This window comes from Roseovarius sp. A46, from assembly GCF_004126395.1.
Taxonomy (GTDB): Bacteria; Pseudomonadota; Alphaproteobacteria; order Rhodobacterales; family Rhodobacteraceae; genus Roseovarius; species Roseovarius nitratireducens.
Map to the genome: position 1 here is coordinate 1,883 of NZ_PVWS01000005.1, position 110,366 is coordinate 112,248.

The following is a 110,366-nucleotide window of genomic DNA, read 5'->3' on the forward strand; positions in this document are numbered from 1 at the left end:
CACCTTCTTCTTCATCGCATCACGCAGGCTGGGAAAGGCGGGCTGTTTCGGCATCGGCAGGACTCCTCTGGCGGACGCCCCAAACCTATCAGATTAGGCAGAAAGTCGCAGGTTTTTCAGACGTTCCCGAAGTCCCAGGTTCACTGGGAGGATCTGCAAAAGACGATAGAGAAAGTGACGGGTATCAAGGTCTTTGTGCAGGATCTGACACATCACCAGAAAGACAAGTTCAAGTGGGGCGCAGCGTTACCTGTTCCCGATATGAACAAACGCAGCGGCTTTCATTTCGCGATCCTGATACAGACGCCCATGCCGACCATGCTGCGCAAGATCATGAACGTAATCCGGGAGGATAGCGGCATCGTCGGTAACGTGACGCTTCACCTGATCGAGGTAGCCGTGGATTTTTATCCCAAGACCGCCGATCAGGCGCATCGCATCCTGCTCCGTGAACGGATGGTTGGCCTGCTGCAGCGACATCACTGGGTGCCACATTCTCTTCTCGTTCGGCCTGAAGTGGAAACGCCGTGCCATGTAGATGCGCGCCAGCAATTTCGCGACTGCAAGAAGCCTGGAACGAAGATACGTTACCTTTTCCCTCACAAGAAGCCCGGGGCGACCATGCCGGATCACATGATCAAGGATCCGAAAGTCAGGGATCGTATTCTGACCGAGAAGCTTGGAGAAGTGCTGCATCTCAATTCCACCGTCGCAAAAGGTGCGAAGAACGCATCTGCGCACGTCACGATCCAGCATAAGATCGCGGATCAAAGGAATCCCGTCAGCGGCACCAAGCGAGTGCTCTCGGAAAACGAGCGCCGTGCACGCGTCGAAGTCACGCTTTCCGGGGCGGATATACTCGAGGAGCGCGGCCTCGTCACGATCAACGATCTCGGTCAGGTCTCGTTAAAGAAACTGACGAGGCCGTTCTTGTCTTTCCGGCTGGGCACCATAGACGCATGGCAGTACCTACTTGATGACGCTGAGGCCCAGATGCGAACGCGCGGCGTCTATGGCTTGGAGCTCAGGGAGCGCGCGGGGGAGCTTGAAGCGAGGGAAAGAAGACGTAAAGCAGGAGAGAAACTACCACGCAATAAAGATAGAGAAGGGCAGGGGCTCGATGCGTGGCAGGAGCTCAACGAGGTGACCGCTGACGCTCTGGATATGCTTGGCCGCCGCTGGCGCGGCTTCTCGTGGAGTTGAGTCCGGTGATCGTCTGGTCTCGTTCCAAGAGCGACGGCATAGAGTCGCCTCAGAAAGTAGATTGTCACGGCTGGTGCAAGGGCTGTCTCTTGAGGTTGCGAAGCTAGAAAGAGGGGGGCTGTCTGTCTGCGTGGTTCTTCTTCCCTACTTGCCTTCTTGTCTCCATGGAGGGGAAAGGAGGGTTACCCCAGTTAATAGGGCAGGACGTCGTGTGTGCGACGCGCGTTCTACCGACAGAAGCCATAAATTCAGCACTTACTGATGCTACACAGGTGATCGTGCGCTTCGGATCCGGCATTCAGGACTCGGCATATTCGAGAAATAGACGTCATGGTTCGGGGGTTAAGAGCTAATTGAATTGTCCCGCCCAGAGGCATGCTGGCATCTCGCCGGGTGCTGCCGACGAGCCCCCTCAGAGCGCTTGAGGCGCTCACTGAGCCTTCTCGGCGCTGTTTCGGCTGCACAAGCCATGTGACAGGCACGGCGCTCCTGCGCGCTCTCACGGGCTCTGTAAGGAAGCTGCCTTGAATGACAGGTCACGGTCAGACATATCTTGTCGTGTGAAAGGTGGAAAATCGACCTGGCAAGTCGCCTCGCGCGATCTGCATCACGGGCGACCTGCCACGCCGTCAGAACGTCCTGCACACGCGCCTGAGCAGCTGCACGCAGCGAAGCGTCGGGGGCAGGTCGCGGCCATCGCTGATCATCCGCAGGAACTCCACCCACGCGACCTCGTTGTCGGTCAGGGTCTCGGGGCCGAAGCCTGGGCTGCGCGTGCGGGGATACGCCGCCCGGGCCGACGGGCTGCTCGGTCTCGTCATGTCCTACTTCCGGAAGATCGCCCGGATCGCCGCGCGGCCGCGGCTGGTCATGCGCGGGTCGCTGTGATCCGAGGCCTCGCGGATCTCCTGCAGCCAGCCGAGCTCGTTGCCGGTCACAGGCGTGCCCATGATTTCCACGAGCGCGTGCGCCGCCGTGTCGCCCTCCACCTGTTCGAGCGTCAGGCGCAACAGGTAAGCGGGATCACACTCAAGCGCGCGTGCCAGGCTGGGCACGCGATCAAGCGGCAGCTTGCTCGAGCCGTTCTTCAACATCGAGAGCATGTTGACGCTGACAAACCCGGCCTCGACGGCGATCTCGATCTGCGACTTCCGGGGCTTGAGCTCCATCACGCGCTTGTCGATGTATTTCGCGAGCCGGGTCTCGGCGTAAGGTTTCTTCGGCATTTTCTTCCTCTTTTTAGTCAGTTATCTAACAGCGTGTCAGCTGCGTGTTTAATTCATAGCAACAGACTCATGGGGATCGGCCGGGGGATCGAATTGATCTAACGGCACCATTTCCCCGGCAGGACGGCGCGCGCAAATGGCTACTCTGGCGAGGCGCGGCCAGCCTCGTGTGTAAAGTAACAGTGCACTCTTGGCTGCGTGGTCCGGCTGGACCGGCTGGACCACGTGGTTCGCCCTGATCGTCAGGTGCTCGGTTCGCTTGAATCGTTTGGACCGCTTGGACCAGTTGGACCGACATGAAACCAGGCCGTCATCCGGATCTGAACGGTCCGCTCGGTCCAAGCGGTCCGGTGAGCAGGAAGGGCTGATGGCCCCTCCCGCCATCTAATGTCAGGACGCGCTTACTCCTCAGGCTCACCCATCTCGCGGAGCTTCGCGGCGTTGACGGCATAGGTCCACGGGCGGCCTTCGATCTGCCGTCCCATCCGCACCTGGAAACCGCCGCTCTTCTGAGTCTTCAGGAATCCGCCATCCGCGTGCAGCCGAGCCACTTCGCCCGGATTATTCGGAGCGTGAATCTTCTGCCAGCACTCCGTCCGGATGTAGACCCAGGGCTCGTCTCGCCATCCATCGACCGGGGGATTGTCCTCGGTCCCGATCATCTGAAAGCGATCATGGTGCTTTGCGATATAATCCCGCGTGCGCTGCACGGACGTGTCGATCTCTGCGTTCGTCACGCCCTCCTCGGCCTTGAACCAATCCCTGAACATCTTTCCCGCCGCCGCTCTCGCTGCTCCTGCGGGCCAACCGGTCAGACCGGCCTTGGTGGCCAGCTCCCCCGCGAGTGCCGCAATGGCGAAGCGCTTGAGGACACGACGCGCCTGTCCATCACTCGGCGACAGATCTTCGCGCTTTGCCATGTCACGGCAAAATTTATCAATGAACGTCTGCCAGTTCTTTTTCTTTTCCCTGGTTCCCATCACGCGCTCGACAAAGAGCGGACCGGCATGGCCGTAATTCTCGAGGCTCGCCTGATCGAGCCGTTTGACGAAAGCGCTGCCACCGTCTGCACCGTGAAGATCATCAAAGGCGCCGTGCACCCGGCAGTCAGCCTCCAGATTGATCAGACGCACCGCCTGGCCAGCGAACATCTTGCGACCTGCCGTCTTCATGTGTTCTTCGAGCGTGACTTCGCCGCTCGACAGGATGGGCACGCGCCACTGCTGCGCTGACTGCAGCTTCCCATTCGCCTTTGCCCTGCTCCGCCCCTTTCCATTGCCCAGCATGTAGACAGTCTCTCCGACAGTCCTGGGATCGGCATTATGCAGCTCCTCGAGATTCAGCAGCGTGTCGTTGCATGCGGCCGCGACCCCCTCAAGGCCGCTGAGCGTGCCGTTCCAGCTCTGCAGCAGGCCCGGCGCGCCCCAGACGGATGAGGCGACATACTGGATCGTCGACTTGCCGCGGGACGACTTGCCGCGCAGGTGAAACCCTCCTCCGGTCTGGCCGAGAATGGACAGAAGCGGTCCGCTGAACGCGTGAGAGACCGCCAGCATCATCAGCGGATTACCGACGCACCGTGCCGCGACCTCGTTCTTCCAAGCATCGAGCGTGCCCTGCGTGTTGATTGCCGCCTTCATGTCGTCCGGGACGCTGTCCGTCATCACAAGGGCATGTCCGATCACGCGGCCGTTGCCGAGAACGAAGGCGTCATGCGCGTCACTGGTCCAGCCGACCCGGTTGCAGCGAAGGTAGACTGCCTCGAGCTGCCACGAACGCAGCAACAGCATCACGCTTTCCGCCGCCTTGCGTGCCGGTGCCAGCTCGAGGCCGAGGTCGAAGAGCGGGGCGAGGGCGACGTTCGGCGACTGCGAAAGCTGCCGCCCTTCGAGGACCAGCTCATGCCAGTTCCCTTCGGGATCCTGCATCGAGACCACGCGGCCCCAGCCATGGCCCGTCGCAGTCCGGCACCGTCCGATCACGACGACGGGCGAGCATATCTGCACCGGCACCAGGTCGTCATCATCTCCGGGACGAAACTCGTAGATCCCATCATAGCAGAGGGTGAAGCCTTCGGGAATACCGGCGAGACCGTGACCGTCGATCGCGGCAGATGCGCCATGTCCGAGAGCGTCGCCGGTATGCGGAAAGGTGACGATGTTCTCGCGTGCGCTGTCGTGCGGGGAGAAGGTGCTGTGATTTGTCATGGAGTTACCTCGAGTTTACATGACGGGATCGTTCGGCGAGACTAGGGTCACGCCGCTGATATGGCTGACGCCCCGCGTCGCGGGGCGGTCAGGGTTTGGCTGTTGTGTCTAGGCTGGCCTTCAGCGGGCCATCAGGGCATCGACATCGAGAGCGGAGACGAAGCCGCAGGTGAGCCGGCTTTCCCAGTCCTCGATATCCGAGAGGTGCCAGCGGGTGGCGCCACCCAGCTTGAAGGGCTTGGGAAACTCGCCATTCCGCTTCCAGCGCCAGATCGAGTCCTTCGACACGTTGAAGCGCTGGGCGACCTGGTCGACGGAGAGATAAAGGTTTTCGGATTTGGCATCAGTCACGCGACATCTCCTTTCTTGTGCAGGCAAGACTGTGTCAGCCGAACCGAATCGTTTCGACGGTTGATCAGGCATGCGTGCGGGTTTCGATGTGCGGATTGTGCCAAACGAAAAATAGGATTTCTTCAGGTTTCTATAGGTTTCTGTAGGCGTCAGATAAGTGTCTGTTTTTATGACCTTATCGACCTTGGAGATTTAACCGTTTCAGAATGTCAAGGGATGATGGGTGACCTCAACGGTTCTGGGATCCTCCGGTGCCGACCTCGAAAACAGCGGTGTCGATGTCACCAGCGCCTGAGAACGCCGATAAGGCTTATGTCTACGAAGAGGGGACCGAATGCGTGCCCATGCGTGCGACCCCGGAGAACCTGCTTGTCATCCCCTCAATGCTGAACACCGCTTGCCCGCGACGTTGTCGATTGGCCAATGTGCTGACCGTCGCCTGTCTGGGAGAGTCGGCGTCGGCGCGCACTACATGACTGCAGCGATCATCGGTGTCGGAGTCGTAATAATTTCGTTCGTGGTGACGCCGCCAGACATGGCACGCTTAGAAAAGAGCTGCAGTCGACCGCAAACACCAGCACGCTAAGGGATTAACTATGGTGGTATTTATGGTGGGTCACCTGTCCTCATACATAAGAAAACAGATCAATAACAATGAGTTGTAGGATGATAATGGCGGAAGGGGTGGGATTCGAACCCACGGATGCTTGCACATCGCCGGTTTTCAAGACCGGTGCAATCGACCACTCTGCCACCCTTCCGGTCGCGCGCGGGCGCGGCGAGTGAGACGTCAGTAGCGGGGCGCGCCCGATTCTGAAAGTACCTCGCTGTCCCGGACCCGCCAGCAGGGAAATCCGCGCAGTGTCTGGCTGCGCGCTTTTCACGCTGAGGTGGACAGGGTAGACTGGTGCGCGAAGAGGCGGAAGATGACAAGTCCGCGCGGAGCACAGGCGAGAGGCATATCATGAAGCGAGTGAAACGAGGCGGATCCCTGGCCCGCGGCCCGGCCCTTTTGGCGGGGCTCTGGGTGGCGTTGCTTGCGGGATGCGACGAGAGCGGAAACTTCTCACTGCTGCAGCCTGGCGCGGGCGAACAGGGCGCGGCGGTCGATGGCAACACGCGCTCGACCCGGCTGGTGGAGCGCGATGTCGAGGTTCCCGAAGTATTCCAGGCGACGGACATGGGGCTTTGGGACGGGCGGCCATCGCTCGGCGGGGTCTGGGTGGCCCATCCCGATGTCAAGGATCCCGAGCGTGTCATCATCCGCAACACGGACGATGGCAAGTTCGTCATTGGGGCGCTGTTCCGGCGTCAGCGCGACGTGCCCGGCCCAGCCTTCCAGGTGTCCTCGGATGCGGCGGCGGCGCTTGGTCTGCTGGCGGGTTCGCCCCAACAGCTCAACGTCACGGCCCTGCGCCGCGAGGAAGCCCCCGTCGAGGACGACGCGGCGGAATCCGAGGACACCGGGGCTGCGCAGGAGGTCGCCCCCGCACCCGAGATCGCGGCGAGCGATCTTGACCCGGTGGCTGGGGCCGCCGCGGCGATCGAGGCCGCCGAGGTGGAGGAGGCTGCCGCCGCACCGCAAGCGTCCGAGGCCGCGCCTGAGCCTGAGCAATATCCGGGGCGCGCCGCCTCGGCGCTTGCCAAGCCTTATGTTCAGGTGGGTATCTTCAGCATCGAGCAGAACGCCCGCAACACAGCCACCGCCCTGCGGCAGGCGGGCATGGTGCCCACGGTGTTCGATCAGACCTCGCAGGGCAAGCGCTTCTGGCGGGTCGTGGTCGGGCCCATGCGCACGGCCACCGAACGCGCCGCGATCCTGGAGAAGATCAAGGGAATCGGCTTTGGCGATGCCTACGCGGTCACCAACTGAACGGGGGATGCCGTTATGAGATTTGTGAATGTCTGTTTGTCGGCCCTGCTGGCGGTCGTCCTGGCGCTGCCGGCGAGCGCATTCGAGACGAGCGCGCGCGCGGCCTTTGTGATGGATGTGGCCACCGGCACGGTGCTTCTGAACAAGAACGGCGACACGCCGCTGCCGCCTGCCTCGATGTCCAAGCTGATGACGCTCTACGTGGCGTTCGAGGCGATCCGGGAGGGGCGGCTCTCGCTTGACGAGCGGCTTCCGGTCTCGCGGCACGCGATGAGCTATGGCGGATCGACCATGTTCCTCGATACCACAGACCGGGTGCGCGTCGAGGATCTGTTGCGCGGGATTGTCGTGCTGTCGGGCAATGACGCTTGCGCGGTGATCGCCGAGGCGCTGAGCCCCGACGGCACGGAGGCCGGATTTGCCCGCTACATGACGCAGCGCGCGCAAGCCCTTGGCATGACAAACTCCGTCTTCAGGAATTCCAACGGCTGGCCCGCCGAGGGGCACGTGATGTCGATGCGTGACCTGGTGCTCCTGTCGCGCCACATCATCGAGGACTTCCCGGAGTTCTACCAGATGTTCGCCGAGCGGGAGTTCAGCTTCGACGGGCGCGCACCCGCCAATATCCACAACCGCAACCCGCTGCTCGGGCTCGGGATCGGCGCGGACGGGCTCAAGACCGGGCACACGCAGTCGGCGGGCTACGGGCTTGTCGGCTCGGCCGTGCAGGATGGTCAACGGATCATCTTCGCGATCAGCGGGCTCGACACCGCGGCGCAGCGCGCCCGGGAATCCGAGGCGATCGTCAACTGGGCGTTCCGGCAATTCACCCGCAAGACCGTGCTGCGCGAAGGCGAGGTGGTGGCCCGCGCGCCGATCTGGATGGGCGAGGCGGGGGAGGTGGGGCTCGCTCCGGCGCAGGATATCGTGACGCTGCTGCCGGTGCTCGAAAGCGAGCGGCTGGCGGCGGAGGTGGTCTATACCGGGCCGATCCGCGCACCCGTGGCCAAGGGCGATCCGCTGGCCGAGCTCGTGCTGACCCCCGAGGGCCTGCCCGAGACGCGGGTTCAACTGGTTGCAACCGAGGCTGTGACGCAGGGCGGGTTCGTGACCCGGCTGCGCATGGTGGCGGGGCAGCTTCTTGGGCGGTTGCGAGAGGTCCCAGAGGGCGCATCTTGAGCGGGCGCGGCCTCTTCGTCAGCTTCGAGGGGATCGACGGGTCGGGCAAATCCACACAGGCGCGGCTTTTGGCAGATCGGCTGCGCGGGGCGGGTCGCGAGGTGGTGCTCACACGTGAGCCGGGCGGCAGCCCCGGGGCCGAGGAGATCCGCAAGCTGCTGCTGACCGGCGATGGAGATCGCTGGTCGCCCGAGACCGAGCTGTTGCTGTTTACCGCCGCGCGGCGCGACCATCTCGAGCGGGTGATCGCGCCGGCGATCGAGCGCGGGGCGGTGGTGATCTCGGACCGTTTCGCCGACAGCACCCGCGTCTACCAGGGGGTGGGTCGCGCCGACCTGCGCCCGGTGGTGGACGAGTTGCACGCGCTGATGATCGCGCGCGAGCCCGATCTGACGCTGCTCATCGATATCGGCCCGCGCGAGGGCCTGGAGCGCGCCGCCGAGCGAGGTGGCGGCGAGGCGCGGTTCGAGGATTTCGGCGAGGGGTTGCAGAAGCGGCTGCGGGCGGGATTTCTCGCGCTGGCCGACGAGTTTCCCGACCGCGTCGCGGTGATCGACGGCGCCCGCCCCCCCGAAGCGGTGGCGGTGGACGTGGCGCGCGTGGTGGAGGCGCGGCTGGGATGAACGAGGACGTTCTGCCAGAGCCCGATCGCGCCGAGGGCGCGCCGCACCCACGCGAGACCCTGCACCTGATGGGGCAGGGCGCGGCCGAGGCGGCGTTTCTCGACGCCCATGCCACGGGCCGTCTCCACCACGCCTGGATGCTGACCGGTCCAAACGGTGTGGGAAAGGCCACGCTCGCCTGGCGCATCGCGCGGTTCCTGCTGACCCATCAGGAGGTGCACGAAGACGGGCTATTTGGTGCACCACCCCCGCCCGAGACGTTGGACGTGGACCCCGGGCACCCCGTCGCGCGGCGAATGCTAGCGTTGTCGGAGCCCGGGCTGTTCCTGCTGCGGCGCGGACCCAACGACAAGGGCGACCGGCTGGCGCAGGACATCCGCGTGGCCGAAGTGCGCAAGATGGGAAATTTCTTTTCGCTTTCCGCTGCGGATGGCGGGCGGCGGGTGGTGATCGTCGATGCCGCCGACGAGCTTAACCCGCAGGCTGCCAACGCGCTCCTCAAGATGCTTGAGGAGCCGCCTGCGCGCACGGTGATGCTGCTCATCGCGCATCAGCCTTCGAGCCTATTGCCGACGATCCGCTCGCGCTGCCGGATGCTGCGGCTGGTGCCGCTGGGGCCCGAGGATATGGCCCGTGCGCTGGACCAGGCGGGGATCGACCCCGGTGGCGACGCGGCGGTACTGGCCGAACTGGCCGCGGGATCGGTGGGCGCGGCGGCGCGGTTGGTCACGCTCGACGGCGTGGCGCTCTACGCCGAGATCGTGGCACTGATGGAGAGCCTGCCGCGGTTTGATCGGGCGCGCGCGCTGCGCCTCGCCGAGGCGGTGGCGCAGCGCGGGGCCGAGGCGCGACGCAGCCTGCTGTTCTCGCTCATCGACCTGTTTCTCGTGCGGCTGGCGCGGACCGGGGCCACCGGCGCGCCGCCCGCCGTCGAGGCGGCACCCGGCGAGGCGGCACTCCTGGCACGGCTCGCCCCCGACGCGGGGCGTGCGCGGCTCTGGGCGCAGGTCTCGGAAGAGGTCGGTTCGCGCGCGCGTCACGGGCTGGCGGTCAACCTTGACCCTGTCAGCCTTGTCCTAGATACCGTGCTCAGGATTAAGCAGACCGCCGGGGGTTAGCCCTGGCCTCGCAGGGAACGCATGAGCACCGACATCCGTATCACCGACAGCCACTGCCACCTCGATTTTCCCGATTTCGACGGGGAGCGCGACGAGATCATCGCGCGGGCACGCGAGGCGGGCGTGCACCGCATGGTCACGATCTGCACGCGGCTGCGGCAGGAGCCGCAGGTTCGCGCCATCGCCGAGGCGTACCGCCATGTGTTCTATGCTGCCGGAACCCACCCGATGAGCGCGGCCGAGGAGCCGATGGCCACTGTAGAGGACCTGGTCGCGCTGACTGCGCATCCCAAGTTCGTCGGCATCGGCGAGTCGGGGCTCGACTACCACTACACCGCCGACAGTGCGGAGGTGCAGCAGCAGAGCCTGCGCGTGCATATCGCGGCCGCGCGGGAAACCGGCCTGCCGCTTATCATTCATGCCCGCGCGGCGGATGAGGACATGGCGCGCATCCTCGCCGAGGAATACCGCAACGGGCCCTATGATTGCGTGATGCATTGCTTTTCGTCCGGTGCGGGATTGGCGCGGGCGGCGCTTGACCTCGGGTTCTACCTGTCGATGTCCGGAATTGCCGCCTTTCCCAAGAGCCAGGAGCTGCGCGATATCTTTGCGTCCGCCCCGGTGGATCGCATCCTTGTCGAGACCGACGCGCCCTATCTCGCGCCGCCGCCCTATCGCGGCAAGCGCAACGAGCCGGCCTATACCGCGCATACCGCGCGGAAGGGGGCGGAGGTGTTCGGTATGGATTGGCCCGAGTTCGCAGCGCAGACCGAGGCAAATTTCGAGCGGCTGTTCTCGCGGGCGGTGATCTGATGGGGGAATTGCGGTTTACCATCCTCGGCTGTGGATCGTCGGGCGGCGTGCCACGGCTCGGCGGGCATTGGGGGGACTGTGATCCGGGCGAGCCGCGCAATTTCCGCCGCCGCTGTTCGATGCTGGTGGAGCACGAGACCGGGGCGGGCGTGACCCGGGTGCTGATCGACACCTCGCCGGATCTTCGTGCGCAGCTATTGGATGCCGGTGTCGGCGCGCTCGACGCGGTTGTCTATACACATTCCCATGCCGATCACGTCCACGGTATCGACGATCTGCGAATGATCGTCTTCAACATGCGCCAGCGGCTGCCCGTCTACGCCGATGGCGACACGCAGAACGCGCTCTATTCGCGGTTCGGCTATGCCTTCGTGCAGCCCGAGGACAGCCCGTATCCGCCGATCCTCGACATGCACACGATCGACGGCTCCTTCACCATCGAAGGGCAGGGCGGGCCGATCACGCTGACCCCGTTCACCGTGCGGCATGGCAGCATTGACGCCCTGGGGTTTCGCATCGGTGATCTGGCCTATCTGCCGGACGTCCTGGATATCCCCGAGCGGGCCTGGACCGCGCTCGAAGGGCTCGATTGCTGGGTGCTCGACGCGCTCAGGCGCAAGCCGCACCCGACGCACGCGCATCTCGAACTCGCGCTGGAGTGGATCGCGCGCGCCGCCCCGCGCCGGGCGGTGCTGACCAACATGCATATCGATATGGACTACGCGACCATCGCCGACGAGACGCCCGCGCATGTCACCCCCGCCTTTGACGGGATGGTGATCCGCTACGCGGTCTGAGCCGGTGCAGGCGCTTCTCGAGGTCATACTTCCGGTCTTTCTGGTGATCGGGTTCGGCTATCTCGCGGTTTGGCGGGGCTGGTTCAGCGCGGCGGGCGTGGATGGCCTCATGACCTTCACCCAGAAATTCGCCATCCCGTGCCTGCTCTTCGCGGCGCTGGCGCGACTCGATCTGGCGCAGAGCTTCGACTGGCGGCTGCTCTTGAGCTTTTATACCGGGGCGCTGTCGGGGTTTTTGCTGGGGCTGTTCGGTGCGCGGCTGATCTTTGGTCGATCGTGGGAAGATGCGGTGGCCATTGGCTTTTGCGGCCTCTTCTCCAACTCTGTCCTGCTGGGCTTGCCGATCATGGAGCGTGCCTACGGGGTGGGCGCGCTCTCGGCCAACTTTGCGATCATCGCGGTGCATTCGCCGTTTTGCTACGGCATCGGCATCACCGCGATGGAGGTGGTGCGCGCGCGCGGACAGAGCGGGGTGACGGTCGCGGCCAAGGTGGGGCGTGCGATGTTCTCCAATACGCTCATCATGGGTATCGCTGCGGGCTTTGCGGTCAACCTGTCGGGGCTGCCGATCCCGGGGCCGGTGAACGACGCGCTCGACCTGATGGTGCGCGCGGCGCTTCCGGCGGCGTTGTTCGGGTTGGGGGGTGTGCTGGTGCAGTACCGCCCCGAGGGCGACATGCGCGCGATCCTCTATGTCTGTGCGGTCTCGCTGGTGGCGCACCCGGCGATCACCTACGGGCTGGGCCGGGCGCTGTCGCTGCCGGTGGAGGGCTTGCGCGCGGCAGTGGTGACGGCGGCGATGGCGCCGGGGGTCAATGCCTATATCTTCGCCAACATGTATGGTCATGCCAAGCGGGTGGCGGCGTCAAGCGTGCTGATCGCCACGGGGCTGACGGTGGTCACCGCGTGGCTGTGGCTGCAGGTGTTGCCGTGATTGGCCTTGAGCGGTCGTTTGGGATTTGGTCCCGGCGCGGATTCAAGGGCGAAGCCCGCCGCGCCATCGCATGTCCGCCCCCCGGACAGGCGATATGGTTAAGTCAGCGCGCCGACTAAATCTTTTGCGGGAAAGCTGAAATAAAGCGCACTGAAAAACCGTCGGGTCGCCTGCCCGCGGACATGCGATGGCGCGGCTCAGCGCTTGACGTTCAACGTCCGCTACAGGCCAAACGCGCCCTTACTCTGTCTTGAGCGGGGCACCCCCGGCGAAGCTGTTGCCGTTGACGTAGTCGCAGGGCGCGTCCTGCATTTCGAGGTGGAGGCCGGTGCCGTTGTAGGGGTGGGCGCGGGCGAGGGCCTCGTCAATCTCGATGCCAAGGCCCGGTGTCGTGGGTGGCGTGATGAAGCCGTCCTCGACCGTGATGCCGCCCTTGATGAGCGCTGCGTGATAGGGCGTCTCGATGGTCTCTGCCATCAAGATGTTGGGGATCGAGGCGGCAAGAGCTACATTCGCTGCCCATTCGACGGGGCCGGCGTAGAGGTGGGGGGCCATTTGCGCGTTGTGGGCCTCGGCGATGGCGGCGACCTTCTTCATCTCCCAGATGCCGCCCGCGCGGCCAAGCGCCGGTTGCAGGATTTCGGCGGCTCCGGCGCGCAGTACTGCGGCGAATTCGGCCTTGGTGGTGAGCCGTTCGCCGGTGGCGACGGGAATGCGCACGGCGCGGGCGACGCGGGCCATTTCATCAATGTTATCAGGGGGCACGGGCTCTTCGAACCAGAGCGGGGAATAGGGTTCGAGCGCCTGGCCCAGCCGGATGGCACCGGCGGTGGTGAACTGTCCGTGGGTGCCGAAAAGGAGGTCGGCGCGGTCGCCCACGGCCTCTCGGATGGCGCGGCAGAAGGCCACGGAGAGCGAGATGTCGGCCATCGCGGGCATGTGCCCGCCGCGCATGGTGTAGGGGCCGGCGGGGTCGAATTTTATCGCGGTATATCCGCGACTTACACAGTCGAGCGCGCTCTCGGCGGCCATCTCGGGGGAGGTCCAGAAGGCGGTCAGGTCGTGATGGGGCAGGGGGTAGAGGTAGGTATAGGCGCGGACGCGGTCGTTCATCCGGCCCCCGAGTAGCGCCCAGACGGGCCGCCCGCGCGCCTTGCCGAGGATGTCCCAGCAGGCGATTTCCAGCCCCGAGAACGCGCCCATGACCGTCAGGTCGGGCCGCTGCGTGAAGCCGGAAGAATAGGCGCGGCGGAACATAAGTTCTATGTTTTCAGGGCTTTCACCCGCCATATGGCGCGCGAACACATCCTCGATCACGGCGCGCATGGCCTCTGGTCCGACGCTCGCAGCATAGCATTCGCCCCAGCCAGTGATCCCGTCATCGGTGGTGAGCTTGACGAGAATCCAGTAGCACCCGCCCCAGCCCGGCGCGGGCGGGGAGGTGACGATGATGTCGAGATCGGCGAGTTTCATGGGGGTCTCCGGGGGCTGGTTTTGCCTGTCGGTATCGTGTCGGTATTTCGTCGGTATCGCGTCGGTGCCCGTGCGGTCAGCCGAACACGATCACGTTGCGCCGCGCAGACCCGGATTTGGTGTCGGCGATGGCCTCGTTGATCCGGTCGAGCGGCCAGCGGTTCGAGATCAGTTCGTCGAGTTTCAGCCGCCCCTGCGCGTAGAGATCGACCATCCAGGGGATGTCGCGGCGGATCACCGTTTCGCCCATCTTGGAGCCGATCATCGCCTGCCCGGCGGCGGCAAAATTGGCGGCTTCATAGCGGCTCTCGTCGCCGGAATGGGGCATGCCGACCATCACCATCCGGCCACCCCCCGCGAGGTAGCGGGGCGCCGCGTCATAGGCGCGCGCCGCGCCCACGGTGACGAAGACCGCGTCCGCGCCGCGCCCCATCGCCTGTTTCGCCGCGCGCCACGGTTTTGCGTTGGTGGCGAGCACCCCGTCGGTGGCGCCGAATTCGAGCGCGGTGGCGAGCTTTTCCTCGGTCATGTCCACGGCCACGATGCGCCGCGCGCCCGCGATGCGCGCGCCCTGGATGGCGTTCAACCCGACGCCGCCCGCGCCGATCACCACCACGTCCTCGCCCGCGCGCAGATGGGCTGCGTTCACCACCGCGCCCACGCCGGTGATGACGCCGCAGGCCAGAAGCGAGGCGGCGGCCATGTCGATCCCTTCGGGCAGTTTCACGACCTGGCTGTGATGCACGACGACCGCCTCGGCAAAGGCACCGCAGGCCATCGCCTGGTGCAGCGTGCTGCCATCCGGCAGGCTGAGCGGCCCGCGATCGCCGTCATAGGAGGTCTCGCATCCGGTGGGGCGGCCCCCGGCGCAGGAAGAGCATTGCCCACAGGCGCGAATGAGCGTGACAACCACCGGATCGCCCGGCGCGATGCCGGTGACGCCCGCGCCCGTGGCGCGCACCCGGCCCGCCGCCTCGTGGCCGTAGACTGCCGGCAGCGTGCCGCCCCAGCCGCCATCGGCATAGGTGATGTCGGAATGGCAGATCGCCACGGCGTCGAGCGCGACCTCGATCTCGCCGGCCTCTGGCGCGCGCAGGTGGACGTTCTCGATGCTGAGCGGGGCGCCGAATCGGTGGCAGACGGCGGCCTTGATAATGCCCATGAATTTCTCCCTCGGTTTTTCACAGGTGACCGGGATTCGAGTTTGGGTGCAAGGGCAATTATGCGGCGGCGCGTGCGGGTGAAAGGGGTATCGGGAAAGACGGGGTGGGGCGGGTGGTGACCTGGAGGGGACGTTCAGGTCTTGGTGCCAATGCGCGGAGTAAAGGCGCGTTTACGCGCCGCCGCGCATCGCCGGGCCGCCCCCCGGCACGGCGACATGGCTGCAACCTGTGCGCCGTTCGGGCCTTCTTCGGATTTGGCTGCCATTAAGCGCGGCAGAACGAACCTTGGATCGTCGCGCCGCGGCCCGTCGACGCGCGGCTAGTGCAAACGACCGCTCCATGCCAAACCCGCAGGTCAACGATATGGCGGGTTGTCCCCCGGTGCGGTGCGCAGATGCCCCGTAGCGTCGATGAAGCCGCCGAGACAGGCGGCGTAGTCCTGCGGGGCGTCGATGGGAGGCACATGGCCGGTGCCGCGCAACAGGCAGAATTGCGAGCCGGGGATGAGGTCCACCGTTTCTCGCACCAGATCGGGCGGGGTGGAGCCGTCCTCCGACCCGGCGATGCCGAGCGCGGGGATGCGCAGCCCGGAGGTGGGGGTGTAGAAATCGGTGCCGGAAATGGCGGCGGCGCAGCCGGCGTAGCCCTCGGGGTCGTGGGCGCGCAGATGCTCGCACCACGGCAGGTGGTGGCCAGCCCTGACATAGGCGCGCGGGAACCACCGATCGCAGGAGGCGCGGGCCAGCTTTTCCATCCCGCCCGGTTGCCGCGCGGTGGCGATGCGGTCGGCCCAGATTTCGGGTGTGCCGATCTTGGCCCCGGTATTCGACAGCACCAGCGCGCGCACGAGGTCGGGCCGTTTCACCGCCAGCCCCTGCGCCACCATCCCGCCGATGGAAAGGCCCACGAACATGGCATCGCGCAGGCCGAGGTGATCCATCAGTCGCTCGGCATCGCGGATCAGCGCGCCCATCGTGTAGGGCGCGGGCGGGCAGGAGGATCGCCCGTGCCCGCGCGCATCGTAGCGGACAACCCGCACGCCTGCTGGCAGGAGCGGCATGATGTTGTCCCACAGCATCGTGCCGGTGCCGAGCGCGTGGGCGAGGACGAGGGGCGGGCCGTCGGGCGCGCCCTCGTCGAGGTAATGAAGCGTCACGTCGCCAAGGTCGAGAAAGGGCATGGCGCGGCTTCCCTCAGCAGAACCGCGCAAGCGCGGTGGTGAAGATATCGGCATCGACATTGCCGCCCGAGATGGTGCAGATCACCGCCTCGCCCTCGATCTCATCCGCGTGAAAGAGGGCGGCGGCGAGCGCCACGGCGCCGCCCGGCTCTGCCACCACCTTGAGCCGCTGGAAGGCGAGTGCCATCGCGTGCAGCGCCTCGTCGTCGGTCACCACAATGCCCGGTCCGCAGAGGCGGTGCATGATCGGGAAGGTGAGCGCGCCGGGCTGCGGCGTTATGATCGCGTCGCAAAGGCCGCCCGCGCTCGTCGCGTTGCGCTCGATCCGGCCATTGCGGAGCGAGCGGGCCACGTCGTCGAAGCCCTCGGGCTCCACCGGGCGCGCGCGCAGGCCCGGCGCGTCGGCCTCCAGCGCCAGCGCGATGCCGGACGTCAGCCCGCCACCGCCGCAGCAGACGAGCACATCGGCGGTCTCGATCCCGAGAGCGGCGGCGTCCTCGGCGATTTCCAGCCCGGTGGTGCCCTGGCCCGCGATGACCTGCGGCTCGTCGAAGGGCCTGATGAGGGTGAGCCCGCGCTCGGTGCTGAGCCGGTCGCCGAGCGCATCGCGATCCTCTCCCGCGCGGTCGTAGAGCACCACCTCTGCCCCGAGGGCGCACGTGTTGTCGATCTTCAGGCGTGGCGCGTCGGACGGCATGATGATCACGCTCGGCACACCGAACTCGCGCGCCGCGAGGGCGACGCCCTGCGCGTGGTTGCCGCTGGAAAAGGCGATCACCCCGTGCGCGCGGGTATCGGCGTCAAGCGCCGAGATGGCCGAGCGCGCGCCGCGATACTTGAAGCTGCCGGTGTGTTGCAGGCATTCGGGTTTAATGAGAACGCGCCGCCCGGCGATTTCATCGAGAAAGGGCGAGGTGAGCAGCGGCGTGCGCCGCGCGTGCCCGGCAAGGCGCGCCTGCGCCGCGCGGATCATGGTGATGTCGGTCATCGTGTCTGCTCCAGCAGGGATCGGATGGCGGCGAGCGCCTGCGGCTCGTCGAGGAACGGCACGTGGCCGCGATCGGGTACGGTGGCGGCGATCATGCCGGGGTGGCGCGCTTGCATCCTGGCGAAGGTCTCGGGCGAAAGCAGGTCGGAATTCGCGCCCCGGATCGCGGCGAGGGGGAGGCCGCCCAATGCCGCGAACATCTGCCACAGGTCCGGGGCCTCGCCCGCGCCCGCCTGTCCCACCAGCGCGTCGCGCAGGCGCGGATCGTAGCGCAGGCCCAGCCCGCCGCCCGGTTTCTCGAAGAACATCGCCTCGGCCTGTGCGCGCCAGCGGGCGAGCGGCACGCCGGGGAAGGCGGCGGCGTGGACATGGGCCAGCGCGCTCGCGGCGGCGTCGAGATCGGGCAGGTCGGGCTCTCGCCCGACGTAATCCATGATCCGGGCGATGCCGGTGTCGGCCACCTCGGGGCCGATATCGTTCAGCACCACGCCCACGAGCCGGCCCGGGTGCAGATGCGCCAGCGCCATCGCGATCAGCCCGCCGCGCGATGTGCCGATGATGGTGACGCGGTCAAGGCCGAGGTGATCGAGCAATTCAGTCGCATCGCGGGCCTCGGTCAGGATGTTGTAGGACATGAAATCGGCGGCGTGATCTGATTGCCCGCGCCCGCGATAGTCTAGCCGGATGAGCCGCGTGTCCGAGAGATGGGGGGCCATGAAGTCGAAATCGGCGCTGTTGCGCGTGAGCCCGGCGAGGCACAGGACGGGGTGTCCCGTGCCCTCGTCCCGGAAATGCAGCGACAGCCCATCCGAAGTGGCAAACCTTGCCATCAGCCCCGCACCATGCCGGGGATGCCGGAAAGGTCGGAGAGCTGTGCGTCGGGCGCGGCGGGCAGACGGTCCACCGGGTCGCCCGCGCGGTTGACCCACACGGTGCGGAAGCCGTAGCCGGCGGCGGCGCAGGCGTCCCAGCCGTTGGACGAGACGAAGAGCACCTCCTCGGGCGGGCAGCCGAAGCGCTGGCCGACGAGGTCATAGACCACGCGGGCGGGCTTGAAGATGCCGACGCTTTCGACCGAGAGCACGTCGTCCAGCCGGTCGCCGATACCCGCGGACCGCACCGCCCCGTCGAGCATGTCCGGCGCGCCGTTGGAGAGGATCGCCGTGCTGATCCCGTCCGCCTTGAGCGCGGCGAGCATGTCGGGCACCTCGGGGTAGGCCTCGAGTTCCCAGTAGAGTTGCAGCAGCCGCTCGCGCAGGTCGGCATCCCCGAGCAGGCCCTCGGATTCGAGCGCCCAGTCGAGCCCGTCCTGCGTGATCTGCCAGAAGCCGATATGTTCGCCCATCACGGCGCGCAGCCAGGTGTATTGCAGTTGCTTGAGGCGCCATTTCTCGGCGATGGCGGGCCAGTGGCGGGCAAAGTTCTCGCGCCCCGGTTCGGAGGCTGCGGCGCGCGCCGCGGCGGCCACGTCGAAGAGCGTGCCATAAGCGTCGAAGATGCAGGTGGTGATCGGCATGACGTGTCCCTTTCTGTCGGTTGCGCGGAGACTGGCACGAACCGGGGGAAGGGGAAAGCCCTGCCACGCGCGCAGGCTGTTTGCGAATCCGTGACGGCTCGGCTAGGGTCTCTGCATCAACCGAGCACCCGCGCGCCGCGCGGCCTTGCAAACTCACCCATCCCCAAGCATTGGAACATCGTATGACCCAGGTCAAAGAGGGCGACACCGTCCGTATTCACTACACCGGCACGCTGGCCGATGGCGAGACCTTCGATTCGTCGCAAGGCCGCGATCCGCTGGAATTCACCGTTGGGTCGGGGCAGATCATCCCCGGTCTCGAAGCCGCGCTGCCCGGCATGGCCGTTGGCGAGAAAAAGACCGTCGAGGTGCCCGCCGCCGAAGCCTATGGCGACGCCGACCCCGACGCCAAGCAGGCGGTGCCGCGCGCCGACATCCCCGAGGATATCCCGCTCGATATCGGCACGCGCCTTCAGGTGCAGACGCCGCAGGGGCAGGTGATGCCCGTGACGGTGGCCGAAGTGACCGAAGAGCAGGTGATCCTCGACGCCAACCACCCGCTGGCGGGGCAGGACCTCACGTTCGCCATCGAGGTGGTCGATATCGACTGATCGCGGATGCCGCGACGGAATGCGCGCGCCGGGCCTTGCCCGGCGCGTTGCGTTTGAGGGGGGTGATGGGGCCCCGCGACACTACTTCTGAGCGACATGCTCTAGTTCAACACACGGACGGCTGCGCCGATCAGGTCCAGGACCTCGCGCGTATCGCGATCCACGCGGTAGACGTAATCGCCCACGCGGTAGTAGGTCTCGTTGGCATCAAGCCCGTAGCGCCCCGGATGGCGGACGATCCAGTAATCGCCAAAGATGATGTCGCCACGCCCGTATTTGCGAGCTTGCCCCGGTGGCACGCAGGGTGGATTTTTCTTGGCCAGACCGGGCGGGCAATCGGCGACTCTACCAACGCCGACTGGATGTCCCTTGAGCGACTTGTGATTTCCCGCCTCTGCAGCGAGGCCGAGACAGACTACAACCGCTGAGGTGATGAGAAGCGGAATCTGTCGCATAAGAGATCTCCTCGTAATGACTACCTGTCGGACATGTAATCATCTTCCCTGCAATGTGCTTCTCTTGAACACGTATGTCGGCGGAAAGAGGCTTATCGGCGGATACGCCGTGCCCGCATTCTTTCAACTTTGGCAGCATTGCGAGCTTGACTGCCTTTATCGAGGCAATCCATGTGCACGCCGGGTCAGGCCGTGTCGGTCTGCAACCGCAATGCGCTCGACCCGGTTATTGTGCCATTGCTGATGGCGCCTCGGACCTGGCGCGATCCACGACAAATCCGGCAAGGGGCTGCGGGGGTGTCCTCAGCCCTCGCTCAGCGCGACCTTCATGTCGCGGACCTGGTAGATGACCTCGCCATCGGCCTCGACGATGCCATCGGCCACCCCCATCGTGAGCCGCCGGGTCTGCACCGCCTTGGTGAAATCCACCTTGTAGGTGAGCATCGTTCTGTCGGGGCGGACCATGCCCGTGAGCTTTACCTCGCCCACGCCGAGCGCATAGCCGCGCCCCTGCCAGCCGCGCCAGCCGAGGTTGAAGCCGGTGAGCTGCCACAGGCCGTCGAGTCCGAGGCAGCCGGGCATGATCGGGTTGCCGGGGAAGTGGCATTCGAAGAACCACAGGTCGGGGCGGATGTCGAACTCGGCCACAACGTGGCCCTTGCCATGCGCTCCGCCATCGCCCGAGATATCGGTGATGCGGTCCATCATCAGCATCGGCGGCAGGGGCAGTTGCGCGTTGCCGGGGCCGAAAAGCTCTCCCCGCGCGCATTTCAGGAGGTCATCGCGATCGAAGCTGCGCGGATACTCGGCCATCGGGGCAATCCCTTTCACATGCGGGCGGGCGGGGTCTGGCATTCCTCTATCACCGCGCGAATCCTCCTTGCAACCCTGCGCCGCACCGTCCGTGCTGCATAATGGTCGCGATTTTCGTTTGAAATCGAGGGGGCGGAAAACCTATATTGCAGGGTAACGATAGGGAAATGGCGATGACGGATCAGCACAGCATCATGGCGACCGACTGGCTTGGGCAGGTCGGGCTGCGGCCGACGCGGCAGCGCGTGGCGCTGGCGCGGCTGTTGCACGGCGACGGCCAGCACCGCCACGTCACCGCCGAGAGCCTGTTTGCCGATGCCCGCGCGGCGGGCGAGAGCGTGTCGCTTGCCACCATCTACAACACGCTCAAGGCGTTCTGCGACGCGGGGCTTTTGCAGGAGGTGACGGTGGATGGCTCCAAGAGCTATTTCGACACCAACACCCATGATCACCCGCATTTCTTTTGGGAAGACGAGAACCGGCTGAGCGACGCGCCCGCCGACGAACTGGAGATCGCGCGCCTGCCTTCGGCCCCCGAAGGCGCTGAGATCACCGCCGTCGACGTGGTGATCCGCCTGCGCCGCAGCCGGGGCTGAGCGCGGCTCATCCCTTTGGCGCGATGCCCGACAGCCCGGCCTGCGTGATGCGGCGGCGCGATTCCTTCAGCCCCTCTTCGAACCCTTCGGCATCGCCGTAGTCGACGAATTGCGCGTAATAGGCATGGTGTGCGCCGACCCGCGCGGCGTGCTTGATCGGGCACCAATAGGCCTCGGTTCGACCCGCGATTTCCTGCACATAGCCGATGAGCCCGTTGCAGTAGCCGCAATAGACGCAGTTCAGCTTTTGCAGGGCGTTGAGATAGGCGAGGTGGTGGCGGTCGATGCGGATGAAATCGGCGCGCCGCACCTTGTCGATCCCGTAGGCGGGAAAGCACACTGCCTGGTAGATGGTCACGAAGAGATCGAGAGCCACGAAAGGCAGGATCATGGCGTAGATCACCGGTGCGGTGATGATCGACATGGGCCGGGTGTGGCGCAGGAAGGTCGAGAGCCGCACCCGCATTTCGCGGTGACGGCGCCGCACCTCGGCCTCGAACACCACGCGGCCGTTCTCGAACCGGTATCGGAACGCGGCGCGGCGGCGGGCGAACTCTTCTTCCATTTCATCCTGCAACTCGCGGATGCGGGCGAGGATCGTCTCGGTGGTGCTCACGGGCGGGCCTCCGGGCTGGTGCGTGTGGCGCGACGCTACCCTACCGCGCGGTGACGCGAAACCGTGTCTGATGCCGGGACGCTTGCCCCTAACCGCTTGCCCCGTATACCTGCCTGTCTTACACAAGGCGGGAGCGCAGATAGGAGGACGGCGATGCGTCGAGTCGTGGTGACCGGGCTGGGGATCGTCTCCAGCATCGGCAACAACGTCGAGGAGGTTCTGACCTCGCTCCGGGAGGGGCGGTCGGGGATCACCGCCAATGACGCGATGGCCGAGCATGGCTTTCGCAGCCGTGTGGCGGGCGCGATCAACCTCGATATTACCGAGCATGTGGACAAGCGCACGCTGCGCTTCATGGGGCCGGGGGCCGCCTATGCCCATGTCGCCATGAGCCAGGCCATCGCCGATTCGGGGCTGGAGGAGGGCGATATCGTCAACCCGCGCACCGGGCTCATCGCCGGATCGGGCGGGCCGTCGACCTCGGCGATGCTGGCGGCGCACCAGGTGGTGCTCAAGACGGGCTCCACCCGGCGGATCGGGCCGTTTGCCGTGCCCAAGACCATGTGCTCGACGATCTCGGCCAATCTGAGCACCGCGTTCCGGATCAAGGGGATCAACTATTCGATCACCTCTGCCTGTTCCACCTCGCTGCATTGCATCGGCAACGCCGCCGAGCAGATCATGATGGGCAAGCAGGACGTGATGTTCGCCGGCGGCGGAGAGGAACTGGACTGGACGCTGTCGTGCCTGTTCGACGCGATGGGGGCGATGTCGTCGAAATACAATGATGACCCTTCCCGCGCGAGCCGCGCCTTCGACGAGGGGCGCGACGGGTTCGTGATCTCGGGCGGGGGCGGCATCGTGGTGCTGGAGGATCTCGATCACGCGCTCGCGCGGGGTGCGAAGATCTATGCCGAGGTCACGGGATACGGTGCCACCTCGGATGGCGAGGACATGGTGGCCCCCTCGGGCGAGGGGGGCGAGCGGGCGATGCGGCTGGCCCTCTCGATGCTGCCCGAGGGCCGCAAGGTGAGCTATATCAACGCGCACGGCACCTCGACCCCGGTGGGCGACGTGGGCGAGGTCGAGGCGGTGCGCCGCATCTTTGGGCGCGGCACGACGCCGCCGATCAGTTCGACCAAGTCGATGACCGGCCACAGCCAGGGCGCGACCGGCGCGCAGGAGGCGATCTACTGCCTGCTGGCACTCGAGCACGATTTCATCATCCCCTCGATCAATGTCGAGACGCTGGACCCCGCGCTCGATCCGGGCGAGATCGCCACCGCACGGGTGGACGGGGCCGGGCTCGACACGGTGATGACCAACAGTTTCGGCTTCGGTGGCACCAACGGTGCGATGCTGCTGAGCAAGTATCACGGATGACAGGCAAATGACGATTTCGATGCAGGGCAAGCGCGGGCTTATCATGGGGGTGGCCAATGATCGCTCTATCGCCTGGGGGATCGCCCGCGAGATGCGCGCGGCGGGGGCAGAGCTGGCGTTTACCTACCAGGGCGAGGCGTTCGGCAAGCGCGTGGCCCCGCTCGCCGAGAGCCTCGGGTCGGACCTGCTTCTCGACGTGGATGTGACCGACGACGAGTCGCTCGGCGCGGCCTTTGGCAAATTGGCCGAAAGCTGGCCGACCATTGATTTCGTGGTCCACGCCATCGCCTATTCGGACAAATCGGAGCTGACGGGGCGGTTTCTCAACACCAGCCGCGCGAATTTCAAGCATTCGCTGGATATCTCGACCTACTCCTTCATCGAGGTGGCGCGGCGCGCCTATCCGCTAATGAAGGCGAATGGTGGCTGCCTGATGACGCTGACGTACCAGGGATCGAACAAGGTGGTGCCCAATTACAACGTGATGGGGGTGGCCAAGGCCGCGCTAGAGGCGACGACGCGGTACCTGGCCAACGATCTCGGCCCCGACGGCATCCGCGTCAACGCGCTCAGCCCCGGCCCGATGAAGACGCTGGCGGGTGCGGCCATCGGAGGCGCGCGCAAGACGTTCAAGCATACCGAAATGAACGCGCCGCTGCGCGCCAATGCCACGCTTGAGGCGATCGGCGGCACGGCGGTCTGGCTTGCCTCGGACGCCGGGGCGTGCACCAGTGGCGAGATCATCCATATTGATTGCGGCTACCATGTTCTGGGGATGCCGCAGGCCGAGAACCTCTGAGGTCAGGGCGCGGCCCAGGTTCTGCCCCATTCCCGCCATGCGGGGGCGATAACCTGCGGCAATGTCCGTGGTCTATTCATCCCAGCCTCCGCGAGAGCAGGTTCTTGCCGCCAGAGCGCGCCGCGCGCGGGCCTGGGCCTGGCCGGTGCGGCTGGCGCTGCTGGTCTGTATCGGCACGGCGATCTGGCAGGAGCCGCGGCTTGCCCCCTGGGTTCATGCGCGGATGCAGGAGGCGGTCGCCTACGCCGGGGCCGCCATCGAGGGCGCGCCGGGGCCGGGTACGCTTCTGGCGGGAATGGGCGGCGGCTCTTCCTCCTCGGGCAACAAGGCGGGGCTTTCGGGATGGTTCATCGACACGGTGATGCGCTGAGGCGCTGGCCACGCCGTCGTGAGTGGTGCGCGTGTTGATCTCGACACATGAATGCCCATCTCGGATGTATGACACACACAAGCCGCACACACCCCAATGTGCCGAGCGTAGATCAATCGGACCGCACGGTGCCCGCGAACCTGCGCCAATCCGGCACCACCCCCGTCCAGATGCTGATTTCAACACGGGTGCGCAAATCGCCGTTCTGGCACCTGTCGATCGAGGCGGGGGCGTGGCGTGCCACCGTCTACAACCGCATGTATCACCCGCGCGGCTATGCCCGGCCCGAGGATGGCGGAGCGATGGCGGAATACCGGGCGCTGGTCAATGGCGTGACGCTGTGGAACGTTGCGGTGGAGCGGCAAATCCGCGTCAAAGGGCCGGATGCCGAGGACTTCGTCAACACCGTCATCACCCGCGACGCCACCCGCATCAAGCCAATGCACGGCAAATACTGCATATTGTGCAATGACAAGGGCGGCATCCTGAACGATCCGGTGCTGCTGCGGCTGGCCGACGATGAATTCTGGTTCTCGATCTCGGACACGGACCTGATGTTGTGGTTGCAGGGGGTGAACACGCCGAAACGCTGGGATGTCGATATCCGCGAGCTGGACGTGGCCCCGTTGCAGGTACAAGGCCCGCTGTCGGAAGAATTGATGGCCGATCTGCTGGGCGAAGGTCTGCGGAAAATTCCCTATTACGGGCTGATGCATGCCGAGATCGACGGCTGCCCGGTGGTCATCAGCCAGACCGGGTTCAGCGGTGAGAAGGGATATGAGATTTACGTGCGCGACGCGTCGCAGACGGCCGAGCGCGTCTGGTATGCGTTGCGCGGCATCGGGGCGCATTACGGCCTCCGCGTGATCGCCCCGGGGCATCATCGGCGGATCGCGGCGGGTATACTGTCCTGGGGGCAGGACATGGACTCAGAGACCTCTCCGTTTCAGGTCAACCTCGCCTACCAGGTGCCGCGCAACAAGGATGCCGACTATATCGGCAAGGCGGCGCTGGAGGAGCAGCGTGCCGAAATCGAGGCGGGGCGCTACCCGTTCGCGCTGAAACTCGTGGGGCTGAAGGTTGGCGGCAAGCCGATCACCGATTACGCGCCGGATTTCTGGCTGGTCGGGGACGAAAATGATGAACGCTGCGGCTATGTCACCTCGCCGTGGTATTCGCCCGACCTGGAGCAGAACATCGCGCTTGCCTATGTGCCGTGGGAGAAATCGGCCATCGGCACGCGGCTGCGGGTCGAGTTGCCCGAAATGTACCAGGAGACGTCGGGAAAATCGGTATCGGCAATCGTGTCCGAGGTGCCGTTTGTCGCGTCGGCGCACCCGAGCGCGCGCGAGCGCCGGAAAGAGGGCGGAGCCTGAGCACGGGTCAGAACCACTGCCCCGGCTCCATCAGGCCGAGGTCGAGCAATTGCCGCGAGTGCCATTCGAATGGCACGGAATTGTGCCAGGTGAAGGTCGGGATGTCGAAGGTCGAGCCCGGATTGCGCTTGAGCGCCTTGGCGGTGCGAAACGACGCGATGGCGGCGGTCAGGTTGTTGTGCCAGGGGCAGGCATAGGTGTTGTATTCCTCGTCCGAGAAGGTGTGATCGGCGCGCAGGATCACCCCCGGCTGCGCGCGAAACAGCGCGACGCGGTCGATCTTGCGGCGGTTGGCCGGGATGTGTTCCTCGAATCGCCAGCGCAGCCCACCGAAGAAATCGAGCTGGCGTTCCCTGGGTTGGTTGTGATTGTCCGGGTCGGGGCGCCCGAGCGCGTAATAGCCAGAGCGGTCGAGCTGTGCCTCTTCGAGCGAGACGGCATCGGCGTGGCGGTCGAGATCGGGGGCGTAGAGGTCGATCACGTAGGCAAGCATCGCGTCGCGCCGTTCCTCGGTGTGGAAGGCGAGCAGTTCGCCGACGCTGCGCGTTTCGCAGAACGGGTAGAACAGGTATTCGGCGTTGAAACAGTAATACATCCACAGCCCCGGCGCGGCGGCGGCCACGGCATTGACCGCGTCAATCGGATCCTCGCCGCCGGCTGCGTCGAAGCGGATGCGGTGGACCATCTGCTCTGTGGTCACGTCGGGCGCGGCGGCAAAGGCGTCGGGCGCGAAGAACAGCACCGACTTGAACCCCAGATCGAGATGATGGCGCAGGGTCGAGTCGATCTCGGTCTCGTCCTCGGCGAAGATCATCGCCAGCGGCCCGTCGGCAAGCGCCGTGCCCGGTGCGGCCAGGAAATCGGTGAGCGTGGGTGCCGTCATTTGTCTATCCTGCCCGTTTCGGTGCAGAATCGGCAAAACCGGCGGGCATTGCAAGAGGGGCCTGCCCTGATGTAGGAGCCGAGCGTGAATTCACAGGCAGGAGCCGGGCGCATGGCCGATCCCAAGAAGCTCTACATCCGCACTTATGGCTGCCAGATGAACGTCTATGACAGCGAGCGCATGGCCGAGGCCATGGGCGCGGCCGGCTATGTCGAGACCGGAGATGCGGCCGAGGCGGACATGATCCTGCTCAACACCTGCCATATCCGCGAAAAGGCCGCCGAGAAGGTGTATTCCGAGTTGGGCCGCCTGCGGGCGCTCAAGGTCGATAACCCCGATCTCAAGATCGGGGTGGCTGGGTGTGTGGCGCAGGCCGAGGGCGAGGAGATCATGCGCCGTCAGCCGCTGGTGGATCTGGTGGTGGGGCCGCAGAGCTATCACCGCCTGCCGCAGATGGAGGCACGGGTGCGCGGGGGCGAGAAGGCGCTCGACACCGATTTCCCGGCGGATGACAAGTTCGACACGCTGCGCCATCGTCCCAAGGCGAAGCGCGGGCCGACCGCGTTTCTGACCGTGCAGGAGGGCTGTGACAAGTTCTGTGCCTTCTGTGTGGTGCCCTATACCCGCGGGGCCGAGGTGAGCCGCCCGCCCGCGCGGGTGCTGGAAGAGGCGCGCGACCTGGTCGAGCGCGGGGTGCGCGAGATCACCCTCTTGGGGCAGAACGTCAACGCTTATCACGGGCCCGGAGAGGGCGGGGACTGGAGCCTCGCGCGGCTGATCTGGGCGCTGAACGACATCGACGGGCTGGAGCGCATCCGTTTCACCACCAGCCACCCCAACGATATGACCGATGACCTGATCGCGGCGCATGGTGAATGTTCAAAGCTGATGCCCTACCTGCACCTGCCGGTGCAGTCGGGCAGCGACCGCATCCTCAAGCGGATGAACCGCAAGCACACCGCCGAGGGCTACCTGCGCCTGATCGAGCGGATTCGCGCGGCGCGGCCCGATATCCTCATCTCGGGTGATTTCATTACCGGATTTCCCGAGGAAACCGAGGACGATTTCCAGGCCACGCTCGACCTGATCGAGGCCGTGGGGTACGGGCAGGCGTTTTCGTTCAAGTATTCCACGCGCCCCGGCACCCCCGCCGCCGAGCGCCCGCAGGTGGATGAGGAGGTCAAGGCCGAGCGACTGCACCGGCTGCAGGACCTCATCACCCGGCAGCAGCGCGCGGTGCAGGACGCGATGGTGGGCCGCACGGTGGGTGTGCTGTTCGAGAAGCCGGGGCGGATGCCGGGGCAGATGGTGGGCAAATCCGACCACCTGCACGCGGTCCACGTCACCGACCCCGGGCTCGGGGTGGGCGATCTCGCGCAGGTCGAGATCGTGGAGAGCGGGGCCAATTCACTGGCCGGACGGGTCGTCGCATAGGGCCGGTGAATGTGGCGAGATTGCGGCCCGATAGGGATTGTTTCCCGTTCGTCCACAATATCTGGTGAAATTTGCTTCACAAAGAGCGTAAATTAGTTAAACTCCTGATAGATTTGATGACAACCGCGTCGTTCCAGGCGCGGTATTTAACAACAGGGGACTGGGACAGTGGCAAGCAAGATATCCGAGATACTGCGCCGGGCCGCGGGGGGTGCCGCGGTCGTGGCGCTCGGGGCGTCGGTCTTCGCCGGGGCGGCAATCGCCCAACAGGGGCAGCGCACCGTGACGGGAGAGCGGTATATTCCGACCATCTGGGTTGATCCGGACGGCTGCGAGCACTGGGTGATGGATGACGGGGCCGAGGGCTACATGAGCCCGCATGTCAATCGGCAGGGCATCCCCGTCTGCCGCGAGGCCAACCTGTGCGGCACCGTCAACACCGACACGCTGTTCGCGACCGACAGCGCGCGCATTCAGCCCGCCGGTAAACAGCGGTTGCGCGAGTTTTTCCAGCAGGCGGGAGCGATCTCTTATACTATCGTCGGCCATACCGACAGCCGCGCCTCGGACGAATACAACATGGGCCTGTCTTATCGCCGCGCCAATGCGGTGGCATCGGTGGCGCGCGGCATGGGCGCGCGCATCGCCGATGTGCGCGGTTATGGCGAGCGGATGCCCAAGGCGTCGAACAACACCGCCCAAGGCATGGCACAGAACCGCCGTGTCGAGATCATGTGCTGGCGCTGAGGATATTGTCATGAAAACCTTTCGAATTGCACTCGTTTTTCCTGTCGTCGGTTTGTTGGCCGCATGTGATGTCGGTCCCGACAAGACGATGGACCGCAACCTGATCGACAAGGATCACCTCAGCACGATGCGTGCCGGTATATGGATCGATCCGAATGGCTGCGACCACTGGATCATCGACGACGGGGTCGAGGGCTATCTCTCCCAGCGCCTCGACAAGTTCGGCAAGCCGGTCTGCTCGGGAGCGGCACCGCCCACGGTGGCCACGGGACCGTTCAAGGAAGGCCAAGGAATATCAGACTCTATTTGACGGTGGTTGGGAGCCGATTGCCATGAAGGCGCGGAGCCGGGCGGCTTCGCGCCTCTCACACGCTTGTCGCTTGCGCTCGGCGGTACATCTTGGCAGGGTCGGGATGCAACTCTGACCCTTGGAGACCTGTTTGGGTAACACCGCATCGCCCCCCGCCCCCGGCCCCGATTCGCTCCACGAGACGGCGGTCGAATTTCCGGACAACAAGCTGCTGATCGACCTGTGCGGCGAATACGACCGCAACCTCGCCGAGATCGAGCGCGTTCTCGGCGTGCAGATCGTGCGGCGCGGCAACCTGCTATCCGTTCTGGGCGAGGAGGCACCGGCCGCCGAGGCGACGGGTGTCCTCAATGCTCTTTATGCCCGGCTCGAAGGTGGCAAGGACGTGGATTTCGCCGACGTGGACCGCGAGCTGCGCATGGGGGCCGATGACGAGGCAACAACCGGCGGGCTCGATGGCGATCAGCTGGAAATGTTCAAGGGCGGTGCGGTCGAGATCCGCACCCGCAAGAAGCTGGTCGAGCCGCGCACCGACGCGCAGAAGGCCTATGTGAAATCGCTCTACGCGAACGAGCTGGCCTTTGGCATCGGTCCCGCGGGCACCGGCAAGACCTATCTCGCCGTCGCCGTTGGCGTGAACATGTTCATCGAGGGGCATGTGGACCGGATCATCCTGGCGCGCCCGGCGGTCGAGGCGGGCGAGAAACTGGGCTATCTGCCCGGCGACATGAAGGAAAAGGTCGATCCCTACATGCAGCCGCTCTACGACGCGCTGAACGATTTCCTGCCGGGCAAGCAGCTGGCCAAGCTGATCGAGGAAAAGCGGATCGAGATCGCGCCGCTCGCGTTCATGCGCGGGCGCACGCTGTCGAACGCGTTCGTGGTGCTCGACGAGGCGCAGAACGCCACGTCGATGCAGATGAAGATGTTCTTGACCCGCCTGGGCGAAGGCAGCCGCATGGTCGTCACCGGCGATCGCACGCAGATCGACCTGCCGCGCGGCGTGCCCTCGGGGCTGTCGGATGCCGAGCGGTTGCTGGCCTCCATCCCGCAGATCAGCTTCAACTACTTCTCTGCGCGCGACGTGGTGCGCCACCCGCTGGTGGCGGCGATCATCGAGGCCTACGAGGCCGATGGCTGAGCAATGCCCGTGGAGATGATCGTCGAGGATGCGCGCTGGAATGAAGCGGGGCTGGAGGCGTTGGCGTCGCGCGCGGCCGGGGCCACGCTCGCCCATCTCGGACTCGATCCCGAGTTGTGGGAGATCAGCCTGCTGGCCTGCGACGATTCGCGCATCATGGCGCTCAACGCCGATTTCCGGGACAAACCCGCCGCCACCAACGTGCTGAGCTGGCCCGCCGAGGACCACGCACCGGAGGCGCCCGGAGCCCGCCCCGCCCCGCCCGAGCCGGGTCCGGAGCCCTTTCTTGGTGATGTCGCCATAGCTTGGGAGACCTGCGCGCGCGAGGCCGCCGAGGCGGGCCGCCCGTTGGCCGATCACGTCACCCATCTTGTCGTTCACGCGGTTCTGCACCTGCTGGGCTATGATCACATCCGTGACCCGGATGCCACGCTCATGGAGACAACCGAGATCGCGATACTTGGCAAACTGGGGGTTCCTGACCCATATACTTGACATGAAGGGGTGTTTTGCCCCGCCACCTGAGACGAGACGAATGGACGAAAGCATAGAAGGATCACCTGGCGCGGCGCGGAGCGCGCAGCCTGAGGGCCGAACCGAGAGCGACGAGACGGGCGGATTTTTTCGCCGGGTTATCGGTATTTTCAACCACAGTGACGAAGAGGACGCGGAGGACGAGGTGCCCGACGGATCGGGGGCCGCGATCTTTGGCGTCGATCGGTTGCGCAATGTCACGGTCGAGGACGTGGCCGTCCCAACCGCCGAGATCGTCGCCGTGCCCGTGGACATCAGCCTTGGCGATCTCGTGCAGGTGTTTCGTGAGAGCGGCATGTCGCGCCTACCGGTGTACGAGGGCACGCTCGACACGCCGCTCGGCATGATCCACCTCAAGGATTTTGCGCTCAAGCACGGCTTTAACGGCAAGGGCACGCGGCTGTCGATCCGGACCATGCTGCGCCCGCTGCTCTATGTGCCGCCGTCGATGCCGATCGGCGTACTGATGCAGAAGATGCAGGCGGAGCGGCGGCACATGGCGCTGGTGATCGACGAGTATGGCGGTGTCGACGGCCTCGTGACCATCGAGGACCTGATCGAACAGGTGGTGGGAGAGATCGAGGACGAGCACGACACCGACGACGATGCCTATTGGCACAAGGAGGGGCCGGGGTCCTATCTCGCCGCCGCCAAGACGCCGCTGGATCAGTTCGAGGCCGAGATCGGCCTGTCGCTCACCGAGGCCGACGAGGTCGACGAGGAAGAGATCGACACGCTTGGCGGGCTGGTCTTCATGCTGCTGGGCCGGGTGCCCGCGCGCGGCGAGGTGATCGAGCATCCCACGGGCGCGAGCCTCGAGGTGGTCGAGGCCGACCCCCGCCGGATCAAGCGGGTGCGGGTGCGCGTCCCGAGTCTCGCCGGTGAGTGACGCCTTGCCCGCGCCGCTCGCCCGCATGGGGTGGCCCGTGCGGGTGGCGGCGGTGCTGGCGGTTGGCGCGGTGGCGGCACTCGGGCAGGCCCCGTGGGGGCTGTGGCCTCTGACGCTGATCGGGTTCGCGCTGGTCTATGGGTTTTTCCGGCAGACGGATGGCTGGCGCGCGGCAGCATGGCTTGGCTGGGGCGTGGGCACCGGGCACTTCCTGCTGGCGCTTCACTGGATCGTTGAGCCGTTCATGGTCGATGCCCCGCGGCACGCCTGGATGGCGCCTTTCGCGCTCGTGGGGCTGGCAGGGGGAGCGGGGCTCTACTGGGGCGCCGGGCTGGCGCTGGCGCGCGCGGCCGGCGGTGGCCCGGCCGCCTTTGTCGCCGGGCTGGGGCTGGCCGAGGCCCTGCGCGGCTGGCTCTTTACCGGCTTTCCCTGGGCGCAGCCCGGGCACGCACTGATCGACACGGCGTGGCTGCACTGGGCCGCGTGGCTTGGTGCGCCGGGGTTGCTGGTGCTGGCGTTGGGGGCGTCGGTGGCGCTTTGGCACGTGGCGGCGGGTGCGCGGGCCTCTGGTGCGGCTGTACTCGCGGCGGCGGCGGCATTGTGGCCGCTTGGCGCGGCGCTCACACCCGGGGCGGCGCCCGTGCCCGGGGCGCCGGTGGTGCGGCTTGTCCAGCCGAACGCGCCGCAGCATGAGAAGTGGCAGCCCGACAAGGTGCAGACGTTCTTCGATCGCCAGCGCGCCTTTTCGGCGGCGGGCGCGGTGCCGCCCGATCTCGTGGTGTGGCCGGAAACGGCGGTGCCGGTGCTGCTCGAACGCGCAGAACCGACGCTTGAGGCCATATCGGGAGCGGCGCGCGGCGCGCCGGTCGTGCTGGGTATCCAGCGCACAGAGGGGCCGCGCATCTACAACTCGCTGGCCGTGGTCGCGGCGGGCGGCGCGGTGACAGGGGTCTATGACAAGCACCACCTTGTGCCATTTGGCGAATACATGCCGTTCGGCGACCTGCTGGCACGGTTCGGGATCTACGGACTCGCGGCCAACGAGGGGCAGGGCTATTCGGCGGGGTCGGGTGCGCGTCTGCTCGATCTTGGGCCGCTGGGGCGGGCGCTGCCGCTGATCTGCTACGAGGGGGTTTTCGCACGCGATCTGCGTGCGGTGCCAGGGCGCCCCGAATTCCTGCTGCTTATTACAAACGATGCCTGGTTCGGCAAGATTTCCGGGCCTTATCAGCACCTTGTACAGGCACGGTTGCGCAGTGCGGAGCTGGGGCTTCCGATGATCCGGGTGGCGAATACCGGCGTGTCGGCGATGATCGATGCCACCGGCCGCGTGACCGACCGCATCCCGCTGGGAGAAGCGGGATGGCGCGATGCGCCGCTGCCACCGCCATTGCCGGAGACGTTCTACGCGCGGTGGGGGGATGCGCCGATGCTGGCGCTCTACGCCGCCCTTCTGGCGTTGTCGTCGTGGCGCAACAGGGCGGGTGTGCGGCGCATTTAGCGATTGACGCCGGGGGCTTGCGGGCTTACCCACTGTCAATCCCGTCACAACGGCTTCCTGGCGTGACGGATGTACCCAATGGAGCGATTCACATGTCCCGACAGAACTATCTCTTTACCTCCGAATCCGTTTCGGAGGGGCACCCCGACAAGGTCTGCGACCGGATTTCCGACGCGGTGCTCGATGCCTTCCTGGGTGAGGAAGAGAATGCGCGCGTCGCTTGCGAGACCTTTGCCACCACGAACTGCGTGGTGGTCGGTGGCGAGGTGGGGCTGTCGGACCGCTCGCGACTGGCGGAATTCATGGGCCGGATCGACGGGATCGTGCGCGATTGTGTCCGCGACATCGGGTATGAGCAAGATGAATTTCACTGGAATACCTTGCAGTTACACAACATGCTTCATCCTCAGTCAGCGCATATCGCGCAGGGCGTGGACCGTGATGGCGCGGGCGACCAGGGGATCATGTTCGGGTTTGCCGTGGACGAGACGCCGGAACTGATGCCGGCACCGATCCTGTATTCCCATGCCATCCTCAAACGGTTGGCCGAGGTGAGAAAATCCGGCAAAGAGAAGACGTTAGGCCCCGATGCCAAGTCGCAGCTCACGCTGCGCTACGAGAACGGCAAGCCGGTGGAGGTGATGCAGCTCGTTCTGTCGACGCAGCACACCGACGAGGCGCAAACCAGCGACGACATCCGCGCCATCGTCGAACCTTACATTCGGGAAGTGCTCCCTAATCAATGGCTTACGGACAAAACCGAATGGTGGGTGAACCCGACTGGGACGTTCGTCATCGGTGGGCCGGACGGTGATGCGGGGCTGACCGGGCGCAAGATCATCGTCGATACCTATGGCGGCGCGGCCCCGCACGGGGGCGGGGCGTTTTCCGGCAAGGACCCGACAAAGGTAGACAGATCAGCGGCTTACGCGGCGCGTTACCTTGCCAAGAACATCGTGGCCGCGGGGCTGGCGCACAAATGCACGCTGCAACTGAGCTATGCGATCGGGGTGGCCAAGCCGCTGTCGATCTACGTGGACACGCACGGCACCGGGCAAGTGCATGAATCTGCTATTGAAAATGCGATCAGCAAGGTCATGGACCTGACCCCGCGCGGCATTCGCGAGCACCTGGAGCTGACGCGACCGATCTATGCGCGCACCGCCGCCTACGGGCATTTCGGGCGCGCACCGGAGGCCGATGGCGGCTTTAGCTGGGAGCGGACCGACCTAGTAGATGCGCTGAAAACGAGCGTTTGAACAACGGCTTGGCGCGCGTTCTTCGTGTGACATGCGAGGTGATATGACGGCCCAACACCACCCGAAAGGCGCGCCGTGGCGCAATTTTCACGGGCGTATCAAGGGCAAGGCGCTGCGCCCCAACCAGGAGGCGTGGCTGGACGAGGACCTGGGCCGTTTGTCGCCCGGGGCGGTCGATTGGGAGATCAATCCCGAGCGGAAACCCATTGATCTAAAAGACTATTTCGGAGACCGAGAAATCTGGCTGGAGATCGGGTTCGGCGGTGGCGAGCACATGGTGCACCAGGCGGTTGCGAACCCGGAGGTGGGGATCGTCGGCTGCGAGCCTTACATCAACGGCGTGGCTATGCTGTTGGGCAAGATCCGCAAGTCTGGCGCACAAAATATTGCGGTCTATCCGGGGGATGTCCGCAACATGTTTGATGTTTTGCCCGAGGAGTCGATCTCGCGGGCGTTCCTGCTCTATCCCGATCCGTGGCCGAAAAAGCGCCATCACAAGCGCCGTTTCGTCACCTCAGAACATTTAGAACCGCTGTCCAAGTGTCTGAAGAAAGGCGCAATTTTCAGAGTCGCGACCGATATCCCCGACTACGTGCGCCAGACATTGGAAGAGGTGCCGCGGTACGGGTTCGAATGGCTGGCGGAGCGGCCCGGCGATTGGCGCGCGCCGTGGAACGACTGGATTTCAACACGTTACGAGCAAAAGGCGCTGCGCGAGGGGCGCGTGCCGCATTACCTGACATTTCGCCGGACCTGAGCCGCGAACCTGCAGGTTCACGCGCCGAACCGGGAGGTTCGGGACGGACAGCGCGCGCGCCGTTAACCTTATTCCGGCTCGCCGCCGAAATGCGCCCAGAACTCGTCGCGCGGGTTCGACCGGGGGAAGGGCGTATCCGGCACCGGCACGCGCAGGAAATCGCAGAGCGGCCCCCACCCGTCGGCGACATTGAAGACCAACAGCCGGTCGGCGGGGACGGTTTCGCGCACGGCGCGGTTGTTGGCGCGGTAGGCGGCGATGGCGCAGTCGCGATCGGTGTGATCGACAAAGGTGTTTTTCAGGAACCAGCCGGACATGGTGTCGAAGATGCCGTGGATATGCGGCGGCAGGTCCAGCGTCGGGGCGTTGGTAAAGAACTTGCTGATGGTGGTGCTGAAGCTGCGCCACCAATCCTCTTCGGGGCGCTCGGTATGGATGACCTTGGCGTCGGGGAAGGCGTAGATCGTGCGCGGCCAGACGGCGGCGCCGGGCCAGTCCACCTGCGACTTGAACCCGGCAAAGACCTCGTGCCAGTCCACCGGCGCGCCGCGGGCGATGGCGGCCCAGTGGGCGGGCTGTTCGGGGCGCTGCATCACCTCGTACATGTGGTGGCAGGGGCCGAAGCCCAGCTCTTCGAGGGCGAGCTTGGTGGACATGGTGCCGGTGCGCCCGAAACCGGAGCCGATGATCTGAAGGGACATGCCGTGGTCTCCTGATGCGTCGAACGGGGACAGGATACCCGTGGTCACGGAATTGTCCTAGCCGAAACCGGACCCGGGCGGCGCGGGTGCTGCTCGCCCGCCCGCGGACCGTCACGACCCAAGATGTATCCGGAACCGCGCCCGGATCGCCGCGTCAAGGTCAGGCGCAAAGCGGGCGGGCGCGCGGGTGGCGAGGATGCGCTCCTTGCGGGCGGTGGCGGTGGCGATGAGGTCGGGCTGGCCCTGCTCGACCCATTCCTTGGGCGAGGCGCGGTTGGCGCAGGCGGGGTAGAGGTAATCGGTCTGCATCCGCGCCAGCGTCTGGCCCGCACCGAGGTAATGGCCCGGGCCGCCGATGCAGGCGTCGCGGATCACCTCGAGGCTGAGCGTGTCCTCGTCCACCTCGATGCCGCGCACGCATCGGAGCGCCTGGCCGATCAGGTCATCGCCGAGGATGAGCGACTCGTGGCAGAAGCCCAGCAGCGAGGCGTGCATGCCTGCCGCCTCGTAGACCATGTTGAGGCCTGCGAGCCCGGCCATGACGTTGGAGGTGGCCTGCTCCCACCCGGCCTGCATGTCGGGCAGCTTGGAATCGGCGATGCCGCCGACCGCGCCGCCGGGCAGGCCGTAGAACTTGTGCATCTGCGCGCAGCCCGCCGACAGCAGCGCCTGCTCGCCCGAGCCGCCGGACATCGCGCCGGTGCGCAGGTCGCTGACGAAGGGCCAGGTGCCGAAGATCGCCGGGTGGCCCGGCTTGACCGCGTTGACATAGACCAGCCCGGCGAGGCACTCGGCCATCGCCTGCACGATGGCGCCCGCGATGGGGGCGGGGGCGGTGGCCCCGGCCTGCCCGGCGGACAAGAGCAGAACCGGCATGCCGCTGCGGATCACCTCTTCCATCACGCGGCAGGATTCGGTGGCGAATTTCATCGGCGGGACGACGAAGCAATTGGAATTGCTGACGAAGGGGCGATCGCGCCACGCGCCCTCGCCGCCCGCGATCAGGTGCAGCATCTCGATCGCGTCGGCGACGAACTCCGGCTCGGTGAAGGACACGCCGACATGCTTGGTGGTGCCCGCGCAGCAGGCGTAGAGCGTGTTGAGGTCCATCTCGCGGTTGTTGACGATGTCGCGGCAGACCATCGGGCGTTGCACGAAATGGATATTGTCGAGCGTGTCGGCGATGCGCGCGGCGTCGTGCAGGTCCTGCACGGTGCTGTCGCGGTAGTCGCCGTTGGCCACGTCCACGAGATGCACCGCCGCGCCCGCCGTGCCGTAATGCACGCGGTTGCCCGAGAGGGTCAGGTCGTGGCGCGGGTCGCGGCCGTGCAGGGTGATCGCGCGGTTGGCGCGAGCGATGGTGTCCTCGATCAGCGCGCGGGGAAAGCGCAGCCGCCCGTCGGGGCCGGGGATGGCGCCCGCGCGGGTCATGTGCTCGACGCCGGAGGGGGGCGCGTCGGCGAGGCCGATCTGTTCGAGCGCGTCGAGTGCCGCTGCGTGGATGCGGCGCATCTGTAGCTCTGTCAGCGGGTGGTAGAGCCCACCGTCGAGGCCCGGGCGGACCGGGCGCAGGGTGTCGGCGAGGGGGGCGGCGCGTGCGTCATGGCGCGCGGCGCGGCCGCCGGAGCGGCGCGGGGCGGTGGCTGTCATCGGGAATTGTCCTTGGCAAGATCGCAGGGTCGGGTGCGGCGGTTGGCGTGCCCTCAGGGCCGCCCGCGCGGGGCAAGCCCACGTTCCGCCCCGATGGTGCGGCATACGAGCGCGATCTTGCTGCGTGGGGCCATGACGCCGTCCTCCTGCAGCGAGCAAAACCGAATCGGCCCGGCCTGTCTGTCGTGTTTGCGACCGGTGTCGCAAACGGAACATGATGGGGCGGTTGCCGGCTCTTGGGGGGCGGTGGGGCAGACCGGACCCGGGGGAAGGAAGGAGGCATTTGGCCTGGAGGGGTCGGGATTAGCCGCGCATCGACGGGCCGCGGCGCGGCGATCCAAGGTTCGTTCTGCCGCGCTTAATGGCAGCCAAATCCGAAGAAGGCCCGAACGGCGCACAGGTTGCAGCCATGTCGCCGTGCCGTGAGGGCGGCCCGGCGATGCGCGGCGGCGTGCAAGCACGCCTTGATTCCGCGCATGGGCACCAAGACCCGAACAAGCACTCAAGGCCAAACCCCGTCACCCCGGACCTCCTGCGACCGGTGGCGGGCCGAGCGAGGCGCGCCACGCGATCCCGGCGTCGAGGCGCAGGCCGGGGGGCGGGGCGGCGCCCGCGCGCATGTCGAGCAGCATTTGCGCCGCGCGCCGGCCCATTTCGCGATGCGGCACGTGCACGGTGGTGAGCGCGGGGGTGAGGATCGCGGCCAGTTCGATATCGTCGAAGCCGGTGACCGAGACGTCGCCGGGCACGTCGATCCCCAGCGCGCGCGCCTGCGTGACGGCGCCCGCGGCGAGCACGTCGTTGCCGCACAGCACCGCCGTGGGGGGCGGGTGGGCGTCCATCAGCCGGGCAAAGGCGGTGGCGCCGTTGGCGATGGAATAGGGCGTTTCCTCGACCAGTAGCGCGCCCGCGTCGAGCCCCGCCGCCGCCATCGCCGCGCAGACACCCTGGAAGCGCGCGCGCGCGCGGTCGTTGCCGGCGCGGTCGGCGGTGATGACGGCAAGGCGGCGGTGGCCGAGCGCGATCACCTCGGCGGTGAGCGCCTGCATCGCAGCGCGGTTGTCGAAACCCACGCAGGGCCGTGGCGCGGCCTCGTCCCAGGCCCAGGCGACGAGGTAGGGGATGTGCTGGCGGTCGAGCAGGGCATAGGCGGCCTCGGTCCGGTCATGGCCGATCAGCAGGAGCGCCTCGGCGCCGCGCGTGATGAGGGTGCGGATCTGGTCCTCTTCCTGCTCGGGCTTGTAGGAGGAGGACGCCACCAGGAGCGTCACGCCATGCTCGCGCAGCGTGTCCTGAAATGCCTGGAGCCCGCGCGCGAAGATGGCGTTGTCCATCGTCGGGATCACCGCGCCGAAGGTGTTGGTGCGCCTTGCCGCGAGCGCGCGGGCCCCGAAATTGGGCGCGTAGCCGAGATCGCGGACCGCCTGCATCACCCGGGTGCGCGTGGCCTGCGTGACCTGGCCGGGGGCGTTGAGGGCGCGCGAGACCGTGGCCGTGGAGACGCCCGCCCGCGCCGCCACGTCCGAGAGGGTGGGGGCGCCTGGGGCGGTGTCTGTGCGGTCGGATGGCAAGGGGCGGTCTCCGGGCTGCGGCGGTGATCTATCCTGCACGCTGCGGGGAGGCCAGTCCAGCCCGCAATGTAAGCGCTTGCATCACAGAATGTAAGCGCTTACATTTGTCGGGAATCATGGATTTCCTGGGGAGGAGAGGACCATGTCGCTCGCGGTGTCGTCGTTACTGGCAGCCGTTTTCGTCCTGAACGTCGCGCTGGGCGCAGGCGGCTGGGGCACGTTTCTGAGCGACGTGCAGGAAATGCTGGTTCTGCTCGCCGCCTCCGCAGCCTTTGTCGTCGCGATCCTGCGGCGCGAGGCACGGGCGCGTGAAAACACCGAACGAAAAAACCAACAGGACTGACCAACCGGGAGGACAAGATGATCCGTGATACCAGAGAGCGCGTTTGCGAGGAGCGCCGCAATTTCCTGAAACTCGCAGCCAGCGGCAGCTTTACCGCTGCGCTGGTGGCCGGGGCCGGGGGGCTGTTGTGGTCCTCGGAGGCCGTGGCGCAGACCGCGCGCGAGGAGCGCGAGCGCGAGCAGGCCGCCGATCACGTCATGACGCTGGCCACCGCCTACGTGCTGGGCGCGACGCGCAGCTATCCGATCATGCAGCTCGATCTCAAGGAGAACATCCAGAACGCCACCGGCGGCAAGGTCTATGTCAAGCTCGCCCCCGGCGGGCAGCTGGGTGCGGGCGGTGCGCTGGTGCAAGCGGTGCAGGGCGGCACGATCCAGTGCGCGCAGCATTCGCTATCGAATTTCGCGCCCTTCGCCAGTGCAGTGGACCTCATCAACCTGCCGTATTTCTGCGGCTCGAACCAGCGATTCACCAACCTGGTCACGTCGGACGCGTGGCGGACGGAGGTGCATCCGAAGGTCGAGGCCGCGGGGTTCAAGCCGCTGTTCTACGTGGTGATCGACCCGCGGGTGGTGGCGATGCGCAAGGGCGGCGCCGGGCCGGTGATGACACCGGGTGATCTGAAGGGGGTCAAGTTCCGGGTGCCGGGCTCTAAAATGCTCCAGCAATATTACCGGATGGTTGGGGCCAACCCGACGCCGGTGGCGTGGGGCGAGACACCCTCGGCGATCAAGCAGGGCGTGGCCGACGCGCTCGATCCGTCGGTGGGCGCGCTTTATGTCTTTGGTTTCAAGGATATCCTGAGCCATGTCACCTTTACCCAGGCAGTGCCGGACAGTCAGGTCTATTCGGTCAACCTGGAATGGTTCAACGGGCTGCCGGAGGACGTGCGCGACGGGATCGAATGGGCGGGCGAGATGACCGCGCATCAGAACCTTGCCAAGGTGCCCTCGGCGCGGACCTACGCCATGGCCGAGCTGGAGAAGGCCGGGGTGCAGTTCCATTCGCTGAGCGACGATCAGCTTGCCGAGTGGCAGGAAACCGGCGGCTACCAGCGCGGCGAGTGGGACGATTTCAAGGTCGAGCTGGCCGGGTCGATGGAGACCTTCGAGCGCCTCGCAGAGGCCGCGGGCACGCAGGGGCAGCACTACGTCCACGACGCCTGAGCCGATGAGCGGGCCGGGGCGGCACGCGCCCCGGTCCTGGCCCGCGCCATCCCGGCGCGCGGCCGGACAAGGAGAGTGCCATGTCCCGCATGCTTTACGCGCTGAACCGCAATGCCGAGCGGTGGGCCCTGCTCATCTTCTACGTGATGCTCGTTCTCACGATGTTCATCGAGGTGCTGCGGCGCGAGCTGTTGTCCTATTCCTCGATCTGGGGCGAGGAGATCGTGCGCTATTCGTTCATCTACCTGGCGTGGATCGGGGCGGCGGCGGCGGTGCGCGAGCGCGGGCATATCCGCATCGACGTGATCATGGCCTATGTCGGACGGCGGGCGAAGGCGGTGCTCTACATCCTTGGTGACCTGGTGATGTTCGTGGTGGCGGGGATCGCGTTCTACTGGTCGCTGGAGACGGTGCTTGTGTCGGCCAAGTTCGGGTCGGTCACGCATGGTCTGCGGATCAGCCAGGTCTGGTTTCTCGCCGCCGTTCCCATCGGATTCGGGCTGGTGATGCTGCGTCTCGTGCAGTCCTTGCTGCGCGATCTTGGCGACCTTCGGCACGGGCGACCCGTGTACGAGGGTGGCAAGATGTTCGACTGAGGGCCGCGAGATGCTGTGGAACCAATTGGATCAGAGCGTCGAGCTTGGCTGGGATTTCTACGCCCCGGTGCTGCTGTTCGTGCTGCTGGTGGCGCTCGCCGTGCCGGTCTGGGCCGCGATCGGGGCGGCGGCCATCGTCATGCTGCTGTGGTCGGGGGCGTTGCCGCTGAGCCTGGTGGGGGAGAGCTTGTTTCACGGCATCGACCATTTCGCGCTCACCGCCGTGCCGCTCTTTATCCTGACGGGTGACGTGCTGGTTCGCACCGGGCTCAGCCGCAAGTTTCTCGACGTGGCCGAGGCGCTGACGCAGTTCGCGCGCGGCGGGTTCGGGTCGGCCACCGTGCTGGTGTGCGGGATGTTCGCCGCCATCTCGGGCTCGGACGCCGCCGGGGCGGCGGCGGTGGGGCGGATGACCATCGCGCGGCTGGTGGAATCGGGCTATCCGCGCCCCTATGCCTGTGCGCTGGTGGCCGCGGGGGCCTGCACCGGCATCCTCATCCCGCCCTCGATCGCGTATATCATCATCGGGCTGGTGCTGGGCATTTCGGCCTCGACGCTGTTCATGGCGGCGCTCATTCCCGGGCTGGCGATCCTTGTCTCGATCCTTGTCACCAACATCATCATGAACCGGCTGAACGGCTGGGAGGGCGGCGGCAACATCACGTTCGGGGAATGGGCCACGCGGCTCTGGTCGGCGCTGAAATCGGGGTGGTACGCGTTCATCGTGCCGGGGATCATCTTCTACGGCATCTTCTCGGGGCGGCTCACGCCCACCGAGGCGGGGGCGACGGCGGTGGTGGTGACGATCATCATGGGGTTCATCCTCGGCACGCTGAGGCTGGCGGATTTCCCCGAGATGCTGGTGAGTTCCGCCAAGGTCAACGGGGTGATCCTGCCGATCATCGCGTTTTCGCTGCCGCTGGCGCAGGCGCTGGCGATCCTCGGTGTGCCGCAGGGTTTTGTCGCCGCCGCCACGACGGTGAGCGACGAGCCGTGGGTGCTCATCCTGATGATGGTGGGCATCCTGATCGCCGCCGGCTGCGTGATGGAGACGACGCCCAACATCGTGATCCTCGCGCCGATCCTGAAGCCGCTGGCCGACAGTATCGGCATGAACGAGATCCAGTTCTGCATCATGATGATCACCGCGTTGGGGGTGGGGTTCATCACGCCGCCGCTGGGGCTCAACCTGTTCGTTGTCGCCGGGTTGACCGGCGAGTCGATCCTGCGGATTGCCTGGCGCGCGGTGCCGTTTGTGTTCTTCATGCTCGTGGTGACGCTGATGATCGCGTATCTTCCGGCGATTTCCACCACGTTGCTTCCCGACATCTACAAGTGAAACAGGAGCCATCCATGCCGACGGAATATCTCAAGAAAGCCCCCCGCCATTCGCGCAGCGACGCCAGCGAGACGCGCGACATCGTGCGGGGCATTCTCGACGATATCGAGGCGCGGGGCGATGCCGCGGCGCTGGAATATGCCGCGAAGTTCGACCGCTATGAGGGGGAATTGGTGCTGTCGTCCGAGGCGATCGAGGCGGCCGCGGCAAAGGTGCCGGAAAAGCTGCAACGCGACATCGAGTTCGCCCATGACAACGTGCGCAAGTTTGCCGAGGCGCAGAGGGCCACGGTGGCCGATTTCGAGGTCGAGGTGGTGCCGGGACTGATCGCCGGGCAGAAGGCGATCCCGGTGCACGCGGCGGGGTGCTACGTGCCGGGCGGGCGCTATAGCCATATCGCCAGCGCGATCATGACCGTGACCACCGCCAAGGTGGCCGGGTGCAGCAATATCGTGGCCTGCTCGCCGCCGCGCCCCGATGTAGGGATCAACCCCGCTATCGTTTATGCCGCGCATGTCTGCGGTGCCGACCAGATATTGGCGATGGGCGGGGTGCAGGGGGTGGCGGCGATGACCTTTGGGCTGTTTGGCTTGCCCAAGGCCAACATCCTCGTCGGTCCGGGCAACCAGTTCGTGGCCGAGGCCAAGCGGATGCTGTTCGGGCGCGTCGGCATCGACATGATCGCGGGGCCCACCGACAGCCTGATCCTCGCCGACGCGAGTGCCGACCCGATGATCGTGGCGACCGATCTGGTGGGGCAGGCCGAGCATGGCTACAACTCGCCCGTCTGGCTGGTGACGGATGACCGGGCGCTGGCCGAGGAGGTGATGCGCCTCGTGCCGCTGCTGATCGACGATCTGCCCGAGGTTAATCGCGACAATGCGACCGCCGCCTGGCGCGACTATGCCGAGGTGATCGTCTGCGCGGACCGCGAGGACATGGCCGCCACCTCCGACGCCTATGCGCCCGAGCACCTGACGGTGCAGGCCGCCGATCTCGACTGGTGGCTGGGGCGGCTGACCTGCTACGGCTCGCTGTTCCTGGGCGAAGAGACGACCGTGGCATTCGGTGACAAGGCGTCGGGCACCAACCATGTGCTGCCGACGAGCGGGGCCGCGAGCTATACCGGCGGCCTGAGCGTGCACAAGTACATGAAGATCGTGACCTGGCAGCGCGCCACGCGCGAAGGGTCGCGTCCGGTGGCCGAGGCCACCGCGCGCATCGCCCGGCTGGAGGGGATGGAGGGGCACGCGCGCACCGCCGATATCCGGCTGCGCAAGTATTTCCCCGGCGAGAATTTCGACCTGTCGGCGGAAGGCTGAGGTGACGGGCGCGCTGTTTTCCGTCGCGGGTCGGGTGGCTTGTGTCACCGGCGCAAGTTCGGGCCTCGGGCGGCGCGCGGCGCTGGTGCTGGCGCGGGCGGGGGCGCGGGTGGTGGGCGTAGCGCGGCGGCGCGCGGCGCTCGACGCGTGGCGCGCCGAGGCGGCGGGCGAGACGGGGACCGAGACGGCGGCGGTTGTGGGCGATGTCGCGGACATGGATGGGCTCGGCGATCTCGCCGAGGCCATCGCCGCGCCGTTCGGCCCGCCCGATATCGTGGTCCATGCCGCTGGGCTCAACACGCGGGAAGCGGCGGACGCGGTGACGCGCGCGGGCTGGGAGGCGACGCTGGCAGTGAACCTCTCGGCGCCTTTCTTCCTGAGCCAGGCATTGGTCCCGGAGATGCAGGCGCGGGGCTGGGGGCGGATCGTCAATTTCGCCTCGCTGCAATCCTTTCGCGCGTTTCCGGGCGGCATCGCCTATGGCGCGAGCAAGGGTGGCGTGGCGCAGATGACCCGCGCGATGGCCGAGGCGTGGTCGGCCCACGGCATTACCGTGAACGCGCTCGGGCCGGGATTTTTCCCCACCGAGCTGACGGCGGCGGTGTTCGATGACCCCGACCGCGCGGCGCGGAACGCCGCCGCTACCTGCATCGGGCGCAACGGGCGGGCGGAGGACCTCGACGGGCCGCTGCTGTTCCTGTGCTCGGATGCCTCGGCCTATGTCACGGGGCAGGTGCTGATGGTGGACGGGGGGTTCACGGCGCGATGAGGGCGCTGGTCTATACCGGTCGCGAGACGCTGGATTATCGCGAGGTGCCGGAGCCGCGCCCGGAGGCAGGCGAGGTGCTGATCCGCGTTGCCGCCGTGGGCATCTGCGGTTCTGACATGCACGCATATCTAGGCCATGACGCGCGCCGTCCCGCGCCGCTCATCCTCGGGCACGAGGCGGCGGGGGTGATCGCGGGCGGCCCGCGCGCGGGCGAACGGGTGACGATCAACCCGCTGGTGACCTGCGGGGACTGCCCGGCTTGCCGGGCGGGACGCGAGAACCTGTGCCCGGCGCGGCAGATCATCTCGATGCCGCCGCGCGAGGGGGCGTTTGCCGACGCGGTGCGGATGCCGGAGCGCAACCTGGTGGTGGTGCCTGACGATGTGCCGCTGGAGGTGGCCGCGCTGGCCGAGCCGCTGGCGGTGAGCTGGCACGCGGTGCGGCTGGGGCTGGCGGCGCTTGCCCCGGGGCAGGGGGCGCGCGCGCTGGTGATCGGTGGCGGGGCCATCGGGCTGGCGGCGGCGCTGGCGCTGGGCGCGCAGGGGTGCGGCGATGTGGTGGTGGTCGAGCCGAACGCGGGCCGCCGCGACTACCTGGTGCGGCGCTGCGGGGTGGCGGCGGTGCCCGAGGCGACCGGCGACTGGCCGCTGGTGATCGACGCGGTCGGGTTTGGTGCCACGCGTGCCGTGGCCTCGGCGCGGGCCGAGCCGGGGGGCGTGATCGTGCATATCGGGCTGGGCGAGGACGAGGGCGGGCTGGATATCCGGCGGATGACGCTTCAGGAGATCAGTTTCATCGGCACCTATACCTACACCGGCCAGGATTTCCGCGATACCTGCGCGGCGATGTTCGCGGGCCGGTTGGGGCCGCTCGACTGGGCCGAGACGCGGGGATTGTCCGGGGGTGCGGCGGCCTTTGCCGATATCCGCGCGGGGCGCGTGGCGGCCCCCAAGATCGTGCTGCGGCCCGGGGGGTGAGTGGCCTGAAGTGGGCGTTTGGTGCAACGCTTGAGGAGCCGCGCAGCGCCCGACCGCCGGGTGGGCGCTGCGCGGCGGCGCGTTCCGCGCCTTGATTCCGCGCATTGGCACTAGGACCTGAACGCCCTCTCCAGACCGAAACCCGGCGAGACGCGGGCCACGACAGCCCGCGCCGCCCTTACACCAACCGTGACGTCTCGATCGCGGCGCGGACGAAATCGGCGAAGAGCGGGTGGGGCGCGAAGGGTTTGGATTTCAGTTCTGGGTGATACTGAACGCCGATGAACCACGGGTGGTCGGACCATTCCACGATCTCGGGCAGGCGGCCATCGGGGGACATGCCGGAAAACGTCAGGCCGCATTTTTCCAGCTGCTCGCGATACTTGGTGTCCACCTCGTAGCGGTGGCGGTGGCGCTCGTCGATATGGGTCGTGCCGTAGACCTGCGCCACGCGGGAGCCCTCCTTGAGCACCGCGTCATAGGCGCCGAGCCGCATGGTGCCGCCCTTGTCGTCGCTGACCTTGCGCTGCACCTTCTCGTTGCCCTGCACCCATTCCTTGAGGTGATAGACCACCGGCTCGAACCGTTTATGGCCGGCCTCGTGGTCGAATTCCTCCGAGCCCGCATCCTTCAGCCCGGCGACGTTGCGCGCGGCCTCGATCACCGCCATCTGCATGCCGAGGCAGATGCCCAGGTAGGGGATCTTGCGGGTGCGGGCGAATTCGGCGGCGCGGATCTTGCCCTCGGTGCCGCGCTCGCCGAAGCCGCCGGGCACGAGGATGGCGTGGAAGCCCTCGAGATGCGGGGCGGGGTCCTCGCGCTCGAAAATCTCGGCATCGACCCATTCGACATTGACCTTGACCCGGTTGGCCATGCCGCCATGAATGAGCGCCTCCTTGATGGATTTATAGGCGTCTTCGAGCTGCACGTATTTGCCGACGATGGCGATATTGACCTCGCCGTCGGTGTTGTGGATGCGGTCGACCACGTCCTGCCAGACGGTCAGGTCGGGGCGCGGCGCGGGGCTGATCTGGAACGCGTCGAGCACCGCCTGATCGAGCCCCTCGTGGTGATAGGCGAGCGGCGCCTCGTAGATCGACTTTAGATCATAGGCGGCGACGACATGCTCCTTGCGGACGTTGCAGAAGAGCGCGATCTTTTCGCGTTCCTTGTCGGGGATCGGCTGCTCGGAGCGGCAGACGAGGATGTCCGGGGCGATGCCGATGGATTGCAGTTCCTTGACCGAGTGCTGGGTCGGCTTGGTCTTGAGTTCGCCGGAGGCGGCGAGATAGGGCAGGAGGGTGAGGTGCATGAAGATGCATTGCCCGCGCGCGCGGTCATGGCTGAACTGGCGGATCGCCTCGAAGAAGGGCAGCCCCTCGATATCGCCCACGGTGCCGCCGATCTCGCACAGCATGAAATCGACCTCGTCCTCGCCGATCTTGAGGAAGTCCTTGATCTCGTTGGTGACGTGGGGAACCACCTGGATGGTCTTGCCGAGGTAGTCGCCGCGGCGCTCGCGCTCGAGCACGTTGGAATAGATGCGCCCCGAGGAGACGGAATCGGTCAGCCGGGCGGGGACGCCGGTAAAGCGCTCGTAATGGCCGAGGTCGAGATCGGTTTCGGCACCGTCATCGGTGACGAACACCTCGCCATGCTCGAAGGGCGACATGGTGCCGGGATCGACGTTGAGATACGGGTCGAGCTTGCGCAGCCGGACCGAGAAGCCGCGCGCCTGCAAGAGCGCGCCCAACGCCGCCGAAGCGAGCCCCTTGCCGAGCGAGGAAACCACGCCGCCAGTGATGAATATATACCGTGCCCTGGCCATGCGGCCCCCCCGTGATGCTGCGTCTCGTTCGCCGGTCAAAGCCCCGGATGGCCCTTGAGTCGCCACCCGATCACGGGATTTAACCCATAAAGGATTCCGTGCGCCCGCGCAAGACGGACGCTAGATCATGTTGCGGGCGCGCGCGGCACCCGCAATGGTTTGTGGTCAGTCCGCCGTCGGCGTGAGCGGCGCGTCGCTCGAGGGCGGCGGCAGCAGGTCATCGACATTGGGCAGGCCCGGCGCGGCCGGTTCTTCGGCCGCCGGGGTTTCGGTATCGCCCAGCCGGTCAAGCACCGAGACGCCCGAGGATTTCTGCGCCGCGAGCACCGTGAGCGTGAGCGACGTGGCGATAAAGGCCGCCGCGAGGATCCATGTGAGCTTGCCCAGTGCGGTGGCCGCCGCGCGGCCCGAGATGGCGCCACCCCCGCCGCCGCCCATGCCGAGCCCGCCGCCCTCGGAGCGTTGCAGGAGCACCACGCCGATCAGCGAGAGCGCCAGAAGCAGGTGGATGGTCAGGACGACGTTTTCCATGGGGGGCAGGGCCTGTCACTTGATCTCGGTCTGGGCGGTATCTATGCAATTCCACCGAGCGCCGCAACCCGCCTATTCGTCCACGTCATCCATGTCCGCCTGTCCCGAAAGCCTGCGGCGGACGTGGGACCAGCTCAGCCCGATGCCCAGCACCAGCGAAAGCGCCAGCAGCGCGATCCAGATGTTGAGGGTGGGATCCTCGAAGGAGACGATCCCGTGATCCCTGAGCACCCAGATCGCCGAGCCGACGATGGCCAGCACCATGATCATGCCGAACGCCCCGATCGAGCGCAGCGTGGCGCGCAGGTAGATCGTGTAGCCGACCATCAGCAAGAGCCCCAGCAGCACCGCCATCGGCATCTGCGCGCCCGCGTTTGCCTGCGCCCAGGTGAGGTAGTTCCATTCTGTCGGGTTGAAGGTCAGCGCCAGCAGCCCGAAGGCCGCCACCCACCTGGCGAAAAATCCCATGTCACGCCCCCTGCGAAAAATCATTTTCCCCGGTTTTCGCCCGGCGCGGCGCGCCTGTCCAGTGGGCGTGGGGCGAAATTCCGGTTTCGCCCCGCCAAGGCCCCCGGTATAGAGGCGCGCGGAATGCCGCAGGCGTGAGGAGAGATCATGGCCAATGTCGTCGTCGTGGGCGCCCAGTGGGGCGATGAGGGAAAAGGCAAGCTCGTCGATTGGCTGAGCGAGCGCGCCGACGTGATCGCGCGCTTTCAGGGCGGGCACAACGCGGGCCACACGCTGGTGATCGACGGCAAGGTCTACAAGCTCAACGCGCTGCCCTCGGGGGTGGTACGCGCGGGCAAGCTCAGCGTCATCGGCAACGGCGTGGTGCTCGACCCTTGGCACCTGGTGCAGGAGATCGAGGCCATCCGCGGACAGGGCGTGACCATCACACCCGAGACGCTGATGGTGGCGGAAAACACGTCCCTCATCCTGCCGATCCATGGCGAGCTTGACCGTGCGCGCGAGGAGGCGGCCAGCAAGGGCACCAAGATCGGAACCACCGGCCGCGGCATCGGCCCCGCCTACGAGGACAAGGTGGGCCGCCGCGCGGTGCGGGTGGCCGATCTCGCCGACGAGGCGACGCTGATCGCGCGGGTGGACCGGGCGCTGCAGCATCACGACCCGCTGCGCCGCGGCCTCGGCATCAAAGCCGTCGATCGCGAGGCGCTGATTGCCCAGCTCATGGAGATCGCGCCGCAGGTGCTGCCCTATGCCGCGCCGGTCTGGAGGCTGCTGGGTGAGCAGCGCCGCGCGGGCAAGCGCATCCTGTTCGAGGGCGCGCAGGGCGCGCTTCTCGACATCGATTTCGGCACCTACCCGTTTGTCACCTCGTCGAACGTGATCGCCGGGCAGGCGGCCACCGGCGTCGGGCTGGGCCCCGGCGCGATCGACTACGTGCTGGGCATCGTCAAGGCCTATACCACCCGCGTGGGAGAGGGGCCGTTCCCGACCGAGCTGCATGATGCCGACGGCCAGCGGCTGGGCGAGCGGGGGCGCGAGTTTGGCACCGTGACGGGCCGGCAGCGGCGCTGTGGCTGGTTCGATGCCTGCCTCGTGCGCCAGACCTGCGCCACCTCCGGCGTGAACGGCATCGCGCTCACCAAGCTCGACGTGCTCGACGGGTTCGAGACGCTCAGGATTTGCACGGGCTACGATCTCGACGGTCGTCGGCTCGACTACCTGCCGACGGCGGCTGATGAGCAGGCGCGCTGCACGCCTCTCTACGAGGAGATGGAGGGCTGGAGCGAATCGACGGAGGGCGCGCGGAGCTGGGCCGACCTGCCCGCCGCCGCCATCAAGTACGTGCGCCGGGTCGAGGAGTTGATCGGCTGCCCGGTCGCGCTACTGTCCACCTCACCCGAGCGCGAGGATACGATCCTCGTTACCGATCCGTTTGCCGATTGAGGAGGCAGCATGGCCCTGGGCTACAAGGCGCGCAAACGCTGGTCGCTGGTGGTGCTGCTGGTGGCGCTGCCCGCGTATATCGTCGCCGCCGTTACCCTCACCGACTGGCTGCGCGCGCGGTATGACGGCATGCCCATGCTGGTCGAACTGATCGTGTTCGTCGTGCTCGGTGTGGTCTGGATCGTCCCGCTCAAACGCATCTTTATCGGCGTGGGCCAGCCCGACCCGGACGAGCGGCAGGACCGGCCCTGATCTTCATCTTGCCGAAAATATCCAGCCCCCGGCGCAGGTCAGGCCCGCCGCCGAGGGGCTGGCTCAGCCGCGCATCCGGGTGCCGTCGGCGTCAAACAGCGGCTCGGTGAGCAGGCGGGCGGGGCACTTCTCGCCGAGGATCTCGATCTCGGCCTCCAACCCGGGTTCCGCGTCGCCCGCGGGCACCAGCGCCAGCGCGATGGATTTGCCCGCGTGGTGCGAATAGCCCCCCGAGGTGCAAAAGCCGCGCACGTCGCCGTCGATCCAGACCGGCTCGTAGCCGTTCACATCCGCGTCCGTTGCCTCGACTTCGAAGGCGACGAGCGTGCGCGCCGCCCCTGCCGCGCGCTCGGCCTCGGCGGCCGCGCGGCCGATGAAATCGGCGTTCTTCTGCCACGCGATGAAGCGGTCCATCCCGGTTTCGCAGGGGGTGTAGTCGGGCGAGAACTCTCGCAGCCACGCGCCGAAGAACCTGTCGAGCCGAAGCGACATCATCGCGCGCATGCCGAAGGGTTTCATGCCGTGGTTCTGCCCCTCGGCCCAGAGCGTATCCCACAGCGCGCGCTGTGCCATCGGGTCGCAATAGATTTCAAATCCCAGATCGCCGGTGAAGCTCACCCGCTGCACCAGGCAATCGACCATGCCGATGGTGACGTGGCGCAGGTCCATGAACCGCATGTCGGCCACGGCGTCGCGGGTGCAGGCCGTCAGCACGTCGCGCGCCTTTGGCCCGGCGATCTGGAAGCCGTTCAGCCGGTCCGAGATGTTCTCGACCTGCACGCCGCCGGCCTCGTTCATCTCGAACCAGCGCATATGCACCGCCTGAGCGCCGTAGGAGGCGGTGAGCTGGAACGCCTCGTCACCCAGGCACGACACGGTGAAATCGCCCCAGAGCCGCCCCTGCGGCGACAGCATGGGCGACAGCGACAGCCGCCCCGGTTTCGGGATGCGCCCCGCCATGATCCGGTCGAGCCAGTCGCGCGCGTGCGGTCCGGTGACGAGGTATTTGCCGAAATTGTGCACCTCGTTGATGCCCACGCCCTCGCGTACCGCGCGCACCTCGCGCGCGGTGGCGTCCCAGGCGTTGGAGCGGCGGAAGGAGGGCGTCTCGAAGCGGGGTTCGTGTCCTTCGGCGAAGTAGTTGACCACTTCCAGCCCGAACTGGTGGCCCCAGACCGCGCCCATCTGATCGAACACGTCGTACATGGGCGTCTGGCGGAACGGGCGGGCGGCGGGCAGTTCCTCGTTGGGGTAGCTGACCGAGAAGCGTTTCTGGTAGTTCTCGATCACCTTGGGGCGGGTATAGCCGGGCGTGATCCAGTCGCCGTAGCGGGCCACGTCCATCGCGGTCACGTCGCGTTCGCATTCCCCCTCGATCATCCATTGCGCAAGCATCAGCCCGACGCCGCCGCCCTGTGAAAAGCCTGCCATCACCCCGCAGGCGGACCAGTAGTTGCGCAAGCCCGGCACCGGGCCGACCAGCGGGTTGCCGTCGGGGGCGAAGGTGAAGGGGCCGTGGATCACCGACTTGATGCCCGCGCGCCCCAGCGCCGGGAAGCGGCGGTAGGCGAATTCGATGCTGTCCTCGATCTTGTCGAAATCGTCGGGCAGCAATTCGTGGCCGAATTCCCACGGTGTGCCATCGACCGCCCAGGGGCGGCAGGGCTGCTCGTAAAAGCCGATGCAGAGGCCGCGCCCCTCCTGTCGCAGGTAGCTCTCGCCCGCGGGGTCCATGACGTGGGGGTGCTCGCCCCCGCCGTCGATGATCGCGGCGATCTCGGGCACCTCGTCGGTCACCAGATACTGATGCTCCATCGGGTGCAGGGGCAGGTAGGTGCCCGCCATTGCCCCCACCTCGCGCGCCCAGAGACCGGCGGCGTTGACGACGTGCTCGGCATGGATGGTGCCCTTGTCTGTGACCACGTCCCAGGTGCCGTCGGGCCGCGGTTTGGTCTCATGCACCATGCAGTGGGTCTCGATGGTCGCGCCGCCCATGCGCGCGGCCTTGGCATAGGCGTGGGTGGTGCCGGAAGGGTCGAGATGGCCGTCGAGGGGGTCGTAGAGCGCGCCGATGATGCCGTCGGTATTGGTGACGGGGGCGAGGCGCGCGATTTCCTCGGGGGTGACGATGTGGGTATCGAGGCCCATGTAGCGGTGCTTGGCGCGTTCCGCGAGCAGCATGTCGAAGCGGTCGCGGTTGTCGGCCAGCGTGACGCCGCCGACGTGGTGCAGCCCGCAACTGAGGCCGGTGATCTCTTCCAGTTCCTTGTAGAGGCGGATGGTGTAGCCCTGCAGGGCGGCCATGTTGGTATCGCCGTTGAGCGTGTGAAAGCCCCCCGCCGCGTGCCAAGTGGAGCCGGAGGTGAGATCGGAGCGTTCCACCAGCATGACGTCGGACCAGCCGAGTTTCGTCAGGTGGTAGAGAACCGAGGCGCCGACGACGCCGCCGCCGATGACGCAGACGCGGGTGGTGGTTTTCATGGGTGCGGCCTCCTGTGGTGCGGGTTTTGCCCAAAGTGGAACGGCTGCGCGGGGCCGCATGTCGGTTTGCGACAGGATGTGTCGTTTCTAATTGGTGGTGCGGGGGCGGCGGGGCGGCTGCGCCGCGCTTTGCTACAAGAATGAGGGGCGCTGCCCCTCAAACTCCCCGGGGTATTTCGGCCAACAAGAAACCGCGGGCGTGGTAGCACAGCGACAGGATATGTCGGAGATCGGCAACCGGGCGCGGGGCGCGCGTTTCAGGGTGTCGGGGTGACAACCCGAGGGACACCCCATGAAGACCCATGCACAGGCCGTCGTGATCGGTGGCGGCGTTATCGGATGCTCGATCCTTTACCACCTTGCCAAGCTGGGGTGGCACGATGTCGTCCTGCTGGAGCGCGACGAGTTGACGAGCGGCAGCACCTGGCACGCCGCGGCGAATATTCACGGACTGCATGACAGCGCCAATATCAGCCGTTTGCAGCATTACACGATGACCCTTTACAAGGAGCTGGAGGCCGAGACCGGGCAGAGTTGCGGGGTGTTTCAGCCCGGATCGCTCTACCTCGCGCAGACCGAGAACCGGGTGCATCAATTGCGCCTGCAAGCGGCGAAGGCCAAGCTATATGGCATGAACTTCCACGAGATTTCCCGCGACGAGGCCGAGCGGTTGCACCCGCTGGTGAATTTCGATGGCATCCGCTGCATCATGTACGAGCCCGATGGCGGCAATGTCGATCCGTCGGGCGTGACCAATGCCTACGCGGTGGGGGCGCGGCAGCGTGGGGCAGAGATCCATCGCTTTACCCCCGTGATGGCGACGCTGCCGCAGGCGGATGGGACATGGATCGTCGAGACCCCCAAGGGCAATATCCATACCCCGTGGGTGATCAACGCGGCGGGGCTGTGGGGCCGGGAGGTGGCCAGGCTGGCGGGGATCGAGCTGCCGCTGCAGCCCACTGAACACCAGTATTTCGTGACCGAAACCATTGCCGAGATCGCCGGGATGGACCGGCGGCTGCCCTCGGTCGCGGACCGGGACGGCGAGTATTACCTGCGGCAGGAGGGCAAGGGTCTGCTGATCGGCGCCTACGAGCGCGACATGCGGTTCTGGGCCGAGGATGGCACGCCGCTCGATTTCGCGCATGACCTGTTTCCCGACGATCTGGAGCGGATCGAGGACAACATGATGTGCGCCATTACCCGCGTGCCGGTGGTGGGCGAGGCGGGAATCAAGCGGGTGATCAACGGGCCGATGATCTGGTCGCCCGATGCCAACGTGATCCTCGGGCCGGTGCCGGAGCTGAAAGGGTATTTCTGCTGTAACGGGATCATCCCCGGCTTTAGCCAATCGGCGGGGATGGGCTGGATGGTGGCCGAGTGGCTGGTCAATGGCGAGATGAAATACGACATGTTCGCCTGGGATGTGGCGCGGTTCGGCCTGTGGGCCAATGATCGCGATTTCGTCAAGGCGAAGGTCAAGGACCAATACGCGCACCGCTTTGCCATCCATTATCCCAACGAGGAGCGCGACGCGGGCCGCCCGCTGCGGGTGCGGCCCGCCTACGGGATGCAGCGCGAGATGGGCGCGGTGTTTGGCCTCAACTATGGCTGGGAGCATCCGCTGTGGTTCGCGGATGCGCCCGGTACCGTGGATACCAATGGCTTTACCCGGCAGAACTGGTGGGCGCCGGTGGGCGAGGAGGCGCGGATGCTGCGCGACCGCGCCGGGATCATCGACATCTCGAATTTCGCCAAGTACCGCGTCAGGGGACCGGGGGCGGAGGACTGGCTCAACGCCGTGTTTGCCAACCGGATGCCGCGCGCGGTGGGCCGGTCGTGCCTGACGCCGCTGATTGGTGTGCGCGGCGGGATCGCGGGCGACGCGACGGTGACGCGGCTGGGCGAAGATGAGTTCTGGGTGATTTCTTCGGGCATGGCGGAGCGTTATCACAAGCGGTTCTTGGACGCCGTGCCGTTGCCGGAGGGGACCACGTTCGACAGCCTGACCGAGGCGGTGTGCGGCTTCAACGTGGCGGGGCCCAAGTCGCGCGAGCTGTTGCAGCGGCTGACGAATGTCTCGCTTGAAACCTCGGATTTCCCGTTCATGGCGAGCCGACGGGTCGAGATCGCGGGGGTGGAGTGCGTGGCGATCCGCGTGAGCTTTACCGGCGATCTGGGCTGGGAATTGCATTGCGCAACCGATGATCAGGCGCGGCTTTACGCGGCGTTGATCGAGGCAGGGCGGCCCATGCGCGCGGGGCCGGTGGGCAGCCGTGCCCTGATGAGCCTGCGGTTGGAAAAGGGCTATGGCTCGTGGTCCCGCGAATACAGCCCCGAATACTGGCCGCAGGAGGCCGGGCTGGCCGGTCTGTGCAAGATGGACAAGGATTTCCTCAACAAACCGGCGTTGGAGCAGGTGATCGGCAACGCCCCGCGCGAGCGGCTGGTGATGCTGGCGCTGGACGAGGCAGACGTGACCGCGTCGAACGCCGATGCCACGGGCGGCGAGCCGATTTTCAAGGAGGGCGTCGGCGTGGGGCGCGTGACCTCGGGGGCCTATGGCTATTCGGTGGGAACGAGCCTGGCGCTGGGCTACGTGTCTGGTGCCGAGCCGGGCGACGCGGTCGAGGTGATGGTGCTGGGACAGCCGCACCGCGCGCGCATCCTGCACGAGGCACCGTTCGATCCGAAGGGGGCGCGGCTGCGGGCGTGAGACGGCCGTAACCGGATCGAGGGGGCGGCTGGCCCGGAGCAGACGGTCCGACCAGGGGTAGAGGAGCCGCGCAAGGGGGGCGGGCGCTGGGTGGCAGCGCCTGGCCAGACCGCGACCGTTTCGCAACGTTCACCATCTGTTCACAATTTCGGCTTGGACGACTCGCCGCTCTCCTCTATGTCATGGGCGGTGACAACGGGGGCTGCGACATGGCCGAACTCAGGACGATCTCGGTGCGCGGTGCGCGCGAGCACAATCTCAAGAGCATCGACGTGGACATTCCGCGCGATCAGCTCGTGGTGATTACCGGGCTGTCGGGCTCGGGCAAGTCGTCGCTGGCGTTTGATACCATCTATGCCGAGGGGCAGCGGCGCTATGTCGAATCGCTCTCGGCCTATGCGCGGCAGTTCCTCGACATGATGGAAAAGCCGGACGTGGATCATATCAGTGGACTGTCGCCCGCGATTTCCATCGAGCAGAAGACCACGTCGAAGAACCCGCGCTCTACCGTCGGCACGGTGACGGAAATCTACGATTACATGCGGCTGCTGTTCGCCCGCGTCGGCACGCCCTATTCACCGGCCACCGGCCTGCCCATCGAGGCGCAACAGGTGCAGGACATGGTGGATCGGGTGATGGCGATGGAGGCGGGCACGCGCGGCTATCTGCTGGCGCCGATCGTGCGCGACCGCAAGGGTGAGTACCGCAAGGAATTCCTCGAACTGCGCAAGCAGGGCTTTCAGCGGGTGAAGGTGGATGGCGCGTTTTACGAGCTGGACGAGCCGCCCACGCTCGACAAGAAATTCCGCCACGATATCGACGTGGTGGTGGACCGGCTGGTGGTGAAAGAGGGGCTGGAGACACGGCTTGCCGACAGTTTCCGCACCGCGCTCGATCTGGCCGACGGCATCGCCGTGCTGGAGACCGCCCCGCGCGAGGGCGAGCCGGAGCGGATCACGTTTTCCGAGAATTTCGCCTGTCCGGTCAGTGGCTTCACCATTCCCGAGATCGAACCGCGGCTGTTTTCGTTCAACGCACCGTTCGGGGCCTGCCCCGATTGCGGGGGGCTGGGGGCCGAGCTGTTCTTTGACGAGAAACTCGTGGTGCCCGACGAGGCGCTGCGCGTGGGTGATGGGGCCATCGCGCCCTGGCGCAAGGGCAAATCGCCCTATTTTACCCAGACCATCAACGCCATTGCGAAACATTACGAGTTCGACAAGGCGACCCCGTGGAAGGATCTGCCCGCGCATGTGAAGCAGGTGTTCCTGTATGGCTCGGGCGAGGAGGAAATCCGCTTTCGCTATGACGAGGGCGGGCGCGTCTACCAGGTGAGCCGGGTGTTCGAGGGGGTGATCCCCAACATGGAGCGGCGCTATCGCGAGACCGATAGCGCGTGGGTTCGCGAGGAATTCGAGCGCTACCAGAACAACCGCCCCTGCGGCACCTGCGGCGGCCATCGTCTGCGCCCCGAGGCGCTGGCGGTGCGGATCGCGGATCTGCATGTGGGGCAGGTGGTGCAGATGTCGATCCGCGAGGCGCATGACTGGTGCGCGACGGTGCCCGACCATCTCACGGTGCAGAAGAACGAGATCGCCCGTGCCATCCTCAAGGAAATCCGCGAGCGGCTGGGGTTCCTCGTCAACGTGGGGCTCGATTACCTGACGCTGAGCCGCAACGCGGGCACGCTGTCGGGTGGCGAGAGCCAGCGTATCCGGCTGGCGAGCCAGATCGGCAGCGGTCTCACCGGTGTGCTCTACGTGCTCGACGAGCCCTCGATCGGGCTGCATCAGCGCGACAACGGGCGGCTGTTGCAGACGCTCAGGAACCTGCGCGACCAGGGCAACACGGTGATCGTGGTCGAGCATGACGAGGAGGCCATCCGCACCGCCGATTATGTCTTTGACATCGGGCCCGGGGCGGGCGTGCACGGGGGGCGCGTGGTGAGCCACGGCACGCCGGATGCGGTGGCCGCCGATCCGGCGTCGATCACCGGGCAATACCTGGCGGGCACCCGCGAGATCGCCGTGCCGTCCAAGCGGCGCAAGGGCAACCGCAAGAAGCTGACCGTGGTGCGCGCCACCGGCAACAACCTCAAGGATATGACCGCCGAGTTTCCGCTGGGCAGGTTTGTCTGTGTTACCGGCGTGTCGGGCGGGGGCAAATCGACGCTGACCATTGAGACGCTGTTCAAGACCGCCTCGATGCGATTGAACGGCGCGCGGCAGACGCCGGCGCCGTGCGAGACGATCAAGGGGCTGGAGCATCTCGACAAGGTGATCGACATCGACCAGCGCCCCATCGGGCGCACGCCGCGGTCGAACCCGGCCACCTATACCGGTGCGTTCACGCCGATCCGCGACTGGTTTGCCGGGCTGCCCGAGGCCAAGGCGCGCGGCTACAAGCCCGGGCGCTTCAGCTTCAACGTCAAGGGCGGGCGCTGCGAGGCGTGCCAGGGCGACGGGCTCATCAAGATCGAGATGCATTTCCTGCCGGATGTCTATGTCGAATGCGAGACCTGCAAGGGTGCGCGCTACAACCGCGAGACATTGGAAATTCGTTTCAAAGGCAAAAGCATAGCGGACGTTCTTGATATGACGGTTGAAGAAGCGCAGGAGTTTTTCCGGGCGGTGCCGTCGATCCGCGAGAAGATGGACGCGCTGGCGCGCGTGGGCCTCGGCTATATCAAGGTGGGCCAGCCGGCGACGACGCTCTCGGGCGGCGAGGCGCAGCGGGTGAAGCTATCCAAGGAACTGGCCAAGCGCTCCACGGGGCGCACGCTCTATATCCTCGACGAGCCGACGACGGGATTGCATTTCGAGGATGTGAAGAAGCTGCTGGAAGTGCTGCACGAACTGGTCGAGGCGGGCAACACCGTGGTGGTGATCGAGCACAATCTCGACGTCATCAAGACCGCCGACCACATCATCGACATCGGCCCGGAGGGCGGCGATGGCGGTGGCGAGATCGTGGCCACCGGCACGCCGGAGGAGGTTGCGCAGGTCGAGCGCAGCCATACCGGGCGCTATCTCAAGGATATGCTGGCGGCGCGCCGGGTGGCAGCGGAATAGCGGCAGTCGCCACAAATGGATCGAAATTCAAAACAAATACAAATAGGTCAATAACGTAAGTGATGACGTGTGCACTAAGTGTGCAACGTGAAATCGCCTTTCTGCGCGCTCCGCCCTGCGCTTGGCGGTTGCGATCATTCAGACCATTTGACGTTCGCTTGAACCCGTGAATTCACATTCATACCAGATCCTTTCATCGGGTAGCGCGCTGTGTTGAAAGCAGGGATTTGACTTGGCCTTTCACGGCTGCGGATCGCTTGCGACCCTGAGGCTCAGGGCAATTTGGCACCGTTCATGAGCAGATCAGATCGCCTTGACGGCCTTGGTCAGAAGGTCGCGGACCTGGCTTGCGACAGCGGTCAATTCGCCGTTATTGATCGCCTGCATCGAGGCCACCGGGTCGATCGCGCTGACCTCGACCCCGCCGTCCACCTCTCGCAGGATCAGGTTGCGGGGTAGCATCGCACCGACGCGCGGCTCCATCCCGATGGCTTCATGGGCCATCTTCGGGTTGCAGGCGCCGAGGATCCGGTAGGCCGGCATCTCGACGTCGAGTTTCTTTTTCATCGTGGCTTGCACGTCAATCTCGGTCAGAACGCCAAATCCGTTGTCGGCCAGCGCGGCGTGCGTGCGGTCGGCGGTGTCTTGGAAGGACACCCCATCGAAGGTACGGTTGATCGTATAGGTCATTGCAGCATCCTTTCAGTCGGAATCATCGACCGCGTGGCCGGGCCGATGTCGAGGAGAGTGTTTGGGTGGGCCACATCCGACACAAGGTCCGCACTCTGAAGCGGTTTCCCTTTTTGCCATGGTATCCCTGATTGCAGCGCACAGGGTGATCCAGATCAGTGTGCGTTCCAGTCTCTTCCGATTTGATGTGGTCAGAGCGGCCTTTGCCGCCACATTCAAGGAGATGTCGGATGAAACACGGGATTGCAGCACGATCGGCGACCCTGGCCACCGCGGCGGCCCTGACGGCGACCACGGCCATGGCGCAAGTCGGTGAAATGCCCAACCGGGATGCCCTCTTCTATCACGGGCACGGTATGATGTGGGGCGGTGGTCAATGGGGAGGATTCGGAATGGTGATTGGTCCGATCTTGATGATCCTGATCTTGGTCGCGATCGTCGTTGGCGTGATCTACGTCCTGCGGCTCTTCGGCGCGAACGGCAATGGCCAGCCGGTACATGATCGGGCGCTGATGTTGCTCAAGGAGCGCTATGCAAAGGGTGAAATCGACACCAAGGAATTTGAAGAGCGCAAGGAATTGCTGGCGCACTGATCGATGTCAATCCGGCGGGAATTTCGATCTGCCGGGCTTCGGGTGTCATGGATTTGTTCTTTCGCAGCCGGTCCGAAAACGGGAAACACGCGAGACGAGGGGACAGCTTGTCTCACGTGTTTCTGGCTCACTCGTACTGGTACTTGCCCACCGATGTCCGGTGGACCTTCAGTTTATAGCCCCGCCGTCATCGAGCCACACTGATACAGGTTGGTCTGTGCCGGTGAATCCGGAAGTTTTTGGGCCGGAGTTGTTGTCTTGGCCGGTTTTCGCCTTGTCGGGCAGGACACGCGTTCCGGCCCGGCCCTTCAGGATCGCGCGCGCGTCTGTCAGTTGCCCAATGCCGGCAAGCTTGCCGCTGGCCCGAGCAAAGGCGATGGCGGCACCGACCTTCGGCCCCATCGATCCCGGCGCGAGTTCGAGGTCTTCGAGCGCCTCGGGTGTCGCGTCGCCAATCGCGCTCTGATCGTCGCTGCCATAGTGACGGAAGACCGCCGGCACATCGGTCAGCAGCAGGAGCGCGTCCGCGCCCAGCCCCGAGGCCAGCAGGGCCGCCGTTCGATCTTTGTCGATCACGGCTTCGACGCCAGCCATCTCTCCTTCCGTGTTTCGCACGACGGGAATGCCACCGCCCCCGGCGCAGATCACGGTGTGCCCGGCGTCCAGAAGCACCTTGATGGCTTCCAGTCCCACGATCCTGAGAGGCAGCGGCGAGGGAACGACGCGACGGTGGCCGCCGGACGCCTCGGTGATCATGGCCCAGCCATGATCTTGCGCTGCCTGCTCTGCCTCGGCCTCTGTGTAGACGGGGCCAATGGGCTTGCTTGGGGTCTCAAAGGCGGGGTCATTCGCGTCGACCTCTACCCGGCTCAGCAGGGTGGCGCATTGCGATCCCTCGGGCAGGGCGTTCATAAGCTCTTGTTCGATCAAATATCCGATCATGCCCTCGGTTTCTGCGCCCAGCACATCCAGCGGCCAGGGCCGGGCCGGATCGTAGGCCGCCCCTTGCAGCGCCAGCAGGCCGACCTGAGGCCCATTGCCATGCGCCACGACGATCTGATGATCGCGGGCCAGGTCCGCCAGCGCCGTTGCCGCGATCCGAACGTTCGTGTGTTGCGCAGCGACGGTCATCGGCTGCCCCCGCTGCAAAAGCGCATTGCCGCCAAGGGCCACCACCACCCGCATCTCAGGAACCCATCGTGGCCACAAGAACGGCCTTGATCGTGTGCATCCGGTTCTCTGCCTGATCAAAGACGACTGACGCGTGGGATTCGAAGACGTCGTCGGTCACCTCCATGCAGTCGATCCTGAATTTCTGGTAGGTATCTTCGCCGACCTGCGTGTCACGGTTGTGGAAGGCGGGCAGGCAATGGAGGAACTTGGCGTAGGGATTTCCGGTCATTTCTATTACCTTGGTGTTGACCTGATAGGGCGAGAGAAGGGCGATCCGTTCCTCCCAGACCGTGTCGGGCTCGCCCATGGAGACCCAGACATCGGTATAGACGAAATCGGCCCCTTCCAGCCCTTCGGCGTGCTTTTCCGTCAAGGTGATCCGCGCGCCCGTTGTCTCTGCGATCTTGCGGCACCGCGTGACGAGGTCCGTGTCGGGCCAGCAGCTGTGCGGGCCGCACAGGCGCAGGTCCATGCCGATCAGGGCCGCGCCCACCAGAAGCGAGGCGGCGGTGTTGTTTCCCACGTCGCCCATGAAACAGACGGCGATGTCGGACAGGTGCTTTTGTGTGAACTCGCGCATCGTCATCAGGTCCGCGAGGATCTGTGTCGGGTGGAAATCGTCTGTCAGTCCGTTAAACACCGGAACGCCAGAAAACTCTGCCAGCGCCTCGGCGTCCTTGTGGCCAAAGCCGCGATATTCGATTCCATCGTAGAACCTGCCGAGTACGCGGGCCGTGTCCTTGATCGACTCCTTATGGCCGATATGGCTGCCCGACGGCCCGAGATATGTAACATGCGCGCCTTGGTCGTAGGCCGCGACCTCGAACCCGCTGCGTGTGCGAGTGCTGTCCTTCTCGAAGATCAGCGCAATGTTCTTGCCTTTCAGTTGGGGCCGCTCATAGCCCCCGTTCTTGGCCATCTTCAGGCTGACCGCCAGTTGCAGAAGATGACGGATCTCGCCCGGTGAAAAGTCGAAGAGTTTCAAGAAACTGCGTCCGCTAAGGTTTTGTGGCATCAGGTCGTCCTCAAATGGGGTCGCGGATCAGGGGGCAGGTCATGCAATGTGACCCGCCGCGTCCGCGGCCAAGCTCTGATCCGGGGATGGTGATGACCTTGACACCCGCCTTGCGCAGGAGGGTGTTGGAGTAGACGTTGCGCTCGTAGCCAACGACGACCCCGGGTTCCAGACACAGAAGGTTGTTGGCGTCGTCCCATTGTTCACGGGCGGTTTCATAGGCATCGCCGCCCGTGGGCACGGTGCGCAATTTCTTGAGTCCGAGTGCTGTGGCCACGACCTCCAGAAACGGTTTCGTCTCGGTCTCTACCGCGATGTCATCGCCCTTGCCGGGGCGCAGGCTGTAGCACCGGATGGCATCGGTCACCTTGGCAAAGATCGTGACGAGATCGCGGTCGCAGAAGGTGAAGACCGTATCGAGATGCATGGATCCGCGCGCGCGGGGAAACTGGCAGGCGATGACACGGGTGGCACCGCCTCCGGCGAACAGGCCGCGCGCAACCTGGCCGACGGCTTGCGGTGTCGTGCGCTCGCCCATGCCGATCAGGACGGTGCCGTCGCCAATGGGCATGACGTCCCCGCCTTCGACTGTCGCCGGGCCATGATCCTGCTTTGGGTCGCCCCACCAGACGGGAAAGCCCGCATCCTTGAAATCGGGGTGAAAGCGATAAATGGCAGCGAGGTTCAGCGTCTCGAGCCGCCGCGCGGGCCAGTGCATCGGGTTCAGCGTGACGCCGCCATATATCCAGCAGGTCGTGTCCCGGGTGAAGATGTGATTGGGCAGCGGTGGCAGGATGAAGTCGGCGGGTTCCAGCATCGGGGCCAGCACACCCTTGACCGGGATCGGCAGTTCGGCCCGGCTCATGCCGCCGGTCAGGATGGTCGACAGCAGGTCGGCATCGACCTCCATCAGGTGCGCCAGCAGGTCATCGGCCAGACCTACGCCTACGGCGTTGTCACTGATCCGCGCCTCGAGCAGCCATCGGCGGGCGTCCATGTCTTTCAGCGTTTCCATCAGCAACTGGCGCAGGAACACGACCTCGACCCCGCGATTGCGCATCGCATCGACAAAGGTCATGTGTTCGATCCGCGCCTGTTTCACCCAGATCACATCATCAAACAGCAGCTCGGCACAGTTGGCGGGCGTCAGTCGAGCCATGGCGGCACCGGGCTTGCTAACCATGACGCGGCGCAGTTTGCCCGCCTCGGAATGGACGCCGTAGGTTATGCTCATGTTGGGGCTCCTTGCAGCACAACGCCAAGGCTGAGAACTGCCATGACAATGATTGTGAGGCCCAGCAGCACCGGCCAGACGAAGCGCAGCCAGCGTTCATAGGGCACCCGCCCGATGGCGAGGCCGCCCATGACAACCGCAGAGGTGGGGGTGACCAGATTGACCACGCCTTCTGCCGACTGGAACGCGGTCACCACAAGGCTGCGAGAGACCCCGGCAAAGTCGCCGACGGGGGCAAGGATCGGCATGGACAGGACGGCAAGGCCGGAGGTCGAGGGCACGAAGAACGACAGGACGATCTGAATCCAGTACATCACGTTGATGAAGATGACCTCGTTCAGGCCCGCGACGGTACCTTCGGCCCAGTGCAGGATCGTGTCGGTGATGTGGCCCGCATCCATCACAACGACGATGCCGCGCGCAAGCCCGATGATCAGCGCCACGCCCAGCAGGTCGCGCGCACCGCTGACGAACGAGTCAACCAAGCCCTTTTCGCCCAAGCGCCCCACGATACCGATGCCAATGCCGGCAAACAGGAACAGCCCGCTCATCTCGGCCATCCACCAGCCCCCTAGCGAGACACCCCAGATCATCACCGCGAAGGTCGCGCCAAAGAGCAGCAGGACGATCTTGTGCAAACAGGTGAAGTCGCTGGCTCCGGCCTCTGCGGTGGTTCGGAAATGCGCCTCGTTTTCGGTCTTCCTGTCGAAGACCAGCGACCGCGACGGGTCGGCCTTGATCCGTGAAGCATAGCGCATGACGTATGTGACGGTCGCGGCGAAGGTGAGCGCAAGCAGGACCAGCCGCAGCATCAGCCCGTCCGTGAAAGACACCCCGGCCGCGTCCGACGCGATCACGGTCGAAAAGGCGTTCACGGTCGAGCCGAGCACGCCCACGCCGGCGCCCAGCAAGATCACCGCCACAGCCGTCAGCGCGTCATAGCCTGCCGCGATCATGACCGGTGTCAGGATGACATAAAAGGCCAGCGTCTCTTCGGCCATGCCATAGGTAGAGCCGCCGACCGCGAAGAGCCCCATGAGGATCGGAATCATCCATTTTTCTCGCCCTTTAAGCCGCGCCATCGCGCGCTTGATGCCCGCGTCGATCGCACCGGTGGCCGTCACCACGCCGATGAAACCGCCGATCATGAGGACGAACATCGCGACGTCGATGGCATTGGCAGTGTAGCTGCTCGGATCGTAAAATCCGGCGATGGGGGCCAGGATGACGTCGAACACGCCCTGCGGATTGGCCTCGGTGGGCGCGTAGGTTCCCGCCACAGGAACGTCCTTGCCGAGCGCCTCGGAAGCCACGCGCTCGTACTGGCCGGCCGGGATTACCCATGTCAGGCCCGCGATGATCACGATCAGGGCGAAAAGAATGGTATAGGCTGAAGGGAAGTGGAAACGGGAGCTGCGTTCGGCAGGTGTCGTTTTGGTGGGGGTCATGATTGCGTCCTTTTCCTGTCCGGTCATGAAAAAGAACCGGTGGCCACCGTCATCTTGATCAAGGATACCAGATGGCGGACTGATCGAGGTTAGGTTGCGCGCATTACAGAGGCTTGTCGACCAGAACGCGAACCGTGCCCGATGCTTTGCCTGACCTTTGCCGCCCGGAAGACCCCGCGCCGGGCAACTTTGCGATCACCTTGAGTCGGTTGCCGACGCCGCGCCGGTTCCCAGTTCGATGATCTCGGCGGTAATTGCCTCCTGTCGCACCCGGCGCAGGGTCGCCTCGAAGTGGCCCAGCTCGCGCGTGATCTGGTTGGCTGCGCCAGACATGGCCTCCATTCTTGCCTCGTTCTCTGCGGCAAAGGCATGGAGCGCCGCCTTAGACACCAGGGCGTGGAGATAGTCCCCGCTGAGATTGTTGATCAGGGTGTCCGTTGGAAGCTGGGTCATTGGACGTGTCGCCCCGGGCGGCGGCAGGTCCGACAGATCGACCGGCAACAGAGCCTGCCGGACGACTTGAGGTTGCCCGGACGCCCAGACAGCATGGATCATGTCAATGCGTTCGAGGTGCCCCTCGCCCAAGGCGCGGTAGATCGCCTTGGTGATTGTATCGGCCAGTTTCGGAATGCCGGGCGTGTGCGAGGACATTGGCGCGGACCAGACCGGATGGAGGCCGCGCGCGGCGGCGATTGACAGGCCACGGGTGCCGATCAGAAACAGGCTGGCGGTCGACAGGTCGTCTTTGACGCTGTCGAGAACGCGTTCGCTGAAGGCGCCGGCAAAGCCCTGTTCGGCGCAGAACACCAAGAGGCCGATGCCGCCGTCGGCTTGACCTCCGGAGGTTTCGGCCGGTGGAGTGGGACGCGCGGGGCCAAGTGCATCGGAAATGGCGGCGGCAATTGTCGCGGCATAGCTGTTGACGGCTTCTATCTCATCGCGTGCGGTGTTGGCGCGGGCGGCGGCGATGCCCTTCATCGCGTTTACCACGGCCCCCAACTGGCGAATGCTGTCGATCCGGGCGCTGACATCGGCCAGTCGTTCGGTCATGTCGCTGGCTCCCTATCGCCAAGCTGCGTCGCAAGGCGGGTCATCGCGGCCATCAGGGCGGCTCGTGCCGCCTCATTCAATTTCCCGGTTTCGGAAATGGAACGCAGAGCATGGCCGGCATCCCGGTCCAGAGTTTCCGGGAGTGCATCCCGAAAGGTGGTAACAGCATCGAGTGGCAAGGGGTCCAGCAGCCCCGTTTGCACGGCGAGCAGGAGCGCCACTTCATCGACCAAGCGAAGCGGCGCATTCTGCGGCTGGCGCAGGATTGCGCGGATCCGTTCCCCGCGTTTGAGCTGGTCGCGAACGCGACCTTCGGGCATGCCCCCGAACCGGGTGAACATCTCCAGCTCCAGAAACTGCGCATAGTCGAGCCGCAGGGTTCCGGCGGCCTCCCGCAGCACGGATGCCTGGGTCTTGCCGCCCACGCGGCTGACGCTGAGGCCCACATCCACAGCCGGTTTCTGCCCCTGATGGAACAGATCCGTATCCAGCACAATCTGCCCGTCCGTGATCGAGATCAGGTTGGTCGGGATGTATGCCGACAGGTTCCCCGCATCGGTTTCCGCGATCGGCAAGGCGGTCAAGGTCCCGCCGCCACGCGCCTGAGACAGTTTGGCCGCCCGTTCAAGGAGGCGGGCATGGATGTAGAACACGTCCCCCGGATAGGCCTCACGCCCCGGAGATTGCCGGGTCAGCAGGGCGATCTCGCGGTGGGTGGCGGCGTGTTTGGACAGATCGTCGATCACAACGAGGGCGTGACCGCCCTTGTCTTGGAAATATTCCGCCATCGTCATACCCGCATAGGGCGCGATCCATTGCAGCCCCGGCGCCGAGGCGGAGCCCGCGACCATCACGATGCAGCGCGCGAAATTCCCATGCGCCTGAAGCGCGTCGATGGCGCGGCGCACGCTCGATGTCTTTTGCCCCACTGCGATATAGACGCAGATCATGTCGCTGTCGCGCTGCGCGATCATCGCGTCGGTGGCCAGGGTCGTCTTTCCGGTGGAATGGTCGCCGACGATCAACTCGCGCTGGCCCCGGCCAAGCGCGAACAGCGTGTCCATCACGAGTATCCCGGTCTGCACAGGCTGGGTCACGAGATCGCGTTCGATGATCGACGGCGTCGGCTGCTCTATCGGCCACCGCTCTTCGGCCTCGATCGCCCCTTTTCCGTCCAGCGGGCGGCCAAGTGGGTCGACGATACGCCCGAGCAGCGACTCTCCGACAGGCACGCTCACGACTTCGCCGGTGCCAAAGACTGCGTCGCCTGCCTCGACCTTGGTCGCCGCGTCTATGAACACGCAGCCGATCAGATCCGGGTCCAGAACCCGTGCGAACCCGAATTGGCCGCCCTCGAACCGCAGAACCTCGTCAAGTCGAACATCGCACAAGCCCGAGATCATCGCGACACCGTCGCCGATCTCTTCGACACGGCCTTTGTGTTCGGATCGCGGACCGAGTGCGGCGCGCTGCACTGCGCCCTGCGCTGATGCGAACCAGTCCTGCGTATCAGCCGGCATTCTCGACCTCCTTCAGGATGTTCTCAAGGTCGGCCTGCCAACTGTTGTGAAGCACGAAATTCGCGCTGCGGAGTTCCAGTCCGGCGATCAGGTCGGGATCTGTAACAAGGCGAAAGCGGGGCGCGTCGCCCAACGCATCCTTTATCGCTTGTTCGATCTCGGCCCTTTCCGCGCCCTCCGGTTCTGTCGCGGTGATGATCTCGATCTCGCCCGAGGCTATCAGCGCCGTTCGGTCGGAGTCGGACATGCCCGCGATCGCCTCGACAAGGTGCGCAAGGAACGCCGCCCGGACCGCAGGCGTGTTGAACTGCCCCAGAAGCCGCGCGGCAATCTCGACTGAAAGCTCGGTGGCCTTCGCGGCGTTTTCCTTCCGTGCGGTAGTCCGGTCACGGTCAATGGCTCTGCGCGCGGCCGCCAGTAGTGTATCTGCCTCGGTTTGCGCATCCTTCCGCACGGATTTCGCGACTGTATCCGCCGCCGCCTTGGCCTCGGCAAGCATGGCATCGCGTTCCGCCGCGATGCCTGCGCGGGCCTCGGTGACCTCTGCCAGCGCAGCATCGGCTTTCGCTTGTGCTGTCTTGCCTTCATCCAACATGGCTTGCGCGGCTTCCTGCCGCCGGGTGATGGCCTCGGCAACCGGACGCCAGAACACGCGGCTGAGAAGCCAGACGAGGATCAGGACGTTGATGGCCTGAAAACCCAGTCCCCACCAATCGAGGGTCATGCGCTCATGCCAGTAGCGGGTTGGCGAAGAGCAGCAGGAGCGCAATCACCAGGCAATAGATTGCCGTCGTCTCGATCATTGCAAGCCCAACGAACAGCGTGCGCGAAATCGTGTTTGCGGCATCGGGCTGACGGGCAATGGCATCCATCGCGGCGGCAACGGCGCGACCCTCGGCAAGTGCGGGGCCGATGGCGCCGAAGGCCACCGCGAAGGCGGCGCAGAAGATACTGGCAAGGGGAACATAGTCCATCACGAATCCTTTTTCGTTGGGGAAGGGGCAAGGTCAGTACTTGGAGGGTTGTGCGCGGCGACCTTGACCGTGGAGGTGATGAAAACCATCGCCAGCACCGCGAAGATGTACGCCTGCACCAGCCCGATCAGCAGATCAAGCGCCATTAGCGGGATCGGTACCAGCAGGCCCGCCAGCGAGGCGACGATGCCGATGACGAACACTCCGCTCATCACGTTGCCGAACAGGCGGACGAACATGGAAAAGACCCGCGTCAGACTTTGCAGGATGTTGAGCGGGATCATTACCGGGTTGGGCGCGGCGAAGGATTTCAGCCAGCCGCCCACACCCCTGGCGCGTATGCCGAACCAGATCACGGACAGGAACACCAAGACGGCGAGGGCGGCATCGGTTTCAAGCTGTGCGGTCGGTGGCTCGACCCCCGGCACAAGCGAGGACCAATTCGCCACGAGGATGAACAGAAAGAGCGTGCCGATGAACCCGCGATAGGGTGCGGGCGCGACGCCCGTTGTCTCGGTAATCTGGGTGTCGAGCGTGGCGACCATCAGCTCCAGCGCGGCCTGCCGCCGGGTCGGTTTGAGGTCTAACCGGCGCGTCAGGGCAAATGCCCCGATCACCAGTATCGTCATGATCGCCCATGTCGTGACGATGGCTTGCGTGATCGGAACCGGTCCGATCTGGAACAGCACGGTGGATTCGAGGGGAGAGTTCATGTCTGGATATCCCCCATCCTGCGAAGCATTATCCACTTGGCGCAGAGGACCCCCGCAAACGCCGCGAGCAGGGCAAGGCCACCCAGGAGCACGGCCATAAAGAACCCGGTGGCCAGAAGCGAAACGCGTCCCACGGTCAGGGCAATGGCCCGTAGGGGTTCACCCCCGTTGACGATTATCTTGGCTGTCTCGCGAAGCGCGCGGAAATAACCATATCCGACGAAGAGCCCGCCAAGAAAGCATACCGGAAGAAGGACGAATAGCGGGAGAGTAGTGAGATCGGTCATCGCGCGTTCATCCATTTCCAAGCGGTCCAGCCGCCAATGCAAAGCCCGAGTAGCATCATCGGCGCGCTCCAGAAGATGCCCGTCCCAAATTGCCCATCGAGCCAGCGTCCGAAGAACAGGCCCGCCAGTGTCGGCACCACGAAGATCCAGCCCAGCACGCCGATCTGCGCCAAACGTCGACCGACGGACATGTCACCTTCGCGCAGCCACTGCTCGTGTCGGCTGCGATGCTTGCGGATTTCCTCGACCAGCGGGTCGGTTTCGGGCGGCTGATCGGTTTCGGGCGGCGGCGATGGGTCTTCGGTCATCGGAACTGTCCGGTGTCTGCGCCCGCATGCAATCGGCTGATCATCCGGCGGATCGCGTGTAATTGCAGGCGCATCGTCTCGACGTGCTCGACCCGTTCCTCGTTCACATCGGACTGAAACCGGGCCAGAACCTCGCTGTCCAGCGTGGCCAGATCGTCTCCGGCGACCGCCTCTCGGGTGGCAACGGCGATGTCGGTGCCGCCGGTCACACTCAGCACCCCGCCGCGCACGGCGCAGAACCGTTCTAAGCCTGCGGTCTTCCAACTGACGATGGACACCGCTAGCGCGGTCAGGAACGGGGCGTGGCCGGGACGGATGCCGAAGCTGCCGCTCGCGTCTTCGGCGCGCAGGCTGTCGACCGCGCCGTCCACCACGACTGACAGGGGGGTCACGATGCGCAGCCTCATGCCACCGCCTCGCTGGCTGTCGCGGCGGCCTCCTTCTTGCGCGCCTCATCCAGCGTGCCGACCATGTAGAGCGCGCTTTCGGACCACTCGTCAGCCTCGCCTTCCAGTATGGCACGGCACCCCGACAAGGTCTCGGCAAGCGGTACGCTGGCGCCCGGCGTGCCGGTAAAGGCCTCGGTCACCATGAAGGGTTGGGTCAGGAACCGCTGCAACCGCCGTGCGCGTCTGACGATCAGGCGGTCGGCGGTGCCCAGTTCCTCGACCCCCAGCAGCGAGATGATATCGGTCAATTCGCGGAACCTTGCCAGTGTCTGACGGACGGCTTCGGCGGTTTGGTAGTGGTCGTCACCGACAACCAGTGGATCCAGCAGCATCGAGGAAGAACCCAGCGGATCGATCGCCGGATAGAACCCCTCTGCGGCCTGGGCTCGCGACAGCATGATGACGCAATCCATATGGCCGGAAATCGTGGTCACGGCGGGGTCGGTGAAATCGTCGGCAGGCACGTAGACTGCCTGAATGGCGGTCACGGTCGACCCCGCGACGGAGGCGATGCGTTCCTGCAGGCCCGCGACTTCCGTTGCCAAAGTGGGCTGGTAGCCTACGCGAGAAGGCAAGCGGCCAAGCAGGCTCGAGACCTCGGCCCCGGCCTGAACAAAGCGGAACACGTTATCCATCAGCAGAAGAACGTTCTTATGCTTTTGATCGCGAAAGTATTCCGAAATGGTCAGCGCGGTCAGCGGGGCCCGCCAGCGCGCACCGGGCGGCTCGTTCATCTGACCGTAGACCAGCACGGTGCGATCGAGCACGCCCGAGTCCTGCATTTCGGTCAGAAGCTCATGCCCCTCGCGTGATCTCTCTCCAACGCCCGCGAAGACCGAAATGCCTTCGTATTTCTCGACCATGGCGCGGATCAACTCCATCACCAGAACCGTCTTGCCCACCCCGGCACCACCGAACATCGCGGCCTTTCCGCCCTGCGCCATCGGTGCCAGCAGGTCGATCACCTTGATCCCTGTCTCGAACACGTCGGCGGCACCAGTCTGGGAGCTCAGAAGCGGGGGCAGCGCGTGGATCGACCGTCGTGGTATAGCGCCCGGCAGGGCAGGCCCGTCATCCTTCGGATTTCCCACGACATCCAGAAGCCGGCCAAGGACGGCTTCGCCCACGGGCACGGTGACCGGCCCGCCACTGGCATGGACCGAAACGCCACGGGCGAGGCCCGCCGTGGATTGGAACGCCACGGCGCGTACCGTCTTCTGATCGAGGTGGCTGTGGACTTCGAGAATGAGGGCCGTCGGCCGGTCCCAATTCACAATCAGCGCAGAATTGATCGCTGGCAGGTCGGGCCCGGCAAAGACAACATCCACGACCGCCCCCCGGACGGCATGAACGACGCCTTCAGAGGGGACGCGTTGATCGGAGGACGCCGATGCGTCGTCCCGGGCGTTCGGGACATTCGTCTCGGTCCCACCGGGCAGGTCAGAGTCTCGCACATCTGCGCGGGTCCCGGCGCGGATAGCGCCGTTGCCCAGTGCCTGATCTGCGCTTGTGGATGTCAAACGGGCCTCATTGTTTTGCTCTGATCCCCGGCGTTGGATCAACGGATAGACGGAGTAAAGCCTGCGGTCAGGCAAGAACTTCGGTAAGATAGGGTGACCATGTTGTTCGCGCCCTGACATAGATCAGCGACGAAGCGGACGTCGCCATGGCATTTTGAAATGATTGGCGCCTCTACATGCGCTGGTTGTCGAACAGGGAGCACGGATGTCCAAAGATCCATACGAAGCGCTCGGCCTGACGAAGGCCGCCACGGCTGACGATATCAAGAAAGCGTATCGCAAGCTGGTGCGAACAAGCCACCCGGACTTGCATCCCGACGATCCTGGGGCCGAGGAGCGGTTCAAGGTAATCTCCGCTGCCTATGATATCCTGAAAGATCCCGAGACCCGCGCCCGCTATGATGCCGGAGAGATCGACGGCCTCGGCGCGGAGCGCCCGCGGCGGCAGTATTATCGTGATTTCGCGGATGCATCAGACAACACTTACCAACAAGGGCGCGGGTTCGGAGCGGATGCCGATCCGGCGGACATCTTTGCGGAAATTCTGCGCAATCGTGGGCGGTCGCCGGGTGGCGATTCTGCCGGTCGTGGATTCTCGGCCCGCGGCCCGGACGTGAGCTACACCCTTGAGGTTCCGTTTCTTGATGCAGCCCGCGGAGCCGAGACCCGGATCACCTTGCCCGATGGTCAGAGCCTTGCGGTCAAGATCCCGCAGGGCACCGAGGACGGCAAGACGCTGCGGCTGCGCGGCAAGGGTGCTTCCGGCTTTGGTGGCGGTCCGGCAGGTGATGCGCTCATCACCGTTCTGGTGCGACCCCATCCGGTATTCCGTCGCGACGGCGACGACATCCTGCTGACACTGCCCATCACCATCGACGAGGCGATTCTCGGCGGCAAGGTCACAGCACCTACCATCGATGGCCCCGTGGGCATGACGATCCCCCCGGGGGCGAGTTCAGGCCAAGTCCTGCGCTTGCGGGGGCGCGGGATCGGTCATGTCGGGCGCAAGGCAAAGGGCGACCAGAAGGTCGAGTTGAGGATCGTCACACCGCCCGACATTGATGCGGGCCTGCGCGATTTTTTCACGGAATGGCGCAAGACGCATAGCTTCGATCCGCGCGTCGATCTGATGAAAGGAGCCAGCGCATGACAGAAAGATTTTCCGAAGACGACGTCATCATCGCTGTCACTCGTCTGACCCGAAGTCAGCTTTCGCGCTTTGTCGAGTGCGAACTGGTTCGCCCGGAGCGCAGTGAAAGCGGCGATATCTATCGCCGCGTCGACATCGCGCGCCTGGAACTCCTGTGCGAATTGTCCCAGGATCTCGACCTGGACGAGACGGCCTTGGGCATCGTGATCTTGCTCATCGATCAATTGCATGCCGCGCGACAAGACCTTGCAACCATGGCACGCGCCATAGACACCCTGCCAACAGACCTACAAGCCCGGATCATTGCCGCCACGAAACAGCCCTGAGCGCAATTCGAATGGGACCCGAGGTTGGCGTTCCTGCACGTAACAGCACTGCACGCCTCTCACTCTCTGGTCGCTTGGCCGCGATATGTATCGTCTTCAAACCGCAGAATATACTGGCCGCATCGGAAACTTCTATTGCTGAAAGGGCAGATGGAGAACCGGACGTCCTCTCCTTTCCGCTTTTGTGGCTCTCGGAAAACACCCAATCATATTGAGAATTGCTGGAAGTTGGGGGCGTTCGGCGCAGCTTTCGAGTGAGGCAAACCCGCGAAACGCGGGGCATGGTCACGCCCGAGTGCCGCCCCGAACCTCGCGCCCGTCCTCGCGCCATTGCGGCAGGCCGCCGTCCATGCGCCGCGCGTTGAAGCCGCGGTTGCGCAACAAGGCCACGGCCTGGTGGGCGTAGATGCAATAGGGCCCCCGGCAATAGGCGACGATCTCCGCCTTGGGGTCGAGCGTGGGCAGGAGCCGGTCGAGATCGGCCAGTGTGGTGTTGCGCGCGTCGGGGATGTGCCCGGCGGCGAACTCGTCCTCGGGGCGGATGTCGAGCAGGGTGACGGCCCCCTGTGCGAGCCGCTCGGCGAGATCGGCGCGGGTGATCGGCTCGGGGGCCGGGGCACCGCCGTAGAGCCCGTCGAGTATATCCGCGACCTGCGCCAGGTTGGCCTCGGCCACCTCATTCAACAGTGCCATGAGCGTAATCGCACGGGCGTCTTGTAGCCGGTAGATCACCGCCTTGCCCGCGCGGCGGCTGGTGACGAGCCCGGCACGGCGCAGCTGTTGCAGATGCTGCGAGGCATTGGCGACCGTCAGCCCGGTCTTGCGCGCCAGCGTCTCGACCGCCGCCTCGGTCTGCGCGAGTTGCTCCAGCAGCACGAGGCGCGCGGGGGCGGCAAGCGCCTGCGCGACGAGGGCGTATTCCTTCAGGAGGGCCTGTTTGGGGCTGGTTGACATGGCGTAGACGTGTCTCTAATCATTCAAGTGGTTACTTGAATAATAACGGCTGCGTGCCGCCACGCAAGCCCGAAAGGCCCGCCCATGTCAGACGCGATCCTGAGCGCCGAGCCGGTGATCCGAGTGACGGCATTCCTGGGCATCCTCATCGCCATGATGGTCTGGGAACTGGCTGCACCACGGCGCCGGAAGGAAATTCCGCGCGTGATCCGCTGGACCAACAACCTTGGCCTCGTGGTGCTGGATACGGTGATCCTACGGCTGAGTTTTCCACTGCTGGCTGTCGGGCTGGCGATGATCGGGGCCGAGCGCGGCTGGGGTCTCTTCAACAACATCGACGTGCCCGGCTGGCTTGCGATCCTTGTCTCGGTGCTGCTGCTCGACCTGGCGATCTACCTGCAACATGTGTTGTTCCACGCGGTGCCGGGGCTGTGGCGGCTGCACCGGATGCATCACGCGGATCTGGAATTCGACGCCACCACCGGATTGCGCTTTCACCCGGTCGAGATCGTGATGTCGATGGGGATCAAGCTGGCGGTGGTGGCGGCGCTGGGCCCGCCCGCCGTGGCGGTGTTGATCTTCGAGGTGTTGCTGAATGGCACCGCGCTCTTCAACCACGCCAATATCGACCTGCCACGCAGGGTGGATCGCTGGCTGCGGCTGATCGTGGTGACGCCGGACATGCACCGGGTGCATCATTCGGTCGATCCGCGCGAGACAAATTCCAATTATGGCTTCAACCTGCCGTGGTGGGATCGGCTGCTTGGCACCTATGTGGCGCAGCCGGCCAAGGGGCATGAGGGCATGGAGATCGGGATCGAGCAGTTTCGCACGCGGCGCGACCTGTGGCTGGACCGGATGCTGGTGCAGCCGTTGCGCGGCCCGGCGAGCGGCGGCGCGCTCGATCCCCGCAACACCAAGGAGGACCGCCCATGAAACACCTGATCCTGCTCAACGATCCGCCCTATGGCACCGAGCGCAGCTTCAACGGGCTGCGCATGGCACATGCGCTGGCCAAGCATGACGCGGAGGCCGAGATCACCGTGTTCCTGATGGCCGACGCCGCGCTCTGCGCCAAGGCGGGGCAAAAGACGCCGGAGGGGTTCTACAATATCGAACGGATGCTGCGCCGGGTTCTGTCGGCGGGCGGGCGCGTGCTGATCTGTGGCACCTGCATGGAGGCGCGGGGGCTGAGCGAGGCCGAGATGCTGGAAGGGGCCGCGCGCTCGACCATGGACGAGCTGGCCGAGGAAACCCTCGCGGCGGACAAGGTGCTGGTGTTCTGAGCCGGTCACAAGGGCGCGAGATACGGGGCCCTGGCTGCTGAACGGCTTGCACGATCATGTCTGAGGGCAGACAAGCGACCCATTGCACAGGGAGGCCCTGATGTCTGACACCCCGAACCGATCCTGGATGGCCGCGCTTGCCACAAGCCTGTCGCTCATCGCCTGCTACGGCACGCTGGCAGCGATTGCGTTGCTGGGTGCGCTCGGGGTTGGCATCGCCCTCAACGAGGCGGTCTGGGCCGGGGCCATCGTGCTATTTGCCGCGCTTGCGGTGGCGGCGCTGGCGCTCAGGTGGCGGCGGCACGGGCGCGGCGTGCCGGTGCTGCTGGGCGGTGCCGGGTTGGCGCTGATCGCCTTTGCGATGTATGTCAGCTATTCGCTGCCCGCCGAACTGGGGGGCTTCGTGCTGCTCTGCCTGGGCACCTGGGCGGATTGGTGCGGCGGGCGGGCATGAGCGATGCGCGCCTGCCGCCGCTCCTGCGCGACAAGGATCGCGACGCGCCTTCGGCCTTTACGCCCGAGAGCCTGTTGCGCGAAGCGCGGCGTCAGAAGCGGGCGGAGTCCGTCGCGGTGCCCGAAATATGCCTGCTCGATCCCGATGGCGATATCGTCCGCGCGCTGTGCGCCGGGGGCCTTGCGCGGCGGCATACGGGATGGGTCTGTTATCACACGGAAATGTGGGTGTTCGATCTGGAGGGGCACGAGATCGGCGTGGTGGGTTGTGCGGTCGGGGGGGCGTTCGCGGTGCTGGTGGCCGAAGAGATGTTCGCCTCGGGCTGCCATCTGCTGATCAGCGTCACCTCGTCCGGGCAGATCACGGCGCAAGGCGCGCCGCCCTATTTCATCGTGATCGACCGCGCGTGGCGCGACGAAGGCACGAGCTATCACTACCTGCCGCCATCGGATTGGAGCGAGGCACCCGCGCCGCTTCTGGAGCGGTTGGGGGGCGCGTTCGAGGACGGCCCGCGCGTCCTGACCGGCCCCACATGGACCACCGATGCGCCGTTTCGCGAGACGGAGGCCGCCATTGCCGCCGCCCGTGCCCGTGGCATCCTCGCAGTAGAGATGGAGGCGGCGGCGCTATATGCCTTTGCCACCGCCCGTATGCGCGACGTCATCTGCCTTGCCCATGTCACCAACCAGATGGGCACCATCGAGGGTGATTTCGAAAAGGGTGAGGCCAATGGCAGCGAAGATGCGCTGAGCGTCGTGGCGCGGATCGCGGCACGGTTGGGGCGGGGCGCGCCCGGGATATCGACCCGACAAGCCCCCTGACGGGAGGTGTCCAATCTCGCCCGCGCAGCCGAATTTCTGACGGTGCTAACATAGGTCAGCGCGCGGGATATATTCCACGGATAACAAGCGGGCAGGGCGCCGGGTTGACCCTTCTTGTCAAACTGGCGACGGAAATCGACCAAGCGGGTCGGACACGAAAGCATGACGGGGCCGCCGCATCGTCCTTCGCTCGAGAAGGTCGGTTGTGACTTCCCCGCGACCCTTCACACCCCGCAGCTATCAAGGCGAACTGCCCGCTGACGGCAAGTTCTCCGAAAGCGGAGGCGCGTCGCCGGGGCATCAGCTTCGCGGTTTATCGCACCACCGGGATCTACCTGGTCGGTCGGGGCATTCGGAAAGGCTTCGAATGAGTACGCCCGAATGACCCCGCTCAGGACCACCCCCTCGGGCCGAGGCGAACCAAGCGGATGACGGGCTTTGGGATGGCGCTCGCCGAGGTGTCGGGTCGCGTGCACAAGGCCAGCGAAAGACGACGTCTCGGGGCGGACACACCCCGCGATGGACCGGACACCGAATTCAGAGAATACGAGAGGAATGCAGCGATGAACCAGACCACCAAGACGATTGCCGTGTTCGCACAGCCCTTTAGCGTTCCGGGTTTCGATGAAACGCTGCCAGCGGGCGCATATGAGATTGAAACCGAACACTTTGCGCCTCCCGATCTACTTGACCCGGACGCATGGAAAGCCTCTGTCATGGTGAAATTGCACACCCGGCAATCGCATCCCGGTCTTGCCCGGATACTGACCGTTTCGCTGATCGACCTCGACCGCGCACGCGCGCGAGACAAGGTGACGGGCAAGAAACTGACGGACCTTTTCCTGGAGGAAATGCTGGGCGATCCGCTTGTCCTTCTCGTGATGGAGGCCGACGGTGTCAGCGAAGCGCAGCTTCGGCATCTCTATTCCGGTTCGCGGACTCCGCGAACCGGGGATGACGCGACGGGTTTGAAAACGGCAACGATGACCCGGCGGGACGAGGCTTCGATCCGGGCCGCGGAGAACGAGGGGATGCCAGTCAAGACCTGAGGTGTGACGACGCAAAACGCGCGTGATGCAAGACAACGCGCTTGCAGAGGCCTTCCGCGCGCATTGCCGAAGCGAAGGATGTGCCGAGGTTACAGGCGTGGCTGGCATGACAGGCTGCGCTGTGAACGGTTCATGCGCCGGGGCGTTGTGGTCGGATTTTCGACGCAAAAGCTGCTTTGGATCAGTATGGCATCGCGGATTTTGTGCCAGCGTCCCGGTCAACAGGCTCGAATCGGCCTGTTCCGCGCGGTCGATTGCGGTTGCCGGAATGCCGGATCACGGGGGATGCCCCGTGCCGCGACGAGTCATCAGGTCGTCATCGGTGCCGAGGTAAACCGAGAACGCACCGGGCCGTGGTGGCAAGCCTTGACCGAAACATCAGCGGCGGCAACCCTTTGGAAATCCGCCGGGGTGATACACATGACGACGAAGGATAAGGAACCTTCAATGACAGACTCGCCAAGACCCTGCCAAGAGAGGGTCACGCAACCCAACGAACAGGACATGCTGCAAGACCCCGGACGCAAGGGTGCTCCGTCCCGAGCGCCGCGCGCGCCGGTCCCAGCCGTGTCCTCTGACACCCAGCCTTGCTCCGGCGTGACCGGTGCACAGCCGGAGAGCCCGCCCGCCGCGTCGGACTGGACGCGGTCGCTGATGAAATATCGTCAACCCATCCCCTCTCGTAGTATATTCGAGTTGGCCGTCACGCTTGCACCTTTCGTCGGGATATGGGCGGTGGCCTGGTGGATGCTCTCGATCAGTACCGTGTTGGCTGTGGCGCTTGCCCTGGCAAACTCGGCGTTCCTGCTGCGCCTGTTCATCATCCAGCACGATTGCGGGCACGGCTCGCTGTTTCGCGACCGGCGCCTGTGCGACTGGATCGGACGCGGGATCGGCGTGCTCACGCTCACGCCCTATGATGTCTGGCGCAAGACCCACGCGATCCACCACGCCACCACCGGCAATCTCGACCGGCGGGGCATCGGCGACCTGCCGACGCTGACCGTTCGGGAATACCAGGAAAAGGGTTGGCGCGACCGGGCGCTTTATCGCCTCGTCCGCAATCCCGTCTTTCTGTTCGGGGTGGTGCCGTTCTACACGTTCTTCGTTCAGAATCGGTTGCCCGTCCACCTGATGCGGTCGGGGTGGCGCTACTGGTTGAGCGCCATGGCGACGAATGCCGCTATCGGTCTGACACTGACCGTCATTGTCTGGCTGGGCGGTTGGGATGTCCTACTGTTCGTGTTCCTGCCGACGATGCTTCTGGCCGCGATGGCAGGCATGTGGTTTTTCTATGTGCAGCACCAGTTCGAGGAAACCAGCTGGGAGTACGACGAAGACTGGAACATTCAGGAGGCGGCCCTGCACGGCAGTTCGCACTACGCGCTGCCCGGCGTGCTGCGCTGGATCACCGGCAATATCGGTGTCCACCACGTGCATCACCTGGCAAGCCGCATCCCGTTCTACCGCCTGCCCGAGGTGATCGAGGATCACGACCTGCTGGCGCAGTCCAAGCGCATCACGTTTTGGGAAAGCCTGCGCTGCGCGCGGCTTCACCTCTGGGACGAACAGCGCGGCCGGCTGCTGTCCTTTGCCGAAGCGCGGGCGAGTGCCGCCTGAGCATTGCAACGGGACACCCGGTCACCTGAAGGCGGGTACACATGCCAGCCGGGCTGCGCCGATGGCGCGGCTCAGTAGGTCTTGTTCGCCTCGGCGGATTCGGTGATGGCGTCCGCCCCGGCGGAGACGTCACGGCCGATCCCGGCGGTTGTGCTGCACCCCTGCAGCAAGAAGGCAGTGACGATGGCGAGTGTGAGAAGGGGCGCTGTCGTGAACCATGAGGTTTTCATCTTGATCTCTCCTTGCAGCGGATCAAAGCGGCATCTGCCGCGATCTGCTTGGTCATCCCTACACCGGTTCGCGAACGCGGGCGCTTACCTGTATCAGCCATCGCGCCGGACCTTTCCGTCTCGGCCATGAAAAATCAAAGCGCCGGGCGGCTCGTGCCGATTTTCGCGTCAGATACCAACCTGGATCAGTCCCGCACCGGAGCGAACCGTGTAGGGTTCTTGTTGACGGCAGACCATTCAGCCGTCGGATGTTTGTTGCGAGTGACGGCGAGGCTTTCTGCCGGTGAACCGGCCTCCAGCCCGGCCCGGCAGGAAGCCTCGTCAATTCGTACAGACGCTTGAAAGGATCCATTCCATGGACTCGAAAACACCCGCACTGAGCACCGCCGACAAGATGAAGAGCGTCAAGGCGGCCTGCGACGGAGCCACCGCCGGCCCCAAGAAGGACTCGGCGATGAAGCACCTCCAGGCAGCCGAGAAGGCGCACACGGCGAAGAATGACGGCGAATGCAACCGCGAACTCGACTCGGCCACGCACGCGCTGGCATAAGCTTCGCTCAGTTGGAAACGGTGCCCCTCCGGCAGCACCTGCCGGGGCGGCGCGTCAGCGCAGGAGCGGTCCGTCCTGATCGAGGTAGCCCGTGTCAAACCCCGCCAGCTCGCGCAGGCCGTCGATATCGTCGAAGACCACCTGCCCCTTCTGGAAGGCGACAAGCCCGTCATCGCGCAGATGGCGCAGCACCCGGTTTACGTGCACGGCGCTCAGCCCGAGCGCGTCGGCAAGATGATACTGCGTCAGCGGACAGGCAAAGCCGGTCTTGTCCCCCAGCCCCACGAGTATCAGCCGTGACCCGAGTTCGAGCAGAAAATGCGCCATGCGTTCCTCGGCCGAGCGGCGACCGATATTGACCAGATGCTCCACCACCATCGCCTCGTCCCGCGAGGCCGCCCAGAGAACGGCGGTGGCCAGCCGCGGCGCATGCGCGAAGGCATCGAGAATATCCGAGGCGAGAACCTCGGACGCCTCGATGCGCGTGACCGCCTCGATGCTGTGATCGGATGTGCGGAACAGGATGCTGCGCAGCCCCAGGAAATCGCCCGGAACCTGGAAATCCACGATCTGCCGCTCGCCATCGGGCAGAATCTTGTAGGACAGCGCCCAGCCCTCGGCCAGGATGAAGGCGGAGGCGTTCGGTTGACCCTCATGGATCATCTCGTGCCCCGGCAAAAAAGAGCGGCGGCGTCGGTGAAACCGCGCCAGCGTCTCGAGATCGACCTCCGACAGGGCGACGAAGGCCGAGAGTTTTCGGGTCAACGGGCTGTTCAATAGCACCATTCTCGCTTCCATTGCTAAAGTCTCGGCAGGCGGGCGTACGAATGCGGATAGCCGGGAAATGAGTGGGCAAAACTGCTTTGCATCAGCCCTCGCTAACAGAAAACGTTTATGATCGAACGATGTTGCAGGTCAATGAGGGCCGGCACATTGATCTCGATTTGAAAAGAGAAGCTGACATGCCCCTTTACAACGACACTGCCGGAACGGCCGCCTTGGCGATTTGTGAGTCGTTGCTGCTTGCCATGAATGACCGCAATATCCTGCCCGAGAAAGAGATCGTGGGCATTCTCAAGGATGCGGCCGCCGCGCATGAAAATGCACCGGCAGGCGACGACGATGCACTGCACGCCGAGGTGGCTGCACTGATCAACGGAATTCTGAATGGGGGCAACTCGGTGCGACGGCCCTGAGGTCCCGCGCCAGGGGCCGGGGAAAAGACGCATTCGGGGCAGCCCCGCCGGGCGACGCCGGCGGGGCTGCGGTTTTGACCGACAATCCGGCATCCTGACGGCCCCGCTTGATCACCTCCCGCTATCGCGCATCAGCGTCGTGATCCGGCGGACGGCGACACGGCGGTTGACGCGTTCGGCCTGCTGCGTGGGGATTTTCAAGAAACGTTCGCCATAGCCCTGCACGACCATGTTCTCGGTCGGCACATCGAAATACTCATTGAATGCGAGCGCCACGGACTCGGCGCGCCGATCGGACAGCAGCAGGTTGTAGCCCGGCTCTCCGATCGCATCGGTATAGCCCTCGATCAGAAACACTTCGGTCGGATCCTCGGCGATGATGTCGCGCATCAGCAGGCCCATCTGCCGCAACTGCTCTGCCTGCGACGGCTGGATCGCGGCAGACGCGGTGGCGAAGGTCACGTTCTGGAGGTTGATCTCGGGGCTCAACTTCCGCACTTCATAGATTTCGCGCACCTGTTGCAGGCTGAAGCTGCGTCCGATGTCGCGCTGGTCGGCCGCAAGCAGGGCCGCGCGCAGGCTCTCACGGTCGCTGGCAGCCTGATAGTCGTAAGTGTCGACTTTCGGTTCGGGAAGGTCACGAACCACCACCGGCGCAAACTCCTGGGTGTCGTCGAACAGCACATATTCGCGCCCGTCCGTCTCGATCAGAACGCGCCTCAGGACGCGCCCGCGGGAATCGCGGATGGTGACGATCTCGGTTCCATCGCTGCGCATGACATTGGTGCGCGTGGAGCCGTCGCTAAACCGCTGGGTGCGCACATCCGAACCAGGCTGACGAAGCAACGCATCGTCGTCCTTTAGGATACGGTAGTCATTGTCGTCATCCACGACGATGACCCGGTCCCCGGTATTCGCCTCGACGCGCTGACCGTTCAACAGGATCCCGCCGACCACCGCCGCGCCGAGCGCGAGCAGACCTGCCTTTTGCAGATCGCTCATTCCGCTATCGGACTTCGCTTGTGGTGCGGCATTCTGTTGGGTGAGGGTGTCCTGCTGATTTTCAGGGTTCCATTCGTCGAACTCTTCATCGCTCGAACGGCTTGTATCTTCGGTGATCGTCTCGGTCGTCACGTCGGCCGGAGTTTCGTCATCGACCTCGGCCGCGAGTGCCTCGGCTTCCTCCGCCGCCAGAGCCTCTGCTTCCGCTTCTGCCTCTGCGCGGGCGTCAGCCGCCGCCGCCGCATCTTCCTCGGCCTTATCCGCTGCCGCTGCGTCGGCCTTTGCCTCGGCTTCCTCCGCCGCCAGGGCCTCTGCTTCCGCTTCTGCCTCGGCGTGGGCCTCTGCGGCTGCCTTCGCTTCTGCCTCGGCCTGATCCGCTGCCGCTGCGTCGGCCTCTGCCTCGGCTTCCTCCGCCGCCAGGGCCTCTGCTTCCGCTTCTGCCTCGGTCTGATCCGCTGCCGCAGCGTCAACCTCTGCCTGTGCTTCGGCTTCCGCCTCGGCCTCGATCTGGGCCGCAGCGTCGTCGACAAGGTTTTCAGCCACCGTCACGGCTGCGGCAAGTGCTCCCTCGTCGTCCACTGTTTCTGCGTGTGTTTCGGCATCGGCAGTGTTCGCGTTGGCTTGTGCCAGCGACGGGACTGGTTGCAGCAACGAGATGGCAGCGAGAATTGCAGTGGTCGATTTTAGGGAATTGCGTGTCATGTCGTCTTCCTCTCAAAGGGGGTCAGGATAAGCGTCGCGGATATCACTCCAGCGCATCGACAGCGGCCCGGCATTTTTCCAGACAAATGGGTCGTTATCGTCCGTGAGGGGTGCCATGCCGTACGCGCCCGATCATGCCCAAGCTAGCCCGGAAGGAACGCGGACAGGCTGATGCATGTAAGTGCCAGTGGTCGTGAACCCTGCGATACATAAGGAACGAACGGGCGAAACGATAAGTCGTCCGCAGACCTTCACACCTGACATCACATCCGAGCAGGAGCCGTGCGGCATGCCCATCAGGGCACCGCAGAGGCATCTGGCGATGATGGTGAAATCAAGGACAATCCAAATGAACCTTTTCAAGACCACAGTTCTTTGCAGCGTATTCGCGCTGGCCGCCGCCGGCCCGCTGGCCGCGTTGGAAAAAACCCTCTCCGGTGTAGAGGTCACATCTGACCTGAGTTCCTATGAGGAAGCCAATGTCCTCAAGTTCTGGCCAAGCCTGGACGAAGACCTCGCCACCGCGATCAGTTCGAAGCTGAACATTGATGACAAGGCCGACGCGCCGCGGATCTCGGTCGAGATCAACAAGGTTTCGGTCGATGGCGACACGGTGTTGCCGGATTCGGGCGAATTCAACACGCTCGAGGGCACCGTGACCACGCATGAAGGGGGCAACGATCCCGAAGCGACCAACAAGGCGGACGACCCCGATTCCCAGATCGGCAGCTACGCCCTGCGCATGACGGCCACCAGCGCAGAGCGCGAGATGCCCGATGGCTGGGTCACCGTGGCCCCGTCCCAGGACGATTTCTACACCGCTCTCGTTGATGCTTACGCGACGGCCATTGTGGAGCGCATCGAGGAATAATCGCTGATATGAGACGCCGGTCCGACATCTGTCGGACCGGCGTTTTTCTGATTCGGGACAGGTTTCCGAAAGGCAAGGACCGGCGCGCAGGGCATTCGCCCCATGCCCGACCGGATATCGACCTACCGGAGGCTTCCCGAATGATAAATGTTCTCACGACCGCGACACAAGCAATGCAATGGCCAGGCAGCCTGATCCGACCGGCACTGTCGCTCCAGACGGCACTGAGCGACCTTGTTGTCGAGACGGCATTGCTGCCTTTCAGGACGTTCAGACCCGCGACAACGGCCGACACGGACGCATCCGGGGCGGGCAAGGTCAAACGCCGGATGGGAGCCGTGATCCGGCGGTTACGGGATATGCCGACGCTTGCGACGGGGGGCGCCACCCGAGCAGAGAGCGGCCAGATGTCCCCCCGCATTCCATCGGAGGCGCAATACCTGACCCGCAGGCATCGAAGCGCTGCGGGCTCTCGTAGCTTCCGGCTCTATCTGCCGGCCAGCCATCCCGACCGGCCCAAGGGCCTCATCCTGATGCTGCATGGTTGCAACCAGACCCCGGAGGATTTTGCCACCGGTACGCATATGAATGCCCTGGCCGAAAAGCATGGGCTTGCCTTGGCTTATCCGGCGCAGACCAAGCGGCAAAATCGTGGGGCGTGCTGGAACTGGTTCAAACCACGCCACCAGATGCGCGGCACCGGAGAGCCCGCCATTCTCGCCGCGCTGACGCGCAAGCTGATGCGCGAATTCGGCCTGGGCCGCGATGATGTCTTCGTGGCCGGGCTCTCGGCAGGTGGTGCGATGGCGACAATCCTTGCAGATGTCTACCCGGATGTCTTTGCCGCCGCCGGGGTGCATTCCGGCCTTGCGCGGGGGGCGGCATGGGATACGCTTTCGGCGATGTCGGCAATGCATAGCGGCGGCGCGCCCACCGGAATTGCCGCCATCGCCGTCACGCGGGCAGGGCCGGTGCGCCGGATCATTTTCCAGGGTGCAGACGACCGCTCGGTCAACCCGCTCAATGCCGGATTTATCGTCGCGGCAGAGATGGGCGAGGATGTCGCGCCCACCAGAGTGGGCAAGCGGTCCGTGCGCGGGCGTGACTATTACCGTAGTTTCTACGCGGACCCCAAGGGCGCGGTCCTGATAGAGCTGTGGATGATCGAGGGCTCCGGACACGCCTGGTCCGGGGGCCGCGCGGCGGGATCCTACACCGACACGAAAGGTCCGGATGCCTCGGCGCAGATGGTGCGTTTCTTTCTGGACAAGCCGCCCTGAGACGGGTTCGCTGATCCTGAGAGAGACCAGGGCCACGCCACGAAAGTTGAAATTTCAAGGAAAGGGATGGGACCATGACAGATGAAGACACGCTTTGGGCCATGGAAGAGCGGTTCTGGACCGAAGGCGCGGACAGCGCGCGGTCGATGACGGCCAAAGGAGCCGTTCTTGTCTTTCCGTACCCGGTGGGCATCCTGCGGGGTAACGACATCTGGCGGGAAAGCCAGGTCGCGCAGCGCTGGCGCACGGTTGCATTCTCCGAGCATTGTTTCACCAGCGAAAAGGACGTGGCCATCCTGGCCTATCATGTGTCCGCCGAGCGCGACGACACGCCGATCTATGAGGCGCTTTGCACGTCCTCTTACCTGAACGACAATGGCACGTGGCGGCGGATGGTGCACCAGCAGACGCCCTTGTCCTAGGCCCGGCACCTCCTGTCTTCACGTCGCGATGCAGGGCGATCCATGAGATATCGGGCCCCGCCGCACGAGGTAAAAGGCGGCGGGGCCATCCGGCACGGGGCTCAGGCTTTGCGCATGGCCACCTTGCCCTTGCCGAATTCTTTTCGAAGGATGCCTCAGGTCGTTTTGAAGCAATCCTTGACGCGTGGCTTGGCGAGGAACGGAGATCCTGTAAGAGCGCGCGCCACAAATCATTAGCTTGATCCGATGCGACAGCCCGGACACTAACCTGCATTAGTGTAAGGGGTTCGTTGCGAAACCATCAGGACCGGCGCGCCAGAAAGAAGGCCGCGAGCGGCAGAGCAGACCGGCGTCATCGGACCGACGCTGGCCGGTGTCATTTTTGCGTGCGGCGAAGAGTGGTTGCGTTCAGCGAAGTCCCAGAAGGCCCAGGACGAACACGATGATCACGATCAGCCCTACGAGATAGATGATCCGGTTCATTTGGGTGCCTGTCCCGTTCGGGGTCACCAACATTGGCATCCCTTCGCACAACACTGGCGCTTCGCCCAACCTGCGAAACAACATGGATCAGTATCGGCAGAGAAAGGCTCGCGAGCTGCCCCCGGTGGCGCGGGTGTATCGTGGCCGGGCTGATCCAGGTAAGTGCGGTCGCGCGGGAAACCGCCATGTTGACCCCTCACCGCCGCATCTCGCGGGGGCCAAGGGTCGGGGAATTGCGCCGCTGCGGCACATGTGTCGCGCCGGAAGATACCCGTCTCAGGAGATCACACAATGACACAGTCAAACATCATCGGTCTTGTCGCGTTTGTCCTGGGCACCGTGCTGCTTTTCTTCGCATGGAGGGGAACCAACACGCCGGTCGATCAGATGACCGAGGCGATGACCGGCCGATTCTCGGGAGACACGATGTGGTTCATGATCGCCGGTCTTGTTGGCGTCGTGGCGGGCGGGGCACTGCTCGTGCGGGGTCTGCTTCGCAACTGAAGAAGAGGGCGGGTCACCGGGTACGGCGGATGCGACTGCATCTTTCGCACAATCTGCCCGCCGCTGCGCGACCATAGTTTCAATACAAGGAGTCCATTGATGTCACTAGCCAATCTCATCGTCACGCTTGTCGTCGTTGGCGTCGCCCTCTGGGCAATCAACACCTACCTGCCGATGGATCGCAAGATAAAGTCGATCCTGAACGTGGTCGTCGTGATCCTCGTGATCCTGTGGCTGTTGCGCGGCTTCGGGCTGCTTGGCGACCTCGGCTCAATCCAGGTCGGTGGCTGAGACGCATGGGCAGGTTTTGCCATTGGGTCTTGACTGAGGGCCTTGGCAGGGACCGTGGAAAAGGTTAGCCGCCCGATCCCGATGCGCCCAGGAATAACGTTTGGACCAGCATGTACACCACCGCCAGGATCGCGAGGAGGGTGCTCCACGACATCGTTCTTCCCGTCGGCGTGCCGTCGCTCGATGGTTTCACGCGCGCAGTGCGCGCGGGCAGCAGGTGGGTCAGGTCATCGGCCACCGCCTCATGGTCTCGCTCGAGCAGGGGCACGTCGCGACAGCGCGACAGCAAGAGGCTCAGGCGCGCGCCCGCGGCCTCGCGGCTCAAGGCGGCAAGCTCTGCCGTCTCCGCCCATGGATCGAGGTTGAGCCGCGCCAGCACCGAGAGAACACTGACGGTGCTGCCGGCCCGGTCCTCGCCTACCGGAGCATAGAGAAACCGCTCGAAATCGGGGTTGTTGGGGTTGAGCATCGTCGATGCGGACATGGGTGTTTCCTCCATTGGACGGGGGCGTGCTGCATTGGCGGGACGCATCCCGGCCAAGAACGCGAGCCGACCACCCCCGGTCGCGGGGATCCTAGCGATAGGCGCGGGGCGCGGACTGACGCAGATCAGCCCGTCGCGACATATCTCTTGCGGCGTGGCACGCCCTGCCCAAAACCCGCAGTTCGACACCACGCTAACATGGGTCAGCACGGCGTGCCCGGGTCTGCGCTAGTCTCAAATTGGAGAACAAGTCGATCCGTTGATCGTCGCTGTGGTGCCCCCTGCAAAGCGGGGCGTGGCGATGCGTTCCAGCCCCGAAGGGCGTGCCCCACCAACGAAACGATCCCCGGATCGATGCGCGGACCTGATCGCGACACCGACACCTGAAACCACAAAGGCGGACCTTCTGACCGCCGGAGGATATGATATGAATACTCCTGAATGGCTCAAGCCCGGTCTCTATGGGGCCGTGATCGGCGCAATCGTCGTCGTCGTCGGCTTCGCATGGGGCGGGTGGGTCACCGGTGCCAAGGCTCGCGAAAGCGCGATGACCCGCTCCCATGACGATGTGGTCGCCGCCCTCGTGCCGGTCTGTCTCGACATGACCGGAACCGATCCCCAACGGGCCCGCAAGCTCGAGACGATCCGGACCGCGACCAGTTACAAGCAGCGCGATGCCCTCATGGACACCGGCTGGGCCACCATGCCCGGCTCTGTGGATGTTGACAGGGACATCGCACAGGCCTGTCTGAAAGGGCTGGACGTGGATGCGTCGTGATACCACTTCGCCTGCTGTGCGGCCGTTGGCCGCCATGCCCATCAAACGGGCCGATCAGCCGGGACTGACGATCCTCACCCTCGGGCTTATGATCAGTGCCTTCGCGCCTACGGCATCCCCCTCGTTCGCCCAGGCCAGGTCCGCGCCGGACAATGCCCATGCACGCAGTTACGGCGATGGATGGGAATGCGCCCGGACTTTCAGGCGCGAGGGGACGGCTTGCGTGCCGGTCGTGGTGCCGGCCAACGCCCATCTCAACCGGACCGGCAACCGCTGGGCGTGCAACAAGAACTTTAAGCGGTCCCGGGGCAATGCGTGCTCAACAATTAGGTCCGTGTCGCTCGCAATCTTCACCTGAACCCTTTTGAGCAATCCAGACAGGAGCCATCGATGGATATCGAAGACAGAGCCTTGCAGACCAAGCGACCCAATGCACGTGGCGCGCAAGCCCCGCCCGCGCACGGCCCGTACCTCGCCACGCGATCCGGCGCGCCGGTCGTCCCTCCCACCCCCACGGCAATCATCTATTGCGAGGGCAACTTCGCCGGGATCGACGGCAAGACCGCTAACGGCCTCGTCCGCCATTCGCAGGCCTATCGCATCGTTTCAGTGATCGACAGCACGCATAGCGGGCGCGACAGCGGCGAAATTCTCGATAATGCACGCAACGGCATTCCCGTGCTCGGGGATATTCAGGCGGCCATCGCGCATGAGCCCACGATCCCCGACACGCTGATCTACGGCATGGCCCCGTCCGACGGCAAGCTGTCCGCCGAGGATCGCGGCGTCGTGCTCGATGCTATTGCGCTTGGCATGAACATCGTCAGCGGCTTGCATGAATATCTGGGCGATGATCCCGAAATCGCCGCGGTCGCGGCGTTCGGCAATGTCACCATCCGTGATATCCGCAAGCCCCGGCCAGGCAAGGATATGCGCCTCTTTGATGGCAGCGTCGCCGATGTCGTGGCGATCCGCATCGCCGTTCTGGGGACCGATTGCGCGATCGGCAAACGGACGACCGCCACGGTCTTGACCAATGCCCTGAACGCGGCCGGAATCAGCACGGTCCTTATAGGCACCGGGCAGACCGGTCTCATGCAGGGGGCCAAATATGGGGTCGCTATGGATGCCGTGCCACCGCAGTTCTGCTGCGGAGAACTTGAGCGCGTGATCCTTGCCGCATCGCGGGACGAGCGGCCCGAGGTCATCGTGATCGAAGGGCAGGGGGCGCTCAGCCATCCGGCCTTTTGCACCTCCGCCTTCATCCTGCGCGGCAGCCAGCCGCAGGCGGTCATCCTTCAGCACGCCCCGGCGCGCGCGCATCGCTGCGACTTTCCGGGCATGGCCATGCCTGACCCGGCCCAGGAAATCGCGCTGATCGAAGCCTTCGCCGATACAAGGGTAATCGGCGTGACGATCGATCACGAGGACATGACCGAGGCGGATCTGGATGCGACCATCACGCGGTGTCGGCGCGATCTGGCCTTGCCGGTCAGCGATGCCCTCGCCCGACCGGCTGCGGATCTGGTCGCGATGGTTCTCGCGGCCTGTCCCTGCTTGCGGGAAAGTCGCGTCTCGGCCGCGCAATGACCACGCCCCGCATCGAGATCGACCTCGACAAGATTCGCGAGAACACGCGGACCCTGGTCACGCATCTGGCTCGCCGCGGCATCACCTTGACCGGTGTCACCAAGGCCGTTTGCGGATGTCCGGCTCTCGCCGGGGCGATGCTTGCCGGGGGTGCGACAGGTCTGGCCGATGCACGGCTTGCGAATATCCAGCGTCTGCGCCGGGCCGGTCTCACCTGTCCGATCACGATGATCCGCCCCCCGATGCGGAGCGAGGTTCGCCAGATCGTCAGGAATTGCGAGACAAGCTACAATACCGAGCCGGAGATCCTCGCGGCCCTGTCCGAGGCCGCCGTGCGGCGCGGCGTCATCCACAATGTGGTCCTGCTGGTCGAAATGGGGGATATGCGCGATGGCATCCTGCCTGCCCAACTGGTGCGTATCTCGACCTACGTCACCGGTAAACCGGGTCTCGCCTTGAAAGGTATTGCCGCGAATTTTTCCTGCCTCGGCGATGTTGCGCCGGATGCGGCAGCCATGGCCATGCTTTCCGATCTGGCCAATGACATCGAAGGCGCATGTGGTCCGATGCTGGAAACCGTGTCGGGCGGCGCGTCGGCCAATCTGACATGGGCACTCGGTCAAGGGCCACCGGGGCGCATCAACAACCTGCGTCTGGGCTAGGCGATCCTTCTGGGCACCGATCCCGCCCCCGGGCGGCCGATCCCGGGCCTGCACACGGACGCCTTCACGCTCGTGGCAGAGGTAATCGAGGCGAAATGCAAGCCGCTTTGGCAGCCCTCGCCCATGACCGGCGCGGGGCGGGCGATGCCGAGCCTGATCGGGGAGGCCGATGGCCGGACACGCGCTGTCCTCGCGGTCGGCCAACAGGATACCGATCCCGAGGGGCTCGGCTTTGACGCGGGCCTCCGTTTTCTCGGTGCAACCAGCGATCATCTGATTGTCGACAGCAAGGATATGTCTCTACGGGTGGGCAGCGAGGTCCGGATGCGCCTGCGCTATGGCGCGCTCATGCGGGCCATGACCACACCTGCCGTCACAAAATCCTTTCACACCACACCCGCTGTCAAACGAGACGCCGCAAACACCCGTGACAAAGCTATCCCGCGCTGGTGGTATGCGGACAGGCCCGAACCGATCCCGCGCCCAATCCCGGGCCGGATATGACTCTACCCAACCAAACGATGAACCCATGTCTTTCAACGACCTGACAAAGAAGACCGCCGACCTGGACAAGGCGAAATCAGACAAGAAACCGGAAAAGGAAACCGCAACGAAAGCGCCGAACGATCCGCCCCGGAAGCCGGCCCCGAAAGTCTGAACGTCGCTCTCTGCGCCGGCGAGCGAACGTGCTTTCCGGCCAGATTCCGTGTCACGTCACCCCGAATGAGACCCATAGATGAAAACCGAAGTCACCGAGATATACCAACCACCCAGCGCGTTGAATGACACGCCCAAGGAGCGCAATTGCCTTCGATGCAAGGTCAAATTCTGGAGCTCCGGGTTCGGCGAGCGGGTTTGTCGTCGCTGTAAGGGGTTGAGCGCGTGGCGCAATTCGGCCCCCGCCAATCCGGGCACATCCCGCAACCGCTGAACGCATCCCCATGTCCGCCGCATCCCGCATACCGGCAAGGAGGGACCTTCTGCCCAGCCTCGGCAAGCTGTAAACGACGAGGTAACGATCGCGCCGCGATGTGGTCCTCAGCCCGAGCAGACTGATGCCGCGATGCGCCAGGCTCAGGATCCATTGATTTCAGGTCCTTTGCGTGATTCACGGCTCCGAAAACGGAGCGGCGAACATGTCTGATCTCTTCTGGCTGACCGACGCGCAGATGGCGCGTCTGGAGCCCTATTTTCCGAAGTCCCACGGGAAGCCGCGCGTCGATGATCGGCGTGTGCTGAGCGGTATTATCTTCATCAATCGCAATGGGTTGCGGTGGCGCGATGGTGAGGGCCTGAATGCGGAATACGGTTCGCACAAGACCCTGTATAACCGCTGGAAGCGATGGAGCGACAAGGGCGTCTTTGCACGCATCATGGTTGGCTTGGCCGTCGAGCACGGCGAGAAGAAGACGGCCATGATCGACGCGACGTATCTGAAGGCACACCGGACCACGACCAGCCTGGCCGCGAAAAAGGGGGGCGTGGCCGCCTGATCGGGCGCACCAAGGGCGGCATGAACACCAAGCTGCACGCCATCTGCGACAGCCAGGGACGTCCGCTTGACCCTTTTGTCACCGCTGGACAGGTCAGCGACTACATCGGTGCACGGGCATTGCTGGGCGGCTTGCCAAAGGTCGAATGGCTGCTCGGAGACCGAGGCTACGACGCAGACTGGTTCAGAGACGCGTTGAAAGACAAGGGGATACGTGCCTGCATCCCGGGGCGGTCACAGCGCAACAAAACTGTCAAATATGACAAGCGCCGCTACAAACGCCGCAACCGCATCGAGATCATGTTCGGCAGGCTCAAGGATTGGCGGCGCGTCGCAACCAGATACGACAGGTGCCCGAAGGTCTTTCTATCCGCAATCGCACTCGCAGCAACCGTCATCTATTGGCTATGAGTCCTGACCCTAAATGTTCCGGTCTCGATAGCCGTCGTGGCATGACCCCGCAACTCCCGTAGGCTGGGGCCAGGTCACGAGGGTTGATTCATAGTCTCTGCCGCCTGTGTAGGGTGCTGGGCTTGGGTTCAGGCAGTCCCGATTGGCAGGATGACTGGTTTTGTCATGGGCTCCCCGCGCCTCTCTGGCTTCTGGTTCATCCCTTCGACTGACAATCCCCTAATCCCGTTCGGCCTCCTGCGCGCAACCCCGCGTCAGCCCGGGCCGTGTTGGCCGCCTATGGCGTCCTGCCCGCTCCACCCCGGTCCTTTGGGGGTTTCCGGTGTCCATTCTGTCCACCATGCACGCGTCACCCGACGGGCGTTTTCCGGGTCTTGTCGAAGGGACGGTCCCGAAGACAGGAAACACAGGAGCTAATCATGCAAAACATCGTCATCCTCGCCCGGCAACATCGGTCAAAAACCCGAAACCCGCACCACCCAGGGCGGCACCAACATCACCAACTTCAGCCTCGCTACCTCTCGCCGCCGCCTCTCGGAAGGTCGTGTGCTGCGCGACGAGAACGGCTACCGGGTCATGGACACCGAATGGCACCGCATACCTGCTTCAACGGTCTCGGCAAGACGATCGCGGAGCATTGTGAAAAGGGCATGAAGGTCCTCGTCCACGGCCGCATCCACTACACCAAATGGATCGACAGCATGGGGAACGACCGCTACGGCTGCGAGATCATCGCCGAGAAGGTCGACTTCCTGAGCCGCCCGAAGTCGGCCGAGAACGAAAACCCCGAGCTGGTCGACCGCGACGACGAGATCCCGTTCTAAGGAACGGGGTTTCCCCCTCGGGCCCGACGGGGAAACCCGCCGGGTTCGCTACATCGCCGCAAGGCCGCTCGGAGCCGATACACCCATCGCGTCGCCATCTCGAACCATCGCCTTTTCAGCGCCGACGCGGATACCGTGGCCTTCCGCTGGAAGGATTACCGGATCAAGCGCGGCGAGCGGCAAAAGGTGATGCGCCTCGAGACCAGCGAGTTCATCCATCGTATTCGCCACTGTGGCCTGCTGGCCTCCGCGCAACGCAAGGCCAACATCGCCAGAATCCGCCAGCTGCTCGCGGCGACCGCGCTGGACACAGCACCAAGCCCGCCGCAGCTTCCTCCTTGTCAGGGTTTTGCAACGCGGGCCGAAACCGCGCTGACAGCAAATGTCTCAACGCGGCCCGCATCGAAAAACCTTAAACAAACCGCCCTGATGCATTCGCGGCACGATTGGTCACAATCATTATAACCACGTCAAAAGCGGACATCTACGCCGGTTGGCTTCACCAAATCCCATCCTGACATTCGCCGCACTTGCACCCGGCAGGGTTACCTTCAATAGCCAACGTCGAGTTGGTGATGTGGTGGACCGCGCCGGATGGGAGGACTCATGATACCCATTGCCGACTTATCCGCCATTTGCGCTTGTCGCCTGGCCTGGAACAAGAGCCGTTTCGCAAGTGGTCACCCGTACGGCGAAAGCCTTGAAAAATCTGGCCGACAGCTTCTTCGCGGTACCTTGGACGAGCCGACTGCCCAGTTGCGCGAGCTTGCCGCCGATATCGGCATGCGCCTCGTATGTCAGGCAGGTTCCGCCGTCCTGCTCCTGCAGCACGACATCCGCGCCGCCCTTGGCAAAGCCCGCCGTCCCGCCGCTGCCGCTGCCGGCCAGCGTGAACCGCCGGGGCGGTTCTTCGGGGATCAGCGTCACGGTGCCGGAGAACCGCGCCTTGACCGGGCCGACCTTGAGCAACACCTTCGCCTCGAGTTCGGTGTCGGAGTGGCGGACAAGCTCCTCGCAGCCGGGAATGCAGTCTTTCAGCACCTCCACGTCGTTGAGCGCGGCATAGACGTCCTCGCGCGGGGCGGCGATAAATACCTCGTCGGTCAGTTTCATTGGGCTCTCCTCTTAAGCGCTACGGGTCCCGGGGGCGGGTCAGGCGGGCGAGGCGCGCTCGCCCGCCCGGCGTTGGGCCACGATCTCGGCCAGGATCGAGAGCGCGATCTCGTCTGGGGTGATCGCGGCGATGTCGAGACCGGCGGGCGCATGGACCCGGGCCAGCGCGGCGCGGTCCGCGCCCTCGGCGGCGAGACGGTCGCTCAGCGCGGCGAACTTGCGCCGGCTGCCGACGAAGGCCACATATTCCGCCTCGGACGCGACCGCGGCTCGCTGCGCCGGGGCATCGCCCATGCCTTGCGTGGCCACGACGTAGAAGCGAACTGCGCTGTCGGGGGCGTGACCATCCACCACCTCCTCGGCGTCCGGATGCGCGGAGGCTTGGGCCCCCGGCGCGCAGACGATCCGGTGAAAGCCGAAACGGTCCGCGAGGCGGGCAAGCGCGGTCGCCACCGGCCCGCTCCCGCAGATCACCAGCCGCGGAGGCGGGAGGACCGGCTCGACGAACACGTCCATCGAGCCCTTGCTCGGGCACCCGTTGCGCGCGAAATGCACGTCCTCGCGCTCCTCTCCGGCGGTGACGCCACCGGCTTCCAGCAATTCCTCGGGCCGGATCGAGACGAATCGGGGCTGCCCCTCGGCGATCGCCGCGCGTGCGGCGCATCCGATGGCCGAGCGCGCACATCCCCCGCCCAGCCAGCCTGCGCGCAGCGTGCCAGCCTCGTCGATCAGCGCCTTGGCGCCGGGCTTGGCCGAGGTGGCGGCCAGCGTGCGCACCACCGTGGCGACCGCGAAGGGCACTTCGGCGGCGCGCAGCCGCGCCATCTCGGCCTCGAGTTCGGTATCGGCAGGGCGCGACAGGGTCATAGGCGTACGAGCTCCGGCTCCAACGCGGCGAGGTCCGCGAGCATCGTCGCCGGTGCGAATAGGTCGAGATGCGGCAGCGCCGCGGCCATGCCCCGCGCCACCGGCTCGTAGCCCTTCCAGCCCTTCAGCGGGTTGAGCCAGATGATCCGGCAGCCGCGCCGCCTGATCCGGGCGAGCGCGGCCCCGACCTCCTCGGGGTCGGCGCTGTCATAGCCGTCCGACAGGATCAGCACCACCGTGCGCCCATTGACCAGCCGCCGCGCATAACTGCGCGAGAAGTGATCGAGCGATGCGCCGATGCACGAGCCGCCGCCGAACCCATCGGCCAGCAGGCTCAGCCGGTTGAGCGCCCGCAGCGCATCGGTCTCGCGCAGGGCATCGGTGATCCGCACCAGCCGGGTATGAAAGAGATAGGCGTCGGTATCGGGATCGGCGCGCATCAGCCCCGAGAGAAACGCGAGGAAGGGCCGCGCATAGACTGTCATCGACCCCGACACGTCGCACAGCGCGGTGATGCGCACGGGACGGTCCGGACGCTTGCGCCGCTCCAGCCGCAGCGGCTCGCCGCCGGTGCCGAGACTCTTGCGGATGGTGCGCCGCAGATCGATCGTGCAGCCCCGGCGTGCCGCCTTGCGCCGCCGCGAGCGGTGGTCGCGCAGCGCCCGGCCCAGCCGTTCGGCGACCGTCTCGGCCTCGGCCACGTCGGCGGGGCTGACGACCTCGCGCAGGTCGGTCGTCATCAGGTTGCGCCGCCCCGAGGCGATAAGCCGCCCGCTGCCCTCGGCGTCGGTCTCGCCGTCGTCATCGGGGCTTTCGGCGCGGCCCGAGGCGGTGCTTGTCGCGCGGTCGTCGTCCACCCCCGGGGCGCGCACAAGGTCGGAGCGCGCGGAGGTCGCGTCGGCCGTCACCCGCAGGCGCACCCGCCCGTCATTGAGCCAGAAGGCATCGTAGAACTCGTCGAAGCGCGTCACCTCGTCGGCAGAGCCCGCGCACACCGCCTTGAGTGCGCGGCGCGTCATTTCCGGATCGGCGGCGCAGACATGCTCGAGCGCGCGCAGCGCCGTCTCGGCCTCAGCGACGCCTAACCCGAAGCCATGCGCGCGCAGGTGGGCAAGAAACCCGGTGATGCGCGCCGCCACGCCCGGGTCGCGCGCGGCAAAGCGGGCGACGCGGCTCATGCCGCCCTGCCCACCAGCCGTGCGGCTACCTTGGGCGGAATCGCCGCGCGGTCGCCCTCGGTCTTGAGAAGCGTGGCCATCGTGGCGTGCAGCACCGCCGGGTCGGCGCTGAGATCGGCCACCCCGAGCCCGGCCACGGCGGCGGCGAAGTTCAGCATCTCGGCCACGCCCGGCACCTTCTCGAGCCGTTCCCGGCGAATCGCCTGCACGAAGCCGACGATCTGCGCCGCGAGCCGCGCCTCGACCTCGGGCGCGCGGGCGTGCAGGATGGCCAGCTCGGTCTCGCGGTCGGGATAGGCGACGTGCGCGTACATGCAGCGCCGGCGCAGCGCGTCCGAGAGATCGCGCGTGCCGTTCGAGGTCAACACCACACGGGGAATGCTGCGCGCCGTGATCGTGCCGAGCTCGGGAACCGTGATCTGGAAATCCGAGAGTACCTCGAGCAGGTAGGCCTCGAATTCCTCGTCGGCGCGGTCGATCTCGTCAATGAGCAGCACCGGTGCCTCGGGTTGGCGTATGGCCTGCAGCAGCGGACGCTCCAGCAGGAATTCCTCGGAAAAGATGCGCCGCTCCACCGCCGTTCCGGTCTCGCCGTCCTCGGCGGCGGCGCGGATCGCCAGGAGCTGTTTCTGGTAGTTCCACTCGTAGATCGCGTGCGCCGCGTCCAGCCCCTCGTAACACTGGAGCCGGATCAGCCGCGTCCCCTCGGCCGCCGCGAGCGCGCGGGCGACCTCGGTCTTGCCCACCCCGGCCGCCCCTTCGAGCAGCAGTGGTCGTCCGAGAGAGATGGACAGGTGCAGCGCCATCGCCAGGTCGGGCGCGGCGATGTATCCCTGCCCGGCAAGCCCGTCCTGCAGTGCGCTCCAGTCCTTCATGTCAAACCTCCCCGGTCGTTGAGCGCGGGTCCGTCAGCCACTGCGATCATCCGTGCAGGCCCAGCTCGTGGGCCACCTTCCAGATGCGCCAGTGATCGTGCGGCATGTGGCTGTGGCGCAGCCCGAAGGCGCGGAAGGCGTCGTGCACCGCGTTGGAGAAGGCCGGCACCCCGCCCACGTTCGGACTCTCGCCGACACCCTTGGCCCCGATCGGGTGATGGGGGCTCGGCGTCTCGGTGAAGGCCGTGGTGTAGGTTGGCGTCTCCCAGCTTGTGGGCATGAAGAAGTCCATCAGCGTGGCCGTCTTGATGTTGCCGAGATCGTCATAGGCGATCTCCTGCCCCATCGCGATGGCGAGCGCCTCGGTCAGCCCGCCATGCACTTGCCCCTCGATCACCATCGGGTTGATCCGCGTGCCGCAATCGTCGAGCGCGTAGAACTGCCGGATCTCGTGCTCGCCGGTATCCACCTCGATCTCCATCACGCAGATATAGGCACCGAACGGATAGGTCATGTTGGGCGGATCGTAATAGCTGACCGCCTCGAGCCCCGGCTCGACGCCGGGGATCGCCTGATTGTAGGAGGCAAAGGCGATCTCGGCCATGGTCTTGAAGCGCTCCTGCGCACCCTTGACGGCAAAGCGGTCCACGTCCCATTCCAGATCGTCTTCGTGTACCTCGAGCAGGTAGGCGGCGATCATCTGCGCCTTGGCGCGAATCTTGCGCCCGGCCATCGCCGCGGCGGCCCCTGCCACCGGCGTGGAGCGCGAGCCATAGGTGCCCAGCCCATAGGGTGCGGTGTCGGTGTCGCCTTCCTCCACGGTGATCGAATCCGAGGAGATGCCGATCTCGGACGCGAGGATTTGCGCAAACGTCGTGGCGTGGCCCTGGCCCTGGCTGATCGTGCCCAGCCGCACGATGGCCGATCCTGTCGGGTGGATGCGAATCTCGCAGGAGTCGAACATACCCATCCCAAGGATGTCGCAGTTCTTCATCGGGCCCGCCCCCACGATCTCGGTGAAATGGGTGAGGCCGATGCCCAGCAGCTTGCGCGTCTCACCGCGCTTGAACGCCTCGACCCGCTCGGCCTGCTCGCGACGCAGCCCTTCGTAATTCACCGCCTTGAGCGCCTTGTTCCAGGCGGTGTGATAGTCGCCCGAATCGTATTCCCAGCCCAGTGCCGACTGGTAGGGAAACTGGTCCTCGCGGATGAAGTTCCTGGCCCGCAATTCGGCCGCGTCCATGCCCAGTTCGATGGCCAGCACCTCGATCATGCGCTCGATCATGTAGGCGGCCTCGGTCACGCGGAAGGAACAGCGATATGCCACGCCCCCCGGTGCCTTGTTGGTATAGGCCCCGTCCACGGCGACATAGGCCACCGGGATATCATAGCTGCCGGTGCAGATATGGAAGAACCCGGCGGGAAACTTCGTCGGGTCGGCGCAGGCGTCGAACGCGCCGTGATCGGCGGTGACGTGGCAGTGCAGGGCGGTGATCCGACCGTCCTTCGTGGCGCTGATCCGGCCCTTCATCCAGTAGTCGCGGGCAAAGGCCGTGGACATCAGGTTCTCCATCCGGTCCTCGACCCATTTCACCGGGCTGCCTGTAACGATGGAGGCGACGATCGAGCAGACATAGCCTGGGTAGACCCCGACCTTGTTGCCAAAGCCGCCGCCGATATCGGGCGAGATCACGCGGATGTTGTGCTCCTCGATGCCCGACAAGATCGACGCCACGGTACGTACCACATGCGGTGCCTGGAACGTGCCCCACAGGGTGAGTTTGCCGTTGACCTTGTCCATCGAGGCGACGCTGCCGCAGGTCTCGAGCGGGCAGGGATGGGTGCGGTGGTAATAGATCATCTCCTCGGCCACCACCTCCGAGCTTTCGATCGCCTGTTCGGTGGCCGCCTTGTCGCCCTCCTCCCACAGGAAGATGTGGTTGTGATGGCGGCGGGGGCCGTGGGAACCGGGGGCCTCGGGGTCAAGGTCCTCGCGCAACACAACGTCGCTCTGGAGCGATTCGAACGGGTCGGTGATGACCGGCAGTTCCTCGTACTCGATCTCGACGAGATCGACCGCGTCGGCGGCGACGTAGCGGTCGCGCGCCACGACAAAAGCCACCTCCTGCCCCTGAAACAGCACCTTGCCGTCGGCCAGCACCATCTGCTTGTCCCCCGCGAGGGTGGGCATCCAGTGCAGGTCGAGCGGGCGCAGATCGTCCGCCGTCAGCACAGCCACCACGCCGGGCAGTTCCAACGCGGCAGAGGCGTCGATGGACGTGATCCTGGCATGGGCATGGGGCGAGCGGACGAAATCGCCGAACAGCATACCCGGCAGGTTGATGTCGTCGATGTAATTGCCCTTGCCCTGGGTGAAGCGGGCATCCTCTACGCGTCGGCGCGCATGGCCGAGGCCCTTGAGCTTGCCGCGGCGTTCCTCGCGGCCCTCCGGGGTCATGTCGTTCATTGTGCCGCCTCCCTGGCTGCGTTCAGTTCCGCCGCCGCCGCAAGAATGGCGCGGACGATGTTCTGGTATCCCGTGCACCGGCAGAGATTTCCGGCCATGCCAAAGCGCACCTCCTCCTCGGTCGGGTCCGGGTTCTCCTGGAGCAGGCGGTGCGCGCGGGTGATCATCCCCGGCGTGCAAAAGCCGCATTGCAGCCCGTGATGCTCGTGGAACATCCGCTGCAGCACGTGCAGGTCGTCCGGCGTGCCGAGACCCTCGATGGTGGTGATCTCGGCCCCGTCGGCCTGCGCGGTGAAAACCGTGCAGGATTTCACCGACTTGCCGTTCATGTCCACGGTGCAGACGCCGCAATGGGTCGTCTCGCAGCCGATATGCGGCCCCGTCAGCCCGAGCCGCTCGCGCAGCACGTGGATCAGGAGTTCGCGCGGCTCGGCCAGCACCTCTCGCGGCGCGCCGTTCACGGTGAGTTTTATGTGCATCTTGTCGCTCATGCTGTCCTCCCTCAGGCGCGGGCCCATGCCCGCGCGATGGCGCGGCGCAGGATCGTGCCGGCCACGTGGCGCTTGAATTCGATCGGTCCGCGGGAATCCTCCTGCGGGTCGATTTCGGCGCTCATCGCCGCCACCGCCGCGTCGCAGGCGGCCGCGTCGCAGGCCGTGCCGATCAGCGCGTCGGCGGCGGCCTCGGACCAGACGGGCACGTCGCTGAGGTTGGTCATCGCCACCGAGGCGCGGATCACCCGCCCGTCCTGCGCGTTGATCAGCACCGCCGCCGCGGCTGTGGCGTAATCCCCGATCTTGCGCTTCTGTTTCTCGTAGGCATAGCCTCCGGTCGGGGCGGCAAAGGTGATGCGCGTGAGGATTTCCTCGTCCGCGCGGTCGGTCATGTAGGCAGCCCCGTAGAAGTCGCGCGCGGCGACCTCGCGGTTGCCCTCCGGCCCCTCGAGGGCAAAGCGCGCATCCAGGCATTGCATCAGCCCCGGCATGTCGTTGCCCGGGTCGCCATTGGCGAGGTTGCCGCCGATCGTGCCCATGTAGCGCACTTGCGGATCGGCAATCAGCAGCGCGGCCTCGCGCACGATCGGCACACCCTGCGCCAGCCCCTCGTGCGTGATAAGTTCATGCTGCGTGACCATCGCGCCGATCCGGACGATGCCGTCCGCGATGCTGAGCTCCTTGAGTTCGGCCACGTCCTGCAGATCGACGAGGTGCTCGAGATGGGCCATGCGCAGCTTCATCATCGGGATGAGGCTGTGCCCACCGGCGATGACGCGCGCATCGTCGCCACGCTCGGACACGATGCGAATCGCCTCCGCCACACTGGGCGGTCGGTGATACTCGAATGCTGACGGTATCATTTTGTCCTCCCTGACGGGGCCGTGTCGGCCCATGCAGGTCAGGCTGGATCAGGGCAGGTGGCGGGGGCGAGCGGGGGCGCACGGATGTCGCGCTCGTCTTCACCAAATGCGACGATGGCGCACGAACGGCGTATGCACCCGCAGAAAATCGCAATCTGCCCCGCTCAGACCCCGAACATCGCACGCACCGCCGACAGGCGCGAGCGGCTGACAGGTGCCTTGGCGATGGCCCCGCCGCCCTCGAAGAACACCACGCCGGTGTCCTTCTTGCGCTCGAAACCCGAGACGTGGAGCGGGTTGACGATATAGCTGCGATGGGTGCGGATCATGCCCGTGCCCGGCAACCGCCGCTCGATCTCGGACATCGACCACGGCGAAAGGGCACGCTGTGCGCCGAAATAGATCACGGTGTAATGGCCCTCCGCCCGGATCGCCGCCACCATCCGCGCCTCGACGAAATGGATGCGCCCGTCCTTCTCGTAGGGGATGCGGGCGTCGCCAGAGGCAGGCGCGGGCGCGCTCTCCAGTGCCTCCGGCCCGGCGGCGGCGGGGACGGGTATGTCGGCACCCGTCTGCCCGTCCTTGAGCGCGGCGACGGTCGCCCCGGTCATGAGAAACGCGCCCGAGATCAGGAACACCGCCAGCGTAACCCCGAAGGCGAGCGTGTCGTTGCTGATGCGCGGCCCGTCCGCACCCGCCTGCTCGACGATGGTGAACTGCGTGCCCGCCATCGCCGTAAAATGCACGGCGAATACCGCCACGCCGAAACCCAGCGTGCCGAACACGATGCTGCGGGTGTCGCGTCTGACATAGGCCATCCAGAACGCGGCCACCGCCAGTGCCACCGACAACCCCACCGCCGCGGCGATGCCGCCCACCGAATAGACCGGGCGGCACAGCTCCATCCCCGACATGCCGGTGTAGTGCATCGCCGGAATGCCCAGCCCCACCAGAACGCCCGCCATGACGATGCGCGGGCGCGTACGCCGCCCGAAATGCATTAGCAGCAACGCCAGCCCCACGATCAGGATCGCGATCAGCGCCGAGATCATGGTGGTCAGCGCGTCGTAATAGAACAGGATCGGCAGCTCGAGCCCGAGCATTGCCACGAAATGCATAGACCAGATGCCGCCGCCAAGCGCAAAGGCCGACATTGCGACGACCAACTGCCGCCGCCCTGCGGGCAGGGCCGAGGCCCCGCGCGTCAGCGTCAGCCCGGTGAACCCCGCCATCAGCGCGACGGCGAGCGAGGTGATGACCAGCAGCGGATCGTGTGAATAGGCGACGATGTCTCGGGCCCTCCCTCCCAAGAAAGCTCCGCGAACAATAGAATACCACCGCGGGCCGAATTTCCAGTCGACATTTTTGTGATCCGTCCCTTCCATTGTGAACGGCGCGGCTTCGGCACGGTCGTTGACGCTGGCTCGAAAGCCCCGGAGAAGGCCATGAAGCCGCTCGCAAGTTAGCGCCTAATGTGGCAGTATTCGACTGCGCACGCGCCGTCGCTCAGTGCGTGTTGGTCGAGAATGCGCTCGAGACCGCAGGTCGCGGGTGAGCTACTCGCCATCCCTTGGACAGGATCTGGCGTAAATTAAGCTACTCTTTGCACCTGCTGATCGGGTTTGGTTTCGTTTTCCCAGCCAATGGACCATGGCTGGCGGTCTGACGCCAAGGGCTGAGTGCGGGCGTTGGTGATTGTAGAAGGTCATCCCTCTCCGGATTCCGGCCTTGGCTTCTGATCCGGTCTCTTAGGCATGCAGGTAGACGCATTCGTATTTCAGCGTCCGCCATAGCCGCTCGATGAAGATGTTGTCGAGGAACCGGCCTTTCCCATCCATCGAGATGGAGGTGTCAGAGGAAACCGGCTTGAGCGGGGCAGGGCGCGCGTAGTCTGCGGCGATGACCCAGAAGCGCAGCCCGTTCCGATATTTCAAGACGTCACCCGAGATCATCCGCCTCACGGTGATGATGTATATTCGCTTCCCTCTGTCGCCTCGGAACGTGGAGGACCTGTTGCACGAGCGGGGTGTAGAGGTGAGCCACGAGACGGTGCGGTACTGGTGGAACAGGTTCGGACCGATGTTCGCGGCCGAGATCCGGAAGTGCCGGGTGCAGGGCATGCGGTCGAGCCGGTCGCGCTGGCATCTGGACGAGATATTCGTGAAATCTACGGCAAGCAGCACTACCTGTGGCGGGCCGTCGACCATGAGGGGGAGGTACTGGAGAGCTTTGTCACGGTCACACGGGACAAGGCTGCGGCGTTGAAATTACTCACGAAATCGATGAAGCGGCACGGTCGACCCGTGGACGTGGTGACGGATCGTCTCCGCAGCTACGGTGCCGTCCTGAAGGAGATGGGGCGGGGCGACGATCGCGAGATGGGGCGGTGGACGAACAACCGTGCCGAGAATTCACACTTGCCATTCCGAAGACGGGAGCGGGCGATGCAGCGCTTCCGGCAAATGCGATGTCTGCAGAAATTCGCCTCCGTTCATGCCACGGTTCACAACCACTTCAACCAGGAACGCAGCCTCTCCTTCCGCTCGATCTTCAAGCAGAACCGTGCCGCCGCCCTCGCCGAGCGGCGCGGCCTTTTCGCGGCCTGAAGGGTCAGCCTGCCTGCCCTTGCGGAGACCGCGTCGCATTAGTCTGACAGCACCTTGGCATCGCCTACAGGCAACCTGACGGACGCCTCGAACCCCGAGGACGTGCCGGGACGCGGTGATCTGAGGACAAGAGGGCTTTCGATGCGATCGGCTATGGCGGCGACGATCGCGAGGCCCAGCCCGCTGCCATCTGCACTTGCGCCCGCGCGCTCGAAGCGGGCTGTGAGCCGATCCAGAGTTTCAGGTGGCAGGACGGGCCCGTCGTTTGCGACGATCAACCGGCCATCCGGCGTCAAGGTCACGTCGACCGGGGCGGCGTCCGAGCCATGACGCAGAGCGTTCTCAACGAGGTTTCGACACAGAATGCCGAAGACGTCGGGATCTAGGTCCGACATGACCGGCGTCTCCGGCAGTTTCAACGCGATGCGGCCAGGCGCTCCCGTTTGGGCAACATCCTCGACCACCAGCTGCGCGACGATCCTGAGATCCGAGCACAGGTCAAGGCGAAGCTGTCCGCCTTCGGCGCGTGTGAGCTGCATGAGATGTTCGGACAGCCGGGTCAGTCGCTTGAGAGTGCCTTCGATGTCGGCCGCCCGCGCCCGGGCGGCATGGTCGCGCGTTTCCGACTGCAGGCGCTGGGCCTGCGCGATGGCGCCGGCCAAAGGCGTGCGAAGTTCATGCGCGGCGTTCGCAGCAAAGCTCCGTTCGGCATCAAAGGCGGCCCTCAGCCGGTCGAGCAGCCTGTTCAGGGTGGCAGCCACAGGAGTGATCTCGGACGGGATGTCATCGTCTGGAACCGGTGACAGGTCCCGGGCATTGCGCGCATCCAGTCGTTCGCCGAAGCGCCGCAGGGGTGCGAGGCTCGCCTTTACGGCGAAAACTATGGACAGCAGCGCCAGGGGCACCACGATCAGCAGGGGCAGCCCCAGACCCATCTGTATCTCGCGCGCGACGGACGCGCGGTGCTCAAGCGGCTCGGCCACCGTGATCCTGACGGTCCCTTGCAGCGCGTCTTCGTTGTAAAGCCGATGGGTCGCGGTCTGGCGGAAGCCCGGGCCGTCATAGTCCGGAAAAATCGCCACGTCCGTAGCGTGCGACCGAAGCAGGATGCGACCATCGGCGTCCCGCACGATGTAGCTGAAGAGCTCGTCATGCTCGCGGATCGTGCCAAGCCGCTGCGTGATGCCATCCTCTTCGCGCCCGACGATATCCACGACAGCCAGCGGCAACAGGCGCTGCGCGGTTTCCTGCAGCGCGGAGTCGAAGACCTCGTCCATCTCGCCGCGCAGGATCAAAGCCGTCACGGAGGCGGCAGCGATCCACAGCACGGTCAACAGAATGCCGAGCAACAGTCCGAGCCGGGCCTGAAGGCTGCGCGGCAGCCTCATGGCTTGCCCAAGCGGTAGCCCATGCCGCGCTCGGTCTCGATGATCTGGGGCCCCAGCTTCTTGCGCAGGCGGCTGACATGGACCTCGATGGTGTTGCTCTCCACCTCGGTGTCGAAGGCGTAGAGCTTCTCTTCCAGCTGCGTCTTTGACAAAAGCTGCCCGGGGCGGGTCAGGAACGCCTCGAACAGCGCCCATTCGCGTGCGGTCAGCGCGACCGGCTTGCCCTCGCGGTGGATGCTGCGGGCTGCAAGGTCGATGTTCAGTGCGCCATGGCTGACGATCGGGTTCGGATTGCCAGTGTAGCGCCTGGCGACCGAGCCGATGCGCGCCGACAATTCCGACAGGTCGAACGGCTTCACGAGGTAGTCGTCGGCCCCGGCATTCAAGCCTTCGATCCGGCCCGACACCTGGTCGAGCGCGGTCAGGATGATCACGGGCGTCACGTCGCCGCGCGCGCGCAGGGCCTTGAGGAAGCCGATGCCGCGACCATCGGGCAGCATCAGGTCGAGCAACACGAGATCGTAGGTGGCGCCGGCCATGGCATCTCCTGCCGCATCCAGCCGCGTGACCCAATCGACCGACTGCCCGTCGCCTGCGATCTGGTCGCGTATGGCGGCGCCCAGAACCGTGTCGTCCTCGATCAGCAGGATACGCATGTTGGTCCCGTTCCTTTTCCGATGACCCTGTCATGATCTGTCAGGCTGACGCAAAGCTGACACCGCCGGGCCCCGAGCTTCAGGCTCCCGTCAGCTTCGCCGCGCATGTGTTGCATCAAGAGGCGTGCCAACAGGAGTTTGCCCCATGAAGAAGACATTGACAATTCTCGGCTTCCTCGCGGTCTTTCCGGCTGGAGTGGCGCTTGCGGATGACGACTGCTTCGTGCCGATGGCGGACTGGCAACCGAGGGACGCCGTTCAGCGCCTCGCCGAAGACAACGGCTGGACGGTGCGCCGCATCAAGATCGACGACGGCTGTTACGAGATCGACGGTCGCGATGCCGAGGGGCGCCTGATCGAGGTGACGGTTCATCCCGCCACGCTGGACGTTATCGAGTTCGAATACGAGGATGACGAGGACAAGGACGATCGCCCCCGCCGGGACCGGCAGGAACGAAACGATGACTGATCTGGCGCAGCCCGCAAGGAATGGCGGCCTGGGGCCAGTCCGGTCGGGCGTTCCCTGGACCACAGCACTTGGCAACCTCCTCAATCTGTCTGGCCCCTTGCTGGTCGCCCCGCTCTGCGTTCTGGCGGGGCTACTCGGCTTTACCACGTATGCGTCCTATGGTTCGGATGCAGCCCTCGGGATTGCCGTCGGGGCCGCGGCGGTTGTCGCGATGGCGCAGACCCTGATCCTCGCCGCACGCCCGCGTCTGCTGGAGCCGTTGTTCGGCGGGCTTGACCGCATGTACCGGGTCCACATGTGGCTGGGAATCTCCGCGATGGTCCTGATGATCCTGCACCAACAGATCGAGCCCGATTTCGAGCGGACGGTGCGCGAGACCGGGCTGGGGGAGCTGGCCGAGGAGGCAGGCGAGGTCGCCTTCAACGCGTTGCTCGTGCTGATCGCGATCAGCTGGTTCCGACGACTGCCATTCATGCCACTGGAGATTCCCTATCAGTTATGGCGGTTCAGCCATCGGTTCATGGGCGTCCTGTTCGCAATCATCGTGTTTCACCAGTTCTTCGTCGATATGCCTACCGGGGTTGATCCGTCGCTGTCTGTGATGCTGAACACCTTCGGTCTCGCTGGGGTGAGCGCTTGGGTCTACACCGAATTTGTCGCACCGCGCCTGCGGCGCAGGGAGTTCACGGTCAGCGATATCAGCCGACACGATGACACCACGGCGGTGATGCTCAGCCCCAAGGGGCGGACCATGCGCTGGCGACCGGGGCAGTTCGTCTTCTTCCGCGCGCCGGATGCGGGTTTTTCCGAACCGCACCCGTTCACGATCGCCAGCGCCCCACGCCCGGATGGTGCGCTGACCCTGTCGATCAAGGGGCTCGGTGGCTGGACCCGGCGCCTGCCTGACGCCCTTCGGACCGGGATGCGCGTGCAGGTCGAGGGCCCCTACGGCCGGTTCGACTTCCGCAAGGGTGGCGCGCGCCAGATCTGGCTAGCGGGCGGCATCGGCATCACGCCGTTCCTGGCGTGGGCGGAAAGCCTGACCGAGACAGAGCGGCGAACCATTCACCTTGTTCATTGTGTTGGAACACCCGAAGAGGCGATCGGGGTGGAAACCTTGCAAGCGGCAGCGGCGCGCAACCCGAGGTTCAGCTATCAGCTGGTCGCAACCGCGCGCGATGGGCGCCTGACGGCCGAGCGTCTGACCGAGATGGCACCGTTCGCGATCCGCGATGCCGATCTGTGGTTCTGTGGCCCGAAGGGACTGAAAGACGCGATCTTGAAGGGGCTGAAGGCACGGGGCCAGACACCGCGACGTGTCCGCTTCGAGCATTTCGAGTTCGCCTGACGCGCAGCGCACCGGTTCGGCACGCGCGTCATGCGGCCCGCGTGCCCATCTTTCCGCCCCGCCAGATCGGCGGGGCGTTTTTCTTCCTGACGGCAAGCTGAAGCGGGAATCGCCACACCGTCAGGAAGGCCTCAGGTCGGGTCTGCACATCGGTTTCATCAAACGAAAAGGAGACCCTCCCATGCGAAAGACCCTCACCCTTCTTGTCACCTCCACCGCGCTGACCGCCGTGATCGGCACGACCACCTGGAGTGCGATGAACGCCGTCGCCGATGAAAGCCCTCGGCCCTTCGCGGCGCTCTATCAGGACGCGGCACAGTCGTTGCCCCTCATCCTCGCCAGTGGTGACGATGACGATGATGACGATGATGATGAATACCGCGGCTCGCGGCGTGATCACGACGACGACGACGATGATGATGACGACGATGACTGCGACGACGATGACGACGACGACTGCCGCGGCAGCGCCCGCAATCCCGCGCCCGCCGGCACCGTTGCCCCACCGCAGAACGGGCTGTTCGGAAACGGCGCCCCACCGCAGGTCAAAGTGAACTGAGCCTCTTCCACGCATCTCGCACACAAGGACCAAACCGATGAAATCGCTTCTTGCGACACTTGCGCTGACCACGGCGCTGACACTTCCCGGCCTCGCCATGGCGCGCCCGGTGACGTTGACCACCACTCTCAACTCATACGGTGGCGATGGCGCCTATCTCGCGCTCTACGTCACCGACGCCTCGGGTGCCTACATAGGCAGCCTCTGGATGGCCGGGGCCAAGTCGAAATACTACGAGCACCTGACCGACTGGTACCGCGCAACCGGCGGCGACACCGCACAGGTCAACGGCATCACGGGCGCAAGCGTGGGCGCGGGTCGCAGCCTCGAGATCACGCTCGACCTTGCCGATGCGCTGTTCGACGCGGGCTATACCCTGCACATCGACGCCGCCGTCGAGGACATGCGCGACAGCCCGAACGAAATCGCGGTGCCGCTGACGACGACCGGCGCGGGCATGGCCACCACCGGGCGTCGCTATGTCGCCAGCTTTGCCTACGACATGTGAGGTGACTTGCCATGATCCGTGCTCTTCATCGCTGGCCGGGTCTTCTGGCCCTGGCTCTCATCACGGTGCTGACGCTCAGCGGCGCGGCCCTGTCGGTCTTCCCGGCGGCCGAGCGTCTGACGGCGCCGCAAGCAGCGACGGGCCTGACTGTCGCTGCGCTGGCGACGCGCATTCAGGCCGTCTATCCGGGCGTCGAGCAGATCCGCCGCGCACCCTCGGGACGGATCACCGCCTACTGGTTCGATCAGGGTGCACCGGGTGCCGCCGTGATCGACCCTGCCACTGGCCAGGGCGTGGCCTCCGCCGACCCGAACCAGACGCAACGCTGGCTGACCAACCTGCACCGGTCGCTGTTCCTCGGCGACGGGGGCCGCATCGCCATGGCCGTGGGCGCTGTGGCGATGCTGGTCCTTTCGTTCAGCGGCGCGATGCTGGTTGCGCGGCGCGCGGGCGGTTGGCGCCACTGGTTCACAGCACTTCGCGGGCCGCTTGCCGGGCGGTTGCACGTTGAAATCGCGCGGGTCGCGGTCGTTGGCCTTGTCCTGTCTTCCACCACTGCATTGTGGATGACGGCCTCGACCTTCGATCTGCTCCCCAGTGGCGGCACCGCACCGGCCCTTGCTGTCGAGGTCAGCGGCGAGACGGGCGTGGCGCTCATGATGATGCCAACGCTCGGCGACACACCCGTCGCGGACCTGCGCGAACTCAGCTTTCCCTATCCCGGTGACGCGACCGACGTCTTCACGCTGAAGACGGATCGGGGCTCCGGCTATCTTGATCAGGGCACCGGGGCTCTTCTGGGCTGGTCTGACCTGACAGGGTGGGAGCACGTTTTTGAGACCATCTATATGCTGCATACGGGTCAAGGCGCCGCGACTCTCGGGCTGGTTCTGGGGATCATGGCGCTCGGCGTGCCCGTGATGGGCGGAACGGGCGTGCTCATATGGCTCGCCGGGCGGCGCGGCCGTCCGCGCATTCGGGGTAACCAGGCCGCCGGCCGGGCCGAAACGATCCTGCTCGTCGGCAGCGAGGGTGGCAGCACCTGGGGCTTCGCCGCGGCACTTCGCGCCGCGCTGAGCCGCGCCGGGCAGAGCGTGCACGCAGCCCCGATGTCGACCTTCACGCCGGACCGCTACGCCCGCGCCGAACGGATCATTGTGCTGGCCGCGACCTATGGCAACGGCGATGCACCGGCTTCGGCCAAGGGTTTCCTGGACCGCCTTGCGAACCTCGACCGCGCCCCCGAGGCCGCCCTTGCCGTTCTCGGCTTCGGTGATCGCAGCTTTCCGGCCTATTGCGCCTTCGCCAAGGCCGTGTCCGAGGCTGCCCGTGCAAAGGGCTGGTCCGAGCTTCTGCCGCTGGACACCATCGACCGCCAGTCACCGCAGGACTTCGCGCGCTGGGGCCGCACCCTCGGACAGGCGCTGGGCATCGACCTCGAGCTGGCCCATCAGCCGGGTCTGCCCACGACCGAGACGCTCACGTTGATCTCGCGTCGCGACTACGGCGCCGAAGTGCAGGCCCCGACCGCAATCCTGCGCTTTGCCCTCCCGAACGCCACCCTCTGGCAGCGGCTGCGAGGGGCGGGCTTCGCGCGCTTCACCGCGGGCGACCTGATCGGCATTCTGCCCGAGGGATCGCCCGTGCCGCGCCTCTACTCACTCGCCTCCGCGCGCCGCGACGGCTTCGTAGAGATCGTGGTGAAGAAACAGCCAGGCGGACTGTGTTCCGGCCAACTGACCGCGCTGGAACCCGGGCAGACCGTCACCGCCTTCCTGCGTCGCAATCCGGGCTTCCAGCCGGGAAAAGGCCGTGCGCCACTGATCCTGATCGGCGCTGGAACCGGGATCGGTCCCCTGGCCGGGTTCTTGCGCGGCAACACCCGGCACCGGCCCATCCACCTCTTTTTCGGAATGCGTCACCCGGACAGCGACTTCCTCTACGGTGAAGAGATGCCCATCTGGCAAGACGACGGTCGTCTGGCCCGGCTTGTCACCGCCGTCTCGCGCGGGGCGCGCCCGCACTACGTTCAGGACGCGCTGCGCGGCGAGGCTGTCGAAGTGGCCCGGCTGATCAGGGATGGCGCGCGGGTGATGGTCTGCGGCGGGCGCGACATGGTTGCGGGCGTCGCCGAAGCGCTGGCTGAAATCCTTGCTCCCACCGGGCTCTCGCCCGCAGTGCTGAAAGCCGAGGGACGCTATGTCGAAGATGTCTACTGAACCGATGCGCC

At 65.4% G+C, this 110,366-nt stretch carries 111 protein-coding genes, 1 tRNA gene, 5 pseudogenes and 1 riboswitch (1 of these 118 cut by a window edge); of the genes and pseudogenes, 65 read left to right on the plus strand and 52 right to left on the minus strand.

Translation table 11 applies throughout. The features are described from left to right. The coding region (locus C6W92_RS04040; protein WP_164989166.1) for a hypothetical protein at positions 1-1,203 on the plus strand (1,203 nt) is incomplete at its 5' end. 629 nt (positions 1,204-1,832) lie between these two features. On the opposite strand, the gene C6W92_RS04045 is transcribed toward C6W92_RS04040, so the two are convergent. The 5 genes from C6W92_RS04045 to C6W92_RS04065 form a co-directional block, all read right to left on the minus strand. Beyond that, entirely contained in the window at positions 1,833-2,024 is a 192-nt protein-coding gene (locus tag C6W92_RS04045) for a hypothetical protein (RefSeq protein ID WP_129431774.1), read from the minus strand. A gap of 3 nt (positions 2,025-2,027) precedes the next feature. After that, complete coding sequence (locus C6W92_RS04050; RefSeq protein WP_129431775.1) at positions 2,028-2,429, minus strand: helix-turn-helix domain-containing protein; 402 nt, start codon at positions 2,427-2,429, stop codon at positions 2,028-2,030. Positions 2,430-2,830: 401 nt separating this feature from the next. Next, positions 2,831-4,636: a DUF927 domain-containing protein gene (locus C6W92_RS04055; protein WP_129431776.1), complete on the minus strand. Its 1,806-nt coding sequence runs from the start codon at positions 4,634-4,636 to the stop codon at positions 2,831-2,833. Between the two features lie 120 nt (positions 4,637-4,756). After that, entirely contained in the window at positions 4,757-4,987 is a 231-nt protein-coding gene (locus C6W92_RS04060) for a helix-turn-helix domain-containing protein (protein WP_241691066.1), read from the minus strand. Positions 4,988-5,660: 673 nt separating this feature from the next. Then, positions 5,661-5,748 (minus strand) — tRNA-Ser (locus C6W92_RS04065). Positions 5,749-6,014: 266 nt separating this feature from the next. On the opposite strand from C6W92_RS04065, the gene C6W92_RS04070 reads away from it, so the two are divergent. From C6W92_RS04070 to C6W92_RS04100, 7 genes are read left to right on the plus strand one after another with little or no spacing between them, the layout of a single operon-like run. Continuing rightward, positions 6,015-6,860 (plus strand): SPOR domain-containing protein, encoded by an 846-nt coding sequence (locus C6W92_RS04070; protein WP_347232783.1) that lies wholly within the window; start codon positions 6,015-6,017, stop codon positions 6,858-6,860. 15 nt (positions 6,861-6,875) lie between these two features. Continuing rightward, entirely contained in the window at positions 6,876-8,039 is a 1,164-nt protein-coding gene (locus tag C6W92_RS04075; RefSeq protein WP_129431779.1) for a D-alanyl-D-alanine carboxypeptidase family protein, read from the plus strand. Further along, positions 8,036-8,662, plus strand: coding sequence for a dTMP kinase (tmk, locus tag C6W92_RS04080; protein WP_129431780.1), 627 nt, complete (start codon positions 8,036-8,038; stop codon positions 8,660-8,662). The genes C6W92_RS04075 and tmk overlap by 4 nt, the downstream gene beginning before the upstream one ends. Further along, positions 8,659-9,780 carry a DNA polymerase III subunit delta' gene (locus C6W92_RS04085; protein WP_129431781.1) on the plus strand — a complete coding sequence of 374 codons (1,122 nt, stop codon included), beginning with the start codon at positions 8,659-8,661 and terminating at the stop codon, positions 9,778-9,780. Before tmk ends, C6W92_RS04085 begins: the two co-directional genes overlap by 4 nt. Before the next feature lie 21 nt (positions 9,781-9,801). Beyond that, positions 9,802-10,593, plus strand: coding sequence for a TatD family hydrolase (locus C6W92_RS04090; RefSeq protein ID WP_129431782.1), 792 nt, complete (start codon positions 9,802-9,804; stop codon positions 10,591-10,593). Further along, positions 10,593-11,390: an MBL fold metallo-hydrolase gene (locus C6W92_RS04095; protein WP_129431783.1), complete on the plus strand. Its 798-nt coding sequence runs from the start codon at positions 10,593-10,595 to the stop codon at positions 11,388-11,390. Before C6W92_RS04090 ends, C6W92_RS04095 begins: the two co-directional genes overlap by 1 nt. Positions 11,391-11,394: 4 nt before the next feature. Further along, positions 11,395-12,324 (plus strand): AEC family transporter, encoded by a 930-nt coding sequence (locus tag C6W92_RS04100; protein WP_129431784.1) that lies wholly within the window; start codon positions 11,395-11,397, stop codon positions 12,322-12,324. A gap of 240 nt (positions 12,325-12,564) precedes the next feature. Here the strand turns inward: C6W92_RS04100 and C6W92_RS04105 are convergent, their stop codons facing one another. From C6W92_RS04105 to C6W92_RS04130, 6 genes are all read right to left on the minus strand, one after another. After that, on the minus strand, positions 12,565-13,797 hold the full coding sequence (locus C6W92_RS04105) for a mandelate racemase/muconate lactonizing enzyme family protein (RefSeq protein WP_129431785.1): 1,233 nt from the start codon (positions 13,795-13,797) through the stop codon (positions 12,565-12,567). 76 nt (positions 13,798-13,873) lie between these two features. After that, entirely contained in the window at positions 13,874-14,959 is a 1,086-nt protein-coding gene (locus C6W92_RS04110) for a zinc-binding dehydrogenase (RefSeq protein ID WP_129431786.1), read from the minus strand. A 356-nt stretch (positions 14,960-15,315) separates the two neighbouring features. Then, the gene (gene pcaD, locus C6W92_RS04115) at positions 15,316-16,140 is read right to left on the minus strand and encodes a 3-oxoadipate enol-lactonase (protein WP_129431787.1); all 825 of its coding nucleotides are present in this window, start codon (positions 16,138-16,140) and stop codon (positions 15,316-15,318) included. 13 nt (positions 16,141-16,153) lie between these two features. Then, positions 16,154-17,128: a threonine/serine dehydratase gene (locus C6W92_RS04120; RefSeq protein ID WP_129431788.1), complete on the minus strand. Its 975-nt coding sequence runs from the start codon at positions 17,126-17,128 to the stop codon at positions 16,154-16,156. Next, positions 17,125-17,958 carry an alpha/beta hydrolase gene (locus tag C6W92_RS04125; protein ID WP_129431789.1) on the minus strand — a complete coding sequence of 278 codons (834 nt, stop codon included), beginning with the start codon at positions 17,956-17,958 and terminating at the stop codon, positions 17,125-17,127. Before C6W92_RS04125 ends, C6W92_RS04120 begins: the two co-directional genes overlap by 4 nt. After that, positions 17,958-18,644 (minus strand): haloacid dehalogenase type II, encoded by a 687-nt coding sequence (locus C6W92_RS04130; protein ID WP_104020297.1) that lies wholly within the window; start codon positions 18,642-18,644, stop codon positions 17,958-17,960. Before C6W92_RS04130 ends, C6W92_RS04125 begins: the two co-directional genes overlap by 1 nt. Positions 18,645-18,826: 182 nt before the next feature. Here C6W92_RS04130 and C6W92_RS04135 point away from each other — a divergent pair, with 182 nt between their 5' ends. Next, positions 18,827-19,255, plus strand: coding sequence for a peptidylprolyl isomerase (locus C6W92_RS04135; RefSeq protein WP_104020298.1), 429 nt, complete (start codon positions 18,827-18,829; stop codon positions 19,253-19,255). A gap of 101 nt (positions 19,256-19,356) precedes the next feature. On the opposite strand, the gene C6W92_RS17920 is transcribed toward C6W92_RS04135, so the two are convergent. Together C6W92_RS17920 and fabA are read right to left on the minus strand one after the other, a co-directional pair. Further along, positions 19,357-19,710 (minus strand): excinuclease ABC subunit A, encoded by a 354-nt coding sequence (locus C6W92_RS17920; RefSeq protein ID WP_241691067.1) that lies wholly within the window; start codon positions 19,708-19,710, stop codon positions 19,357-19,359. A gap of 303 nt (positions 19,711-20,013) precedes the next feature. Beyond that, a complete protein-coding gene (fabA, locus tag C6W92_RS04145; protein WP_104020299.1) occupies positions 20,014-20,523 on the minus strand; it encodes a bifunctional 3-hydroxydecanoyl-ACP dehydratase/trans-2-decenoyl-ACP isomerase in 510 nt (169 codons plus the stop codon). Between the two features lie 173 nt (positions 20,524-20,696). Here fabA and irrA point away from each other — a divergent pair, with 173 nt between their 5' ends. Further along, positions 20,697-21,119, plus strand: coding sequence for an iron response transcriptional regulator IrrA (gene irrA, locus C6W92_RS04150; RefSeq protein WP_129431790.1), 423 nt, complete (start codon positions 20,697-20,699; stop codon positions 21,117-21,119). A gap of 7 nt (positions 21,120-21,126) precedes the next feature. On the opposite strand, the gene C6W92_RS04155 is transcribed toward irrA, so the two are convergent. Then, positions 21,127-21,735, minus strand: a complete 609-nt coding sequence (locus tag C6W92_RS04155) for a hypothetical protein (RefSeq protein WP_241691068.1) — start codon at positions 21,733-21,735, stop codon at positions 21,127-21,129. Between the two features lie 153 nt (positions 21,736-21,888). Between C6W92_RS04155 and fabB the strand changes: the two genes are divergently transcribed. The 4 genes from fabB (at position 21,889) to C6W92_RS04175 (ending at position 25,663) form a co-directional block, all read left to right on the plus strand. Next, complete coding sequence (gene fabB / locus C6W92_RS04160; protein ID WP_129431791.1) at positions 21,889-23,118, plus strand: beta-ketoacyl-ACP synthase I; 1,230 nt, start codon at positions 21,889-21,891, stop codon at positions 23,116-23,118. A 7-nt stretch (positions 23,119-23,125) separates the two neighbouring features. Then, the gene (locus C6W92_RS04165) at positions 23,126-23,917 is read left to right on the plus strand and encodes an enoyl-ACP reductase (RefSeq protein ID WP_129431792.1); all 792 of its coding nucleotides are present in this window, start codon (positions 23,126-23,128) and stop codon (positions 23,915-23,917) included. Positions 23,918-23,978: 61 nt separating this feature from the next. Further along, complete coding sequence (locus C6W92_RS04170; RefSeq protein ID WP_129431793.1) at positions 23,979-24,287, plus strand: hypothetical protein; 309 nt, start codon at positions 23,979-23,981, stop codon at positions 24,285-24,287. 68 nt (positions 24,288-24,355) lie between these two features. Further along, positions 24,356-25,663 carry a glycine cleavage T C-terminal barrel domain-containing protein gene (locus tag C6W92_RS04175; protein ID WP_241691069.1) on the plus strand — a complete coding sequence of 436 codons (1,308 nt, stop codon included), beginning with the start codon at positions 24,356-24,358 and terminating at the stop codon, positions 25,661-25,663. A 7-nt stretch (positions 25,664-25,670) separates the two neighbouring features. Here the strand turns inward: C6W92_RS04175 and C6W92_RS04180 are convergent, their stop codons facing one another. Next, positions 25,671-26,546, minus strand: coding sequence for a glycosyltransferase family 2 protein (locus C6W92_RS04180; RefSeq protein WP_129431794.1), 876 nt, complete (start codon positions 26,544-26,546; stop codon positions 25,671-25,673). A 111-nt stretch (positions 26,547-26,657) separates the two neighbouring features. On the opposite strand from C6W92_RS04180, the gene miaB reads away from it, so the two are divergent. The 9 genes from miaB to C6W92_RS04225 all read left to right on the plus strand — a co-directional run bounded on the left by miaB (position 26,658) and on the right by C6W92_RS04225 (position 35,118). Beyond that, positions 26,658-27,980 (plus strand): tRNA (N6-isopentenyl adenosine(37)-C2)-methylthiotransferase MiaB, encoded by a 1,323-nt coding sequence (gene miaB, locus C6W92_RS04185; protein ID WP_129431795.1) that lies wholly within the window; start codon positions 26,658-26,660, stop codon positions 27,978-27,980. 168 nt (positions 27,981-28,148) lie between these two features. Further along, positions 28,149-28,727: an OmpA family protein gene (locus C6W92_RS04190; protein WP_129431796.1), complete on the plus strand. Its 579-nt coding sequence runs from the start codon at positions 28,149-28,151 to the stop codon at positions 28,725-28,727. Between the two features lie 10 nt (positions 28,728-28,737). Then, positions 28,738-29,037, plus strand: a complete 300-nt coding sequence (locus C6W92_RS04195) for a hypothetical protein (protein WP_129431797.1) — start codon at positions 28,738-28,740, stop codon at positions 29,035-29,037. A gap of 130 nt (positions 29,038-29,167) precedes the next feature. Then, positions 29,168-30,178, plus strand: coding sequence for a PhoH family protein (locus C6W92_RS04200; RefSeq protein WP_129431798.1), 1,011 nt, complete (start codon positions 29,168-29,170; stop codon positions 30,176-30,178). A 3-nt stretch (positions 30,179-30,181) separates the two neighbouring features. Beyond that, positions 30,182-30,673 (plus strand): rRNA maturation RNase YbeY, encoded by a 492-nt coding sequence (gene ybeY, locus C6W92_RS04205; protein ID WP_129431799.1) that lies wholly within the window; start codon positions 30,182-30,184, stop codon positions 30,671-30,673. 40 nt (positions 30,674-30,713) lie between these two features. Continuing rightward, on the plus strand, positions 30,714-31,601 hold the full coding sequence (locus C6W92_RS04210; protein WP_129431800.1) for a hemolysin family protein: 888 nt from the start codon (positions 30,714-30,716) through the stop codon (positions 31,599-31,601). A 25-nt stretch (positions 31,602-31,626) separates the two neighbouring features. Next, the gene (gene lnt / locus C6W92_RS04215) at positions 31,627-33,102 is read left to right on the plus strand and encodes an apolipoprotein N-acyltransferase (protein ID WP_129431801.1); all 1,476 of its coding nucleotides are present in this window, start codon (positions 31,627-31,629) and stop codon (positions 33,100-33,102) included. A 38-nt stretch (positions 33,103-33,140) separates the two neighbouring features. Next, positions 33,141-33,188: riboswitch (SAM-SAH riboswitch) on the plus strand. Between the two features lie 6 nt (positions 33,189-33,194). Continuing rightward, the gene (metK, locus tag C6W92_RS04220) at positions 33,195-34,361 is read left to right on the plus strand and encodes a methionine adenosyltransferase (protein ID WP_129431802.1); all 1,167 of its coding nucleotides are present in this window, start codon (positions 33,195-33,197) and stop codon (positions 34,359-34,361) included. A gap of 43 nt (positions 34,362-34,404) precedes the next feature. Next, positions 34,405-35,118, plus strand: coding sequence for a tRNA (guanine(46)-N(7))-methyltransferase TrmB (locus C6W92_RS04225; RefSeq protein ID WP_129431886.1), 714 nt, complete (start codon positions 34,405-34,407; stop codon positions 35,116-35,118). Positions 35,119-35,186: 68 nt separating this feature from the next. Here C6W92_RS04225 and C6W92_RS04230 read toward each other — a convergent pair whose 3' ends face one another. The 3 genes from C6W92_RS04230 to C6W92_RS04240 all read right to left on the minus strand — a co-directional run bounded on the left by C6W92_RS04230 (position 35,187) and on the right by C6W92_RS04240 (position 39,040). After that, a complete protein-coding gene (locus tag C6W92_RS04230) occupies positions 35,187-35,819 on the minus strand; it encodes a sulfotransferase family protein (RefSeq protein WP_129431803.1) in 633 nt (210 codons plus the stop codon). A 111-nt stretch (positions 35,820-35,930) separates the two neighbouring features. Next, complete coding sequence (locus tag C6W92_RS04235; protein WP_129431804.1) at positions 35,931-37,469, minus strand: trimethylamine methyltransferase family protein; 1,539 nt, start codon at positions 37,467-37,469, stop codon at positions 35,931-35,933. Positions 37,470-37,987: 518 nt separating this feature from the next. Continuing rightward, complete coding sequence (locus C6W92_RS04240; RefSeq protein WP_129431805.1) at positions 37,988-39,040, minus strand: LacI family DNA-binding transcriptional regulator; 1,053 nt, start codon at positions 39,038-39,040, stop codon at positions 37,988-37,990. Between the two features lie 142 nt (positions 39,041-39,182). Between C6W92_RS04240 and C6W92_RS04245 the strand changes: the two genes are divergently transcribed. From C6W92_RS04245 to C6W92_RS04275, 7 genes are all read left to right on the plus strand, one after another. After that, the gene (locus C6W92_RS04245) at positions 39,183-39,383 is read left to right on the plus strand and encodes a hypothetical protein (RefSeq protein WP_129431806.1); all 201 of its coding nucleotides are present in this window, start codon (positions 39,183-39,185) and stop codon (positions 39,381-39,383) included. Positions 39,384-39,400: 17 nt separating this feature from the next. Continuing rightward, on the plus strand, positions 39,401-40,549 hold the full coding sequence (locus C6W92_RS04250; protein WP_129431807.1) for a TRAP transporter substrate-binding protein: 1,149 nt from the start codon (positions 39,401-39,403) through the stop codon (positions 40,547-40,549). An 89-nt stretch (positions 40,550-40,638) separates the two neighbouring features. Next, a complete protein-coding gene (locus C6W92_RS04255; RefSeq protein WP_129431887.1) occupies positions 40,639-41,145 on the plus strand; it encodes a TRAP transporter small permease in 507 nt (168 codons plus the stop codon). A 10-nt stretch (positions 41,146-41,155) separates the two neighbouring features. Continuing rightward, positions 41,156-42,484, plus strand: coding sequence for a TRAP transporter large permease (locus C6W92_RS04260; protein WP_129431808.1), 1,329 nt, complete (start codon positions 41,156-41,158; stop codon positions 42,482-42,484). A 14-nt stretch (positions 42,485-42,498) separates the two neighbouring features. After that, positions 42,499-43,806, plus strand: coding sequence for a histidinol dehydrogenase (gene hisD, locus C6W92_RS04265; RefSeq protein WP_129431809.1), 1,308 nt, complete (start codon positions 42,499-42,501; stop codon positions 43,804-43,806). 1 nt (position 43,807) lies between these two features. Next, complete coding sequence (locus tag C6W92_RS04270; protein ID WP_129431810.1) at positions 43,808-44,575, plus strand: SDR family oxidoreductase; 768 nt, start codon at positions 43,808-43,810, stop codon at positions 44,573-44,575. Beyond that, positions 44,572-45,552: an alcohol dehydrogenase catalytic domain-containing protein gene (locus C6W92_RS04275; protein WP_129431811.1), complete on the plus strand. Its 981-nt coding sequence runs from the start codon at positions 44,572-44,574 to the stop codon at positions 45,550-45,552. The genes C6W92_RS04270 and C6W92_RS04275 overlap by 4 nt, the downstream gene beginning before the upstream one ends. 178 nt (positions 45,553-45,730) lie before the next feature. Here C6W92_RS04275 and C6W92_RS04280 read toward each other — a convergent pair whose 3' ends face one another. From C6W92_RS04280 to C6W92_RS04290, 3 genes are all read right to left on the minus strand, one after another. Next, on the minus strand, positions 45,731-47,380 hold the full coding sequence (locus tag C6W92_RS04280) for a CTP synthase (RefSeq protein ID WP_104020315.1): 1,650 nt from the start codon (positions 47,378-47,380) through the stop codon (positions 45,731-45,733). 165 nt (positions 47,381-47,545) lie between these two features. Next, positions 47,546-47,911: a preprotein translocase subunit SecG gene (secG, locus tag C6W92_RS04285; RefSeq protein ID WP_129431812.1), complete on the minus strand. Its 366-nt coding sequence runs from the start codon at positions 47,909-47,911 to the stop codon at positions 47,546-47,548. A gap of 72 nt (positions 47,912-47,983) precedes the next feature. Continuing rightward, positions 47,984-48,379, minus strand: a complete 396-nt coding sequence (locus C6W92_RS04290; protein WP_104020317.1) for a DUF6524 family protein — start codon at positions 48,377-48,379, stop codon at positions 47,984-47,986. 147 nt (positions 48,380-48,526) lie between these two features. On the opposite strand from C6W92_RS04290, the gene C6W92_RS04295 reads away from it, so the two are divergent. Next, on the plus strand, positions 48,527-49,822 hold the full coding sequence (locus C6W92_RS04295) for an adenylosuccinate synthase (protein WP_129431813.1): 1,296 nt from the start codon (positions 48,527-48,529) through the stop codon (positions 49,820-49,822). 9 nt (positions 49,823-49,831) lie between these two features. Next, a complete protein-coding gene (locus C6W92_RS04300) occupies positions 49,832-50,074 on the plus strand; it encodes a DUF2842 domain-containing protein (protein ID WP_129431814.1) in 243 nt (80 codons plus the stop codon). 63 nt (positions 50,075-50,137) lie between these two features. On the opposite strand, the gene C6W92_RS04305 is transcribed toward C6W92_RS04300, so the two are convergent. Continuing rightward, positions 50,138-52,555: an FAD-dependent oxidoreductase gene (locus C6W92_RS04305; RefSeq protein WP_129431815.1), complete on the minus strand. Its 2,418-nt coding sequence runs from the start codon at positions 52,553-52,555 to the stop codon at positions 50,138-50,140. Between the two features lie 292 nt (positions 52,556-52,847). On the opposite strand from C6W92_RS04305, the gene C6W92_RS04310 reads away from it, so the two are divergent. Both C6W92_RS04310 and uvrA read left to right on the plus strand, forming a co-directional pair. Beyond that, entirely contained in the window at positions 52,848-55,271 is a 2,424-nt protein-coding gene (locus C6W92_RS04310) for an FAD-dependent oxidoreductase (protein ID WP_129431816.1), read from the plus strand. 209 nt (positions 55,272-55,480) lie between these two features. Next, on the plus strand, positions 55,481-58,339 hold the full coding sequence (gene uvrA, locus C6W92_RS04315) for an excinuclease ABC subunit UvrA (RefSeq protein WP_129431817.1): 2,859 nt from the start codon (positions 55,481-55,483) through the stop codon (positions 58,337-58,339). Positions 58,340-58,642: 303 nt separating this feature from the next. Here uvrA and C6W92_RS04320 read toward each other — a convergent pair whose 3' ends face one another. Next, complete coding sequence (locus C6W92_RS04320; RefSeq protein WP_129431818.1) at positions 58,643-59,029, minus strand: DUF302 domain-containing protein; 387 nt, start codon at positions 59,027-59,029, stop codon at positions 58,643-58,645. Positions 59,030-59,259: 230 nt separating this feature from the next. On the opposite strand from C6W92_RS04320, the gene C6W92_RS04325 reads away from it, so the two are divergent. Beyond that, positions 59,260-59,622 (plus strand): SHOCT domain-containing protein, encoded by a 363-nt coding sequence (locus C6W92_RS04325; RefSeq protein ID WP_129431819.1) that lies wholly within the window; start codon positions 59,260-59,262, stop codon positions 59,620-59,622. Positions 59,623-59,790: 168 nt separating this feature from the next. Here C6W92_RS04325 and arcC read toward each other — a convergent pair whose 3' ends face one another. The 13 genes and pseudogenes from arcC to atpD all read right to left on the minus strand — a co-directional run. Then, a complete protein-coding gene (gene arcC, locus C6W92_RS04330; protein ID WP_129431820.1) occupies positions 59,791-60,807 on the minus strand; it encodes a carbamate kinase in 1,017 nt (338 codons plus the stop codon). 1 nt (position 60,808) lies between these two features. After that, entirely contained in the window at positions 60,809-61,810 is a 1,002-nt protein-coding gene (gene argF, locus C6W92_RS04335; protein WP_129431821.1) for an ornithine carbamoyltransferase, read from the minus strand. Positions 61,811-61,820: 10 nt separating this feature from the next. Further along, positions 61,821-63,044, minus strand: a complete 1,224-nt coding sequence (locus C6W92_RS04340; protein WP_129431822.1) for an arginine deiminase — start codon at positions 63,042-63,044, stop codon at positions 61,821-61,823. Continuing rightward, on the minus strand, positions 63,041-64,492 hold the full coding sequence (locus C6W92_RS04345; protein WP_206735499.1) for a YfcC family protein: 1,452 nt from the start codon (positions 64,490-64,492) through the stop codon (positions 63,041-63,043). Before C6W92_RS04345 ends, C6W92_RS04340 begins: the two co-directional genes overlap by 4 nt. Positions 64,493-64,687: 195 nt before the next feature. After that, the gene (locus C6W92_RS04350; RefSeq protein WP_129431824.1) at positions 64,688-65,542 is read right to left on the minus strand and encodes a FoF1 ATP synthase subunit gamma; all 855 of its coding nucleotides are present in this window, start codon (positions 65,540-65,542) and stop codon (positions 64,688-64,690) included. Then, the gene (locus C6W92_RS04355; protein ID WP_129431825.1) at positions 65,539-67,062 is read right to left on the minus strand and encodes a F0F1 ATP synthase subunit alpha; all 1,524 of its coding nucleotides are present in this window, start codon (positions 67,060-67,062) and stop codon (positions 65,539-65,541) included. Before C6W92_RS04355 ends, C6W92_RS04350 begins: the two co-directional genes overlap by 4 nt. Next, positions 67,052-67,786 (minus strand): F0F1 ATP synthase subunit delta, encoded by a 735-nt coding sequence (locus tag C6W92_RS04360; RefSeq protein WP_129431826.1) that lies wholly within the window; start codon positions 67,784-67,786, stop codon positions 67,052-67,054. Before C6W92_RS04360 ends, C6W92_RS04355 begins: the two co-directional genes overlap by 11 nt. Before the next feature lie 4 nt (positions 67,787-67,790). Next, positions 67,791-68,036, minus strand: a complete 246-nt coding sequence (locus C6W92_RS04365) for a F0F1 ATP synthase subunit C (RefSeq protein WP_129431827.1) — start codon at positions 68,034-68,036, stop codon at positions 67,791-67,793. Next, a complete protein-coding gene (locus tag C6W92_RS04370) occupies positions 68,036-68,749 on the minus strand; it encodes a F0F1 ATP synthase subunit A (RefSeq protein ID WP_129431828.1) in 714 nt (237 codons plus the stop codon). Before C6W92_RS04370 ends, C6W92_RS04365 begins: the two co-directional genes overlap by 1 nt. After that, positions 68,746-69,036, minus strand: coding sequence for an ATP synthase subunit I (locus C6W92_RS04375; RefSeq protein ID WP_164989167.1), 291 nt, complete (start codon positions 69,034-69,036; stop codon positions 68,746-68,748). Before C6W92_RS04375 ends, C6W92_RS04370 begins: the two co-directional genes overlap by 4 nt. Then, positions 69,033-69,344, minus strand: coding sequence for an AtpZ/AtpI family protein (locus tag C6W92_RS04380; protein WP_129431830.1), 312 nt, complete (start codon positions 69,342-69,344; stop codon positions 69,033-69,035). The genes C6W92_RS04375 and C6W92_RS04380 overlap by 4 nt, the downstream gene beginning before the upstream one ends. Next, positions 69,341-69,751 (minus strand): F0F1 ATP synthase subunit epsilon, encoded by a 411-nt coding sequence (locus tag C6W92_RS04385; RefSeq protein WP_129431831.1) that lies wholly within the window; start codon positions 69,749-69,751, stop codon positions 69,341-69,343. Before C6W92_RS04385 ends, C6W92_RS04380 begins: the two co-directional genes overlap by 4 nt. Further along, a pseudogene (gene atpD, locus C6W92_RS04390) lies at positions 69,748-71,151 on the minus strand (F0F1 ATP synthase subunit beta); the annotation flags it as partial. The pseudogene atpD and the gene C6W92_RS04385, both read right to left, overlap by 4 nt. Before the next feature lie 367 nt (positions 71,152-71,518). Here atpD and C6W92_RS04395 point away from each other — a divergent pair. Together C6W92_RS04395 and C6W92_RS04400 are read left to right on the plus strand one after the other, a co-directional pair. Next, entirely contained in the window at positions 71,519-72,463 is a 945-nt protein-coding gene (locus C6W92_RS04395; protein WP_129431832.1) for a J domain-containing protein, read from the plus strand. Further along, the gene (locus C6W92_RS04400) at positions 72,460-72,789 is read left to right on the plus strand and encodes a chaperone modulator CbpM (RefSeq protein WP_129431833.1); all 330 of its coding nucleotides are present in this window, start codon (positions 72,460-72,462) and stop codon (positions 72,787-72,789) included. Before C6W92_RS04395 ends, C6W92_RS04400 begins: the two co-directional genes overlap by 4 nt. 285 nt (positions 72,790-73,074) lie before the next feature. Here the strand turns inward: C6W92_RS04400 and C6W92_RS04405 are convergent, their stop codons facing one another. Then, the gene (locus C6W92_RS04405) at positions 73,075-73,743 is read right to left on the minus strand and encodes a metalloregulator ArsR/SmtB family transcription factor (RefSeq protein ID WP_129431834.1); all 669 of its coding nucleotides are present in this window, start codon (positions 73,741-73,743) and stop codon (positions 73,075-73,077) included. An 84-nt stretch (positions 73,744-73,827) separates the two neighbouring features. Between C6W92_RS04405 and C6W92_RS04410 the strand changes: the two genes are divergently transcribed. The 6 genes from C6W92_RS04410 to C6W92_RS04435 all read left to right on the plus strand — a co-directional run bounded on the left by C6W92_RS04410 (position 73,828) and on the right by C6W92_RS04435 (position 78,973). Next, complete coding sequence (locus C6W92_RS04410; protein ID WP_129431835.1) at positions 73,828-74,679, plus strand: sterol desaturase family protein; 852 nt, start codon at positions 73,828-73,830, stop codon at positions 74,677-74,679. Further along, on the plus strand, positions 74,676-75,029 hold the full coding sequence (locus C6W92_RS04415) for a DsrE family protein (RefSeq protein ID WP_129431836.1): 354 nt from the start codon (positions 74,676-74,678) through the stop codon (positions 75,027-75,029). Before C6W92_RS04410 ends, C6W92_RS04415 begins: the two co-directional genes overlap by 4 nt. Positions 75,030-75,129: 100 nt before the next feature. Continuing rightward, positions 75,130-75,483, plus strand: a complete 354-nt coding sequence (locus tag C6W92_RS04420; protein WP_129431837.1) for a MerC family mercury resistance protein — start codon at positions 75,130-75,132, stop codon at positions 75,481-75,483. Continuing rightward, entirely contained in the window at positions 75,480-76,304 is an 825-nt protein-coding gene (locus tag C6W92_RS04425; protein ID WP_129431838.1) for a nucleoside phosphorylase, read from the plus strand. Before C6W92_RS04420 ends, C6W92_RS04425 begins: the two co-directional genes overlap by 4 nt. Positions 76,305-76,747: 443 nt before the next feature. Next, entirely contained in the window at positions 76,748-77,353 is a 606-nt protein-coding gene (locus C6W92_RS04430; RefSeq protein WP_241691070.1) for a hypothetical protein, read from the plus strand. Positions 77,354-78,007: 654 nt separating this feature from the next. Next, complete coding sequence (locus C6W92_RS04435) at positions 78,008-78,973, plus strand: fatty acid desaturase (protein WP_129431890.1); 966 nt, start codon at positions 78,008-78,010, stop codon at positions 78,971-78,973. A gap of 71 nt (positions 78,974-79,044) precedes the next feature. Here the strand turns inward: C6W92_RS04435 and C6W92_RS04440 are convergent, their stop codons facing one another. Further along, a complete protein-coding gene (locus C6W92_RS04440; protein ID WP_129431839.1) occupies positions 79,045-79,203 on the minus strand; it encodes an entericidin in 159 nt (52 codons plus the stop codon). Positions 79,204-79,558: 355 nt separating this feature from the next. On the opposite strand from C6W92_RS04440, the gene C6W92_RS04445 reads away from it, so the two are divergent. After that, on the plus strand, positions 79,559-79,753 hold the full coding sequence (locus C6W92_RS04445; protein ID WP_129431840.1) for a hypothetical protein: 195 nt from the start codon (positions 79,559-79,561) through the stop codon (positions 79,751-79,753). A 54-nt stretch (positions 79,754-79,807) separates the two neighbouring features. Here the strand turns inward: C6W92_RS04445 and C6W92_RS04450 are convergent, their stop codons facing one another. After that, the gene (locus C6W92_RS04450) at positions 79,808-80,539 is read right to left on the minus strand and encodes a Crp/Fnr family transcriptional regulator (protein ID WP_129431841.1); all 732 of its coding nucleotides are present in this window, start codon (positions 80,537-80,539) and stop codon (positions 79,808-79,810) included. Between the two features lie 176 nt (positions 80,540-80,715). On the opposite strand from C6W92_RS04450, the gene C6W92_RS04455 reads away from it, so the two are divergent. Continuing rightward, positions 80,716-80,949 (plus strand): hypothetical protein, encoded by a 234-nt coding sequence (locus C6W92_RS04455; protein ID WP_129431891.1) that lies wholly within the window; start codon positions 80,716-80,718, stop codon positions 80,947-80,949. Positions 80,950-81,060: 111 nt separating this feature from the next. Here C6W92_RS04455 and C6W92_RS04460 read toward each other — a convergent pair whose 3' ends face one another. Further along, a complete protein-coding gene (locus C6W92_RS04460) occupies positions 81,061-82,653 on the minus strand; it encodes an OmpA family protein (RefSeq protein WP_129431842.1) in 1,593 nt (530 codons plus the stop codon). A gap of 349 nt (positions 82,654-83,002) precedes the next feature. Between C6W92_RS04460 and C6W92_RS04465 the strand changes: the two genes are divergently transcribed. From C6W92_RS04465 to C6W92_RS04485, 5 genes are all read left to right on the plus strand, one after another. Further along, complete coding sequence (locus tag C6W92_RS04465; RefSeq protein WP_241691071.1) at positions 83,003-83,524, plus strand: hypothetical protein; 522 nt, start codon at positions 83,003-83,005, stop codon at positions 83,522-83,524. Positions 83,525-83,931: 407 nt separating this feature from the next. Next, a complete protein-coding gene (locus tag C6W92_RS04470; protein ID WP_164989168.1) occupies positions 83,932-84,804 on the plus strand; it encodes a PHB depolymerase family esterase in 873 nt (290 codons plus the stop codon). A gap of 74 nt (positions 84,805-84,878) precedes the next feature. Further along, positions 84,879-85,226, plus strand: coding sequence for a hypothetical protein (locus C6W92_RS04475; protein WP_164989169.1), 348 nt, complete (start codon positions 84,879-84,881; stop codon positions 85,224-85,226). Positions 85,227-86,000: 774 nt separating this feature from the next. Next, on the plus strand, positions 86,001-86,213 hold the full coding sequence (locus C6W92_RS04480; RefSeq protein WP_129431844.1) for a DUF3185 family protein: 213 nt from the start codon (positions 86,001-86,003) through the stop codon (positions 86,211-86,213). A 99-nt stretch (positions 86,214-86,312) separates the two neighbouring features. After that, positions 86,313-86,504 (plus strand): Thivi_2564 family membrane protein, encoded by a 192-nt coding sequence (locus C6W92_RS04485; protein WP_129431845.1) that lies wholly within the window; start codon positions 86,313-86,315, stop codon positions 86,502-86,504. Between the two features lie 64 nt (positions 86,505-86,568). On the opposite strand, the gene C6W92_RS04490 is transcribed toward C6W92_RS04485, so the two are convergent. Continuing rightward, complete coding sequence (locus C6W92_RS04490) at positions 86,569-86,988, minus strand: hypothetical protein (protein WP_129431846.1); 420 nt, start codon at positions 86,986-86,988, stop codon at positions 86,569-86,571. A 427-nt stretch (positions 86,989-87,415) separates the two neighbouring features. On the opposite strand from C6W92_RS04490, the gene C6W92_RS04495 reads away from it, so the two are divergent. The 8 genes and pseudogenes from C6W92_RS04495 to C6W92_RS04525 all read left to right on the plus strand — a co-directional run. Beyond that, complete coding sequence (locus tag C6W92_RS04495) at positions 87,416-87,766, plus strand: hypothetical protein (RefSeq protein WP_129431847.1); 351 nt, start codon at positions 87,416-87,418, stop codon at positions 87,764-87,766. Positions 87,767-88,156: 390 nt separating this feature from the next. Beyond that, positions 88,157-89,356: a DUF1611 domain-containing protein gene (locus C6W92_RS04500; RefSeq protein ID WP_129431848.1), complete on the plus strand. Its 1,200-nt coding sequence runs from the start codon at positions 88,157-88,159 to the stop codon at positions 89,354-89,356. After that, positions 89,353-90,018, plus strand: a complete 666-nt coding sequence (locus C6W92_RS04505; RefSeq protein WP_129431849.1) for an alanine racemase — start codon at positions 89,353-89,355, stop codon at positions 90,016-90,018. The genes C6W92_RS04500 and C6W92_RS04505 overlap by 4 nt, the downstream gene beginning before the upstream one ends. A gap of 144 nt (positions 90,019-90,162) precedes the next feature. Beyond that, complete coding sequence (locus C6W92_RS04510; RefSeq protein ID WP_129431850.1) at positions 90,163-90,522, plus strand: hypothetical protein; 360 nt, start codon at positions 90,163-90,165, stop codon at positions 90,520-90,522. A 25-nt stretch (positions 90,523-90,547) separates the two neighbouring features. Continuing rightward, a complete protein-coding gene (locus tag C6W92_RS18135; RefSeq protein ID WP_277815881.1) occupies positions 90,548-90,676 on the plus strand; it encodes a hypothetical protein in 129 nt (42 codons plus the stop codon). Positions 90,677-91,154: 478 nt separating this feature from the next. Continuing rightward, positions 91,155-91,921, plus strand: a protein-coding gene (locus tag C6W92_RS04515) for an IS5 family transposase (protein ID WP_129431851.1) whose coding sequence is annotated in 2 segments (ribosomal slippage) — positions 91,155-91,488 and positions 91,488-91,921 — 768 coding nt in all. Because the reading frame shifts where the segments join, the coding sequence is not laid out codon by codon here. A 419-nt stretch (positions 91,922-92,340) separates the two neighbouring features. Continuing rightward, positions 92,341-92,745, plus strand: a pseudogene (locus C6W92_RS04520) (single-stranded DNA-binding protein). A gap of 72 nt (positions 92,746-92,817) precedes the next feature. Beyond that, positions 92,818-93,039 (plus strand): annotated as a pseudogene (locus C6W92_RS04525) (transposase); the annotation flags it as partial. A gap of 330 nt (positions 93,040-93,369) precedes the next feature. On the opposite strand, the gene C6W92_RS04530 reads toward C6W92_RS04525, so the two are convergent. The 9 genes and pseudogenes from C6W92_RS04530 to C6W92_RS17925 all read right to left on the minus strand — a co-directional run. Then, entirely contained in the window at positions 93,370-93,858 is a 489-nt protein-coding gene (locus tag C6W92_RS04530; protein ID WP_129431852.1) for a carbon monoxide dehydrogenase subunit G, read from the minus strand. A 39-nt stretch (positions 93,859-93,897) separates the two neighbouring features. Further along, positions 93,898-94,725, minus strand: a complete 828-nt coding sequence (locus C6W92_RS04535; RefSeq protein ID WP_129431853.1) for an XdhC/CoxI family protein — start codon at positions 94,723-94,725, stop codon at positions 93,898-93,900. Beyond that, the gene (locus C6W92_RS04540) at positions 94,722-95,903 is read right to left on the minus strand and encodes a VWA domain-containing protein (RefSeq protein ID WP_129431854.1); all 1,182 of its coding nucleotides are present in this window, start codon (positions 95,901-95,903) and stop codon (positions 94,722-94,724) included. The genes C6W92_RS04535 and C6W92_RS04540 overlap by 4 nt, the downstream gene beginning before the upstream one ends. Further along, the gene (locus tag C6W92_RS04545; protein WP_129431855.1) at positions 95,900-96,778 is read right to left on the minus strand and encodes a MoxR family ATPase; all 879 of its coding nucleotides are present in this window, start codon (positions 96,776-96,778) and stop codon (positions 95,900-95,902) included. Before C6W92_RS04545 ends, C6W92_RS04540 begins: the two co-directional genes overlap by 4 nt. 46 nt (positions 96,779-96,824) lie before the next feature. Continuing rightward, positions 96,825-99,245 carry an aerobic carbon-monoxide dehydrogenase large subunit gene (locus tag C6W92_RS04550; protein WP_129431856.1) on the minus strand — a complete coding sequence of 807 codons (2,421 nt, stop codon included), beginning with the start codon at positions 99,243-99,245 and terminating at the stop codon, positions 96,825-96,827. Continuing rightward, the gene (locus tag C6W92_RS04555; protein ID WP_129431857.1) at positions 99,242-99,736 is read right to left on the minus strand and encodes a (2Fe-2S)-binding protein; all 495 of its coding nucleotides are present in this window, start codon (positions 99,734-99,736) and stop codon (positions 99,242-99,244) included. Before C6W92_RS04555 ends, C6W92_RS04550 begins: the two co-directional genes overlap by 4 nt. A gap of 11 nt (positions 99,737-99,747) precedes the next feature. Next, entirely contained in the window at positions 99,748-100,602 is an 855-nt protein-coding gene (locus tag C6W92_RS04560) for a xanthine dehydrogenase family protein subunit M (RefSeq protein WP_129431858.1), read from the minus strand. A 164-nt stretch (positions 100,603-100,766) separates the two neighbouring features. Continuing rightward, positions 100,767-101,912, minus strand: coding sequence for an MHYT domain-containing protein (locus tag C6W92_RS04565; RefSeq protein WP_241691072.1), 1,146 nt, complete (start codon positions 101,910-101,912; stop codon positions 100,767-100,769). Between the two features lie 246 nt (positions 101,913-102,158). Further along, a pseudogene (locus tag C6W92_RS17925) lies at positions 102,159-102,446 on the minus strand (integrase core domain-containing protein); the annotation flags it as partial. Positions 102,447-102,501: 55 nt separating this feature from the next. On the opposite strand from C6W92_RS17925, the pseudogene C6W92_RS04575 reads away from it, so the two are divergent. Continuing rightward, a pseudogene (locus C6W92_RS04575) lies at positions 102,502-103,208 on the plus strand (IS6 family transposase). A 38-nt stretch (positions 103,209-103,246) separates the two neighbouring features. On the opposite strand, the gene C6W92_RS04580 reads toward C6W92_RS04575, so the two are convergent. Both C6W92_RS04580 and C6W92_RS04585 read right to left on the minus strand, forming a co-directional pair. Further along, the gene (locus tag C6W92_RS04580) at positions 103,247-104,596 is read right to left on the minus strand and encodes an ATP-binding protein (protein WP_129431859.1); all 1,350 of its coding nucleotides are present in this window, start codon (positions 104,594-104,596) and stop codon (positions 103,247-103,249) included. Then, the gene (locus tag C6W92_RS04585; protein WP_129431860.1) at positions 104,593-105,252 is read right to left on the minus strand and encodes a response regulator transcription factor; all 660 of its coding nucleotides are present in this window, start codon (positions 105,250-105,252) and stop codon (positions 104,593-104,595) included. Before C6W92_RS04585 ends, C6W92_RS04580 begins: the two co-directional genes overlap by 4 nt. A gap of 145 nt (positions 105,253-105,397) precedes the next feature. On the opposite strand from C6W92_RS04585, the gene C6W92_RS04590 reads away from it, so the two are divergent. The 6 genes from C6W92_RS04590 to C6W92_RS04615 form a co-directional block, all read left to right on the plus strand. Next, a complete protein-coding gene (locus C6W92_RS04590; RefSeq protein WP_104018944.1) occupies positions 105,398-105,721 on the plus strand; it encodes a PepSY domain-containing protein in 324 nt (107 codons plus the stop codon). After that, a complete protein-coding gene (locus tag C6W92_RS04595) occupies positions 105,714-107,069 on the plus strand; it encodes a ferric reductase-like transmembrane domain-containing protein (RefSeq protein ID WP_241691073.1) in 1,356 nt (451 codons plus the stop codon). Before C6W92_RS04590 ends, C6W92_RS04595 begins: the two co-directional genes overlap by 8 nt. Before the next feature lie 181 nt (positions 107,070-107,250). Beyond that, positions 107,251-107,628: a hypothetical protein gene (locus C6W92_RS04600; protein ID WP_104018946.1), complete on the plus strand. Its 378-nt coding sequence runs from the start codon at positions 107,251-107,253 to the stop codon at positions 107,626-107,628. 37 nt (positions 107,629-107,665) lie between these two features. After that, a complete protein-coding gene (locus tag C6W92_RS04605) occupies positions 107,666-108,136 on the plus strand; it encodes a DUF2271 domain-containing protein (RefSeq protein ID WP_129431862.1) in 471 nt (156 codons plus the stop codon). An 11-nt stretch (positions 108,137-108,147) separates the two neighbouring features. Further along, entirely contained in the window at positions 108,148-110,355 is a 2,208-nt protein-coding gene (locus C6W92_RS04610) for a PepSY domain-containing protein (protein WP_129431863.1), read from the plus strand. Next, a protein-coding gene (locus C6W92_RS04615; RefSeq protein ID WP_129431864.1) for an FAD:protein FMN transferase crosses the window boundary here: on the plus strand, positions 110,336-110,366 show its beginning. The gene runs 965 nt beyond the window's last position; 31 of the gene's 996 nt are visible here — the first part of the coding sequence; it begins with the start codon at positions 110,336-110,338; the stop codon falls past the right edge of the window. Before C6W92_RS04610 ends, C6W92_RS04615 begins: the two co-directional genes overlap by 20 nt.

What these genes read in the sequence shown, in the direction of transcription:
- C6W92_RS04045 (WP_129431774.1), bottom strand. Translation starts at nt 2,024, where the DNA reads ATGACGAGACCGAGCAGCCCGTCGGCCCGGGCGGCGTATCCCCGCACG.
- C6W92_RS04050 (WP_129431775.1), bottom strand. Translation starts at nt 2,429, where the DNA reads ATGCCGAAGAAACCTTACGCCGAGACCCGGCTCGCGAAATACATCGAC.
- C6W92_RS04055 (WP_129431776.1), bottom strand. Translation starts at nt 4,636, where the DNA reads ATGACAAATCACAGCACCTTCTCCCCGCACGACAGCGCACGCGAGAAC.
- C6W92_RS04075 (WP_129431779.1), top strand. Translation starts at nt 6,876, where the DNA reads ATGAGATTTGTGAATGTCTGTTTGTCGGCCCTGCTGGCGGTCGTCCTG.
- C6W92_RS04085 (WP_129431781.1), top strand. Translation starts at nt 8,659, where the DNA reads ATGAACGAGGACGTTCTGCCAGAGCCCGATCGCGCCGAGGGCGCGCCG.
- C6W92_RS04090 (WP_129431782.1), top strand. Translation starts at nt 9,802, where the DNA reads ATGAGCACCGACATCCGTATCACCGACAGCCACTGCCACCTCGATTTT.
- C6W92_RS04095 (WP_129431783.1), top strand. Translation starts at nt 10,593, where the DNA reads ATGGGGGAATTGCGGTTTACCATCCTCGGCTGTGGATCGTCGGGCGGC.
- C6W92_RS04105 (WP_129431785.1), bottom strand. Translation starts at nt 13,797, where the DNA reads ATGAAACTCGCCGATCTCGACATCATCGTCACCTCCCCGCCCGCGCCG.
- C6W92_RS04110 (WP_129431786.1), bottom strand. Translation starts at nt 14,959, where the DNA reads ATGGGCATTATCAAGGCCGCCGTCTGCCACCGATTCGGCGCCCCGCTC.
- pcaD (WP_129431787.1), bottom strand. Translation starts at nt 16,140, where the DNA reads ATGCCCTTTCTCGACCTTGGCGACGTGACGCTTCATTACCTCGACGAG.
- C6W92_RS04120 (WP_129431788.1), bottom strand. Translation starts at nt 17,128, where the DNA reads ATGACCGACATCACCATGATCCGCGCGGCGCAGGCGCGCCTTGCCGGG.
- C6W92_RS04125 (WP_129431789.1), bottom strand. Translation starts at nt 17,958, where the DNA reads ATGGCAAGGTTTGCCACTTCGGATGGGCTGTCGCTGCATTTCCGGGAC.
- C6W92_RS04130 (WP_104020297.1), bottom strand. Translation starts at nt 18,644, where the DNA reads ATGCCGATCACCACCTGCATCTTCGACGCTTATGGCACGCTCTTCGAC.
- C6W92_RS04135 (WP_104020298.1), top strand. Translation starts at nt 18,827, where the DNA reads ATGACCCAGGTCAAAGAGGGCGACACCGTCCGTATTCACTACACCGGC.
- C6W92_RS17920 (WP_241691067.1), bottom strand. Translation starts at nt 19,710, where the DNA reads ATGCGACAGATTCCGCTTCTCATCACCTCAGCGGTTGTAGTCTGTCTC.
- fabA (WP_104020299.1), bottom strand. Translation starts at nt 20,523, where the DNA reads ATGGCCGAGTATCCGCGCAGCTTCGATCGCGATGACCTCCTGAAATGC.
- irrA (WP_129431790.1), top strand. Translation starts at nt 20,697, where the DNA reads ATGACGGATCAGCACAGCATCATGGCGACCGACTGGCTTGGGCAGGTC.
- fabB (WP_129431791.1), top strand. Translation starts at nt 21,889, where the DNA reads ATGCGTCGAGTCGTGGTGACCGGGCTGGGGATCGTCTCCAGCATCGGC.
- C6W92_RS04165 (WP_129431792.1), top strand. Translation starts at nt 23,126, where the DNA reads ATGACGATTTCGATGCAGGGCAAGCGCGGGCTTATCATGGGGGTGGCC.
- C6W92_RS04170 (WP_129431793.1), top strand. Translation starts at nt 23,979, where the DNA reads ATGTCCGTGGTCTATTCATCCCAGCCTCCGCGAGAGCAGGTTCTTGCC.
- C6W92_RS04175 (WP_241691069.1), top strand. Translation starts at nt 24,356, where the DNA reads ATGACACACACAAGCCGCACACACCCCAATGTGCCGAGCGTAGATCAA.
- C6W92_RS04180 (WP_129431794.1), bottom strand. Translation starts at nt 26,546, where the DNA reads ATGACGGCACCCACGCTCACCGATTTCCTGGCCGCACCGGGCACGGCG.
- miaB (WP_129431795.1), top strand. Translation starts at nt 26,658, where the DNA reads ATGGCCGATCCCAAGAAGCTCTACATCCGCACTTATGGCTGCCAGATG.
- C6W92_RS04195 (WP_129431797.1), top strand. Translation starts at nt 28,738, where the DNA reads ATGAAAACCTTTCGAATTGCACTCGTTTTTCCTGTCGTCGGTTTGTTG.
- ybeY (WP_129431799.1), top strand. Translation starts at nt 30,182, where the DNA reads ATGCCCGTGGAGATGATCGTCGAGGATGCGCGCTGGAATGAAGCGGGG.
- C6W92_RS04210 (WP_129431800.1), top strand. Translation starts at nt 30,714, where the DNA reads ATGGACGAAAGCATAGAAGGATCACCTGGCGCGGCGCGGAGCGCGCAG.
- lnt (WP_129431801.1), top strand. Translation starts at nt 31,627, where the DNA reads ATGGGGTGGCCCGTGCGGGTGGCGGCGGTGCTGGCGGTTGGCGCGGTG.
- metK (WP_129431802.1), top strand. Translation starts at nt 33,195, where the DNA reads ATGTCCCGACAGAACTATCTCTTTACCTCCGAATCCGTTTCGGAGGGG.
- C6W92_RS04225 (WP_129431886.1), top strand. Translation starts at nt 34,405, where the DNA reads ATGACGGCCCAACACCACCCGAAAGGCGCGCCGTGGCGCAATTTTCAC.
- C6W92_RS04230 (WP_129431803.1), bottom strand. Translation starts at nt 35,819, where the DNA reads ATGTCCCTTCAGATCATCGGCTCCGGTTTCGGGCGCACCGGCACCATG.
- C6W92_RS04235 (WP_129431804.1), bottom strand. Translation starts at nt 37,469, where the DNA reads ATGACAGCCACCGCCCCGCGCCGCTCCGGCGGCCGCGCCGCGCGCCAT.
- C6W92_RS04245 (WP_129431806.1), top strand. Translation starts at nt 39,183, where the DNA reads ATGTCGCTCGCGGTGTCGTCGTTACTGGCAGCCGTTTTCGTCCTGAAC.
- C6W92_RS04250 (WP_129431807.1), top strand. Translation starts at nt 39,401, where the DNA reads ATGATCCGTGATACCAGAGAGCGCGTTTGCGAGGAGCGCCGCAATTTC.
- C6W92_RS04255 (WP_129431887.1), top strand. Translation starts at nt 40,639, where the DNA reads ATGCTTTACGCGCTGAACCGCAATGCCGAGCGGTGGGCCCTGCTCATC.
- C6W92_RS04260 (WP_129431808.1), top strand. Translation starts at nt 41,156, where the DNA reads ATGCTGTGGAACCAATTGGATCAGAGCGTCGAGCTTGGCTGGGATTTC.
- hisD (WP_129431809.1), top strand. Translation starts at nt 42,499, where the DNA reads ATGCCGACGGAATATCTCAAGAAAGCCCCCCGCCATTCGCGCAGCGAC.
- C6W92_RS04275 (WP_129431811.1), top strand. Translation starts at nt 44,572, where the DNA reads ATGAGGGCGCTGGTCTATACCGGTCGCGAGACGCTGGATTATCGCGAG.
- C6W92_RS04280 (WP_104020315.1), bottom strand. Translation starts at nt 47,380, where the DNA reads ATGGCCAGGGCACGGTATATATTCATCACTGGCGGCGTGGTTTCCTCG.
- secG (WP_129431812.1), bottom strand. Translation starts at nt 47,911, where the DNA reads ATGGAAAACGTCGTCCTGACCATCCACCTGCTTCTGGCGCTCTCGCTG.
- C6W92_RS04290 (WP_104020317.1), bottom strand. Translation starts at nt 48,379, where the DNA reads ATGGGATTTTTCGCCAGGTGGGTGGCGGCCTTCGGGCTGCTGGCGCTG.
- C6W92_RS04295 (WP_129431813.1), top strand. Translation starts at nt 48,527, where the DNA reads ATGGCCAATGTCGTCGTCGTGGGCGCCCAGTGGGGCGATGAGGGAAAA.
- C6W92_RS04300 (WP_129431814.1), top strand. Translation starts at nt 49,832, where the DNA reads ATGGCCCTGGGCTACAAGGCGCGCAAACGCTGGTCGCTGGTGGTGCTG.
- C6W92_RS04305 (WP_129431815.1), bottom strand. Translation starts at nt 52,555, where the DNA reads ATGAAAACCACCACCCGCGTCTGCGTCATCGGCGGCGGCGTCGTCGGC.
- C6W92_RS04310 (WP_129431816.1), top strand. Translation starts at nt 52,848, where the DNA reads ATGAAGACCCATGCACAGGCCGTCGTGATCGGTGGCGGCGTTATCGGA.
- uvrA (WP_129431817.1), top strand. Translation starts at nt 55,481, where the DNA reads ATGGCCGAACTCAGGACGATCTCGGTGCGCGGTGCGCGCGAGCACAAT.
- C6W92_RS04320 (WP_129431818.1), bottom strand. Translation starts at nt 59,029, where the DNA reads ATGACCTATACGATCAACCGTACCTTCGATGGGGTGTCCTTCCAAGAC.
- C6W92_RS04325 (WP_129431819.1), top strand. Translation starts at nt 59,260, where the DNA reads ATGAAACACGGGATTGCAGCACGATCGGCGACCCTGGCCACCGCGGCG.
- arcC (WP_129431820.1), bottom strand. Translation starts at nt 60,807, where the DNA reads ATGCGGGTGGTGGTGGCCCTTGGCGGCAATGCGCTTTTGCAGCGGGGG.
- argF (WP_129431821.1), bottom strand. Translation starts at nt 61,810, where the DNA reads ATGCCACAAAACCTTAGCGGACGCAGTTTCTTGAAACTCTTCGACTTT.
- C6W92_RS04340 (WP_129431822.1), bottom strand. Translation starts at nt 63,044, where the DNA reads ATGAGCATAACCTACGGCGTCCATTCCGAGGCGGGCAAACTGCGCCGC.
- C6W92_RS04345 (WP_206735499.1), bottom strand. Translation starts at nt 64,492, where the DNA reads ATGACCCCCACCAAAACGACACCTGCCGAACGCAGCTCCCGTTTCCAC.
- C6W92_RS04350 (WP_129431824.1), bottom strand. Translation starts at nt 65,542, where the DNA reads ATGACCGAACGACTGGCCGATGTCAGCGCCCGGATCGACAGCATTCGC.
- C6W92_RS04355 (WP_129431825.1), bottom strand. Translation starts at nt 67,062, where the DNA reads ATGCCGGCTGATACGCAGGACTGGTTCGCATCAGCGCAGGGCGCAGTG.
- C6W92_RS04360 (WP_129431826.1), bottom strand. Translation starts at nt 67,786, where the DNA reads ATGACCCTCGATTGGTGGGGACTGGGTTTTCAGGCCATCAACGTCCTG.
- C6W92_RS04365 (WP_129431827.1), bottom strand. Translation starts at nt 68,036, where the DNA reads ATGGACTATGTTCCCCTTGCCAGTATCTTCTGCGCCGCCTTCGCGGTG.
- C6W92_RS04370 (WP_129431828.1), bottom strand. Translation starts at nt 68,749, where the DNA reads ATGAACTCTCCCCTCGAATCCACCGTGCTGTTCCAGATCGGACCGGTT.
- C6W92_RS04375 (WP_164989167.1), bottom strand. Translation starts at nt 69,036, where the DNA reads ATGACCGATCTCACTACTCTCCCGCTATTCGTCCTTCTTCCGGTATGC.
- C6W92_RS04380 (WP_129431830.1), bottom strand. Translation starts at nt 69,344, where the DNA reads ATGACCGAAGACCCATCGCCGCCGCCCGAAACCGATCAGCCGCCCGAA.
- C6W92_RS04385 (WP_129431831.1), bottom strand. Translation starts at nt 69,751, where the DNA reads ATGAGGCTGCGCATCGTGACCCCCCTGTCAGTCGTGGTGGACGGCGCG.
- C6W92_RS04395 (WP_129431832.1), top strand. Translation starts at nt 71,519, where the DNA reads ATGTCCAAAGATCCATACGAAGCGCTCGGCCTGACGAAGGCCGCCACG.
- C6W92_RS04400 (WP_129431833.1), top strand. Translation starts at nt 72,460, where the DNA reads ATGACAGAAAGATTTTCCGAAGACGACGTCATCATCGCTGTCACTCGT.
- C6W92_RS04405 (WP_129431834.1), bottom strand. Translation starts at nt 73,743, where the DNA reads ATGTCAACCAGCCCCAAACAGGCCCTCCTGAAGGAATACGCCCTCGTC.
- C6W92_RS04410 (WP_129431835.1), top strand. Translation starts at nt 73,828, where the DNA reads ATGTCAGACGCGATCCTGAGCGCCGAGCCGGTGATCCGAGTGACGGCA.
- C6W92_RS04415 (WP_129431836.1), top strand. Translation starts at nt 74,676, where the DNA reads ATGAAACACCTGATCCTGCTCAACGATCCGCCCTATGGCACCGAGCGC.
- C6W92_RS04420 (WP_129431837.1), top strand. Translation starts at nt 75,130, where the DNA reads ATGTCTGACACCCCGAACCGATCCTGGATGGCCGCGCTTGCCACAAGC.
- C6W92_RS04425 (WP_129431838.1), top strand. Translation starts at nt 75,480, where the DNA reads ATGAGCGATGCGCGCCTGCCGCCGCTCCTGCGCGACAAGGATCGCGAC.
- C6W92_RS04430 (WP_241691070.1), top strand. Translation starts at nt 76,748, where the DNA reads ATGGCGCTCGCCGAGGTGTCGGGTCGCGTGCACAAGGCCAGCGAAAGA.
- C6W92_RS04435 (WP_129431890.1), top strand. Translation starts at nt 78,008, where the DNA reads ATGAAATATCGTCAACCCATCCCCTCTCGTAGTATATTCGAGTTGGCC.
- C6W92_RS04440 (WP_129431839.1), bottom strand. Translation starts at nt 79,203, where the DNA reads ATGAAAACCTCATGGTTCACGACAGCGCCCCTTCTCACACTCGCCATC.
- C6W92_RS04445 (WP_129431840.1), top strand. Translation starts at nt 79,559, where the DNA reads ATGGACTCGAAAACACCCGCACTGAGCACCGCCGACAAGATGAAGAGC.
- C6W92_RS04450 (WP_129431841.1), bottom strand. Translation starts at nt 80,539, where the DNA reads ATGGTGCTATTGAACAGCCCGTTGACCCGAAAACTCTCGGCCTTCGTC.
- C6W92_RS04455 (WP_129431891.1), top strand. Translation starts at nt 80,716, where the DNA reads ATGCCCCTTTACAACGACACTGCCGGAACGGCCGCCTTGGCGATTTGT.
- C6W92_RS04460 (WP_129431842.1), bottom strand. Translation starts at nt 82,653, where the DNA reads ATGACACGCAATTCCCTAAAATCGACCACTGCAATTCTCGCTGCCATC.
- C6W92_RS04465 (WP_241691071.1), top strand. Translation starts at nt 83,003, where the DNA reads ATGAACCTTTTCAAGACCACAGTTCTTTGCAGCGTATTCGCGCTGGCC.
- C6W92_RS04470 (WP_164989168.1), top strand. Translation starts at nt 83,932, where the DNA reads ATGTCCCCCCGCATTCCATCGGAGGCGCAATACCTGACCCGCAGGCAT.
- C6W92_RS04475 (WP_164989169.1), top strand. Translation starts at nt 84,879, where the DNA reads ATGACAGATGAAGACACGCTTTGGGCCATGGAAGAGCGGTTCTGGACC.
- C6W92_RS04480 (WP_129431844.1), top strand. Translation starts at nt 86,001, where the DNA reads ATGACACAGTCAAACATCATCGGTCTTGTCGCGTTTGTCCTGGGCACC.
- C6W92_RS04485 (WP_129431845.1), top strand. Translation starts at nt 86,313, where the DNA reads ATGTCACTAGCCAATCTCATCGTCACGCTTGTCGTCGTTGGCGTCGCC.
- C6W92_RS04490 (WP_129431846.1), bottom strand. Translation starts at nt 86,988, where the DNA reads ATGTCCGCATCGACGATGCTCAACCCCAACAACCCCGATTTCGAGCGG.
- C6W92_RS04495 (WP_129431847.1), top strand. Translation starts at nt 87,416, where the DNA reads ATGAATACTCCTGAATGGCTCAAGCCCGGTCTCTATGGGGCCGTGATC.
- C6W92_RS04500 (WP_129431848.1), top strand. Translation starts at nt 88,157, where the DNA reads ATGGATATCGAAGACAGAGCCTTGCAGACCAAGCGACCCAATGCACGT.
- C6W92_RS04505 (WP_129431849.1), top strand. Translation starts at nt 89,353, where the DNA reads ATGACCACGCCCCGCATCGAGATCGACCTCGACAAGATTCGCGAGAAC.
- C6W92_RS04510 (WP_129431850.1), top strand. Translation starts at nt 90,163, where the DNA reads ATGCCGAGCCTGATCGGGGAGGCCGATGGCCGGACACGCGCTGTCCTC.
- C6W92_RS18135 (WP_277815881.1), top strand. Translation starts at nt 90,548, where the DNA reads ATGTCTTTCAACGACCTGACAAAGAAGACCGCCGACCTGGACAAGGCG.
- C6W92_RS04530 (WP_129431852.1), bottom strand. Translation starts at nt 93,858, where the DNA reads ATGAAACTGACCGACGAGGTATTTATCGCCGCCCCGCGCGAGGACGTC.
- C6W92_RS04535 (WP_129431853.1), bottom strand. Translation starts at nt 94,725, where the DNA reads ATGACCCTGTCGCGCCCTGCCGATACCGAACTCGAGGCCGAGATGGCG.
- C6W92_RS04540 (WP_129431854.1), bottom strand. Translation starts at nt 95,903, where the DNA reads ATGAGCCGCGTCGCCCGCTTTGCCGCGCGCGACCCGGGCGTGGCGGCG.
- C6W92_RS04545 (WP_129431855.1), bottom strand. Translation starts at nt 96,778, where the DNA reads ATGAAGGACTGGAGCGCACTGCAGGACGGGCTTGCCGGGCAGGGATAC.
- C6W92_RS04550 (WP_129431856.1), bottom strand. Translation starts at nt 99,245, where the DNA reads ATGAACGACATGACCCCGGAGGGCCGCGAGGAACGCCGCGGCAAGCTC.
- C6W92_RS04555 (WP_129431857.1), bottom strand. Translation starts at nt 99,736, where the DNA reads ATGAGCGACAAGATGCACATAAAACTCACCGTGAACGGCGCGCCGCGA.
- C6W92_RS04560 (WP_129431858.1), bottom strand. Translation starts at nt 100,602, where the DNA reads ATGATACCGTCAGCATTCGAGTATCACCGACCGCCCAGTGTGGCGGAG.
- C6W92_RS04580 (WP_129431859.1), bottom strand. Translation starts at nt 104,596, where the DNA reads ATGAGGCTGCCGCGCAGCCTTCAGGCCCGGCTCGGACTGTTGCTCGGC.
- C6W92_RS04585 (WP_129431860.1), bottom strand. Translation starts at nt 105,252, where the DNA reads ATGCGTATCCTGCTGATCGAGGACGACACGGTTCTGGGCGCCGCCATA.
- C6W92_RS04590 (WP_104018944.1), top strand. Translation starts at nt 105,398, where the DNA reads ATGAAGAAGACATTGACAATTCTCGGCTTCCTCGCGGTCTTTCCGGCT.
- C6W92_RS04595 (WP_241691073.1), top strand. Translation starts at nt 105,714, where the DNA reads ATGACTGATCTGGCGCAGCCCGCAAGGAATGGCGGCCTGGGGCCAGTC.
- C6W92_RS04600 (WP_104018946.1), top strand. Translation starts at nt 107,251, where the DNA reads ATGCGAAAGACCCTCACCCTTCTTGTCACCTCCACCGCGCTGACCGCC.
- C6W92_RS04605 (WP_129431862.1), top strand. Translation starts at nt 107,666, where the DNA reads ATGAAATCGCTTCTTGCGACACTTGCGCTGACCACGGCGCTGACACTT.
- C6W92_RS04610 (WP_129431863.1), top strand. Translation starts at nt 108,148, where the DNA reads ATGATCCGTGCTCTTCATCGCTGGCCGGGTCTTCTGGCCCTGGCTCTC.